The sequence below is a fragment of the Agrobacterium sp. LAD9 genome (genome assembly GCF_003031125.1).
In the GTDB taxonomy this organism is placed as follows: Bacteria; Pseudomonadota; Alphaproteobacteria; order Rhizobiales; family Rhizobiaceae; genus Agrobacterium; species Agrobacterium radiobacter.
In genome coordinates this window covers 1-115,343 of the sequence record NZ_PHGS01000027.1, presented here as the reverse complement: position 1 = coordinate 115,343, position 115,343 = coordinate 1, and the positions used below count along the sequence as shown (strand labels likewise).

The following is a 115,343-nucleotide window of genomic DNA, read 5'->3' as shown; positions in this document are numbered from 1 at the left end:
GTTGGTGCGCAGCGTCGCGTCGATGGCGTTGACGTAACGTCGGAGGGTGCGGTCCTCATCGAGATTGGGAACGCCGCTCAGTGCCGTTTCGATTGCCTTGTGTATCTCGGCGAGTTTCTTCACCCGCTTCTTTTCCTCAACAGACGGATCGAAGCCGGCCTTGAACAGCGCGAAAATATTCCGCGAAATATCAGGATATTTATAGAGCGTTTCGGAAATATGCTCCTGTGAATAAACGATGCCGGTCTGGCGCAGATAACGGGCATAGGCGCGCAGGACGGAAACTTCGCGAACTGTCAAACCGCTGGTGAGGATCAGGCGGTTGAAGTTGTCGTTATCGACCTTGCCGGAGAAGGCGGCAAGGAAGGCTTCTTCGAGCTTCGGTCCGTAATGCGGCAGATCGAGCGTCGTGCCGGCTGCGACGGAGAGTTCCATATCGTGCAGAACGATATCGCGCTTCTCGCCATCTGAAATCACACCGATGTCGAAGGTGCGCTCACTGATGACGTTGAAGCCGAGATTTTCGAGCAGCGGTACGCGGCGCGAAAGCGGCAGGTGACCGTCGCGGTGGAAGATTTTCAAGGACAGCGTGTCGGCCGACTGGCCTTCCTGCTGGTAAAATTCGATGCGGACCGGCTCACCCTTCGCGGCACCCAGAATATCGGGCATGTCGCCGATCGCCTCTTCCGGCGTGAAGGCCTCCTGATACGCCTGATCCACCTCCAGCACCGGCGCACCGGGCTCCGACAGGGCAATGAAGTGGTCTATCCAGCGCGCTGCAATATCGCTGACGGCATCTTCGAGCTTGTCCTGGGCAATGCGTGGCGTTTTGCCTTCCGTGCGGCCGACGATGAAGTGCACGCGGGCGACGGCGCCTTCGGGGAAGGCGGGGTAATAGGCGGAAATATGCCCATCATAGACCCTGCTCAGATAATCGCCGATCTTCTCACGCACATAGGAATTATATTCCTCACGCGGAACGAAGATGATGGCCGAAACGAAGCGGTCGAAACGGTCGATACGCGCAAGCACGCGCACGCGTGGCCGGTCGCTCAGTTCCATGATCTGCTCGACGAAGCGGATCAGAAGATCCGTTTCGATCTGGAAGAGATCGTCGCGCGGGTAGGCTTCCAGCGTGTTCTGCAGGATGCGGCCGGAGTGGCTGTTCGGATCGAAGCCGAAATGCCGTTCGACTTCCGCGACCTTGGCGCGCAGCAAGGGTATCTGCTTGACCGAGCGCGTGTAGGCGGTGGCGGTGAAGAGGCCGACGATGCGCAATTCGCCGATGACATTGCCGTCCTCGTCGAAGCGTTTGATGCCGATATAATCCATATAGGCGCGGCGGTGCACGATGGATTTCACGTTGGCCTTGGTGACGATGAGGAAATCCGGGCCGTCGAGGAAGGCAAGGATTTCCGGGGTCGTCGTCACGGCGTTCTTGCCGAGACGCAGCACGCGCACATCCGGATCGCTGAGACTGCCGAGGCCGACGCCGTCGCCGCGTTCGATCTTCGCGTTCTTTCCCTTGCCGGAATAGGTGTAGTCACGCATGCCGAGGAAGGTGAAATTGTCATTGCGAAGCCAGTTGAGGAATTCGACCGCTTCTGTCCGCTCCGTCTTGCGCCGCGACGAGCCGCGCTTGGACAATTCGTCCAGCGCCTCGTCGAGTTTCGCCAGCATGGGCCGCCAGTCACGATAGGCCGACTGGACCTGCGTCAGTACGAAGCGCAGCTTCTCTTCCAGTGCTGCGGCGGCCTGCTGTGTCAGCGGCGCGATATGCAACTGGATGAGGCTGATATTTTCAGCGGGATCATCCTCCGGTTCCGCAAGACGATAACCTGCCTGCGCGCTTTCGTCGCGTACCAGTATCGGGTGCACGGCGAGGTAAAGGCCGCGATAGCTGCTGGTGACCTCGCCCATGACGGAATCGTAAAGGAAAGGCATATTGCGGCCGATAATGGTCAGAACCGTTACCGGAACGTCCCGCGGCGAAACGCCCTCCACCTGGGAGATGCCGATGTACGGAACCTCTCCCGTCCAGTGCGAAAGTGCCTGGAAACTGTGGGCCGCGCTCGCCGCCAGCATCTCTGCGGAATAATATTCTATATCGTCCGCACTTGCCCTTCCATAAAGAATACCTGGATCAAGAAATTGGACATTTTCGGCAATTGCCTGCTGGCGCGCTTTTTCGATCTGTTTTTCGCGTTTTGGATTGTTTCTATAGCCCATTTGACGTGGATTCCTCCAAAAATCACACTTTAATATAAAAAAGCATCGCCAATTTGCGGATTTTGCCTTTTCAGTCGAATCGGATATTGGCGTGGAATTACGAAGAGTTTAAGAGGCTTTCGTGTTTCTGCAGTTTGGAAACGAAATTTTTTTGCTCCTTTTGCCATGAGGCCTGTCACGAAGCATTTTGACAGTATTTCTGCGGCTAATTTTTAGGCGGTTCTTTGGCCGCCATGTGATGTTGCGGCCACGGTCGAAGCAAATTATTGATTTGCGCCTATTTTTGTGGTACACCAACGACACTGATCCACAGCGTGGCATTTGTGTGCCCAAAAACACCACGAAAGCAACACCTCTTTTGCACGCGGTTTCCGTGACATATCGAGCGTTTACGTTATCGAACCCCGCAAGACGGGAAGGTGTGTTTTTGCGTGCACGGCTGGACCAGTGCGGAGTCACCTGACGGTTCCCCCGTCTCATCAGGGCCTGACCGACCCAACCCCGGCATCCCCGGGTATGTAACAGGGAGTTTTTAGAACGAATGACGACCCAGCAGAAGAAATCTCCAGCACATCACGGTTTCAAGACCGGTGAAGCGATTGTGTATCCCGCTCATGGTGTCGGTACCATTTCTGCAATCGAGGAACAAGAAGTTGCCGGCATGAAGCTTGAGCTTTTTGTCATCGATTTCGAAAAAGACAAGATGCGTCTTAAAGTTCCCGTCGCAAAAGCCGTCAGCATCGGCATGCGCAAGCTTTCCGAAGGCGATTTTGTCGAGCGGGCGCTGAAAGTGGTGCAGGGCAAGGCGCGTGTGAAGCGTACCATGTGGTCGCGCCGCGCGCAGGAATATGATGCGAAGATCAATTCCGGCGATCTCATCGCGATTGCGGAAGTTGTGCGCGATCTCTACCGTGCGGAAAACCAGCCGGAGCAGTCCTATTCCGAGCGTCAGCTTTATGAGGCTGCGCTCGATCGCATGGCGCGCGAAATCGCCGCCGTCAACAAGATGTCGGAAACCGAGGCTGTTCGCCTGGTGGAAGTCAACCTTGCCAAGGGCCCCAAGCGTGGCAAGACCGTTGAAGAGGACGATTCTCAGGACGAAGCCGCTTAATATCAGGCTTTTTCCTTCTAAAAAAACCCGCCTTAATGGCGGGTTTTTTGTTGGCTGCTTGCAGGCTCAACGTCACAGGATGCGGATCTTTGTGTCCTTGCGCAGATACGGTAGAATGCGGCGCATGTCTCGGGGGTGCAGGGCGACGCAGCCGGCGGTCGGCTCATATCCCGGCCGGATCAGATGCATGAAGATCGCCGAGCCCCGGTTGCGGCTTCTCGCGGTGATGTTCCAGTCAAGCACCAGGCAGACGTCGTAGAGGCCGTCCTTGCGCATCATTTCTTCATGGCTCAGGGCGAAGGGCGCCTTGACCAGCCTGTTATAATTGGCGTTGCGTGGCTCGTCGCACCATAACATGGACTTCCGTGTTCGCTGCATCGGCAACGCCGTGGCGATGCCGGGAAGGCGGTCGCCGCGATAGAACCCGTGCAGGAGGCGCGTGGTGGAAATGGGGGATTTTCCATCTCCCTCGCGTTTCAGTGCGGTGCGGCCATTACGACCGATCGCGGCTGGAAAAGTGAGGTGTCCGAGCTGGACGATGGCGCGGCTGATTTTCGAAGGGGCTGGCCGAACCATGAGCGTCGATGCGCGTTTACGTTGTCTTGCGGGCTGTATGCTCATGTTTTTCACGAGATTTTGCTTTGCAGGTTATTTAACGTGAAGTCATAGCACTTCGTTATATCAAGGCAATGGGTTGACCTTTTATCGGCAAACCGCTGAATTGGCTGATAATTGGAGCGCCAGGCGTCTTTTCGGACGCCCAAGGGACGCTCTAACTCTTTTAAACTACGCATCGTGCTTCTCGAAAATCGAACCTGATTTTTGGGCTGGTGCGCTAAAGTAAGAAAGGCTGAGAATCCGAATGACGGCTCGCACTATCCTTCTGGTGGACGATGACGACGATCTTCGGGAGACGCTGACCGAGCAATTGTCTCCCTATGAGGAATTCTCGCTTTTGAGCGGCGCAAACGCCGCACAGGCGATGCAGACCGCCAAGACCGCCCAGGTCGATCTTTTGATCATGGATGTCGGCCTTCCGGACATGGACGGCCGCGAGGCGGTGAAGCTGTTGCGCAAGGGCGGCTTCAAGGCGCCGATCATCATGCTGACTGGGCACGACACCGATTCCGATACTATCCTTGGGTTGGAAGCTGGGGCCAATGACTATGTGACGAAACCTTTCCGTTTCGCCGTGCTTCTGGCGCGTATCCGGGCGCAGCTGCGCCAATACGAGCAGAGTGAGGATGCGGTTTTCACTGTCGGCCCCTATCAGTTCAAACCCAGCCAGAAGCTGTTGACGACGGAGGACGGCAAGAAAATCCGGCTGACGGAAAAGGAAGCGGCGATCATCCGTTATCTCTACCGCGCCGGCAGCACCGTCGTGACACGCGACGTCCTGCTCGAAGAGGTCTGGGGTTACAATTCCGGGGTGACGACACACACGCTCGAAACGCATGTCTATCGTCTGCGCCAGAAGATTGAACGCGACCCGTCCAACGCTGAAATTCTGGTCACCGAGAACGGCGGATACAAGATCGTTCCCTGAGCAGGGACCTTGTTGCGCCTTTCATATGTCGTCGTTGAAGCTCACGCCGCGCGTCCGAAAAGGCGCGCGGCGTTCTAACACCTTGTATTTTGAGGACCGATATTGGAAAACCGCTATAGTGATGCAGGCGTTTTCCGGAGTAACGATCGACATGGCCTTGACGGACGATATCATGCTGCTGGGGCAAGTGCCGTTGTTTGCAGGGTTCAGCGATGACCAGCTGCGGCTCATCGCCTTCGGTGCGGAACGCCGCCGTGTATCTGCCGGGCAGACATTGTTCCGGGAGCGCTCACCGGCCGAATGCGCCTTTGCGGTGACATCGGGCCATTTCGAGCTTTTCACGGCCGGGCGGGATGGCAAGCCCGTGCTGCAGGCGACGCCCGGCAAAGGGGCGCTGCTTTCGGAGCTGGCGCTTTTCACGCTTTGCGAAAGAAAGTTCACTGCGGTCGCGGCTGAGGATTCCGAAGTCATTCGGATAACGCGCATCCTCTTTCACCGGCTGGTGGAGGAGTTTCCGGAAGTGGCCGATATCGTATCGGCGCGTATTCGCGACAATATCGCGTCTTTGGCGGCCGGTGCGGCCCGGTTGCAGAACCGCTTCGTCTGACGCCAAGTCAAACGCGCCGGCTCAAAACCGGAACTGGGCGGTGACCGGAACGTGGTCCGATGGCCGGTTCCAGCCACGGGCCTCGCGCAATATGTCGATTTTTTCAAGCGAGGGGCCGAGATCCTGCGAAGACCAGATATGGTCAAGACGGCGGCCGCGATCAGCCGCCTCCCAATCCTTGGCGCGGTAGCTCCACCAGGTGTAGATCTTTTCAGTCTCAGGCACGTTCAGACGCATCAGATCAAGCCAGTTGCCCTGCTTCATGATGTCAAGCATCCCCTCGGTTTCGACAGGCGTGTGGCTGACGATCTTCAGAAGCTGCTTGTGGGACCAGACGTCATTTTCGAGCGGTGCGATGTTGAGATCGCCGACGAGAATGGACGAGGTGCCGGGCACGCCATCGGCACGCAGCGCCTTCATTTCCTCGATGAAATCGAGCTTGTGGCCGAATTTCGGATTGATTGAGCGATCCGGCTCGTCACCGCCCGCCGGCACATAAAAATTATGCAGCCGCACACGGCGCGATCCAACCTGGAAAATCGCGGAAATGTGCCGCGCGTCACCGATTCCGCAATAGTCCTGTCGATGATCTTCGGTCAGCGGAATCTTCGAGGCGATGGCGACGCCGTGATAGCCCTTCTGGCCATGGATGATGACGTGCTCATAACCCAGCGCCTTCAGCGGCTTCATCGGAAACTCGCCATTCGGGCATTTCGTTTCCTGCAGGCAGAGAATGTCGGGCTTGTAACGCACCAGAAACTGCTCAACGATCGGCATTCTGAGCCTGACCGAGTTGATGTTCCAGGTGGTTATCGAAAACGACATGCATGTGCTCCGCTTTTATTGCCGCGAACCGCATGGCCCGTGACATGTTTCCGGGGCGCAGGCTTATAACATCGCGATGAAAACGGGAATTTATTTTAGCGCTAAAATGAAAAAGGCGACCGCAGGGCCGCCTTTCGAAAAGTTTCCGTGGGCTTGATGCCTCAGCCGCCTTTACGGACTTCCTCATAATTGATGCTGAAGACGCGTTCATCAAGGTTTACGCCGGTCTGGACGTTGAAGATCATGACGGTCGTGTCCTTGTTCTGGGCGTCGGTCGTCGTCCATTGCCTCAGGTCGAAGGTCTTCGGATCGAACATCAGGGTAATGGTGGAATCGCCGAAGACGCTCTTGTCGCCCAGCACGATTGTGGTCAGGTCCGATTCTTCCTTCACGTTCCGGACCTTCTGGTTGCCGAGATCGATCTTGTCGGACAGAAGCAGGCTGAGCGGCGTTTTGGAGAGCGGATAAAGATCCCATGTCTTCAGCTTCATATTGCCAATGACGACGTTCCTGCCGTCGGCAATGACGCGCATGGGCGAAGGGTCCTCGTAATTGAAACGAAGCTTGCCGGGCCGTTCGATGTAAAACTTGCCGCCGGTCTGCTCACCACGCGGGCCGAACTGGACGAATTCCCCCATCATGGTTTTGACCGACGAGAAGTGATTGGCGATTTTCTGTGCGGTCGCGCTATTGCCGGCCGCCTGGGCAAAGGCGTCAAGCGGCGATAGGCCGGCGATCACCGCGGCCATGGAAAATGCCGTCAGCACGCCACGTCGCGTCACGCCGTTTTGCGTTGCGTTTGCGGTGGCCGTTTCGCCGGTGGTGAGGTCGTTCATTCTATTCTCCTTCATCGCAGCGATTGTCCGCATAAAAGGCGGCGGCTTCATGACGTTGAAAGCGTGGAATAACGCTTCTCCGCCCCGCTTGGTTGCGGACGTTACCGCTCGATGATGTCTGCTTCCGTTGGCACGAGGATTTCGCGTTTTCCGGCGTGATTGGCGGGACCGATGATGCCTTCCTGCTCCATGCGTTCGATCAGCGAGGCGGCGCGGTTGTAACCGATGCCGAGACGCCGTTGCACATAGGAGGTGGAGGCTTTGCCATCGCGAAGCACGACGGCCACGGCCTGATCGTAGGGGTCTTCGGAATCGGAGAAGTTGCCTGCGCCGGCCGGGCCGCCGCCATTGCCTTCCTCGTCGTCTTCCTCGGTAATCGCTTCCAGATATTCCGGCGACCCTTGTGTCTTCAGATAGGCGACGATTTCTTCGACTTCATTGTCGGAAACGAAGGGGCCGTGTACGCGCTGGATGCGCCCGCCGCCCGCCATATAGAGCATGTCACCCATGCCGAGCAGCTGTTCGGCGCCCTGTTCGCCAAGGATGGTGCGGCTGTCGATCTTCGACGTCACCTGGAAGGAGATGCGGGTTGGGAAGTTTGCCTTGATCGTGCCGGTGATGACATCGACGGACGGACGCTGGGTGGCCATGATGACATGGATGCCGGCGGCACGCGCCATCTGCGCCAGGCGCTGCACCGCGCCTTCGATGTCCTTGCCGGCAACCATCATCAGGTCTGCCATCTCGTCGATGATGACGACGATATAAGGCAGTGGCTTCAGGTCGAATTCTTCCGTTTCGTAGATCGCCTCACCAGTCTGGCGGTCGAAACCGGTCTGGACCGTGCGGGTAAGGATTTCACCCTTGTCGAGCGCCTGCTGCACGCGGCTGTTGAAGCCGTCAATATTGCGCACGCCGATCTTCGACATTTTCTTGTAGCGCTCTTCCATCTCACGCACCGTCCACTTCAAAGCCACCACGGCCTTTTTGGGATCGGTAACGACCGGGGAAAGCAGATGCGGAATGCCGTCATAGATCGACAGTTCGAGCATTTTCGGGTCGATCATGATCAGGCGGCACTGTTCCGGCGACATGCGGTAGAGCAGTGACAGGATCATGGTGTTGATGGCAACCGACTTGCCCGAGCCGGTGGTGCCGGCGACCAGCAGATGCGGCATCTTGGCAAGATCGGCGATGACGGGTTCGCCGCCGATGGTCTTGCCGAGCGCCATGGCGAGCTTCGCCTTGCTGTTTTCGAAATCGCGGCTGCCGATCAGTTCGCGCAGGAACACGGTTTCGCGCGTCTGGTTCGGCAGTTCTATGCCGATGGCGTTGCGACCGGGAACGACGGCGACACGGGCGGCAATCGCGCTCATGGAGCGGGCGATGTCATCAGCAAGACCGATGACGCGCGAGGATTTGATGCCGGGCGCCGGTTCCAGTTCGTAAAGCGTGACGACCGGGCCGGGGCGGACATGGATGATTTCGCCCTTGACCCCGAAATCCTCGAGAACGCCTTCCAGAAGGCGGGCGTTCTGTTCCAGCACTTCCTCGCTCAGCATATTGTCGCGAACGACATTCTTCGGTTCTGCCAGAAGATGGACGGTTGGCAGCTGGAAACCGTCTGCGGCGATGAAGGAGGCCTGCGCCTCCCTTGCCACGCGCTCGCTGGGCTTCGGTCGTGCGGAAGGTGCTGTTATTCTGGGCTGTCCGCGTCCCGGCACCTGTCTGGCGGTGAATTTCTGGTCGGCCTCGTCGTCGGAGAGAATGCCGTCCGGCAGCCGGCGTTCGTCCGCGTCGAAGGGCGGTTCGTTATCCATGTCCTCGTCATGACCGAGCGCGATGGATGGAGGTGACATCTGGCGACGCGATGCGGCGCGTTCTTCGAAAGACGGCTCTGCGCGCTGGTCGAGGCGGTTGATTGCGGTCTTGAGGCGAGAAGGTTCGTTCAGCGTGCCGAATTCATATTCGTTGAAGTCATAGGGATGTTCGAACTCATCGTGCAGGGACTTCGACTTCAGGCCGAACAGGCGGCGCAAGCGCGCCTGGGTGATGTACCAATAATGCGTAAGCGCGCCGAAGGCGAGCATATTGGCGAAGAAGCCTTCGCCGTCGTCTTCGTCATCCTCTTCGACTTCACGGGCTGCGCGGGCCTTGCTGGTGGTGACCGGAGCGGCTTCTTCCCGCTCCAGTTCATCGTCCAGGCCGCCCACAATACCGGCGGCAAACAGCATCAGCCAGGCAGCCGGTGCCGCGAATATGACACCCAGTACCGTGGCGATCGTGCCGGTGGGGTAAGCGCCGATAAAAAGGGCGGGAAAACGCAGGATCATGTCACCGATGACACCGCCGATGCCGTTCGGAAGCGGCCAGGTGACGGGGGCAGGAAAACAGCCGAGCGAGGCGGCGCAGACAATGGCGCCAGCGATCCAGGCCACGAGGCGGACGGGTATGCGGTGGAATTTACGACCGGCGATCAGCGCGATCGCCCAGGCGATGACCGGGAGAAGCGAGATGATTGCGGAAAGCCCGAGGAACTGCATCACGATATCGGCGAAAATCGCACCACCGTAACCCAGAAGATTGGTAGGCTGGTTTCCTGTCGCATAGGAGAGGCTCGGATCCGCCACATTCCATGTGGCGAGTGCGGCAATGCCCAGCGCGATCGTGGCCAGCAGAGCGAAACCGGCCAGAGCCATGATCTGACGCACGAAAAACGCCGTCAGCACGAAGCGTGTGTGACGACCATCGAATGTCGGAGAATGCATTCTGCCCATGTCCCTGAACCCGTCGCTTTTCTTGGTTTCGGCAAGATTCGGCTGGTGACCAAATCCCAGATTGACAGGGAAAACTAACCGCTTGCTGGTTAATGTCGTATTAACCATGCGGTTTTTTGAGCGTTTACGGGTTTGCGTCAAAGAAAAAGGCCCGCCGAAGCGGGCCTTCTTTTGGGAGAGGGGATGGAGAACCCCTCTTCCGTGATATCAGGAGTGGTAGGCGGCTTCGCCGTGGGTCGCGAGGTCGAGACCTTCGCGTTCGGCTTCGACCGGAACCCTGAGACCAACGATCACGTCGACGATCTTGTAGAGGATCGCCGAGACGATGGCGCACCAGACGATGGTGATGGCGACGGCGACGAACTGCGTCCAGACCTGCGAGGCGATGGAGAAATCGGCCTTGCCGGTGCCGCCGAGCAGCGGCGAGGTGAAGATGCCGGTGCCGAGCGCGCCGATGATGCCGCCAATGCCGTGGACGCCGAAGACGTCGGCAGTGTCGTCATAACCGAACTTGTTCTTCACCACGGAGACGAAGAAATAGCAGATCGGCGAGACGATGAGGCCGAGAACGATCGCGCCCATCGGTCCGACAGAACCGGCGGCAGGTGTTACGGCGACGAGGCCCGCGATCATGCCCGAAGCGGCGCCCAGCATGGAGGCCTTGCCACGGGTGAAGCTTTCAACCAGCGACCAGGAAACGATGGCGGCTGCGGTGGCGAGGAAGGTGTTCATGGTTGCGAGAACCGCGCCACCCGATGCCTCGAGGTTGGAGCCGGCGTTGAAGCCGAACCAGCCGAACCACAGCATGGCTGCGCCGACGAGCGTCAGCGTCATGGAGTGCGGAGCCATCATGTCCTTGCCGAAGCCGGTACGCTTGCCGACCATGATCGCGCCGATCAGGCCCGCTACACCGGCATTGATGTGAACGACCGTGCCGCCGGCGAAGTCGAGAGCGCCCATGCCGAAGATCAGGCCGTTCGCATCCCAGACCATGTGAGCGATCGGGAAGTAAACGAAGGTGGCCCACAGGATGGTGAAGAGAATGACGGCGGAGAACTTCACGCGTTCTGCGAAGGCACCGATGATCAGCGCAGGCGTGATGGCCGCAAAGGTCATCTGGAAGGCGATGAAGGTGTATTCGTATATCACGACGCCCTGGGAGAAGGTTGCCGAGGTGCTGTCAAGCGAAACGCCCGACAGGAACAGTTTGCCGAAACCGCCGAAATAGGGGCCGGTGCCGCCGCCAAAGGCAAAAGAATAGCCGTAGATGACCCAGATGAGCATCATGACCGCGGTGATGACGGTGCACTGCATGAGAACGGAGAGCATGTTCTTCGTGCGGACGAGGCCGCCGTAAAACAGCGCGAGACCCGGAAGGATCATGAACAGCACGAGGATCGTCGCGACATACATGAATGCGGTGTCGGCTTTTTCAGGAACGGGCGCTGCGGCTGCTGCCGGCGCGGCATCCTGGGCAAAGGCGATGGCCGGCGCCATCAGGGCCGCCGCTGCGGCGCCCAGCTTGCCGAGCGTGGAAAATTTGTTGAGTTGCATAGTTAGAAAACTCCCCTGTCAGCCGTGCTTCAAAGCGCTTCTGTGTTGGTTTCGCCGGTACGGATGCGCACGGCCTGTTCGATAGAGTAGACGAAGATCTTGCCGTCACCGATCTGCCCGGTCTTTGCCGCAGACGCGATCGCCTCGACGGCCTTGTCGACGACGTCGGATGGAACTGCGATCTCGATCTTCAGCTTGGGAAGGAAGCTCACCGCATATTCCGTGCCGCGATAAATCTCGGTATGCCCCTTCTGGCGTCCGTAACCCTTTACCTCGGTCACGGTCAGGCCCTGGATGCCGACGCCGGTGAGCGCTTCGCGCACTTCATCCAGCTTGAACGGCTTGATAATGGCCATCACAATTTTCATCTGGTTTCCCATCCTTTGTTTTGTCCTCGGCACGGAGCCGACTCTCCTGCCGCTGGCAGATCAGTAACAGCGACTGAGGACATACATTCAAAGGGCGTGCCAGTTTTGAGTGTGTATCTAACGTATTGAAATATAAAACTTATATGAAAGGCGTCTGAAAAAGGGGCATTTGTCGCCAAAATTTGCGTCTATTAAATGTGCGATTTTCAGAAAAAGCACATTATTTAATCATTTGCCCTTTTGCGGATCAAACCCTCCTGCGCCACGGAAGCGACCAGTTCACCCTGTCTGGTGAAAATATTGCCACGGGTCAAACCACGAGCGCCGGAAGCGCTGGGGCTATCCTGTGTGTAAAGCAGCCAGTCGTCCAGACGGCAGGGGCGGTGGAACCACATGGCGTGATCGAGGCTCGCCACCTGAATGGAGGGATCGAAGATCGTTGTTCCATGGGCGTAGAGCGAGGTGTCGAGCAGGGTCATATCTGAGAGATAAGCGAGAATGGCCGACTGCAGACGCGGATCATCCGGCACGTCGCCGACGGCGCGGACCCAGATATCCTGCTGCGGTTCCAGCTTTTCTTTCGAGATATAGTGGGTCAGCGAAACCGGCCTTATCTCGATCGGCCGCTTGTTGCTCCAGTATTTGCGAATTGAAGCGGGCGCCTTGGCGAGGAAGGCCGCCTGCATCTGCTCTTCGCTCATCAGCTTTTCGGGCGGCGTCACATCAGGCATCTTGATCTGATGGTCGAAACCATCCTCGAAAATCTGAAACGAAGCAGACATGGAAAAAATCGCTTTGCCATGCTGAATGGCGACGACACGGCGGGTGCAGAAACTCGCGCCGTCGCGGATGCGCTCTACCTGGTATACGATGGGCACCAGCGGATCGCCCGGGCGCATGAAATAGGCATGCAGCGAGTGCACGAGACGGTCGTCATCCACCGTTCTTTGGGCGGCAATCAGGGCCTGCGCGATGACCTGACCGCCGAAAACCCGCTGCCAGCCGATTTGCGGGCTTTCGCCCCGGAACAGGTTCTCCTCCAGCTTCTCGAGATCGAGCGTGGCGATGAGATTGGCCATCGGGTCTGACGTTTGCGAGGGATGCGACATTTTTTCGGCCTGCTCCGGCTGTAGGAAGACGTCACATGGTCTATAGTGCGCCGATGATGCGTGCACAAGATTTGAGGAGAAGCGTGATGCTGGACGTAGTGGTGGCAGGCGGCGGATATGTCGGTCTTTCCGTTGCTGTTGCAATCAAGCAGGCGGCCCGGCATCTGAACGTGCAGGTGGTCGAGGCCGCTCCCGAGGATGTCTGGGTAAAGGACGTCCGTGCGTCCGCCATCATCGCGGCGGCCACCCGGATGCTCGATGTTTTCGGCATCTGGAGCGAGATTGAGCCGGAAGCCCAGCCGATCCACAAGATGATCGTCACCGATTCGAAGACCGCCGATCCGGTGCGTCCCGTGTTCCTGACGTTCGACGGTGCCGTAGAAGAGGGCAGGCCGTTTGCCCATATGGTTCCGAACGTCGCTCTGGTGGGGGCGTTGCGCGGCCTATGCGAACGCCTTGGCATAGAAATCCGCCACGGGCTCAGTGTTTCCGATTTTGCCGCGGGGCCGCAGTCGACGGCCATCAGCCTTTCCGACGGGTCAATGCTCGAATCGCGATTGCTGATTGCCTGTGACGGGGTTCGCTCGGCACTCAGGGACATGGCTGGCATCAAGACCGTGCACTGGGCTTATGATCAGTCCGGTATCGTGACGACCGTTGAGCATGAGCGGCCGCATGAGGGTTGTGCCGAGGAGCATTTCCTGCCATCGGGCCCCTTCGCCATTCTGCCCTTGAAGGGAAACCGGTCTTCGCTCGTCTGGACCGAACGCACGGCCGATGCCGACAGGCTGGTGGCCTCCGATGATCTGGTGTTTGAAGAGGAGCTGGAGCGCCGGTTCGGTCACAAGCTTGGTCCTCTGCGTCCCGTCGGTCCCCGCCGCGCTTTCCCGCTGGGTCTGACGCTGGCGCGCTCCTTCGTCGCGCCACGGTTTGCGCTTGCGGGTGACGCGGCGCATGGCATTCACCCGATTTCCGGGCAGGGCCTCAATCTTGGCTTCAAGGATGTGGCGGCGCTCGCGGAAACGGTGGTCGAGGCAGACCGTCTGGGCCTCGATATTGGCTCTCTCAATGTTCTGGAGCGTTACCAGTCCTGGCGGCGTTTCGATACGTTGCGGATGGGCGTGACGACCGATGTGCTGAACCGGCTTTTCTCCAATGATATTGGTCCTATCCGTGTCATGCGTGATTTCGGTCTCGGCGTTGTGGATCGTTTGCCGGGTCTGAAATCCTATTTCATCGGTCAGGCCGCCGGCACGACGGATGCGAATGCGCCGCGTCTGCTTGCCGGCGAGGCGCTTTGATCCAGCCCTTCGCATATGTTTCGGATCGGCTTTTCCGGGATTGCCGCTTGACAGCCTATCCCGGTATTTTCTGCGCCGACGCCCTGCCGTAAAGATGAATCCGGGCAAGGACTTATCCGGATTCATAATCTGGTATGGGCTGCGCGCTCGCCAACCAGATATTGCGGAGAACAAAAGCTGAATCCCGCGGAGTCAGCGATTCGTATTCGATTCGTTCGCAGACTGTTCCGTAGCCGAATCGATTCCATTTTCGCCGGATTCTTTTTGTTTCTTCAACTTGCTGAATCTGCACGGAAAATTCCGTGGATCGGTCGCCTTGCGCCACTTTGCGGGCAAGGCCTATTGCCTTTGTCAGCGGGCGTTGCCATGTGTGGTGCGTGCGGCCCGCATCAGCAATGGTGAGCGGCACGGCAAGCAGATGAAGTCGATTCGCGGATAGTACGTTGAATTTTCGCCCCATGATCCTGAGCGGCCGCGGTGTCACGGCCGTTCTCGGCCCCACCAATACCGGCAAGACCCATTACGCGATCGAGCGGATGGTCGCGCATGGCAGCGGTGTCATCGGCCTGCCGCTGCGTCTTCTGGCGCGCGAGGTCTATACCCGTCTTGTCGAAAAGGTGGGTGCGCCGAATGTGGCGCTGATTACCGGCGAAGAAAAAATCTCACCCCCAAAAGCCAAATATTCCGTCTGCACGGTGGAAGCCATGCCGCGCGAGACAACGGCTGCGTTCGTCGCGATCGACGAAGTGCAACTGGCGGGCGATCTCGAGCGCGGGCATATCTTCACCGACCGGGTGCTGCATCTGCGCGGGCGGGAGGAAACGCTGCTGCTCGGCGCGGGCACGATGCGCCCGATCCTCGAAAAGCTGCTGCCGGGAATTACCGTGGTGGAACGTCCGCGCCTGTCGCAGCTTTTTTATGCGGGTCAGAAGAAGATAACCCGTCTGCCGCAGCGCACGGCGATCGTCGCTTTTTCCGCCGATGAGGTCTATGCCATTGCCGAACTGGTGCGCCGCCAGCGCGGTGGCGCAGCCGTGGTGCTGGGTGCGCTTTCGCCACGCACGCGCAATGCGCAGGTGGGTCTCTACCAGTCCGGCGATGTCGAATATCTCGTCGCGACGGACGCCATCGGCATGGGTCTCAACCTCGATGTCGATCATGTCGCCTTCGCACAGGACCGCAAATTCGACGGTTATCAGTTCCGCAATCTCAATCCCGGCGAGATCGGCCAGATTGCCGGCCGCGCCGGTCGCCACCTTCGCGACGGCACATTCGGTGTGACGGGGCGTGTCGATCCGTTCGATGACGAATTGGTGGAGCGGATCGAAACCCATCAGTTCGACGCGGTGAAGGTGCTGCAATGGCGGACGAAAAATTTCGATTTTTCCTCCATCGCCAATCTGCGCCTGAGCCTCGACGCCGCACCGGCGATCCAGGGACTTTCGCGCGCGCTGCCGGCAATTGACCAGCAGGCGCTGGAATATCTGTCGCGTTATCCTGAGATCATTGATGTGACGACCACCGATTCGCGGGTGGAAAAGCTCTGGGAGGCCTGCGCGCTGCCCGATTATCGCCGCATCGCCCCCGCACAGCATGCCGACCTGATCTCCACGCTCTATTTCGACCTCGTCAAACGGGGGGCGGTGAACGAGGATTTCATGGCCGAGCAGGTGCGCCGCGCCGACCGGACGGATGGAGAGATCGATACCTTGTCTGCAAGGATTGCGCAGATCAGAACATGGACTTATGTATCGAACCGCCCAGGATGGCTTGCCGATCCGACACACTGGCAAGAAAAGACTCGGGAAATCGAGGATCGATTGTCCGATGCGCTACATGAAAGGTTGACGAAACGCTTTGTTGATCGCAGGACATCTGTGCTCATGAGGCGCCTGAGAGAGAATGCGATGCTTGAAGCTGAAATCAGTGTAAATGGTGATGTCTTTGTAGAAGGACATCACGTCGGCCAGTTGGCCGGGTTCCGGTTCACGCCGGTGCCGGGAATGGAAGGGCCGGATCAGAAGGCCGTGCAGGCTGCGGCGCAGAAGGCGCTCGCGCTCGAATACGAGGCGCGTGCTGCGCGTCTGCATGCCAGTGGAAATGGCGATCTCGCTTTGAGCTCCGATGGTCTGGTTCGCTGGTTGGGCGAGCCGGTAGCCCGCCTTTCGGCCGGCGACAACATCATGAAGCCGCGGGTGATCCTGCTTGCCGACGAGCAGTTGAGCGGCAATGCCCGTGATCACGCGCTGGCGCGCGTCGAACGTTTCGTCAATCATCAGATTGCGACCGTGCTGAAGCCGCTGGACGATATTTCCCGCGCCGAAGACCTTCAGGGTCTGGCGAAGGGGCTGGCGTTCCAGCTGGTCGAAAATCTTGGCGTGCTGTTCCGCCGCGACGTTGCCGAAGACGTGAAGTCGCTGGATCAGGACGCGCGCGCCTCCATGCGCCGTTACGGCGTGCGTTTCGGCGCCTACCATGTTTTCCTGCCCGCGCTGCTCAAGCCCGCTCCGGCGGAGCTCGTCACGCTGCTCTGGGCTTTGAAGAATGATGGCCTCGGCAAGCCGGGTTATGGCGATCTCATTCCGGTGCTTGCCGCCGGCCGTACATCGGTCGTCACCGATGCCAGCTTCGAGCGCATGTTCTATAAGCTCGCCGGTTTCCGTTTCCTCGGAAAGCGCGCCGTGCGTATCGACATTCTCGAGCGTCTGGCTGATCTCATCCGTCCGCTGCTGCAGTGGAAGCCCGGCCAGCAGCCGCGTCCGGAAGGCGCCTATGACGGTCGCCGTTTCACGACCACGACGGCCATGCTTTCCATTCTCGGCGCGACGCTCGACGACATGGAAGAAATTCTGAAGGGTCTCGGTTACCGCGCTGACCAGGTGACGGCGGAAGAGGCGCAGGCCTTCCTCACCAGTCACGCCGGTGTCTCTGCCCCGGTTGCTGCAGAAGCGACGACGCCTGAAGAGGAAAACATCGAGACCGAGGAGCACGAGCCGGCTTCCGAAGAGCAGGTGTCCGAAACGGCGACTGTTGCGGAAGGCGAAGCTGCCGAGGTGCCGGTTGCGGAAGCTGCCAGCGAAGAGGCTGCTGCAGCCGAGGCTGCGCCGGAAAGCACCGAGGCCACCGAGCCCAAGCCCGTCCTTCTGTGGCGTCCGGGTGGTCGCAACGAAAATCAGCGTGGCGAAAACCGTCGTCCCGGTAATCGCGGTCAAGGCCGTGGTGAGGGAGCCCGCGAGCAGGGCGAGCGTCGCAGTGAAGGTCGTCGCGACAATCGTGACGGTGCAAACCGCGAAGCTGCCAATCGCAGTGGCGACGGCGAGCGCAAGCGTGATGGCGGACGTCCCGACCGTGGCAACAACCGCAACAATGATCGTCATGATCGCGGGGAGCGCAAGGACCGGCCGGAACGCAATGACCGTGGCGGAAAGCCGCAGGGTCAGCAGCGCTTCGAAGCCAAGCCGCCGCGCAAGGAGAAGCCGCTCGATCCGGATTCACCTTTTGCAAAGCTCGCTGCTCTCAAGGAGCAGCTGAAGAAGTAAGCCTATGGGAAGCAGCGAACAGCCACTGGAAGGCACGCGTCAGCGTCTGGACAAGTGGCTGTTCTTTGCCCGTATGGCCAAGTCCCGTTCGCTTGCCCAAGGCTACATTCAGTCGGGCCACGTCAAGGTCAACGGGGTTACCATCCGCCAGCCCAGCCATGCGGTGAAGGCGGGTGACAGGCTCGATATCGGTTTCGAGCGCATGGACAAGTTGTTCGTCGTCAAGTCCGGCGGAACACGGCGTGGGCCCTATGAGGAAGCCAGACTTCTTTATGACGACCAAACACCGCCACGGGAACCTTCCGACAGGCTGACGCCTCTCGAGCAGGCGTTGCGCCAGCCGGGCAGCGGGCGTCCCACTAAAAAAGAGCGCAGGGCGCTCGACAGGTTTCTGTCTGATAGCGACGGAAGCAAAGATTAGAATAAACCTCCAAGTCGCACCCGTTTTTCAGAATTGTTTATCCTTGCTATCTGTAGTCAAAGGCATTACGTCACTTGCGAAATTGCCCTGTCTGAATTCCGGGCGACGGCTTGTGTTCCGAAGCCCAAAGACCCGGCCTGCATATTCTGGAGTTCATCATGACATATGTCGTGACCGACAATTGCATCCGCTGCAAATATACCGATTGCGTTGAGGTCTGCCCCGTCGACTGCTTTTACGAGGGTGAAAATTTCCTCGCGATCAATCCCGATGAATGCATCGATTGTGGTGTGTGCGAACCGGAATGTCCCGCCGAGGCTATCAAGCCCGATACGGAGCCGGGTCTCGACAAGTGGCTGAAGCTCAATGCCGAATATGCGGCAATCTGGCCGAACATCACAATCAAGCGTGACCCGATGGCGGAAGCCAAGGAAATGGACGGCGTTGAAGGCAAGCTGGAGCTTTATTTCTCTGCCGAGCCCGGTAAGGGCGACTGACCTCGGATTTACGAAGGTCCTGTACAAATATTTGAAAAGCCCTCGTTGCACCCAGCACGAGGGCTTTTTGTTTATCCGCCGCGGCCGGATTGGAGCGTGGTGGAGAGCAATGTCAGAAGGGCCACGCTTTCCTCCAGACTTTGCCGCTGGCGGCTTTGCAGGATGGCGGCCTGCAGACGGTTCATCTCGCGGGCAATCGCCGCTGGCTGCCACGTTCGCAGCGCTCTTTCGATGACGGGTTTTCTGCGAAAGTGGATGTGGCGTCCAAGCGTCTGCATGACCTGGCCGGCCTGCAGTTTTTTCTCATCCATTTCGGCCCGCATCTGGTCGAGCAGCTGGAATTGCTTGAGGCATCCCTGGAGCACAAGGAAGATCGGCGTCTTCGAAGAGACGATCTTCTGTGTCGCATGGAAAAAGGCGTTTCTGTCGCCTTTCAGGATGGCGTCGACGGCATCGTCGGCGGAGACCGTGCTGGCATCGCCGATAATGGAGAGAACGTCGTCTTCTTCGATCACGTCCGCGCCACGGCAATAGAGCGCGAGCTTACGGATTTCATTGCGCGAAGCGATACGGTCGCCGCCGAGCGATTCTATCAGCCTCTGCCGCGCAGCAGGCGCGATGCGCAGATTGTCTGCGGATAGTTCCTGATCGATCAGTGCATTCAGCGAGCGGGCATCGTCGGCATAACAGGGGATCGCGGCGATGGAGCGCGCAGGCTCCGCGATCTTGCGCAGTCCGGTACCTTTTTTGACATCGCCCGCTTCGATGATCAGGAAGCTCGCTTCCGGCGGCGTTTCCGCCAGAATCTGGAGGGCATCCACCAGCGCCTTTTCGGCTGAGGCACCTTTGACCCAGACAAGTTTTTCACCGCCGAAAAGACCGATGGCGTTCACTTCGTCGAGCAGACGGCCCGGGTCGCCCTGCAGATCGGATGCGGTCAGCTTCAGCGATGCGAAAGCGTCGTCGGGATCGATACCGGTCTTTTTGGCGATGAGGGTCGCCCGTTCCGATACGAGGCCGCGATCCGGGCCGTAGAGCACGAAAACGCGAAAGCGCTCCGCCGGATTTTCGGCGAAGCGCTCGAATTCATGGGACTTTATCTCCGTCACGGCCGCCGCTCTCAGCGGCCGAGTGTGGCGGCGATATCGGTGCGGATGATTTCAGCCAGTTCCCGGGCGGCACGATTCTCGGCGTCGCGAGTTGCACGGATCTTGGCGAATTCCTGTTGCGGCAAGTCCACCTGCGCCGTCACGCTGCGGCGTGCAGAGCGCAGAATCTGACCGTCGGAAACGCGCGTCAGCACATATTGACCGCTCATCACGACACGGCCGGGATAGGGGCCGTCGTAATTGTTGTTCGCGCGGGTCGTCAGGTCGTAGTTCTGCACTTCCGTTGACGTGGCGCTCGAGCTTACAAAAACTTTGACGTTATATTGTGCCGTGGCCGGTTGGCCCGCGCCGCCGGCCATCAGAAAGATCAGCTGATTGCGGACTTCCTGCCCGACCCTGCCACCGGTCTCGGAGACGCTGACGGCCGCCAGCCTCTCCTTGGTTCCGGAAGCCTCACCATAAAGCGGGCGCACCTGGCAGCCTGCCAGAAGACCAGCCATCGTCACGACGGAAATCGTTGCCGCGACGCGGCTCCATCTTGAAAAAACGTCAGACAACAATGTTCACAATCCTCTGCGGAACCACGATGACTTTTTTGGGCTCGCCACCGGCAAGAATCGATTTGACGGCATCCAACGCAAGGGCGGCCGTTCGAACCGCATCTTGATCCGCATCGCGCGCGATTGTCAATTCGCCACGCTTCTTGCCATTGACCTGCACGGGCATGACCACGTCGTTTTCCTCGACCAGCGAAGCGACGAAGCTTGGCCATGGTGTCTGGGCCACGAGGCCCGTATTGCCCAGCGCCGACCAGCATTCTTCCGCCAGATGCGGTGTCATCGGGGCAATGATGCGGATGAGGATTTCGACGGCGTCGCGCGCCGCTGCCTTGACGTCGTCAGGCTTGCCGCCAGAAGCAACATCGGCGAGCGGACCGGCCAGCGCATTGACCAGTTCGTAGATGCGGGCGATGGCCTTGTTGAAGGCGAGCTTGTCCAGATCTTCCTGGACAGCCTTCAGTGTCTTGTGGGCCGCCTTGGAGGCTGCCAGCCCTTCGCCTTCGGTTGCCGGCTTCGGCTTCACGCCCTTCAACTGTTCGGCTGCTTCGCCAATGATCCGCCAGACGCGCTGAACGAATCGGTTTGCACCTTCCACACCGGCTTCAGACCAGATGACGTCGCGATCAGGTGGCGAATCGGAGAGAACGAAGAAGCGCGCGGTATCCGCCCCGTAGGATGCGATGATATCGTCAGGGTCGACCACGTTCTTCTTAGACTTCGACATCTTCTCGATGGAGCCGATCTTCACCTCTTCGCCGGAAGAGAGCAGGAAGGCGCGGCGCGCGCCGTCGTTTTCCTCGATCCGCAGTTCGGCAGGCGGCACCCATTCACGCGTTGTGCCTTCACCGCGGCTGTAAGTCTCGTGGACCACCATGCCCTGGGTGAACAAGCCCTTGAAGGGTTCCTTGACATCCACATGCCCTGTTTCGCGCATCGCACGGGTGAAGAAGCGCGAATAGAGCAGGTGCAGGATGGCATGCTCGATGCCGCCGATATATTGATCCACCGGCAGCCAGTGGTTGGCGACCTTCGGGTCGGTCGGTGCGTCTTCCCACGGCGCGGTGAAGCGCGTGTAATACCAGCTGGAATCGACGAATGTATCCATCGTATCCGTTTCGCGGCGTGCGTCATGGCCGCATTGCGGGCAGGAGACATGGCGCCATGTGGGGTGCCGGTCCAGCGGGTTGCCGGGCACATCGAAAGTCACGTCGTCGGGCAGTTTGACCGGCAGGTCCTTTTTCGGAACCGGCACCACGCCGCAGACTTCGCAATGGATGACCGGGATAGGGCAACCCCAGTAACGCTGGCGGGAAATGCCCCAGTCGCGCAGGCGGAAATTGACCTTGCGCTCGGCCTGCGGCGTGTTGCCCAGCATCTCAGCAGAGAGCTTCTGCACGACCGCCTCAAAAGCGTCCGTCGTATTCATGCCGTTCAGGAAGCCGGAATTGATCATCACGCCATCATCGGTGAAGGCGGTGTCTTCGATGGTGAAGCTTGCGGCATCCGGACCTTCCGGTGCGACGACGGCGACGACCGGCAGGCCGTATTTGCGGGCGAAATCCAGATCGCGCTGGTCGCCGGAGGGGCAGCCGAAGATCGCGCCGGTGCCATAGTCCATCAATACGAAGTTGGCGACATAGACCGGCAGTTCCCATGTCGGGTCCAGCGGGTGCACGACCTTGACGCCGGTATCAATACCCTTCTTTTCCGCCGTTTCCAGCGCTGCCAAGGAGGTGCCATGGCGACGGCATTCGTCGCAGAACTCGGCAATCGCAGGATTCTGGGCAGACAGTTCCCGCGCCAGCGGATGGTCGGCGGCGATCGCCAGGAAGGATGCGCCGAACAGCGTGTCCGGGCGCGTCGTATAGACGGTGATGTCGGAGAAACCTTCCGGCGCCGTGTCAGCAACGGTTTGCCAGCGCAGCGACAACCCCTCGGAACGACCGATCCAGTTCTTCTGCATCAGGCGCACTTTTTCCGGCCATTGATCCAGCGTATCCAGCTCGTCCAGCAGGTCCTGGCTGAAATCGGTGATTCGGAAGAACCATTGCGTCAGTTCGCGCTGTTCCACCAGCGCGCCGGAGCGCCAGCCGCGGCCGTCGATCACCTGCTCATTGGCGAGAACAGTGTGGTCGACCGGGTCCCAGTTGACCTTGGACTGCTTGCGATAGACCAGACCCTTTTCCATGAAATCGACGAACAGCGCCTGCTGGCGATGGTAATATTCCACGTCACAGGTGGCGAATTCGCGGGTCCAGTCCAGCGACAGGCCCATGGATTTCAGCTGGCCGCGCATGGTCGCGATGTTCTGGTAGGTCCAATCCTTCGGATGAACCTTGTTCTGCATGGCGGCATTTTCGGCAGGCATGCCGAAGGCGTCCCAGCCCATCGGATGCAGGACGTTGAAACCACGGGCACGCTTGTAGCGGGCGACGACGTCGCCCATGGCGTAGTTGCGGACATGGCCCATATGGATGCGTCCCGATGGATAAGGAAACATCTCTAGAACGTAATACTTCTCGCGCGGATCGCTGTTGTCGGTGACGAAAACCTTGTCTTCGTTCCATTTCTGCTGCCAGCGCGGCTCGGCGTCGCGAGGATTGTAACGTTCGATGGCCATTGTTTAGAATTCCGGGTATCGAGGGGAAAAATTTGCGCTGACCTTCACCATGAAACGACCGGGGCGTCAAGTTTGGCGGGGCATTCGGGCGTTCAATCTTGGCCAGCTTGCCTCAAATGGTGCTAAACCCGCTTGGCATCAAGGCAATCGGCGTCTAGTTAGCGTTGCGAATGGTTCAAATGAAGGTCTTGTGATGGAAATCGAAGCACGTCTTGAGGATGTCAGGCAACGCATTGGTGATGTCGCGGAAAAATCCGGCCGCAAGCCTGCGGATGTTGCCCTCGTCGCGGTCTCGAAGACCTTTGATGCGGAAGCTATCCAGCCGGTCATCGATGCCGGCCAGCGTGTGTTCGGCGAAAACCGTGTGCAGGAAGCGCAGGGCAAGTGGCCGGCGCTGAAAGAGAAGGCTGACGGCATAGAGTTGCATCTGATCGGCCCGTTGCAATCCAACAAGGCGGCGGATGCCGTGGCGCTGTTTGATGTCGTCGAGAGCGTCGACCGCGAAAAGATCGCCCGCGCGCTTGCCGAGGAATGCGGCAAGCAGGGCCGCAGCCTTCGGTTTTATGTTCAGGTCAATACGGGGCTTGAGCCGCAAAAGGCGGGCATCGATCCGCGTGAGACCGTTGCTTTCGTGGCCTTTTGCCGGGATGAGCTGAAATTGCAGGTCGAGGGATTGATGTGCATTCCGCCGGCCGATGAAAATCCCGGCCCGCATTTTGCGCTGCTGGCGAAGCTTGCCAGGGAGTGCGGCCTTGAGAAGCTTTCCATGGGCATGTCGGGCGATTTCGAAACCGCCGTCGAATTCGGCGCGACCAGTGTGCGTGTGGGTTCGGCCATCTTCGGTACGCGATAAGGCCATAAACAAAAAACCCGGCGCTGAGGCCGGGTTTCAAACATTCGAAAACGTCGATCAGTACTGATCGTCCTCGTCTTCGTCCTTCTGCGTGGATTTCAGCGAGGAGAGCTTCTTGAAGACCGCATCGGCGTCGATCTGTTCGTCTTCTTCGCGCTGGAGGTTGTAATCCAGACCTTCGGTCACGGTTGCCGGCTGCAGCGTGTTGTCCAGCTCTTCGGCTGTCGGCAGCGGGCGGCCGCGCGAGGCGCGTTCGACTTCAAGGTCGAGGTCGATCTGGCTGCAGAGGCCGAGCGTTACCGGATCCATCGGCGTCAGGTTGGCCGAGTTCCAGTGGGTACGGTCGCGAATCTGCTCGATCGTCGATTTCGTGGTGCCGACGAGACGCGAAATCTGCGCATCCTTCAGTTCCGGGTGGTTGCGAACGAGCCAGAGAATGGCGTTCGGACGGTCCTGACGCTTGGAAACCGGCGTGTAGCGCGGGCCACGGCGCTTGGATTCCGGCACGCGGACCTTCGGCTCGGAAAGCTTCAGCTTATGGTTCGGATTGGCTTCGGCACGGGCGATTTCGTCGCGGGAAAGCTGTCCGGTCGCGATCGGATCGAGGCCCTTGATGCCCTGCGCGGCTTCACCGTCGGCAATTGCCTTGACTTCAAGCGGATGCAGTTTGCAGAACGTGGCGATCTGATCGAACGACAGCGCGGTGTTGTCAACCAGCCATACAGCCGTAGCTTTTGGCATGAGCAATTGTTGAGCCATAGATACAGTCCTTCTGTCCGTCCGCGCCGGTGTCGCGGGCGTGGTATCAACCACTGATTTCCGGGATATTGGCGCTCTATAACCGGATTGCATCATAATTGCAATTCTTTGCGAAACAAATGACCTTTGTCTAATTGCCGTGCGGATTTGAACTGCTATGAATTCAACACATGCCTGAGGTGGGAGTCTCAAGGTCACGCATATCTAGCCATATCTGGTTCCAGGAGGAGTTCATGTCTGCCAAAATCTACCCGGTGCTCAAATCGGCGAAGGCCCGCACGCTCATCGACAATGAGCGTTACCAGAAATGGTATCAGGAGAGCGTCGAGGATCCGGAAAAGTTCTGGGACAAGCACGGCCGGCGGATCGACTGGTTCAAGCCCTATACCAAGGTCAAGAATACGTCCTTCAAGGGTAGGGTGCCGATCAAGTGGTTCGAGGACGGCCTCACCAACGTCTCCTATAACTGTATCGACCGTCACCTGAAGACGCATGGCGAGCGCACGGCGATCATCTGGGAAGGCGACAATCCCTATATCGACAAGAAGATCACCTATAACCAGCTCTATGATTATGTCTGCCGTCTTGCGAATGTGCTGAAGAAGCACGGTGTCAAGAAGGGTGACCGCGTCACCATCTATATGCCGATGATACCCGAGGCGGCTTATGCGATGCTCGCCTGCGCCCGCATCGGCGCCATCCATTCGGTCGTCTTTGGCGGCTTTTCGCCCGAAGCGCTGGCGGGCCGCATCGTTGACTGCCAGTCCACCTTCGTCATCACCTGCGATGAGGGCGTGCGCGGCGGCAAGCCTATCCCGCTCAAGGAAAACACCGACAAGGCGATCGATATCGCCGCCAAGCAATATGTCATCGTCAACAAGGTTCTGGTGGTGCGCCGCACCGGCGGCAAGACCGGCTGGGCTCCCGGCCGCGACATCTGGTACCACCAGGAAATCGCCACCGTTAAGCCGGATTGCCCGCCGGTGAAGATGCGCGCTGAAGACCCGCTGTTCATCCTTTATACCTCCGGCTCTACCGGCAAGCCGAAGGGCGTGCTGCACACGACTGGCGGTTATCTCGTCTATACGTCGATGACGCATGAATATGTCTTCGACTACAAGGATGGAGAGGTCTTTTGGTGTACCGCCGATGTCGGCTGGGTCACCGGGCACTCTTATATTGTCTATGGGCCGCTTGCGAATTGCGCGACGACGCTGATGTTCGAAGGCGTTCCCAACTTCCCCGATCAGGGCCGGTTCTGGGAAGTCATCGACAAGCACAAGGTCAATATCTTCTACACGGCGCCGACGGCGCTCAGATCGCTGATGGGGGCGGGCGACCAGTTCGTTCAGCGCTCGTCGCGCTCCAGCATCCGTCTTCTCGGCACGGTGGGTGAGCCGATCAACCCGGAAGCATGGGAGTGGTATTACCATGTGGTCGGCGAAGACAAGAGCCCGATCGTCGACACCTGGTGGCAGACGGAGACCGGCGGCATTCTCATCTCGCCGCTGCCGGGTGCGACCGATCTGAAACCTGGCTCGGCGACGAGGCCGTTCTTCGGCGTGCAGCCGCAACTTGTCGATGCCGAAGGCAACGTGCTGGAAGGGCCGGCTGACGGCAATCTCTGCATCATCGACAGCTGGCCGGGCCAGTCGCGCTCCGTCTATGGCGATCATCAGCGCTTCATCGATACGTATTTCTCGACCTACAAGGGCAAATACTTCACCGGTGACGGCTGCCGTCGTGATGAGGACGGTTATTACTGGATCACCGGCCGCGTCGATGACGTGCTGAACGTTTCCGGTCATCGCCTTGGCACGGCCGAAGTGGAATCGGCGCTGGTGTCGCATCATCAGGTTTCGGAAGCGGCCGTGGTCGGTTATCCGCATCCCATCAAGGGACAGGGCATTTATTGTTATGTCACGTTGATGGCGGGCCAGAATGGCGACTATGCGCTGCGCGAGGAGCTGGTGAAACACGTGCGCAACGAGATCGGGCCGGTTGCGACACCTGACAAGATCCAGTTCGCGCCGGGCCTGCCCAAGACCCGTTCCGGCAAGATCATGCGGCGTATCCTGCGCAAGATCGCCGAGGACGACTTTGGTGCGCTGGGGGATACATCGACGCTCGCTGATCCGGCGGTGGTCGAAGACCTCATCGCCAACCGGCAGAACCGCACGGCGTGATCTTTTGAAAAGGCTGCTTCGGCAGCCTTTTTTCTGTCGGCCATTTTCACAAACAAAAACACCCGGAGGCGGAACCTCCGGGTGTTTTCAATTTTATCCGGTAAGGATTACTGGCCGCGGATCTTCTTCAGGTCCGCCAGAACGGCGTCAACGACGTCAGCGCCGATTTCAGCCTTGTGCTTTTCGTAAACGACCATCGACTTTTCGCGAATACGGGTCTGCTCTTCCGGAGACAGCGTGTTCACTTCGAGACCGGCAGCCTTGATCTTTTCCAGCGACTTCTGGTTCAGTTCGCGGATGACCTTGCGTTCTTCGTCACGGCCGACGACTGCGCATTCACGCAGGGCCGTCTGCTCTTCGGGCGTGTAGCTGTCGAAGATCGGCTTGGAGAAGAGGAAGAGGAACGGCGTATAGGCGTGGTTCGTCTCGGTGATGTACTTCTGCACCTCGTAGAACTTGGAGGTGTCGATCGTCACATAGGGGTTTTCCTGTGCGTCGATCGCGTTGGTTTCAAGCGCCGAGAACACCTCGCCGAAGGCCATCGGCGTTGCGTTGGCGCCGAGGTTCTGGAAGGTGTCGAGGAAGATGTTGTTCTGCATCACGCGGACCTTGAGGCCCGAGAAATCTTCCCACTTGTTCACGGCATGCTTGGAGTTGGACAGGTTGCGGAAACCGTTTTCCCAGTAGGCGAGATTTACGAGACCCTGCTCTTCCAGCTTCTTGTTCATCATGTCGCCGAAGGCGCCGTCCATGACGGCATCGGCTTCCTTGTCGTTCGCAAAGAGGAACGGCAGGTCGAAGACGCCGAGCGACGGGATGAGGCCGACGAGCGGCGAGGACGAGGTTACGACAGCTTCCTGAACGCCGGAGCGCAGGGCCTGCGTTGCCTGAAGGTCGCCGCCAAGCGCGCCGCCCCAGAATGCCGTGAGCTTCAGCTTGCCGCCGGATTTGTCATCGAGGCAGGCCTGCATGGCCTTGATGCCGTTGCCAACCGGGTGGTCCTGGTTGATGCCGTTCGAAACGCGGATGTTACGGCTGTTGAATTCGGCCATTGCCGGGGCAGCGGCGCCAACGGCGAAGGCAATCGCTGTAGTGGTCAGAAGAAGCTTTCTCATAATATCCTCCCTTGGATTGTGGTCGAGAAAAAGTATCGATTAACGAAGGTACTGCAGCGGAACCATGACGATGTCAGGGAATATCACCAGCAGCGCCAGCACGATGGTTTCGGCGACGAGGAACGGCCAGACGCCGATTGTGACCTTGCCGAGCGGGATGCGGCCGACACCGCTGACGACGTTCAGCACGACGCCAACCGGAGGGGTAATCAGGCCGATGGCGTTGTTGATGATGAAGAGTACACCGAAATAGACCGGGTCGATGCCTGCCTGCTTGATGATGGGCATCAGAACAGGCGTCAGGATCAGGATGGTCGGGGTCAGATCGAGCGCGGTTCCGACGATGAAGACCAGCACCATGATGACGATCATCAGAAGCATCGGACGGTCGATCAGCGGCTCGATATAGCCTGCGACTTCGTTCGGAATGTTCGCCGCCGTGATGAGCCACGCGGAGACGAGTGCAGCGCAGACGAGGAACATGATGATCGAGGTGCTCTTGGCGGCGCGCAGAAGCACGTGGAACAGGTCCGCCGGCTTCAGTTCGCGGTAGATCACCATGCCGACGAACAGCGCGTAGGCGGCAGCGACGACGGCGGCCTCCGTCGGCGTCATGATGCCGGCCTTGATGCCGCCGAGAATGATGACGGGCATGCCGAGCGCCCAGCCGGCGCGGGCGGTTGCGACGAGACGTTCCTTGGCTGTGGTTCTCGGCAGCGGCTTGATGTCATCCTTGCGAACGACGATCAGCCAGGCGACGATCAGCGAAATGCCCATCAGAATGCCGGGAACGATACCTGCCAGGAAGAGCTGGGTGATCGAGACGTTTGCGGCGACGCCGAAAACGATGAAGGCCATGGACGGGGGGATCACCGGTGCGATGATGCCGCCTGCCGCGATGAGGCCGCCGGAGCGCGGAATATTGTAACCGGCCTTCGCCATCATCGGGATGAGGATTGCGGCAAGGGCTGCGGTATCGGCTGCCGCCGAACCGGAGATGCTGGCCATGATGATGGCCGCCACGATGGCAACGATGCCGAGACCGCCCCTGATATGACCAACGCAGGCGATGGCGAAATCAATGATGCGGCGCGACAGGCCGCCCGAATTCATCAATTCGCCAGCCAGAATGAAGAACGGGATGGCCAGCAGCGTGAAGGTATCCGCGCCCGAAATCATGTTCTGGGCGATGATCGCAGTGTTGAACATGCCCATGTACCACATGAGCACGACGCCGCAGAACATCAGCGAGAAAGCGACGGGAACGCCAATCGCCATGGCTCCCAGGAGAGAGCCGACAAAAACGAGAAGTGTCATGGTATCAGCGCTCCGAAAGCTGTTCGATCGTCAGGTTCTCGCCCGCAAACTGGGCGATTTCGTCCTCTGTCACGCGGCCCGTCAGAAGACGGTAGAGGCGTTCCAGCGCGATGATGAACATCAGGCCGCCGGTGAACATGCCGATGCCATAGACCCAGATCATCGAAAGCTTGGTGACGGGGGCATGCATGCTGGCGTTGATGCCTGACTGCTTCCAGGTTCCCCAGAAGAAGATGGCGGAACAGGCCAGAATGATGATGTTCGACGCGATCATGCAGACGATGCGGGCACGGCGCGACAGGAACATCACCAGCGTTTCAATGCCCATGTGGCTGTTCTCACGGAAGGTGAGCACGGCGCCGAGGAAGGTCAGCCACACGAAGAAATAGCGCGACAGTTCTTCCGAGACGTTGATGCCGGAATTCATCGAGTAACGCATGACGACGTTGACGAAGACCATGATCGACATGCCGGCGAGCAGCAGGACGAGAATGATTTCGAGAATCCGGTAAAAGAGATTGATGGTCTTTTGCATTTTCCCCTCCCGAAGAAATATCTAGAGCAGCCCTCGTTTCGCCAGGTTGCGCATCAGGGCCGCGGTGCCGAATGTCCATTCCGGGCATTCGTCAGTCGTCGTGACCCAGTTGATCAGCTTACCGAGCTTGGGCGTGGAGATTTCGACACGGTCTCCCTTTGAATGGGTGAAACCGAGACCTGGTCCATGGCGGTCCTTTACCGGCGCGAACATCGTGCCAAGGAAAAAGACAGCACCGTCAGGATATTGATGGTTGCGGTTCAAAAGCTGCGACGCGAGGTTTTCCGGCGTGCGGCTGATCGCCTCCATGGGGCTGACGCCCGTCATGGTGAAACCGTCTTCGCCTTCGACCAGAAGCGAGATCTGCGACTTCTTCACATCTTCAATGGTGAAGGTGCCGTCAAACAGGCGGATGAAAGGACCGATCGCGCAGGAGGCGTTGTTGTCCTTGGCCTTGCTGAGCAGGAGGGCGGAACGGCCTTCGAAATCGCGCAGGTTAACGTCGTTGCCAAGCGTTGCGCCGATGATGCGGCCATCGGAGGTGATGGCCAGCACCACTTCCGGTTCCGGGTTGTTCCACTGCGATTTCGGGTGAACGCCGATCAGGGCGCCGCAGCCCACCGAGGCCATGGCCTGCGCCTTGGAGAAGATCTCCGCATCCGGGCCGATACCTACTTCCAGATATTGCGACCACAGGCCCATTTCCTGGAGCAGTTTCTTGACTTCGGCGGCTTTTTCCGAGCCGGCCTCAAGTCCCTTGAGATTGTCGCCGAGAACCGGGGCCAGCCGCCCGCGAATTTCCTGCGCGCGCAGCGGATCGCCCTTGGCCTGCTCTTCGATCACCCGTTCCAGCATGCTGTCGGCAAAGGTGACGCCTGCAGCCTTGACGGCCTGAATGTCATTGGGGGCAAGAAGTTCGCCGGCGGAACCATCCAGAAACGCCTCCAGCGCACCGAGTGCGACGAATGTACCGGTGTCGGCGAGCCGCTCCACCAGATCCGTGTTTTCCAGAAGTTCGGACATGGTCGGGGAAAGCGAAGTGAGGTCATAAAGCACGCCGCCCTTGAGCAGGACGGGGCAGGGGCCGCCCTCGCTTTTCGACCAGACGCGGCCGACGAGCAGCGCGTTTTCGAAATCTTCAGGCAAAATTGCAGTAGCGTCGATGGACCTTGTGCCGGTCATGTAGTCCTCCCCTTCAGCATCCGACAGGCCGCCCCCTGCGGTCTTATTGTCTGGATGTCTGACAACTTAATCTCATTCTTCTTAGTATGACTTTTGCTACGAGTCTAGCGGCCTTGCCGACAAAATTGTCGTCTTTCGCGTCTCAATTCCCGGAAAGCCGTAAACCTGTCCTATAGCTTTGCCGGCGTGGTCTTTCGCTGCTCTCAGAAGATATCCAGTTCGAGGTTGACCCGGCTTGCGGCGCCGATCAGATGCTTGCGCATGGCGTTCTTGGCGGCAGCGGCGTCTGCCTTCTCGACGGCCTCATAGATTGCCACATGTTCGGCGATCGTCACCTCGAGAATTTCACCAAAAACCGCGCGGGAGAATGCGATGTTGATCGCGGAACTGATGCGTTCCGCGATGAAGCCGAGGAACATCAGAAAATATTCGTTCTGCGTCGCTTCCGCCAGAATGCGGTGAAAGTCGAGATCGGCAGCAACGCCTTCCGTTGACCAGTCATCGGCGGTTTTCATCTTTTCCAAAGCGACCGCCAGCCGCGTCAGTTGCTGTGGGCTGCGATGCAGTGCGGCCAGACCCGCTGCCTCTATTTCCAGAGGCATGCGAAGCTGGAAAAGATCGCGGAAATTCTCCGGGTCGTTCAGCCGGGAGCGTTCGATGCGGATGGATAGTCTCTGCCGGGGATCGGTGACGAATGCGCCCACACCCTGCCGGGTTTCGACAAACCCCTCGTTGCGCAATTGCGCGATCGCTTCGCGGATGACCGAGCGGCTGACCCCGAAGGTCTTCGCCAGAACATGTTCGGTTGGCAGCCTGTCGCCCGGGCCGAGCTTCGAATCATTGATTTCGCGCGCGATCTCCGCGGCGATCCGGCCGGGCAGATGGTCGTTGCGATGTATCTGATTGAACTCCAGCGTCATGGTTGCTCCCGTTCCACAGAAACGATTGGTTCTTTTTCCCGCGGCAGGCGACTTCCTCCTTCGCCGTCAACGGGGTTTTCAAAGGCGGCGTTTTCAGCCGCCTTTACTGTTCCTCGATTAGCTATCCGGTTGCAGGGTTATCTGGCAACCGGGATTCATCCGCAAATCGGGGTCAAAAGTGTTTTTCAGACCCGTGATCATCCGACGCTGCACATCGGATAGCCGGCTTTCGAAATCGGAACGCTTCAGGCGGCCGATGCCGTGTTCGGCGCTGATGCTGCCGACATAGCGGTCAAGGACCTCGTTAACGAGTGTCTTGGACTTATAGATGAACGCTTCGCGCTCTTCCGGCGTCGCGCCGTTCGGCGGCAGCACGTTGAGGTGGACGTTTCCGTCTCCGACATGGCCGTAGGAAACCGCCAGGCACTCCGGCAGTTTTTCCGCCAGTTCCGCTTCGGCTTCGGCCACGAAGGCCGCAAGTTTCGACAGCGGCACCGAAATATCGGTGCGCATATGGGAACCGCGCAGTGCCTGACCTTCGTTCATGCCCTCGCGGAAGAGCCACAGCGATTGCGCCTGCGCCCGCGAGGAGGCGATGACGCCGTCCAGCACCAGACCGTCTTCCATGACACCCTCAAGGAACCGCCCCATCAGGTCGGCGGTATCCACCAGTCCGGAACCGGAAATCTCCATCAGCACATAGGCCGGGTAATCGCCGGCGATCGGCATCTTGAGGTCGGGTATCGCCTCGATCGCCAGTGTGAAGGCAACCGGCGGCATGAATTCGAAGGCGGACATCAGGTCGCAGCATTCGCGGCGGGCGCGGCGGTAGAGCTTGATGGCATTGTCAAGCGAATTGAGGCCGAGCAGCGCCGTCTCGACATGTTCGGGATTGGGGTAAAGCTTGACGGACACGGCGGTGATGATGCCGAGCGTTCCTTCTGCGCCGATGAATAGCTGCTTCAGGTCAATGCCACGATTGTCCTTGCGCAGCGTCGACAGCCCGTTCCAGATGGTGCCGTCAGGCAATACCACTTCGAGACCCAGCACCAGCTCGCGGGTCATGCCGTAACGCAGAACGTTGATGCCGCCGGCATTGGTGGAAACATTGCCGCCGATGCGGCAGCTGCCCTGCGCGCCGAGCGACAGCGGGAAGAACATTCCCTTGTCCTGCGCCGCATCCTTGAATTCCGACAGAATGCAGCCGGCTTCCACGACGGCCGAAAAATCGTCGCTGTCTATGGTGCGGATGGCGTTCATGCGCTCAAGGTTCAGCACAACCTGACGCTTCGGCGCATCGGGAATGCCGCCGAGCACCAGTCCGGTATTGCCCCCCTGGGGAATGATGGCGAGACCGAGTTCGGCGCAGACGCGAACGGTGTCGGAGACTTCCTTGGTCGATCGAGGGCGGATCACGGCCACTGCCGAGCTGGTGACGTCGCCGTGCCAGTCGCGGCAATAGCGCAGCATGTCTTCCTGCGATGTCAGCAGCAAAGCCTCGCCCAGACTGTTCTTCAACGAGACCCGCAATTCCTCGATATCGTGTTCGCTCACGATCGTCATTCCACCCTCTCCGTCCAATCCGCCCTAAATTTCCGGACAGGGCTCTTTCGCCCTTGCTTTTGCCGGTTTGTGAAAAAATACTATTTTCAACTCGATCATATAAGGTTATCAGACAACCTTACAAGCTAATTTATCGGTCGACTGGCCGATGGTGATTTTTTCGGTCTCGGGAGAATGATCGGGACAAAGAGGAGGAAGACATGCATATCGCAATCATCGGCGCCGCAGGTATGGTTGGCCGCAAGCTGACGCAGCGTCTCGTCAAGGACGGGTCGCTCGGTGGCAGGCCGATCGACAGGTTCACGCTTATCGACGTGTTCCAGCCTGAAGCGCCCGCCGGCTTCTCCGGTGCGGTTGATGCGCGCGCGGCCGATCTGTCCGCGCCGGGCGAGGCCGAAAAGCTGGTCGAAGCCCGCCCCGATGTCATCTTTCACCTTGCCGCCATCGTGTCCGGTGAAGCCGAACTCGATTTCGACAAGGGCTACCGCATCAATCTCGATGGCACGCGTTATCTCTTCGACGCCATCCGCATTGCCAACGGCAAGGATGGTTACAAGCCGCGCGTGGTCTTCACCTCGTCGATCGCCGTCTTCGGTGCGCCGCTCCCCTATCCGATCCCGGATGAATTCCACACCACGCCGCTGACCAGCTACGGTACGCAAAAGGCGATTTGCGAACTGCTGCTCTCCGATTACAGCCGTCGCGGTTTCTTCGATGGTATCGGCATTCGCCTGCCCACCATCTGCATTCGTCCCGGCAAGCCGAACGCGGCTGCCTCCGGCTTCTTCTCCAATATCCTGCGCGAGCCGCTGGTTGGCCAGGAAGCGGTTCTGCCGGTGCCGGAAAGCATTCGCCACTGGCATGCCTCGCCGCGTTCCGCTGTCGGTTTCCTCATCCATGGCGCCACGATCGACGTCGAAAAGGTCGGTCCGCGCCGCAACCTGTCGATGCCGGGTCTCAGCGCCACAGTCGGCGAACAGATCGAAGCGCTGCGCAAGGTCGCAGGCGAAAAGGCTGTCGCTCTCATCCGCCGCGAGCCGAACGAGATGATCATGCGCATGTGTGAGGGCTGGGCGCCCGGTTTTGAGGCCAAGCGCGCCCGGGAGCTGGGCTTCACGGCTGAAAGCTCCTTCGAAGAGATCATTCAGGTTCATATCGAGGACGAGCTGGGAGGTTCACTGAAATGAGTGTTGGCGGGGAGGAGAAGAAGCGGTCGGTTGCCTTTATCGGCACCGGCCTGATGGGCGGGCCGATGGCCCGACGCCTGCTGGGCGCTGGCTTTGCGGTCACAGTCTGGAACCGCAGCGTTGATAAGGCCGAGGCTCTGGTTGCCGATGGTGCCGTTCTCGCGGCATCTCCGGCCGAGGCCGCCAAGGATGCCGATATCGTCATCACCATGCTGAGCGATGGCAAGGCCGTGGGCGAAGTGCTGTTCGAGGCCGGTGTGGCCGAAGCGCTGAAAAAGGGAGCTGTTGTCATCGACAGCAGCTCGATTGCGCCGCCGATCACGCGCGAGCATTCCTCCCGGCTTGAGGCGCTCGGTATTCATCACGTTGATGCACCGGTTTCCGGCGGTGTGCCGGGCGCGACGGCCGGTACGCTCGCCATCATGGCCGGTGGCGATGAGGCGCTGATCTCGGGTCTTGCGGATGTCTTCGCGCCGATGGGCCGGCTTACCTATGTCGGTCCCTCGGGTGCCGGCCAGCTCTGCAAGCTCGCCAACCAGCAGATCGTTGCCATCACCATCGGCGCGGTTGCCGAGGCGATGATGCTGGTGGAAGCGGGCGGTGCATCCCGTGAAGGTTTCCGCAACGCCATACGTGGTGGTTTCGCCGAAAGCCGGATTCTGGAACTGCATGGCGAACGCATGGTGAAGCGTAACTTCGTGCCGGGCGGTCCGTCCAAATTCCAGCTCAAGGATCTGAACGGTGTGCTGGCAACGGCGAAGGACCTGTCACTTACCCTGCCGCTCACCCAGCAGGTGACGCGGGAATTCGATGATTTCGTCGGTGATGGCGGGGCGGATATCGACCATAGCGGCATCCTGCTTTACCTCGAAAAACTCAACAACCGCGAACAGGGCTGAAGCGATCTCATGAGCGACGACAAGACACCCATGCGCCGCCTGCGGTCCCAGGACTGGTTCGACAACCCTGACCATCTCGACATGACGGCGCTCTATCTGGAGCGCTTCATGAATTACGGTGTGACGCCGGAAGAACTGCGTTCCGGCAAGCCGGTTATCGGCATCGCCCAGAGCGGCAGTGACCTGACGCCCTGCAACCGCGTTCATGTGGAACTGGTCAAGCGGGTGCGTGACGGCATCCGCGATGCGGGCGGTATTCCCATCGAGTTTCCGACCCATCCGATGTTCGAAAACTGCAAGCGCCCGACGGCGGCGCTTGACCGCAATCTGGCCTATCTCAGCCTCGTGGAAGTGCTTTACGGTTATCCGCTCGATGGCGTTGTCCTGACAACTGGCTGCGACAAGACCACGCCCTCGGCGCTGATGGCGGCAAGCACGGTTGATATTCCGGCCATTGTTTTATCCGGCGGGCCGATGCTCGACGGGTATCATGACGGCGATCTCGTCGGTTCCGGTACCGTCATCTGGCGCATGCGCCGCAAATACGGCGCTGGCGAAATCACCCGCGAGGAATTCCTGCAGGCAGCGCTCGAATCCGCTCCTTCGGTCGGTCACTGCAACACCATGGGCACGGCCTCGACCATGAACGCGATTGCCGAAGCGCTCGGCATGTCGCTGACCGGCTGCGGCGCTATCCCGGCCGCTTACCGCGAACGCGGCCAGATGGCCTATCGCACCGGCCGCCGCGCCGTCGAACTGGTTGTCGAGAATATCAAGCCCTCCGACATCATGACGCGTGAGGCGTTCTTGAACGCGATCCGCGTCAATTCGGCAATCGGTGGTTCGACCAATGCCCAGCCGCATCTGGCGGCAATGGCCAAACATGCGGGCGTCGAGCTTCGCGAAGAGGACTGGCAGGTCCACGGTTATGACATTCCACTGCTTGCCAATGTCCAACCCGCCGGCAAATGGCTGGGTGAGAAATACCACCGCGCCGGCGGCACACCCGCGATCATGTGGGAGCTTCTGAAGGCTGGCAAGCTTGATGGAAGCTGTCCGACCGTTACGGGCAAGACCGTGGCGGAAAATCTGGATGGGCGGGAATCCACCGACCGCGACGTGATCCTGCCTTACGATAAGCCGCTCAAGGAACGAGCCGGTTTCCTCGTCCTCAAGGGCAATCTGTTTGATTTCGCCATCATGAAGACGAGCGTTATCTCGGCGGAATTCCGTCAGCGTTATCTGAGCGAGCCGGGCCGTGAGGGTATTTTCGAAGGCAAGTGTGTGGTGTTCGATGGTTCGGAAGACTATCACGCCCGTATCAACGATCCGTCTCTCGATATTGACGAGCGCACTATTCTCGTCATTCGCGGTGCGGGGCCGCTCGGTTGGCCGGGTTCGGCTGAGGTTGTCAACATGCAGCCGCCGGATGCGTTGTTGAAAAAAGGCATCACCAGCCTGCCGACGATTGGCGACGGCCGGCAATCGGGAACGGCGGACAGCCCGTCGATCCTCAATGCCTCGCCGGAAAGTGCCGCCGGTGGCGGTCTGGCATGGCTTCGCACCGGTGATGTGATCCGCATCGATTTTAATCAGGGCCAATGCAACGTGCTGGTGCCGGATGAAGAGATCGAGGCCCGCAAGGCAGACGGCATTCCCGCCGTGCCCGCGGATGCGACCCCATGGCAGCGCATCTATCGCCAATCCGTGACCCAGCTTTCGGATGGTGCGGTGCTCGAAGGCGCTGCGGATTTCCGCCGGATTGCCGAGAAGATGCCCCGGCATAATCACTAGTCAAGCACGACGAAAAATCCCCGGCCATGACCGGGGATTTTTCTTGTCCGGGCGGTTTCGCTATCCATTGCGACCTCCTAATGTATCCGCAGATTCGCACCACAGGGGCAGGGCATGACAGATATTTCGATGATCGAAGCGGCGCGCGAGCGCATCGGCAAGCATGCAGTGCGGACACCGCTTCTGTCGTCGCCTTTTCTGGACGAGATTGCCGGGCGAAAGCTGTTCGTGAAGGCCGAGTGCCTGCAACGGACGGGTTCGTTCAAATTTCGCGGCGGCTGGTCGGCGGTATCCGGTCTGCCGGCCGATGTGCGCGGCAAGGGCGTGATCGCCTTTTCCTCCGGCAACCATGCGCAGGGCGTGGCCCTTGCCGCCCGCCTGCACAGCGTTCCCGCCGTCATCATCATGCCGTCGGATGCACCGAAGATCAAAATCGACAATACCCGCGCCTATGGTGCGGACGTGGTGCTCTACGACCGGGCGAACGAAGATCGCGATGCCATCGGAGATCGCATTTCGCGCGAGCGTGGGCTGACACTGATCAGGCCCTATGACGAACCGCTGGTTATTGCCGGGCAGGGGACGGTGGGGCTGGAGATTGCCGAACAGGGCGCGGAGCTGGGTATCGATGCAGCCGAGGTTCTGGTGCCTTGCGGTGGCGGTGGCCTCACATCCGGCATCTCCCTTGCACTTGCGGCGAAAGCTCAGAACTACAGGGTCAGGACTTCAGAACCGGAGCGGTTCGACGATGTGGCCCGCTCCCTTGCCTCGGGCAAGATCGAGCGTAACGCCACGACCTCGGGTTCGATCTGCGACGCGATCGTCACGCCACAGCCCGGAAACATTACTTTCCCGATCATGGCGGAGCTTTGCGGAAAGGGCATTGCCGTGACCGAGGAGGAAGCGCTGCGGGCGATGGTTCTCGCCTTCAACCGGCTGAAGATCGTCGTCGAACCCGGTGGTGCGGTGGCGCTGGCGGCGGCCCTCTTCCACGGCGATGAACTGGAGAGCGAAACGGCGATTGCAGTGGCTTCCGGCGGCAATGTCGATCCTGACATCATGGTGGGCGCGCTGTCCCGTTTCGGCTGAATGAGGTTGAGATCAAGCCTCGAGTCGTGCCGCGACCTCGTTGGCAATCGCCAGCGAGGCGGTCAGGCCGGGGCTTTCTATGCCGAAGAGATTGACGAGGCCGGCAACGCCGTGGCTTTCCGGCCCGTCAATGCGGAAATCCATGGCCGGTTCGTCCGGACCGGAAATCTTCGGCCGGATTCCGGAATAGGCCGGAATCAGCGCATGGTCGGGAAGGCCCGGCCAATAACGCCGTATCGCGTCGCCAAAACCCTCCATGCGGCGGGGATCAACGGCGTAATCGATGGTGTCCACCCATTCCACATCCGGCCCGAAACGGGCCTGGCCGGCAAGATCGAGAGTGAGATGCACGCCAAGGCCATGGGTGTGAGGTGCGGGATAGATCAGCCGTGAAAAGGGCGACTTGCCGGCCAGCGAAAAATAGCTGCCTTTGGCAAAACGCGCCTGCGGGACCAAATCCTCCGACAATCCTTCGATCTTTCTTGCCACCATCGGCGCAACAAGTCCGGCGGAATTGACGAGCAGCCGGCATGTCAGGCTTGTGGGCTCCGCGCCGCCGACGTGAACCCGGAAACCATCGCCGATCACTTCTGCCTTTTCGAAGGGTGCGTTCAGGGCAAGGGCTGCGCCATGATCCTGCGCGTCTCCAAGGAGCGCCAGCATATAACCATGGCTGTCGATGATACCGGTCGAGGGCGATGTCAGGGCTGCGACGCAGGTGAGCGCGGGTTCGAGCGAGACTGCCTGTCGCTCATCGATCAGCTCAAGGTCGTCGCAACCGTTGGCTTTGCCTTTTTCGCGGAGGGTGGCGAGCGTGGCCGTCTCTTCATCGCTCGCGGCGACGATGAGTTTGCCGCAGCGGCGATATGAGACGCCGTGGCTTTGACAGAAAGCATAGAGTCGCGCCTTGCCTTCCACGCAAAGCCGGGCCTTGAGGCTTCCGGCCGGATAATAGAGCCCGGCGTGAATGACTTCGCTGTTGCGGGAGGAAGTGGCCGAGCCGAATTCCTTTTCGCTTTCGAGGATGATGACGGAGAGGCCGCGCATCGCCAGCTCGCGTGCTGTCGCCAGTCCGATCACCCCGGCTCCGATGATGATGGCGTCGATATCCGTCATGGTCTTTTCCGTGCCCGCCGCTGGTTTTGAACGGAAATGCCCTCCAGCGCGTTGATCCCGGGCAATGGGTAGATTGATGCTTGCCGGTGGGCAAGTCGCAATCCGTATTTTTCCCGATGCGCCAATCTTATGGAATTTTATCTCTACTGAAACAGTGGGGAATAAAGCTATTCTCTACGTGAAATAAGCAATGCCCGCTTTGAAGGGCCGAGCAGGAAGGGAGTGCACAATGTCTTATTCCAAGGCAGGAAAAGTGAAAGACTTTGTCTCGCAGCCCCAGTCGCCGCGTAACTGGAAAGATTCGGTTCATGCGGCTCTTGTCGGCGTCTGCGTGGCGTTTGTCGCTGCCGTCATATTCGGTCTCGTTCCCTGATCCTCCCGACTTTCTCATCAGGGTATTTGAGAACAAAAGGCCGGTCGCTCCTCCGACCGGCCTTTTTCATGTCCATTCATGCCTTCAGGTAATCCTCGGCCAGATCAACCCAGAAAGCGGTTCCGATCGGCAGGATATCGTCGTTGAAATCGAATTTCGGATGGTGCAGCGGCGGGTCGTTGTCGGTGCGCGCGGTGCCGAGGAAAAAATAACAGCCGGGCCGCTTCTCCAGCATATAGGCGAAGTCTTCCGCGCCCATCGACGGGCGCTGCATCTCAGCCACCTTTTCAGTTCCAGCAAAGCGGCGGGCGAGATCGGCGACATAATCCGTTTCCGCCTTGTGGTTGACCGTTGCGTTATACCCGCGCTCGTAATCGATGGTGACGCTCATGCCATAGCTGGCCGCCTGGCCTTCGGCTATCGCCCGGATGCGTTTTTCCAGCTCATCGCGCACGCCCGGATCGAGGGAGCGGATGGTCAGCAGCATTTCCGCCGTCTCGGGAATCACATTGCTGGCAGCACCCGCATGGAACGCGCCAACGGTGACGACTGCCGACAATTGCGGATGGATATTGCGGGATACCACCGTCTGCAAGGCCATGATGATGCTCGCGCCGGCAACGATGGGGTCGGCGGCATCCTGCGGTTCGGCGCCGTGGCCGCCGTAACCGTTGACGGTGATCTTGCACTCGTCGACAGCGGCGAGAATCGGCCCCTCGCGCAGCACGAATTGCCCGAAGGGCAGGCCGGGATCGTTATGCAGGGCAAAAACCGCATCGCAGGGAAAACGTTCGAACAGCCCGTCCTCGATCATGATTCTGGCGCCGCCGAAATTCTCTTCCGCCGGCTGGAAGATCAGATGCAGGGTTCCGTCGAAATTCTTGCGCTCAGCGATGATCTTTGCCGCGCCGAGCAGCATGGCGGTGTGGCCATCGTGGCCGCAGGCATGCATCACGCCCTGATTGGCGCTTGCATAATCCGCCCCCGTCTCTTCGTGGATCGGCAGGGCGTCGATATCGGCGCGGATGCCGAGCGTGCGCGTGCTGTCGCCATTGCTGAGCGTGGCGACGATACCGGTGCCGGCGAGCCCGCGCGTCACCTCATAACCCATTTCCACCAATTGCCCGGCAATGAAGTCCGAGGTTTTGAACTCCGAAAGACCGATTTCCGGATTGCGGTGCAGGTGGCGGCGTATGGCCACCACATCCGGCATATGGTTGGCAAAGGATGCGATATTCGCGGTCTGTTTCGTCATTTTCAGAATCCCGGGTTTGGCCGTTTTTTCCGGCGTCTTTCCCAAAGGACATATCAGCATATTTATGTATTCTAAAGTGTCGTTATCGGCGCGGAAATGGCCTGAAATTCAGCGCTTGCATCGTGCCGCGACAGGTGGCATGGAACTATTGACGTCCTGGGGCATTAGCTTCTTTCGGATGTAGCGTGGGCAGTCTCGGTTCCGCGTTGCCCTTCAGGTTGTCAACGGGGGATTATCGACGTTGCGCGAACAATTTTCGCCGTCGGGGAGGGTGCGAAATTCGGTCGGAACGGCATTGCCGGGCCGCAGGATGCCATTTTCTTCCTGTTATCGAAAATCTCCTGTCCGCACCGATCTGCGGTTTTCCGATCGTATCGGAATAATTTCACTGCAACATGCTGCACCTGCGGATACCACCCGCCTGACGATCCGTTCCGCACGGCGTCCGGTCCGGTTCACCGAAGGTTCAGGATAAGTCATAAATATAGCGTGGCCTGATTTTCGTGTGTGTTCCCGCCATGGACGAAATGCCGGTCAAGTCGAACAAGTTTCCCTAAAGTTCAGAATACGAGCCCGATGTCATTTCATATTACCCCGACCGCCGCCGCCCGTGATTCCGAGACGAAGCAGATCGATCATAACGATTCGATCCGCGCGTCCTATATGACGGTCGAGGAACTGCATGATGCGGGCGCCGCGCTTTCGCGCGATGGCGCCGACAGCCTTCCCGGCTTCATGGAGTTCGATTTCTTCGAACGTCATCGCGAGAACGAGAAGGAAATTCTGCGGGTCTACCGCACAACGGCGGTCGACGCGGAAAATGGCGCGACGATAACGCCGGCGGCGGAATGGCTGCTCGACAATCACTACGTCATCGAAGAGGCGATCCAGGAAGTCCGCCGCGATTTTCCGCGCAAGTTCTATCGCCAGCTGCCGACGATGACGGTGGGCGGGGTGACGATCCCGCGGGTCATGGCGCTCGGCTGGCTTTATGTCGCCCACACCCACAGCACGGTTTCGCGCGAGAACATGACGGCGCTGGTGGATGGCTACCAGACCTCAAAGACGCTGCAGATCGGCGAATTGTGGGCGCTGCCGTCGATCATCCGTTTTGTCCTCATCGAAAATCTTCGCCGCATCTCCATCCGTGTGGAGCGTTCGCGCCGCATGCGCCAGAAGGCGAACGAGGTCGTTGACGAGATCATTCGTCTCAACGATGCGGAAGCCTCCGCGGCCCTTTTGAAGCAGGTCGATACGCTGGTCGACGACCCGACTTTCGCAACGCAATTCCTTTATCGTCTCCGCAACGGCTCCCAGACATCGGGTTTTGCGGTAGCATGGCTCGAAGAGCGCCTGCATGCTGCCGGCACGGACGCCGAAAACGTCATGATGTCGGAACATAACCGTCTTGCATCCGGCAACGTGACGATGGGCAACATCGTCAAGAGCCTGCGCGAAATCGACGATACCGAATGGTCGGTGTGGTTCGAGGAAGTCAGCCACATCGACAAGGTTCTGCGCGAAGAGACCGATTACGAAACGCTCGATTTCGGTTCGCGAAACACTTACCGCAATACTATCGAACTTCTGGCGCGCCGTTCTCCCAAGACTGAAGTTGAGGTTGCGCGTGCCGCTGTCGAAATGGCGCGCGCCGATACGCCTGTGGAGGCGGACGAGACACATCCCGTCAATGTCGGCTCCGTGCTCGTGGGCCAGCGTCGTTTCGAACTTGAGAAGGCGCTGGGTTACCGGCCTTTGGTGTCGCAGCGTATCGTCCGGGCGATGCGCAAGTTCAACTGGCTTGCGATTGCGGCGCCGGTGTTTCTGATCACCGCGCTCGCCATGCTCGCCGTCGGCTGGTTCCTGGCGCAGGCGGGCATGCCCTGGTATGTGGTGACCGCCTTCCTGCTGATGTTCGCATTGCCGGCATCCGAGGGCGCGACCGGCCTCTTCAACACGCTCGTCACCTTCTTCGTGAAGCCGTTCCGGCTGGTCGGATACGAGTTCAAGAACGGCATTCCGCAGGACGCCCGCACGCTGGTTGCCGTGCCCTGCATGCTGACCAGCCGCGACAGTGTCGATGAGATGATGCGCAATATCGAGGTGCATTATCTCGCCAATCCGCATGGCGAGATCTATTTCTCGCTGGTGAGCGACTGGCGCGATGCGCAGTATGAACAGTCCGACGATGACCTCGAAATTCTCGACTATGCCAAGCGTGAGCTTGCGGCGCTGAACAGCCGTTATGCCTTTGACGGCAAGACGCGCTTTTACCTGTTGCACCGCCGCCGCATCTACAATTCGGCTGAAGGCTGCTGGATGGGCTGGGAGCGCAAGCGCGGCAAGCTGCATGAGCTGAACATGCTGCTGCGCGGCGACAAGGATACGACGTTCCTCGGCGGCGCCAACGTCGTGCCGGAGGGCGTGAAATACGTCATGACGCTGGATGCCGATACGCGCCTGATGCGCGATGCGGTGACCAAGCTTGTCGGCAAGATGCACCACCCGATCAATCGTCCGGTGATCGACCCGGTGTCCGGACGGGTTGTCGAAGGCTACGGTCTGCTGCAGCCGCGCGTAACGCCCTCGCTCACCACCGGCAAGGACGCATCCGTTTTCCAGCGGGTCTTCTCGATCAACCGCGGTATCGATCCTTACGTCTTCACCGTTTCCGACGTCTATCAGGACCTGACGTCCGAGGGCACCTTCACCGGCAAGGGCCTTTACGACGTGGATGCCTTTGAGGCGGCGCTGAAGGGCCGGATCGAGGAAAACTCCATTCTCAGCCACGATCTGCTCGAAGGCTCCTTCGCGCGCTGCGCGCTGGTGACCGACGTAGAGCTGGTCGAGGATTTCCCGACCCGTTACGAGGTTGAAGTGTCGCGCCAGCATCGCTGGGCGCGTGGCGACTGGCAGCTTCTGCCCTTTATCCTCGATCGTGCCCGTGGCGTTACCGCGATCGGCCGCTGGAAGATGGTCGATAACCTGCGTCGCTCGCTGACGCCGATCGCCTGGTTCTTCGCTTCGATCCTCGGCTGGTATTTCATGGACCCACTGGGCGCGCTGATCTGGCAGATTTTGCTGATCTTCTCGCTGTTCGTAGCCCCCACGCTTTCCCTGCTCTCCGGCCTCGTGCCCCGCTCCACCGATATCGTGCCGCAGGCGCATTTTCACACCATCTGGTCGGAAATCCGCGCGACCAACGCACAGGTGGCGCTGCGCATCGTCTTCATCGCCGATGCCGCCTGCATGATGACGGATGCGATTGCCCGCTCGCTTTACCGCCTGCTCGTCAGCCACAAGCTGATGCTGGAATGGCGTACCGCCGCCAGCATGCAGTCGAGCGCGCAGGGCAGCATCATCGATTATTATCGACAGATGTGGCATGCGCCCGTAGTGGCGATGCTCGGCCTGCTGTTCGCGGCGCTGCCGGGTGACAATGCCTTCCTGATCGGCATTCCCTTCACGCTTCTCTGGGTTCTGTCGCCTGCCGTTGCCTGGTATGTCAGCCAGTCGGCTGAAACCGAAGACCGGCTGTTCGTTTCGGAACACGTCTCCTTCGAGCTTCGCAAGATCGCGCGCCGCACATGGCGTTATTACGAGGCCTTCGTGACGCCGCAGGAAAACCACCTGCCGCCTGATAACTTCCAGGAAACGCCGGAGCCGATCGTCGCTTCGCGCACGTCGCCCACCAATATCGGCGTCTACCTGCTTTCCATCATTTCGGCGCGCCAGTTCGGCTGGATCAGCTTTGCCGATACTCTGGAGCGGATCGAGAACACGATCCAGACCGTCGAGAAGATGGAAAAGCATCGTGGCCATCTCTACAACTGGTACCATACGGACACGTTGCAGACGCTTGGACCCCGCTATGTTTCGGCGGTGGACAGCGGCAATCTTGCCGGTCACCTGATTGCAGTTTCGTCGGCCTGCCGCCAGTGGGCGGAAGCGCCTTCCGCGCATCTTCAGGGCAATCTGGACGGTATCGGCGATCTGGCCGGCATCCTGCGCGAAACGCTGAAAGCGCTGCCTGACGACCGCAAGAACCTGCGTCCGCTGCATCGCCGTCTCGAAGAGCGTATCATCGGGTTCTCGAACGCTCTGGCGTCCGTCAAGCGCGAGCATGAATTCGCATCGATCCGCGTCATCAATCTGGCGGTGCTTGCGCGCGACATCCAGAAACTCGCTACCAATGTCGATCACGAAGTGAAGTCTGCGCAGAGCGCGGAAGTGACCCGCTGGGCGCAATTGCTGGTGGATTGCTGTGAGGCGCATATTTCCGACAGCGCCATCGATCTCACCAATATGGAACCGTTGCGCCAGCGTCTCGCATCGCTGCGCGACCGCAGCCGCAACCTCGCTTTCTCGATGGATTTCACGTTCCTTTACCGCAAGGATCGTCGTCTTCTCTCGATCGGCTATCGCGTCGAAAGCAAGGAGCTGGATGAGGCCTGCTACGACCTTCTGGCGTCCGAATGCCGCCTGACCAGCCTGTTTGCCATCGCCAAGGGTGATCTGCCGACAGAACACTGGTACCGTCTCGGCCGTCAGGTCGTGCCGATCGGCGCGCAGGGCGCGCTGGTCTCCTGGTCGGGTTCGATGTTCGAATATCTGATGCCCCCGCTCGTCATGCAGGAGCGTCAGGGTGGCATTCTCAACCAGACCAACAATCTGATCGTCAAGGAACAGATGAACCACGGCCGCCGCCTCGGCACGCCATGGGGCATTTCCGAAGCGGCGTTCAACGCCCGCGATCACAACATGAACTACCAGTACACCAACTTCGGCGTGCCGACGCTTGGTCTCAAGCGCGGCCTTGGCCAGAATGCAGTGATCGCGCCCTATGCGTCGATCCTCGCCAGCCAGTACGATCCTGATGGTGCGCTTGAGAACCTCGACAAGCTGCGCAAGCTTGGCGCGCTTGGCCAGTACGGCTTTCATGATGCGGTGGATTTCACACCGACACGTGTGCCTGATGGTAAGGTCTGCGCGGTGGTCTACAACTATTATGCCCACCACCACGGCATGTCGATTGCGGCCGTCGCCAACGTCGCTTTCGATGGCGTGCTGCGCGAACTCTTCCATTCCGATCCGGTGATTGAAGCGGCCGAACTGCTGTTGCAGGAAAAGGCACCGCGCGAAGTGCCCGTCATGAGCGCGAAATACGAGCCGGAAACCCCCGGCAAGGAACAGGCGGACCTGTTGCGTGCGGAAGTGCGCTCCATCGTCGACCCGGCCGCGCGCGACCGCGAAGTGGTGTTCCTTTCGAACGGCCATTATTCGACGATGCTCACCTCGACTGGTGCCGGTTATTCGAAGTGGAACGGTCAGGCGATTTCCCGCTGGAAGGCCGATCCGACCGAAGACCGCTGGGGCACCTTCATCTTCCTGCGCGACACCACCAACGGACAATGGTGGAGTGCGACGGCAGAGCCGCGTGTTATCGAAGGCGAAAAGACCAAGACGATCTTCACCGACGACAAGGCCGAGTTCCACAAGACCACCGGCGATCTGCAGAGCGTGGTCGAATGCATTGTCGCCACCGAGCACGATGCCGAAGGCCGCCGCGTCACGCTGCTCAATGTCGGTTCCGAGGATCGCTATATCGAAGTGACCTCCTATATGGAGCCCGTCATTGCGTCTGAAGATGACGACAACGCCCATCCGCTGTTCTCGCGCATGTTCGTGCAGACCGAGATCGGCCGCCGCGGTGATGTCATCCGCGCCTGGCGCAACCGTCGCAGCCCGAACGAGCCCGGCACCGTCATCGCGCATCTTGCCGCCGACAATGCCGGCCCGTCGCGCCCGACGGAATTCGAGACCGATCGTGCCAAGTTCATCGGCCGCGGCCGCTCGCTGCGCGAAGCGGCGGCTTTCGATGCCGGTGCGACGCTTTCCAGCAACGACGGCTTCACGCTTGATCCGATCCTGTCATTGCGCCGCACCGTACGCGTGCCGGCGGGCAAGAAGGTGAGCGTGATTTTCTGGACGATTGCCGCGCCAAGCCGCGAGGAGGTCGACAAGGCGATCGACCGTTATCGTCATCCGGACGCGTTTGCCCATGAACTCGTGCACGCGTGGACACGCACGCAGGTGCAGATGCGCCATGTGGGCGTCACCTCGCAGCAGGCGGCCGCCTTCCAGCATCTCGGCCGTTATCTGACCTATCCGGACATGCATCTGCGTGCGGATTCGGAAACGCTGAAAACCGGCCTTGCCTCGCAGCGTGCTTTGTGGCCGCTCGCGATTTCAGGCGATTTCCCGATCTTCAGCCTGCGCATCAACGACGATATGGACATGGATATCGCCCGTGAGGCGCTGAGCGCCCATGAATATCTGCGTTCACGCGGCGTGATCTTCGATCTCGTTATCGTCAACGAACGGGCTGCATCCTATGCACAGGACATGCAGCATGCGCTGGATCATATTTCCGAGGCGCAGCGCCGCATCAATCCTGCCGATGGCGGTCGTCCGCACGTCTTCTCCGTGCGCCGCGACCTGATGGACGAAGAGACGTGGAGCGCGCTTCTCGCCGCTTCTCGCGTTGTTCTCCACGTGCGCAACGGCAAGATTGTCGACCAGATCAACCGTGCGGTCTCGCTGTTTGCGGCCCATCGCGGCCCCGATGGCACAAGCGATGCTGCGCAGGCCCGTCTGCCGGTACCGTCCTTCCCGGTTGCGGAACAGGTCGAAGATGCGGGTGATCTCGATTTCTGGAACGGTTTTGGCGGCTTCGCCAGGAACGGCCAGGAATATGTCGTGCGCCTCAATGGCGGGCAGTCCACACCGCATCCGTGGATCAACGTCATCTCGAACGAGAGTTTCGGCTTCCACATTTCGGCCGAAGGCGCCGGTTTCAGCTGGAGCCGCAATTCGCGCGACTATCAGCTGACGCCCTGGAGCAACGATCCGGTCGTCAACCGGCCGGGTGAGGCCTTCTATGTCGCCGATGTGGAGACAGGAAAGCTCTATACGCCCTGCGCCGCGCTGTCGCGCGATCCGGAAGCCATGTTCGAAACCCGCCATGGCCTGGGTTACTCCGTGCTGACAGGCGTGGCCGATACACTTGAAGTCCAAGTGACACAGACCGTTGATCGCGAAAAACCTGTCAAGTTCTCGCAGGTCATCGTTCGCAACAAGGGTTCAAAAAGCCGGCGCCTGAAGGTCTATGCCTATGTGGAATGGGTGCTGGGCAACAACGCCCAGAAATCCGCGCCGTTCATTCTGAGCAGACACGATGCCGGCAGCAATGCGATCTTCGCGTCGAACCCCTACAGCATCGACTATAGCGCCCGCACGGCGTTCCTGACGCTTGACAGCGAGGCGAGCGGCTTCACCACCAGCCGCCGGGAATTCATCGGCCGCTTCGGTTCGGCACAGGCCCCGCAGGGCATCGTGTCGGGTAGCGCACTCAGCGGCAGCACCGAGGTCGATGGCGATCCCTGCGCCGCGCTGATGCAGGAAATCCATCTGAAGCCCGGTGAAGAACGGCACATGACCTTCATTCTCGGCGATGCCGACAATGCGGAAGAGGCCGAAGCGCTGGTGAAGGATGTCCGCAACGCGGACTTCCAGACGGTGCTGGACGAGAGCAAGGCATTCTGGACTGGCTTTACCGGCCAGCTGCAGGTTTCCACGCCCGATGCCGGCTTCAACCACATGGTCAACAACTGGCTGCCCTATCAGGCGCTGGCGTGCCGCATTCTGGCGCGCACGGCCTTTTACCAGTCGAGCGGCGCCTTCGGCTTCCGCGACCAGCTTCAGGATACGCTGGCCTTCCTGCTCTACCAGCCGGATCTCGCCCGCAAGCAGATCCTGCGTGCAGCCGGTCGTCAGTTCCCGGAAGGCGATGTGCAGCACTGGTGGTTGCCGCTGACCGGTGCCGGTGTTCGCACCACCATCTCGGATGACGTGGTCTGGCTTGCTTATGCAATCAACCAATATGTCTCGGCCACGGGTGATGTCGCGATCCTCGATGAAAGCATCCCCTTCCTGAAGGGCGCCGCATTGATGCCCGGCCAGCATGATGCTTTCTTCCAGCCGGAGACCAGCGACAGATCTGCTACGCTTTACGAACATGCGGCGCTGGCGCTTGATCTCGCCATTCATCGCACCGGCGAAAATGGTCTGCCGCTGATCCTCGGCGGCGACTGGAACGATGGCATGAACCGCGTCGGTGTCGGCGGCAAGGGCACCAGCGTCTGGCTCGGCTGGTTCCTTTCCGGGGCGTTGCGCGATTTCATCGCGATTGCGGAGAAGCGTGGCGATGCCGACCGCGTCGGCAAATGGGCATCGCATCGGGAAAGGCTGCGCAACGCGCTGGAAACAGCGGGTTGGGATGGCAGCTATTACCGGCGCGGTTATTTCGATGACGGCACGCCGCTCGGTTCCGCCGAAAGCGAGGAGTGCCGGATCGATTCCCTTGGCCAGAGCTGGAGCGTTCTCTCCGGCGAAGGCGAAGAGGGTCGGTCGCGGCAGGCCATGGATGCCGTCATGGAGCATCTGGTCGATGAGCAGACCGGCATTATCAGGCTGTTCACGCCGCCCTTCTCGCGTGCACCGCATGATCCGGGCTACATCAAGGGATATCCGCCGGGCGTGCGTGAAAACGGCGGGCAATATACCCATGCCGCAACCTGGGTGGTTCTTGCCCTCGCCAGGCAGGGTAGGGCGCAGGAGGCATGGAATTGCTTCAAGCTGCTCAACCCGGTCAATCACGCGCTGGATGCGGCATCGTCAGAAACCTATCGGGTCGAACCCTATGTGGTGACCGCGGATGTCTACGGTGAAGGTGCTTATGCGGGCCGTGGCGGCTGGAGCTGGTACACGGGTTCGGCCGGCTGGCTTTATCGCGCAGCAGTCGAGGGTATTCTCGGCATCACCCGCACCGACGGCAAGCTGCATATTGCGCCGTCTCTGCCGGAGGACTGGAGCGGTTTCTCGGTGAAGATCACGCTCGACGGGAAGGCAAGGGACATCGCCGTCAGCCGCAAGGCCGGTGGGGCGGAAGTCTCCGTATCCGTCGATGGCAAGGCTTTGTCGGCAGGCGACAGGGCAATCCCCTTCGACTGAGACGATCAGGCCTCTGTTCGCTTTTAAACTCAGGCTCCTGTGGTGACGCAGGGGCCTGAATTTTTATGGTGCTAGCTTGGTTTCCGACTTGGCACATCGGCCGGATCATGGCCCGGAAGCCCGGTCTCCTTCGCAGCGGTCGGCTGAAAAGTCCTGCGGCACCGAGATAAGGTCATGCAGGCGAAGGCCTTCACGGCGCAGTGCCGGATTTGTCCGGTCCGACCTGTCGTCAATCTTTTCGGAAAAAAGCAGCAGTTGCGAGTGATTAATTACTGAAGACGGGCAACGGTAGGAACCTGTCATCTATGGTCTGCTTCAGGATTTGCACTCAGGAATCTTGATTGGTCTCCGCGTGTTTCGCGATATTCTCGGTCGATCGGAAAGGGAGTTACCTTGCAATTCAACACCTTTTTCACAGAACCTGCACTGTTGGTGTTGCTCGCCATTCTTTCCCTGGCGTTGTCGTGTTGGTTGGCGCGCTACCCGCGGAAGAGGAGCGTCGGAGTAACGCTTGGCGTGGTGCTCGGAGTTTTCCTGACTAATCTCGCAGCAGGTATCGTTGCCTTTCTGGGAAATGTCCTCCCATTCGGGCAGATCGATTTTTGGCTGGCCAGTTCCTTGACCGGAATTCTCCGATAGGAGACCTGTGATCTGGCACTGCCGTCGGGAAGCGGGCAAAGAAAAAAGGGCGGACAAGCATGCTGTCCGCCCTGTTCTCATTCTGTCAGCCAAACACTCAGGAAGCTATGGCCTTTGGCCGGGGCTGCTGGCCTTCATCTTCTGTCAGCAGGCCGCTGGTGCGAAGCAGCGAGGTGAAGCGTCCGCCGCGCTGGCTCAGCTCATCGAAAGTACCCTTTTCGATGATCCGGCCCTGATCGAGGAAGAGAACGAGATCGGCATCGCGGACCGTGGAAAGGCGGTGGGCGATGATGAAGGTCGTACGGTTCTTTCTCAGCGCGTCGACAGCGGCTTTCACGCGGGCTTCCGTTTCCACGTCCAGCGCACTGGTCGCTTCGTCCAGAACCAGAATGGGAGCGTTCTTCAGGATGGCGCGTGCAATGGCGATGCGCTGGCGCTCGCCACCGGACAGGCGGTTGCCGCGTTCACCGACCTGGGTCAGATAGCCGTTGATACGGCTGTCGATGAAATCCGTTGCCGCTGCCGCTGCCGCTGCCTCCACCACTTCCGCATCCGTTGCCGATTCACGGCCGAGACGGATGTTTTCGCGGATGGAGCGGTTTAGAAGCCCGGCATCCTGGAACACGGTGGCGATGGAGTTGCGGAGCGAGTTTTTCGTCACCGTCGAAATATCGGTTCCATCGATCAGGATCTGGCCGGAATCGGGGTCGTAAACCCGCTGCAGCAGATTGATGAGCGTGGTCTTGCCGGCGCCCGTCGGTCCGACGATCGCAACAGTCTCACCGGCCTTGGCCGTGAACGAAACGTCGTGAACGCCCTGCTTGGTATTGGCGAAACCGAAATTGATGTGACGGAATTCCACGGTGCCGGAGACATTCGACAATTCGCGGGCATCGCCCGGCTCTTCCCGTTCCTTGACAGAATCTTCCAGAACGAAGAAATCCTCAAGCTTGGCGCGGGCTTCGAAAATCTGCGTCACGAATTGCCGCATCTGATCCAGACGGCCAATCAGGAGATTGGCAAAACCGATGAAGGCGATGACGTCACCGACGCGCAATTCGCCGTTCTTGACCAGAACGGTACCGATGACGAGGATGATCATCATCGAAACGGTGGAGGCCGTGCGGTTCAGAGCACTCGCAAAGGCCCACCAGTCCAGCACCGGATATTGTGCGCTCAAGAGCTTTTCAGTGAAGGATTTCAGCGCCTTCGTTTCAGCCTCGATGCGGTTGTAGCTGTGCAGCACCGACACGTTGCTGATGGAATCGCTGACATGGGCAAAAACGCTGTGATAGTGCTCTTCAACCGAAGCCTGGCCGTCCTTGGTGCGGCCCATGACCCACTTGCCGATGAACCAGTAGACGATGCCGAGGCCAATCAGAACGAAGCTGAGGCGCATGTCCATGGACATGGCGGTCGGCACAAGCAGCACCAGCGCGACGAAAGTGGCCAGATGCGTGCGCATGAATTCGAGCCAGAGGCCGAACAGCGTTTCGCTGGCGCGCAGCAGCGTGTGGAGGGCGTTCGATGTGCCACGCTGATGGTGCCAGGAGAGCGGCATGGAGATGATGCGCCCAAAGGCTTCCGTCAGCAGCGAAGCGCGCCGGCCATGGGCCAGCCGGTCGGCCTCGCGGGCGACCGCGACATAAGCGACGGTGTTGAAGACGCCAAAACCCGCCCACAAAATGAGAATGGGCGTGACATTGGAGCCAGAAGAGATGGCGTCAATGATCCGGCCGAACAGTACGGGTTCGGCGATGGTGATCGCTGCAAGAATGACGTTGGCAATGACGACCACCGTCACACGCCATTTATGAACGGTCAGATAGCGCAGAGCGCGTGTATAAACCTGAAACAAGGTCAAATTTTCAATCCAGTCCGTGCGTCTTTTCAAGCGGTTTATTGTTCGGCCTCAACGCCATGCTACTTTAGCAAGGTTGCATGAGACGGCGAATTTTGTGTAATTATCGCTCTTTCTGTCTGAATGGCGGCTTAACAGATTGACCGCGCGTGCGAACCGAAAAAACCGAACCCGATGTTTCCCGGGGCCTGCCGTCACAAGATTTAGCATCTTCGTTTCAGGGATTGATAACGACGATATGTTCAATCTCAACCGACCGGCGCCCGAGTAACATGACGTCATCGCGGGACCATGTCCTCCGTGTCATTCCCTTCAAGCCAAGCTCCGGACCCCGTGTCTTTATGCATGATATTCTTCACTTCATCTCAGCGTGTTACCAGGCGGGAAGCGCCGACCGCGTTCGCTCCGAATTTGCAACGCTCATTCGCGAATACGGTTTCGAATATTTTCTCGTCAGCAGGCGGATGACCGGGGAAATCGCCTCCAGTGGACACATTCTCGCGCAACATCTGCCCGAAGGCTGGCTGGAGGTCTACAGGGCCAAGAAATACAATCTCGTCGATCCCGTCCGCAAGGTGATCGGCATGGTGCACAAGCCGTTTCAATGGAAGGAAGCGCTTGAGGGCCTGCCGCGTGCGATGCATCGCAAAAGGGCGAGCGTCTTTTTCCACGATGCCGGACGTTACGGTCTGCAGGGCGGTTATGCCTTTCCCGTGCACGGTCGCGCGGGATTCATCGGTGCGGTCTTCATTGGCGGTCAGGATCGGCAATTGCCCTCCTTGCAGGTGGAGCTGCTTGATGCTGCCACGCGTGCCGTGTTCTGGCGGCTGCTCGATCTTTCCGGGCAGGCTCATGGTTTCAGCAATGCCCCCGACGTTTCCGCTCTCGAGCTTACGAGGCGCGAAATGGAGGTGCTGACGCTGATGGCAGACGGCATGACATCAACGGAAATCGGACGTCAGCTATCGATCTCCAACCACACGGTCGACTGGTATATCAACGGAATCCAGCGCCGTTTCAGCGCCAAGAACCGACAGCACACCGTAGCGCTTGCTTTTCGTCATGGATTGCTGAGCTAGCGCAAACAGGACAGTTCTCGCCGGAATTGCCCTTTCCAAGACCGGGTTTTGCTGCTTAATTCCGCAGTGCAGCAGAAGTTTTGTTTTGGCGTGTGGGGAGACCGTCTTGAAGATATCGAAAATACTTGTTGCCAACCGATCCGAAATTGCGATCCGCGTTTTCCGGGCAGCGAATGAGCTTGGGATTAAAACCGTTGCGATTTGGGCGGAAGAGGACAAGCTGTCTTTGCACCGCTTCAAGGCGGACGAATCCTATCAGGTTGGCCGAGGGCCGCATCTCGCCAAGGATATGGGGCCGATCGAGAGCTATCTTTCGATCGAGGAGGTTATCCGCGTGGCCAAGCTCTCCGGAGCAGACGCGATCCATCCCGGTTACGGTCTCCTGTCTGAAAGTCCCGAATTCGTGGAGGCCTGCAACAATGCCGGCATCACCTTCATCGGACCGACGGCGGATACGATGCGCCAGCTCGGCAACAAGGTCGCCGCCCGCAATCTGGCGATCTCGGTTGATGTCCCCGTTGTTCCCGCCACCAATCCGCTGCCTGACGATATAGCGGAAGTGGAACGCATGGCCGAAGAGATCGGCTATCCCGTGATGCTCAAGGCCTCCTGGGGCGGCGGTGGTCGCGGCATGCGCGCCATCCGCAAGAAGGAGGACCTCGCCCGCGAGGTGACGGAAGCCAAGCGCGAAGCGAAAGCCGCCTTCGGCAAGGATGAAGTTTATCTTGAAAAGCTGGTTGAGCGTGCGCGTCACGTCGAAAGCCAGATTCTCGGCGATACTCATGGCAATGTCGTGCATCTGTTCGAGCGTGATTGTTCGATCCAGCGGCGCAATCAAAAAGTCGTCGAGCGTGCGCCTGCGCCCTATCTGTCCGAAGCGCAGCGCCAAGAACTGGCCGCCTACTCCCTGAGGATCGCCGCCGCGACCAATTATATCGGTGCCGGCACGGTCGAATATCTGATGGATGCCGATACCGGCAAATTTTACTTCATCGAGGTCAATCCGCGTATTCAGGTGGAGCATACCGTCACCGAAGTCGTGACCGGTATCGATATCGTCAAGGCGCAGATTCATATTCTCGAAGGTGCCGCCATCGGCACGGCGGAATCCGGCGTTCCGCGCCAAGAGGACATCCGTCTCAATGGCCATGCGCTGCAGTGCCGCATCACGACCGAAGACCCGGAGCATAATTTCATTCCGGACTATGGCCGTATCACCGCCTACCGTTCCGCTTCGGGCTTCGGCATTCGTCTGGACGGCGGCACCTCCTATACCGGCGCTGTCATCACCCGCTATTACGATCCGCTGCTTGTGAAGGTGACGGCCTGGGCACCGCGACCGGATGAGGCGATCAACCGCATGGACCGCGCGCTGCGCGAATTCCGTATCCGCGGCGTGGCGACGAATCTCACCTTCCTCGAAGCCATCATCGGTCACGACAGCTTCCGTAACAACACCTATACGACCCGGTTCATCGATTCGACGCCGGAGCTCTTCGCACAGGTCAAGCGTCAGGACCGCGCCACCAAGCTTCTGACCTATCTCGCCGACGTGACCGTCAACGGCCACCCGGAAACCAAGGGTCGCGCCGGGCCGTCCGAAAAGGCGGCGAAGCCCATCGTGCCTTATATCGATGCGCCGACACCTGACGGCACAAAGCAGCTGCTGGACAAGCTTGGCCCGAAGGGCTTTGCGGACTGGATGCGTAATGAAAAGCGCGTGCTGGTCACCGATACGACCATGCGCGACGGGCACCAGTCGCTTCTCGCTACCCGCGTTCGCACCCATGACATCGCCCATGTCGCGAGTGTTTACGCCAAGGCGCTGCCGCAACTTCTGTCGCTGGAATGCTGGGGTGGTGCGACGTTCGACGTTTCCATGCGCTTCCTGACTGAAGACCCGTGGGAGCGCCTGGCGCTTATCCGCGAAGGCGCGCCGAACCTGCTGCTGCAGATGCTGCTGCGCGGTGCAAACGGCGTCGGATACAAGAATTATCCTGATAATGTCGTGAAATACTTCGTCCGCCAGGCCTCAAAGGGCGGGGTTGATCTTTTCCGCGTCTTCGACTGCCTGAACTGGGTGGAGAATATGCGCGTTTCGATGGATGCGATTGCCGAGGAGAACAAGCTCTGCGAAGCGACCATCTGCTACACCGGCGATCTGTTGAATTCGGCGCGTCCGAAATATGATCTCAAATATTATACCGGCCTTGCCGCCGAGCTTGAAAAGGCAGGCGCTCATATCATCGCCGTCAAGGACATGGCGGGCCTGTTGAAACCGGCTGCCGCCAAGGTTCTGTTCAAGGCGCTGCGCGAGGCGACCGGTCTGCCGATCCATTTCCACACCCATGATACCTCGGGCATTTCCGCCGCCACCGTTCTTGCGGCCGTGGATGCTGGCGTTGACGCCGTCGATGCCGCGATGGATGCCTTCTCCGGCAACACCTCGCAGCCATGCCTTGGTTCGATCGTTGAGGCGCTGGCAGGGTCGGAACGCGATACGGGTCTTGATACGGAATGGATCCGCCGCATTTCCTTCTACTGGGAAGCTGTTCGCAACCAGTATGCGGCTTTCGAAAGCGATCTCAAGGGACCGGCTTCGGAAGTCTATCTGCACGAAATGCCGGGCGGCCAGTTCACCAACCTCAAGGAACAGGCGCGGTCGCTGGGTCTGGAGAGCCGCTGGCACGAGGTGGCGCAGGCCTATGCCGATGCCAACCGCATGTTCGGCGATATCGTCAAGGTAACCCCGTCCTCCAAGGTCGTCGGTGACATGGCGCTGATGATGGTCAGCCAGGATCTGACGGTCGCCGATGTCGAAAACCCCGATCGTGAAGTGTCTTTCCCGGAATCGGTGGTTTCGATGCTGAAAGGCGATCTCGGACAGTCGCCAGGCGGCTGGCCGGCAGCCCTGCAGAAAAAGGCGCTGAAGGGCGAAGCGCCCTATACCGTTCGTCCGGGTTCGCTTTTGGCAGATGCCGATCTCGACGCGGAGCGGAAGGTGATCGAGACCAAGCTGGAGCGCAAGGTCGACGACTTCGAGTTCGCGTCCTATCTCATGTATCCGAAGGTGTTCACCGATTTCGCGCTCACCGCCGAGACATACGGCCCCGTTTCCGTGCTGCCCACCCATGCCTATTTCTACGGCATGGAGGATGGTGAGGAGCTGTTTGCCGATATCGAGCGCGGCAAGACCCTTGTCATCGTCAATCAGGCCTCGTCCGGCATTGATGACAAGGGCATGGTGACGGTGTTCTTCGAGATCAATGGCCAGCCGCGCCGCATCAAGGTGCCGGATCGCGCCCATGGTGCTTCCGGCTCAGCCGTGCGCCGCAAGGCCGAACCGGGCAATGCTGTCCATATTGGCGCACCGATGCCCGGCGTTATCAGTCGCGTCTTCGTCAATCAGGGTCAGGAGGTCAAGGCCGGTGACGTGCTGCTCTCCATCGAAGCCATGAAGATGGAAACTGCGCTTCACGCCGAACGCGACGGCAAGATCGCGGAAGTTCTGGTGCGCCCCGGCGACCAGATCGACGCGAAGGATCTGCTGATCGCTTACGCCGAATAAAAGCCGCTCGAATCTCTCGTTACACAGTCAGACGCCCGCCTTTCGGCGGGCGTTTTTTATTGCACTTCCGTAGAAACTCGAATATGCATGTTTGTGCACGTTTATTCCTGTTTATGCGTGAGTCTCCATGAGTGATCATTTCGTCAGTGAGCGGCAGGCGCTTATCCTCGCACAGTTGCGGCAAAGCGGCCGTGTGCTGGCGCAGGATCTTGCGCAGAACTTCGGCGTTTCCGAAGACACGGTGCGTCGTGACCTGCGTGAGATGGCGGCCCGCGGGGAATGCCTACGCGTTTATGGCGGGGCGCTGCTTTCCGACAGCAAGACGGTGCCGCTGAAGACGCGCATTGCCGAGGATGCGGACCGCAAGGCCATGCTGGCGCGCGCCGCTGTCCCGCTGCTTGAACCGGGCATGGTCGTCTTCATCGATGCCGGCTCCACCAATCTCGCCATCGCACGCGCGATCCCTGCCGGTCTCAACCTGACAGTGGTGACGAATACGCCAGCCATTGCCGCCGAACTGACGGGGCGGGCCAATATCGATCTGGTGCTGATCGGCGGAAAAGTCGATCCGGCTGTAGGTGCGGCTATCGACGCCATGGCGCTTCGGCAGCTCGAACTGATGCGGCCCGATCTTTGCATTCTCGGTGTGTGCGGCGTTGCGGCCGAGACGGGTCTGTCGGCGGATGTTTTTGAAGATGCGGTGTTCAAGCGGCTTGCCTGCAGCGCCAGCCAGCGGATCGTCGCAGCGATTACCACGGAAAAGCTCGGCCATAAGGCTGCTTTCCATGTGCATGATTTTTCTCCACCTCTTTCCCTCGTGCTGGAGCAGGATGCCGACCGCGTATTCGTCGAGGCGCTGTCGGCAAAGGGCGTACAGATTCATTGCGGCGATGAAGACGCCGCCCGATTTTCCCACGGTCAAGTCTGAAGGATATTGCCGATGAATGGCCCCACGACATTTTCGCCGACAGGCATGCGTTCGTCCTATCTGACACGGCACAGGCTGGGCGTTTCCCTGTTGTTCCTGATGAATGGTTTCATGATGGGGTCATGGGCGCCCAAGATTCCGGAATTTGCGGCGCGTCTTTCCCTCAGTGAAAGTGCGCTTGGCCTCATCATTCTGGTTTTCGGCATTGGCTCGCTGGTTTTCATGCCGATTGCCGGTTCGCAGATCGCCCGTTTCGGCTCGCGCACGGTGAGCCTTGTCACCGCCGCGATCTTTCTGCCGACGCTGCTTTTCATTTCCTGGGCCGGCACGGTGTGGGCGGGGGTGATCGCGGTATTTCTGTTCGGCGGGCTGACGGGGGCGATGGATGTCGCCATGAACGCCAATGCCGTGGCGGTGGAACGGGATATGCGCCGCGCCATCATGTCGTCGTGCCATGCCTTCTGGAGCCTCGGCGGTCTGATCGGCGCTGGTCTTGGCGGTTATCTCATCACGGCGATCGGTGTGCAGGGGCATGCCGTTGCGCTGACGGTCATTGCGCTGGTGTTGCTGGTCATTGCATGGCCGCGGGTTCTCGCGGATCGCCCGCATCCTGAGGAGGAACGCCCGAAAGGCGGCCTGCCGTTGACGCCACTGCCCTGGATCATCGGCCTGATGGCGTTATTCTCGATGATTCCGGAAGGCGCCATCCTCGATTGGGGTGCCCTTTATCTGCGCAACGAACTGGGCGCTTCCGTCTCGCAGTCCGGTTTCGCTTTCGCGGCATTTTCCATGACCATGGCGATCATGCGGTTTGCCGGCGATCTGGTGCGTGACAGGTTCGGGGCGGTCCGAACCCTGCGTTTCTGCTCGGTCGTGTCGATCACCGGCCTTCTGATTGCGGGCCTTGCGGGAAATTCCACTTTCGTGATTATCGGTTTCGCCATTGCCGGTATCGGTATTTCCAACATGGTGCCGATCGCCTTTTCGGCGGCGGGCAATATGCCGGGACTGGCGCCTGGCATCGGCCTTTCGGTCGTCACCACCATGGGTTATTCCGGCATTCTGGTAGCGCCCTCGGCGATCGGCTTCATCGCTGAACATACCGGTCTTGCCAGCGTGTTTCTCGCTCTGCCGCTGCTGCATGTGGTCGTTCTGCTACTTTCACGGCTCGCCCGGCATGCTGATGGTGCGGGCAAGGAATAGGCGTCTCGAATTTTGCCATGATTGCGGTAAAGTAGAAGCTCCAGCGCGTTGGGTGTTGACAAGGAGGCCCCCTTGTTTCACCTCAATTGCCAGACCTTGCCGCAAGCTCCAGAGACCGCCATGACGTCACATGCCGATTACGATCCGAAGCCCCGCCGCGCATCCGTCGCCGTAGACGTGGGCGGTGTCATCGTCGGTGGCGGTGCGCCCGTCGTCGTGCAGTCGATGACCAATACCGATACGGCTGACATCGACGCCACCGTGCAGCAGGTGGCGGCGCTTTTCCAGGCCGGTTCGGAAATGGTGCGCATCACCGTCGACCGCGATGAGAGCGCTGCCGCCGTGCCGAAAATCCGCGAGCGGCTGCTGCGTCTCGGCATGGATGTGCCGCTGATCGGCGATTTCCATTATATCGGTCACAAGCTTCTCGCCGATCACCCTGCCTGTGCCGAGGCGCTGGCGAAATACCGCATCAATCCCGGTAATGTCGGCTTCAAGGACAAGAAGGACAAGCAGTTCGGCGAGATCGTCGAAATGGCGATCCGATACGACAAGCCGGTGCGAATCGGCGTCAACTGGGGGTCGCTCGATCAGGAATTGCTGACGACCCTGATGGACAAGAACAAGGAGCAGGGCTTCCCTCTCTCCGCTCGTCAGGTCACGCGCGAGGCGATCGTGCAGTCGGCGTTGATTTCCGCCGAGCTTGCCGAAGAGATCGGCCTGCCACGCAACCGCATCATCCTGTCGGCCAAGGTCAGCCAGGTGCAGGACCTCATCGCCGTTTATTCGATGCTGTCGGAACGCTCCGACCACGCCCTGCATCTCGGTCTCACCGAAGCGGGAATGGGCTCGAAGGGCATCGTCGCTTCATCCGCCGCCATGGGTTACGTGTTGCAGCATGGTATTGGCGATACGATCCGCGTTTCGCTGACGCCGGAGCCGAATGGCGACCGCACCCGCGAGGTGCAGGTGGCGCAGGAATTGCTGCAGGTCATGGGTTTCCGTCAGTTCATTCCGGTCGTTGCGGCATGTCCCGGCTGCGGGCGCACCACGTCCACCGTCTTCCAGGAACTTGCCCAGAATATCCAGAACGATATTCGCAAGAACATGCCGATCTGGCGTGAGAAATATCCTGGTGTCGAGGCGCTCAATGTCGCCGTCATGGGTTGCATCGTTAATGGCCCCGGTGAAAGCAAACATGCCGATATCGGCATTTCGTTACCCGGAACCGGCGAAAGCCCCGCAGCGCCCGTCTTCATCGACGGAGAGAAGGCGCTGACCCTGCGTGGACCCAATATCGCCGCCGATTTTGAAGCGCTTGTGATCGATTACATCGAAAAGCGTTTTGGCCGGAAAGATGCGGCGGAGTAAAGAGTACCGTGAAAAGGCCGGAATTCCACTGTCATACCTCCTGAACCTCTCGGAGCATCAAAACACATGATCAAAAAAATCGCGATCGTCGCCCTTTGCGGGACCTATCTTTCCGCCTGCACCACCACCGATCCCTATACGGGTGAACAGAAGATGTCGAACACCGCCGGCGGTGCCGGCATCGGCGCCGTGGTCGGTGCTCTGGGTGGTCTGGCTGTCGGCGGTTCGCCGACCGGTCGCCGCAATGCCGCGCTTATCGGCGCGGGCATCGGCGCGCTCGCCGGCGGCGCTATCGGCAATTACATGGATGGTCAGGAAGCCGAGCTTCGCGCCCAGCTTCAGGGAACGGGTGTTTCGGTTACTCGCCGCGGCGACAACATCGTTCTCAACATGCCGTCGAACATCACCTTCGCGACGGACCAGGATCAGGTCATTCCGCCATTCTACCCGACGCTCGATTCTGTCGCCATCGTGCTGAACAAGTTCAACCGCACGCTCATCGACATCAACGGCCACACCGATTCCACCGGCAGCCTGCAGCATAACCAGGCGCTTTCCGAGCGTCGCGCCGCATCGGTTGCGAATTATATCGGCGCGCGCGGCGTCGACCAGCGCCGTATTTCGACGCTCGGCTTCGGCCCGTCGCAGCCGATCGCCTCGAATGCAACGTCTGACGGTCGCGCCCAGAACCGTCGCGTCGAAGTGCTGATTTCGCCGCTCAAGGGCTGATTGGATGATGGGAAGCTGAGAGGGAAACCGGCTCAGCTTTTCCGTTCAGCGATGAACCTAGCGGCCGCGATGAGAATCGCGGCCTTTTCACCATAGGGAGCCAGCAGTTCCGCAGCTTCCGCCACCTGCTTCTGCAGCTTGCGGCGCGCCCAGTCTTCGCCGCGCAATGCCACGAGCGTTCCCTTGCCGCGCGCGGCATCCTTGCCGGTCGCCTTTCCCATTGTGGCGGCGTCGGCCGTCAAATCCAGAAGATCGTCGGCAAGCTGGAAGGCGAGGCCGATCTTTTCGCCGAAGTGACGCAACCTTTGCCTTTCAGAAACATCGCTGCCGGCGATGATTGCGCCCGCTTCGCAGGCAAAACGCAGCAGTGCGCCAGTTTTCATAGCCTGCAATGTAATGACGCCGGCTTCATCCGGCGTCTTCTTTTCAGCAGCGAGATCGAGGGCCTGACCGCCCGCCATGCCGCCGATGCCCGCCGCGCGGGCAAGCGAAAGCACGAGCGCGGCCTTGCGTTCGGCCGCGAGCGGATTTTCGTCCGAGGCGATGATATCAAAGGCAAGCGTCAGCAGGCTGTCGCCGGCGAGAATGGCGGTCGCCTCATCAAATTTGCGATGCACCGTCGGCTGGCCGCGGCGCAGGTCATCGTCATCCATGGCGGGCAGATCGTCATGAACAAGCGAATAACAATGGAGGCATTCCAGCGCGGCGCCGACATAAAGGGCGGCTTCGGCATTTCCGCCCGCAAGGGCGGCACTTTCGATGACGAGGAAGGGCCGCAGGCGTTTGCCGCCGTTCAGCACGCCATGGCGCATGGCGTCGAGCAGGTTTTGCGGGCGCGTGATCTCGTCTGCGCGTGCTTCGCCGGAAAGCAGGCGGCCAAGCAGGGCTTCGGTTTTAGCCGCGTTTTCGCGCAGCTTCGTTTCGAAATTTGTCATCGCAGCGTCCATGCCGCGCTCTTTGGCATGCCGCGCGAATGCAGGCAAACCTTTTCGTGATTCCAGAGGCGCAACTATTTGACCGGACTCGCCTTGAAGGCGGCAATGGACTATGAAAGGCTTCAATTGGTGCGGGGCTTTGACGAATATTGAGCAGTACGCCTGAAAGCGACGCAGATTACGCCGTGCTGGCGGAAGACCGGAGCAGTCCGAAGGTGGATTTTCGCACGTTGGTAAAGCGCATCATCATGACCTTGCTGGCTTTGCTGATCCTGCCCTATCTGCTGATCCCGGTCTATGCACTGCCGTTTTTCCGGCCGGTCTCGACGCTGATGCTCGCCGATCTGGTGACCTTTCAGGGTTATGACAGACGCTGGGTGCCGCTCGAGGATATTTCCCCGCGCCTTGTTCAATCGGTGATGATGTCCGAGGACGGGCAATTCTGTTTCCATGGCGGCGTGGACTGGAACCAGATGCAGTCCGTGGTCAGCAATGCGCTCGACGGGGCCTCCACCCGTGGCGCGAGCACCATTCCGATGCAGACGGCAAAGAACCTGTTCCTCTGGAACGGCCGCTCTTTCCTGCGCAAGGGGCTGGAATTGCCGCTGGCGATCGCCGCCGATTTCGTCTGGTCCAAAAAACGGATGATGGAGATTTATCTCAACGTTGCCGAATGGGGACCTGGCATCTACGGCATTGAGGCCGCAGCACAGCACCATTTCAAGGTGCCGGCCGCAAAGCTCAGTTCCCGCCAGGCGGCGCTGCTGGCTGTTTCATTACCTAATCCCATCGACCGCGTTGCCAGCAAGCCGGGACGCGGATTGCAACGGCTTGCCGGCCTTATCGAGCGTCGCGCCCGCGCCTCCGGCGGCTATGTTGGCTGCGTGCTGGACTGACCCTAGCGCGCTGCTTCAGCCTTTCTTGAAAATATAGTCGGTTTCCTGACGAAGCGTTTCGCCCGGCCGCAGGATTGCATGCGGAAAATCCGGGTGATTGACGGCGTCTGGCCAAATCTGCGTTTCCAGGCAGAAACCCGCAAAGGGGCCGTAGTGACGGCCATCGAGGCCGGGAACCGGGACGTCCAGTTTAAAGGCCGAATAAAGCTGTACACCGGGTTCGGTGGTGTGAACCTCGAGAGCTATATCGGAGGCCGGCGAATAGGCGCGGGCGACCTTGCGCTTGGCGCGACGTTCGGGCGAAAGGCAGAAATTATGGTCGTAGAGGACCTGCTCGCCATTCTCCTTGCGCCGCATCGGTGTTGTCTGGCGAAGGTCGAACACGGTTCCTTCGACGGAGCGGATTTCGCCCGTCGGTATCTGCTTGTCGTTGGTGGGCAGGTAAAAGTCAGCAGCGATGCTGATCTCATGCCCAAGTGCGGTATCTGCCCCATCGAGATTGAAATAGGAATGCTGGCAGACATTGGCGATGGTCGGCTTGTCGGTCACCGTTTCATAGACCACCGAAAGCACACCGCCGTCGAGGATCGTATAGGTGGCCGTGACCGTGCAATTGCCCGGATAACCGGCGCGGCCATCGGGATCGATTATCTGCAGAATCGCATGGCTTTCGCCATGTTCCATCAGCATCCAGTTGCGTTTGCCCATGCCGTCGCTGCCGCCATGCAGATGGGTTACGCCCTTTTCGTTCAGCTCCAGCTGGTATTCGTGCCCGTCGATCGAGAACCGGCCGTCACCGATACGGTTGGCGTTGCGGCCGGGGGTGGCGCCGAAATAGGAGGAATATTTGTAATCCTCGAACTTGTCGAAGCCGAGCACGAGCGGCGGCTGGTGGCCCTCAAGGCGCAGATCCTGAATGACGGCACCCCAGGTGATGACCTTGGCCGTCAGCCCGCCTTTCGAGATGGTGACGCGTTCGACTTTTTCGCCGGTCGCCGTGAAACCGAAATTCTCCCGTGCCGCCGCGTCGCCCATAACATCATTCTCCCGTTTGCCATGAATTGCCGGCGGACGTTGCGTCATTTTCCGGCAATTCGCAATCCCGCAATTCAAAGCATGTCTCCCAAAAGTGTCCTGCGGTTTTGGGACAAAGACATGCTTAAAACAAACAAGAAAGCGCGTCGCATGCGTTTGACCAAACGCGACGCGCTTTAAGCGGCCAGTTGCCCGATGGCTTCTAGATCATAAGGCGTCGTCTGGTATATCTCGTTGATCCAGTTGCCGAAAAACAGATGGGCATGGCTGCGCCAGCGGTTGAGCGGGGCAAGTTCTGGGTCGTTGTGCGGAAAATAATCATGCGGCAGCTTGATTGGCACGCCGGCATTCGCGTCCCGGAAATACTCATCCGAAAGCGACGTCGAATCATATTCGACATGGTTGAACATATAGAGCCGGTTGCCCTCCTTCTCATGCACCAGACAAACGCCCATTTCCTCTGACTCCATCAGGATTTCGAGTCTCGGATGTTTTTCGATATCGGCGCGGCGTACTTCAGTCCAGCGCGAGACAGGAACCTGGAAATCATCCGAAAAGCCGTTCAGGTAGATCGACGAGGGGCAAAGATTGCGGTGACGATAGACCCCGAAAGCCTTTTCCTTCAGTTCGTGCTTCGGCACGCCATGGAAATGATAGATGGCGGCCATCGCCCCCCAGCAAACATTCAGCGTCGAATGGACATTGGTCTGCGTCCATTCGAAAATCTTCTGCATTTCGTTCCAGTAGGTCACGTCTTCATAGGCCAGCGTCTCCACGGGGGCGCCGGTAATGATGAAACCATCAAACTTGCGGTGGCGCACTTCCTCCCACGTCTCGTAGAAGGACAGGAGATGCTCTTCCGGCGTGTTCTTGGCGCGATGGCCGCCGATCCGCACCAGCGACAGTTCCACCTGCAGCGGCGAAGCGCCGACGAGGCGCGCCATCTGGATTTCCGTCTTGATCTTGTTCGGCATGAGGTTGAGAAGCCCGATCTGGAGCGGGCGGATATCCTGCCGGATGGCCGCCGTTTCAGTCATGACCCGCACACCCTCGTGAACGAGGGTCTCAAAAGCGGGAAGCGTATCGGGAATCTTGATCGGCATGTCGAACTCTCTTTTCCGGATCACGTAAAGAACGTTGCGAAAACAAAAAAAACCGGCAGCGAAATCGCGACCGGTCCCAGGAAATTGCCTTTTTCCTCGACCCTTTAGCGACTTCTTTAAAGTGGCTGCAAGCCGGTCGGCAAATCACCACTGAGGCGTTTCATAATCCCGAAGCCGGCGAAAATCAATATAGGCTGATTTCATCGGGGTTTCGGCTTTCCATTTTTGGCCGAGGTGCGGTAAGGCAGAGCATGGATAAAGAGCGTTTCACCATTCTGCTTGGCGGCGATGTCACGGTGACCGATCGTCTGAAAGAGGCGGTCGCGGATAGCCGTGTGATTGCGGCCGATGGCGGCATGCGCCATGCCCGGCCGCTTGGCCTTGCGCCGGAGCTGTGGGTCGGGGATTTCGATTCCGCCAGCAAAGAGTTGCTGGACGCCTGGCCAGATGTGGCGCGGCAGCCGTACCCGGCCGCAAAGGCGGTGACGGATGGCGAGATCGCGGTATCGGAAGCTCTCTCCCGTGGAGCGCATTCGCTGGTGCTTGTCGGTGCGCTTGGAGGCGAGAGAAGCGACCATGCGCTGCAGCACCTTCTTTACGCGGTGGCGCTGGCCGAACGTGGTATCGACGTTACGCTGACGTCAGGTGAAGAAGAGGCCCGGCCGCTGCTTCCCGGTTTGCTGGATGTCGATCTGCCGCCCGCTTCGCTGTTTTCTGTTGCCGGATTTACCGCCCTTGCGGGGCTTGATATCGGCAATGTGCGTTATCCGCTGAAGGATTTCGCGCTTGCTTTCGGCTCCTCCCGCACTATTTCCAATGTCGCGAATGGCGGCCCCGTGCATTTCTCGCTGAAAAGCGGAAAAGCCATCGTGCTCGCCCGCCCTTATGATCTGACCGGAGCCTGACACCTTGGCACCCCCAATTTTGAAACTCGATGACATCAAGCTGACCTTCGGCGTGACCCCGCTGCTCGATGGCGCCAATCTCCAGGTAGAGCCGGGCGATCGCATCTGCCTTGTCGGGCGCAACGGTTCGGGCAAGTCGACGCTGATGAAGATCGCTGCGGGTCTCGTTGAAGCGCAGTCGGGTGAGGTTTTCCGGCATCCGTCCGCGACCATCCGTTATCTGGAACAGGCGCCGGATTTCAACGGTTACGACACCGTGCAGGCCTATGCCGAGGCTGGGCTCGGACCCGGCGACGATCCCTATCGCGTCACCTATCTTCTTGAGCATCTCGGCCTTACGGGGCAGGAACATCCGGCAAGCCTTTCCGGCGGTGAGGCGCGACGTGCGGCCCTTGCCCGCGTGATGGCGCCGGAACCTGATATCCTGATGCTCGACGAACCCACCAACCATCTGGATCTGCCGACCATCGAATGGCTTGAGAGCGATTTGCAGCAGACGCGCAGCGCGCTGGTGCTGATTTCGCACGACCGCCGTTTTCTCGAAAAAGTCTCGACTTCGACCGTCTGGCTCGATCGTGGCCAGTCCCGCCGTCTTAATCGCGGCTTTGCCCATTTCGAGGAATGGCGCGACAAGGTGCTGGAAGAGGAAGAGCTGGAGCAGCACAAGCTCGGTAAGGCCATCGAACGCGAAGAACACTGGATGCGCTATGGCGTGACCGCGAGGCGCAAGCGTAACATGCGCCGCGTCGGTGAGCTTCAGGCCATGCGCGCGGAATATCGTGGCCACAAGGGGCCGCAGGGCACGGTGCAGGCGACCGTCACCGAAGGGCGCGAATCCGGCAAGCTGGTCATCGAGGCCGAGGCCATCACCAAGGCCTACGGCGAGCGTGTGATCGTCGCGCCGTTTTCGCTGCGTGTCCATCGCGGGGATTGCATCGGCTTCGTCGGCCCCAATGGCGCCGGTAAAACCACGCTTCTGAAGATGCTCACCGGCCAGCTTGAGCCCGATAGCGGCATGGTGAAGCTCGGCACCAATCTGGAGATCGCGACGCTCGACCAGAAACGTGAGGATCTCAATCCCAACGATACGCTCGCGCATTATCTGACCGATGGTCGCGGCGAAAACCTGCTGGTCAACGGCGAATTGAAGCATGTGACGGGCTACATGAAGGATTTCCTGTTCCAGCCGGAACAGGCCCGCACGCCGATCCGTAACCTTTCCGGCGGCGAGCGCGCCCGCCTTATTCTGGCGCGCATTCTGGCGCGGCCGACCAATCTTCTGATCCTCGACGAGCCGACCAACGATCTCGATATCGAAACGCTCGATCTTTTGCAGGAAATCGTCGCTGGCTTTTCCGGCACGGTCATTCTCGTCAGCCACGACCGCGATTTCCTTGACCGCACCGTCACCTCCACCATCGCCCCGGTCAATCCGAACCAGCCGGATGGACGATGGATCGAATATGCCGGTGGCTATTCGGACATGATGGCGCAGCGCAAGGGTGCTGCGGAAGAAAAACGCAAGGCTGAGAAGCAGGAAAAAGCGAAGGCCGCACCTTCGGCCTCCGCGTCGCAGGATCCTTCAAAGGCCAAGGGCAAGCTTTCCTTCAAGCAGAAATTCGCGCTCGAAAATCTTCCGAAGGAGATGGAAAAGGCGCAAGGCGAAATCGCCAAGCGCGAGGAGCGCATGGCTGATCCTAATCTCTTCACCAAGGATCCGGCCACTTTCAACACGCTGGCGAAGGAAATGACGAAGCTGCGTGAAAAGCTCGAGACCATGGAAGAAGAATGGCTGGAGCTGGAGATGCTGCGCGAGGAACTGGAAGGCTGAAGGCCGCAGGCCCCTCGTTTGATCGACCCTCCTTCGGTCTTTGACAGAAAAGCGGAATTGCCGTTCTATGCCGGTTCGTTTGGAGGAGTTGTGAAAATGCGCATGATTTTCGTCAATCTGCCGGTCAAGAATATCGAGAAATCAAGAAGCTTCTTCACGGCTCTCGGTTTCAGCTTCAATCCGGAATATTCTGACGACCGCACGCTCTGCATGATCGTGGAAGAAAACATCTTCGTGATGCTTCTTCAGGAAGGGCGTTTCCGCGATTTCATCAACGGCGACATCGCCGATGCGACGCGCACCACCGAGGTTCTGACCTGTCTCACGGCGGGAAGCCGCGACGAAATTGACCGGATGATCGCAACGGCGCTTGCCTCCGGTGGCAGTGAGTGGAAACCCGTGCAGGATCACGGCTTCATGTATGCCGGCAGCTTTCAGGATCCTGACGGGCACGTCTGGGAGCTGGTGCATATGACAGAGCAGGGCTGACGGCGGCCATCTTGCCAAGCAGTGACGACCGGACTACACCATCATCTTGATCTAACGGGGTGTCTTTTGCGCTTGCGTGCAAAAGGCTGAGAGGCTTGCCAACCCGAAGAACCTGATCCGGTTCATACCGGCGGAGGGATTAGACGGCTTCAAGGCAGGCGGCTATTTCCCTTTTTGTTTTGAGGAGATACCCGTGCGCCGTCGTCTTTTCCTGAATTCCCTTGTTGCCGCTTCGCTGTTCCTGCCCGGTCTAGCCGCCGCGCAGGACAAGCAAGAACTGACAGTCTATACCTATGAGAGCTTCGTTTCCGAATGGGGTCCCGGTCCCAAGGTAAAAGAAGCCTTCGAGAAGGTCTGCGGTTGCACGGTCAATTTCGTCGGTGTTGCGGATGGTGTGGCGCTTCTTAACCGTCTGAAGCTTGAAGGCGCAGGGTCCAGGGCGGATGTGGTCGTTGGTCTCGACACCAATCTTGTCGCCGAGGCGAAACAGACCGGTCTTTTTGATGTCAGCGGCGTCGATGCGTCGGCCGCCAAGGTGCCGGGCGGTTACAGGGACGATGTTTTCGTGCCTTACGACTACGGGCATTTTGCCGTCATCTATGACACGCAGACGGTGAAGAACCCACCGACGAGCCTGAAAGAGCTGGTGGAAGGCGACCCCTCGCAGAAGATCGCCATTCAGGACCCGCGCACCTCCACGCCGGGGCTCGGCCTGCTGTTGTGGGTAAAATCGGTCTACGGTGACAAGGCCCCGGAAGCATGGGCAAAGCTCAGGAAGCGCATTCTCACCGTCACGCCGGGCTGGTCGGAATCCTACGGCCTTTTCACCAAGGGGGAGGTGCCGATGGTGCTCTCCTACGCCACCTCGCCCGCCTATCATATGGTCGCCGAAAAAACGGATCGTTATCAGGCCGCGGCTTTTTCCGAAGGGCATTATATCCAGATCGAAGTGTCCGGCCTTCTCAAAAACGCGCCGCACAAGGAGCTGGCAAAGCAGTTCCTCGCTTTCACGCTGACATCAGGTTTTCAGGATGCCATTCCGGAAAACAATTGGATGATGCCGGTTGCGGCAACGTCCAATCCCTTGCCGGAGGCTTTTTCCAAACTCGTGGTGCCGCAGAAGACTTTCCTGATGGATCCGGAAGAGGTGGCGAAGAACCGCAAGGCGTGGATCGATGAATGGCTCGCGGCCATGAGCATGAATTGAGGAAGAGGCACGCTCGCACATGATGCTGCGTCGCGATTATCGGCGATCGATCATTTTCGGAACGGCGGCTTTTGCCGCCGTTTTCCTATTCATGGCGCTCGCCGTTGCGGCCCTCCTGTCTTTTGATGCGGGCGCGTCTGCTGCCGGTATCATGGATGCCTATACGCTGCGCATCCTGCGTTTCACGCTTTATCAGGCAACGCTTTCCACCCTTCTTTCCATTGTTCTTGGCCTGCCGGTGGCGCTGGCGCTTTCCCGGCGACGCGAGTTTCCGGGAAGGATCTGGATCATCAGGCTGATGGCGGTGCCGATGGGTCTGCCTGTCATCGTTGGCGCCTTCGGCATCGTCACCATCTGGGGCAGGCAGGGTGTTTTGAATACGGCCCTCGTTTTTGCCGGTGCGGATGAACCTTTCAGCATTTACGGCCTTTCCGGCATCCTCATCGCCCATGTGTTTTTCAATCTGCCGCTTTCGGTCCGGCTGATGCTGGCCGGGCTTGAACGTATTCCGGGCGAATATTGGCGCATGGCAGCAAGCCTCGGCATGGGGCCGGTCTCGGTTTTCCGTTTTATCGAATGGCCGGCGGTCGCGCGTCTCGTTCCCGGTATCGCCGGGCTTATCTTCATGTTGTGCGCCACCAGCTTCACGCTCGTGCTTCTTTTAGGCGGCGGGCCGGCAGCCACGACACTGGAGGTGGCGATCTATCAGGCGCTGCGGTTCGATTTCGATCCGCAGCGGGCGATTACGCTTTCGGTTTTGCAGATTGCCCTCACCGCAATTCTGCTCGGCCTTCTCGCCTTTTTGCCGTCGCCCGAAGCGGAAATCCCTTCGCTTGGTCGTTCCCTTCGCCGTTTCGATGGCAAGAGCATCGGCGCACGTTTGTGGGATGGGGCGGCCATTGTCTTCGCTATTCTGCTGATCGGCCTGCCGCTTGTCGCCATAGCTGTCTCGGGTTTGAGTGCCGATCTGCCGCGTCTTCTGTCTGCACCGATTTTTCTGCGCGCGGCGGCGACCAGCCTTGCAATCGCCGCGCTTTCCGCAGCCCTTGTCGTGCTCTGCTGCATGGCGATCATCGGCGCGCGCCAGGCGGTAGGCTCCAGACGGCAGGTGGGGCAGCCTCTGCGCTTGCTCTCCGCCATGCTTGGGGCGGGGTCTTCGTTGGTGCTCTTGGTGCCGCCTGTCGTGTTGGGAAGCGGGTGGTTCCTGTTATTGCGGGTTTTCGGTGATGTCAGCTTCTACGCACCCGTTCTCGTGGCGCTCATCAATATGTTGATGGCTTTGCCGCTTGCCATGCGGGTACTGGAACCGGCCTTCACCAGTCATTTTTTACGCACCGGCCGGCTTTCCGCCAGTCTCGGGCTTCAGGGTTTCGCGCGGCTGCGGTTTGCCGATCTGCCGGTTCTGTGGCGGCCGCTGGCTATGGCGTTTTCCTTCGCCATGGCCCTGTCGCTCGGCGATTTAGGCGCGGTTGCCCTGTTCGGCTCGGAAAATTTCGTCACCCTGCCGTGGCTGGTCTATAGCAATATGGGCAGCTATCGCACCAATGATGCCGCCGGTTACGCCTTCCTTCTCGGCATCGTCTGCCTGCTGCTTGCCGCAGGCGGCGTTTCACGGCAATCCCAATCAGCAAGGGCGAGCATATGACAGTCGATGATTTTGCCGTTGAACTGGACAAGGTCAGCCTGCGGCTTGGAACACAAGATTTCGAACTTGATTGTTCGTTCCCTAAGGGGCAGATAACCGCCGTTGTCGGTGCATCCGGCTCGGGAAAATCTACGCTTCTCAATCTCGTCGCCGGTTTCGAGGAACCGTATTCCGGCCGCGTAATGATCGGCGGGCAGGACGTGACGGCGCTCGATCCTTCGGAAAGACCGGTCTCATCAATCTTTCAGGATAATAATCTTTTCGCCCATCTCGATATCTTCACCAATGTCGCTCTCGGTGTCAGCCCCGGGCTGAAATTGCGGGTGGAAGACCGGCAAGAGATTGAGATGGCCCTCGTCCGTGTCGGTCTTGCGGGTTTCGACAAACGCTTGCCGGGCACGCTTTCGGGTGGAGAAAGACAGAGGGCGGCGCTGGCGCGCGCGCTGGTCAGGAAAAAACCTGTCATGTTGCTCGACGAACCTTTTGCAGCACTCGATCCGGGATTGCGGGCGGGCATGACCTCCCTGCTTCTCGACTTGCACGCCGAAACAAAAAACACGGTGATTATTGTCACCCACCATCCCGAAGACATAAAGAAGCTGGCGCAGCGGGTGGTGTTTCTTGAACGCGGCCGTGTTGTCTATACCGGTTCGACCGCAGATTTCTTCGCCACACAAAATGTGAAGGCGGTCGACAGTTTTCTGAACGGGTGATCGCCTTATTTTCGACGCGTGCCGCTGGCAATCGCTTTAGATGACTTCAATGGCGCTAATTTGCACTTGCCAGTTTCAAGTTGTTGCCCGAGAAAAGATGGGAATTATTGCGTTCTTCAGGAATATTCCGGACTTGATGGATCGTTTTTACCGTTTTGGCATTCATCGCCCGTTGGGGCGAATCTGTTATTCTGGTCTGCAATTAACGGATGATCAGGAACGTTAGGGGCAGGCATAGAGAATGAGAAATAGCATGACTGCACAGTGGAGGCTCTTCTCCCGTTCAGGCCTTCGCCGTTCGGGCAGGATGGCTGCCGCCTGTTCCGTGCTGACAGCGTCTGCGGTGTTCCTGTCGTCGTGCCAGTCTCTCTTCAGCCCGGCCTATCAGTCCACCTTGCGCCCCTCGGATAATCCGCAGACCGTGGAAGAAGTGCAGAAGAATGATCCCCGCGCCCAGATGGGTGCGCGCGAGCATCCGCGCATCGTGGCGAGTTATGGCGGCGAATATCGTGACGCCAAGACGGAAAGGCTCGTCGCCCGCATCGCCGGCGCGCTGACGGCGGTTTCGGAAAATCCGCAACAGTCCTACCGCATCACCATCCTGAACTCGCCGGCCATCAATGCCTTTGCGCTGCCGGGCGGATATCTTTACGTGACGCGTGGGCTTCTGGCGCTTGCCAACGATGCTTCGGAAGTGGCTGCCGTGCTTTCGCATGAGATGGGCCATGTCACCGCCAACCATGGCATTGAACGCCAGCGCCGGGAAGAGGCGGAGGTGATTGCCAGCCGCGTGGTTGCCGAGGTTCTGTCGAGCGATCTCGCCGGCAAGCAGGCGCTTGCGCGCGGCAAGCTGCGGCTCGCGGCCTTTTCGCGTCAGCAGGAATTGCAGGCGGACGTGATCGGCGTGCGGATGCTGGGCGAGGCCGGTTATGACCCCTTTGCCTCGCCGCGTTTTCTGGATTCCATGGCGGCCTATGCGCGGTTTTCCTCGGCCGATCCTGAAAACGACCAGAGCCTCGACTTCCTTTCCAGCCACCCCAACACGCCGCAGCGTATCGAGCTTGCGCGCCGTCATGCCCGCGCCTTCGGCCAGGACGGCCAGGTCGGGGATCGTGGTCGCGAGTGGTTTCTGGACGGCATAGACGGCCTGCTTTATGGCGACAGCCCGCAGGAAGGGTATGTCCGGGGCCAGACATTCCTGCACGGAACGCTCGGCATTCGTTTCGATGTGCCGGAAGGTTTCGTCATCGACAACAAGGTTGAGGCCGTTCTGGCGACGGGGCCGGGCGATATGGCCATCCGCTTCGACGGCGTCGCCGATCCGAAACAGACAAGCCTTGCCAATTATCTGACCAGCGGCTGGGTTGCCGGCCTGTTGCCGGAAACCGTCAAGGAAACCCAGATCAACGGTCTGGAGGCTGCGACGGCGCGGGCAAGCGCGGATAAATGGGATTTCGACGTGACCGTCATTCGCGTCGGCCAGCAGATATTTCGTTTCCTGACGGCCGTGCCGAAGGGTAATACCCAGCTCGATTCCATCGCCAACACATTGCGCACCAGCTTCCGCAAGATGACGCCGCAGGAAATAGCCTCGCTGAAGCCGCTCAGGGTGCGGGTGGTAACGGTGAAGCCCGGTGAAACCGTGGCGACGATGGCGGCGCGGATGATGGGGACCGACCGGAAGCTGGACATGTTCCGCATGATCAACGCCATGAGCGCCACCGCCACAATCCAGCCCGGTCAACGGGTGAAGATCATTTCGGAATAAGCTTGCGGCCTCCTATTCGCCGGTTGCCTGCGACAGGTAGGCGTGAACCAGTGCGATCATTTCCCGCCTGACTTTGGGCGACTGCAGCTCTCCGCGGCGGGCGGCATTGTGAATGATGCCGTCAATGGCATCCGATACGATCAGCGCCGTGGTTCCACTTTCGACCTTTGAACCGGCTGTCATATGTGCCGCGATCGCTGCCGCATAGAGACCGAGATATTCCTGTTCGAAAGCGCTGTTGGGATCGTTCGTTCCTTGGTGGCTCGGCGCATCATCCAGAAGGACCTTGTGAAGGCCGGGATGGATGCTGTGGACCCCGATCATGCCGGTCACGAGTTCTTCCACGAATTTGGCGAGCGATTGCCGCTTTTGCGCGATGCTCTTTATGATGGAGAGACAGTCCTCGAGGTGACGATGGCGCACCGCTTCCACGATCGAAACCTTGTCCGGGAAATATTGATAGAGCGAGCCGATGCTGACCCCGGCCGTTTCGGCGACCCTGTTCGTGGTAAAACCCGCCCAGCCGTGATCGCTTAAAATACGAGCCGCAGCATGGATAACGGCATCGACCGTGGCCCTGGAACGCTCCTGACTCGGCTCCTTGCGCATCTCGGTTTTCCGCTTTGCAATGCGAGTAGACAAGGCATCCTCCATGACGAAAATATAAACATAGTGCTCACGTTTTTCAGATGTAAAGGATATTGTCATGAGGGATTTGCTCAGGAGCCTGCTCGGCTATCACGCATGGGCGAACAGGGACTTGTTCGAGAAGCTGCAACAACTCGATCCCGTCCAGAACGCATCCGAGCGGCACATGGCAATTCGGCTGATCAATCATTATTACGTGGTCGCAAGGATTTTTTCTGGCCATCTCACCGGTACGGCGCATGGTTTTCTCTCCGACAATACCGAGGCAACGCCGCAGCTGGATGATCTTGCGAAGGATGTCGCTGCTCTGGATGGCTGGTATCTCGATTACATCGGGAAGGCATCACCGGCATCGCTTGGCGAATTTGTCGCCTTCACCTTTACGGATGGTGACAAAGGTTACATGTCCCGTGCCGAGATGATCTCGCATATGGTCCTGCATGCCGGCATTCACAGAGGGGAGGTCGCGCGTATTCTGAGCCAGCTCTCCATCACGCCGCCCTGGGATACTTTTGCTGTGTTTCTGCACGGCACGCAGCCGCAACGGCGTTTGCAGGGGGCATAATAAAAAGCCACCCGCCCCTGTGTGGGACGGGTGGCTTTCCTGAAACGATGGTGTCAGGAACCTATTGCCACTCGCGCACGTCGACGAAATGACCGGCGATCGCCGCCGCTGCTGCCATGGCAGGGGAGACGAGGTGGGTGCGGCTCTTATAGCCTTGGCGGCCCTCGAAATTGCGGTTCGAGGTGGAGGCGCAGCGTTCGCCGGGCTTCAGGCGGTCGTCATTCATGGCAAGGCACATGGAACATCCCGGTTCGCGCCATTCGAAACCGGCTTCGAGGAAAATCTTGTCGAGACCTTCCTTTTCCGCCTGTTCCTTCACAAGACCGGAGCCGGGCACGATCATTGCCGAGACCGTGGGGGCGACCTTGCGGCCGTCGACGATTTTCGCCGCCGCGCGCAAATCTTCGATGCGGCCATTGGTGCAGGAGCCGATGAAGACGCGGTCGATGGCGATATCGGTGATGCGCGTTCCGGGCTTCAGGCCCATGTATTCCAGCGCACGCCATTTGGAGGTACGCTTGTTTTCTTCCTCAATATCATCCGGATTGGGAACGATCCCTTCAACGGAGGTCACGTCTTCCGGCGACGAGCCCCAGGAGACGATCGGCGGCAGATTGGCCGCGTTCAGTACCACGACCTTGTCGTAATGTGCGCCTTCGTCGGACTTCAACGTTTTCCAATAGGCGATGGCCTGTTCCAGCGTTTCGCCCTTCGGCGAGCGCGGCTTGTCTTTGATGTAGTCAAAGGTGGTTTCGTCAGGTGCAATAAGACCTGCGCGGGCTCCGCCCTCGATGGTCATGTTGCAGACCGTCATGCGGCCTTCCATGGAGAGCGAACGGATCGCCTCGCCGGCAAATTCGATTACGTGACCGGTGCCGCCAGCCGTGCCGATCTCGCCGATAATGGCGAGGATGATGTCCTTGGCGGTAACACCATCCGGGATTTTGCCGTCGACACGCACCAGCATGTTCTTGGCCTTTTTCTGGATCAGCGTCTGGGTCGCCAGAACGTGCTCCACTTCCGAGGTGCCGATGCCATGCGCCAGTGCGCCAAAGGCGCCGTGGGTCGAGGTATGACTGTCGCCGCACACGATCGTCATGCCCGGCAGGGTGAAACCCTGTTCGGGGCCGACGATGTGAACGATGCCCTGGCGCTTGTCGCGCTCGGAATAATATTCGACGCCGAAATCCCTAGCGTTCTGCGCGAGCGCTTCCACCTGAATGCGGCTTTCCTCGTTCTTGATACCTTCCAGCCGGTCGGCCGTGGTCGGAACGTTATGGTCGACGACGGCCAGCGTGCGGGCAGGTGAATGCACGGGGCGACCGGCTATGCGCAGGCCTTCGAAGGCCTGCGGGCTCGTCACCTCATGGACGAGGTGACGGTCGATGTAGAGAAGACAGGTTCCGTCGGGATCACGATTGACGACGTGGTCGTCCCAGATTTTGTCATACAGGGTGCGGGGTGCGCTCATGGCTCTGTGCCTTGTCATATAAAAGGGTAATGAGGGTTCAGTAAGGCGGTGGACAGCGTGCTGCTGTCAGGCGAGCCTAAGTCGGCTGGTGAGCGCCCCGGAAACGCGCGCAAAGAACCGTGCCGGCAGACGCTTGTGGTCCTGCAGCACATAAACATTCTGCGCGAGACATCCGAATTTAGATCCCATGGCAGCGTTCATAGCAGATTGCCGGTTTTACGGCAATATGAATGCGTACAGCCCTGAATGCGACGGTTCGGCATTTTCTATATGCGCTGCATCATGGCTCAAGCCCCCAATGGGCCTGCCTTGTAGTGGTTGCCGGCGGTTATGATGCAGTGCAACTTGCGTATTTTGCAATGCACATATAGATGGGTTCCCTTATCATTTGCATTTCGACGAGCAATCGAAGGGAGGGAAAAGCATATGGTATCCGAAAAAGCCCTTATCTCGAAGATCACCTGGCGGCTGATGCCGTTTCTTGGCCTTCTTTATCTCATCGCCTATATCGACCGCCAGAATGTCAGCTATGCCAAGCTGCAGATGGTCGATGCGCTGAGCCTCAGCGAATATGCCTACGGCCTTGGCGCTTCGCTGTTCTTCATCGGCTATTTCCTCTTCGAGGTGCCGAGCAACCTTTTCCTCAACCGTTTCGGCGCCAGCAAATGGTTCGCCCGCATTCTGGTTTCCTGGGGCGCCGTCACCATCGCGCTTGCCTATACGCAGAACGCCACGATGTTCTACATCCTGCGCTTCCTGCTCGGGCTCTGCGAGGCGGGTTTCTTCCCCGGCGTTTTGTTCCTGATGACGCTCTGGTTCCCGCGCGATTATCGTGGCCGCATGATCGGCTTGTTCATGATCTTCAGCGCGCTTGCCAATGCCATCGGCGCACCGCTTGGCGGCATGCTGCTCGATCTGGATGGTTTCCTCGGTTATGCCGGTTGGGAATGGGTGTTCCTCGCCACGGGTATTCCGGCCGTCATCGCCGGTATCGCCACCTTCTTTTATCTCGACGACACCCCGGAAAAGGCGAAGTTTCTGACGCAGGATGAGAAAACCTGGCTGAAGAACCGGCTGGCCGAAGAAAACAAGGGCATGGAAGAACATGCGGAGGACGGCTTCAAGGCGCTGGTCAATCCGCGCGTTCTGTTTATGGCGCTTTGCTATGTCGGCTTTCCGCTGGCCGCCTATGGTCTCAGCTACTGGCTTCCGACGATCGTGAAGAGCTTCGGCGTTTCCAACACTGCTAACGGCTTCATCAACATCATCCCCTGGGTGATCGTCGCCGTTGCACTGTTCGTCGTGCCTTTGGCGGCCGACAAGGCCAAGAACAAGACGCCCTATATCGTCGGCCCTGCCTTCATCGGTGCGTTTTGCCTGTTGATGTCGGCATTGCTCAGTGATCCGGTCCTGCAGTTCGCTTTCCTCTGCATCGCCGCTGCAGGCATCTTTGCCGGCCAGCCGGTGTTCTGGAGCTTGCCCGGCCGCTTCCTCAAGGGTGCAGGCGCTGCTGCCGGCATTGCCGCCATCAATTCCGTCGGCAATCTGGGTGGCTTCGTGGCGCAGAATGTGGTGCCCTGGATCAAGGATCAGACCGGCAGCACCATTGCGCCGATGTTCTTCCTTGCTTTCTGCCTGGCGCTTGCCGGGGTGCTTGTCATCATCGCAACGCGCAGAATGGGCAATCAGGTCAGGACCGCCTGACTTTGGAAGATAGCGACAGCTGACACGATTGCCGACCGTCGCACATGCAAAAAATCGTGGCCCGGGTGTTTCCGGGCCACGATCATTTTAAGTGGCAAATAATGAAATTCTCTTCGAGAGAATTACGCGGTGAACCAATCGCTACCGGTCAGGTGAACACCGGAGAGAACGATCTTTTCGCCCTTGTGCTCGCCAGTGACGTTGTAGCTGAGGATGGTGTCGTTATCGATCGTCGATACCGCCCAGTTATCGATCACCGTGCCGACCAGCTTGAGCTTGTCCACGGCGGCGTTGAAGCCTTCGATGGTATCAGTCGCAAAGCTCTTGGCCATGTCGCCGAGATTAAAGACGAAGGTATCGGCGCCACCGCTTGCGATGATGTGATCGATACCCTTACCGCCGGTCACCAGTGAGGACGCAAGTTTCACGCCGCTCAGGTCGATCGTATCGTTACCGGCACCTGCATCGATCTTGACGGAAGTGAAGCTGCCGTCGGTGATGCCAGCACCGCCATTCACGGCACCGGTATTGGCGGCAAGACCGCCCGTGCCAGCCGCAGATGCGTCGTTAAATGCAGCGCCAGCCTTGACGATGATCGTGTCGTTGCCTGCCCCGGTATCGATGTTGAAATTGTTTACCCAGGTCTTTTCATTCGAAACGACAGAGACGGTGACCGTGTCATTGCCAGCGCCGGTCGAGATGTTGCCACGCTTGGCATTGAGAACTTCCACGGTGGACGAACCGGTGCCGCCGAGATGAACGTCGACCTGAACGAAATCCTTGAAGATAAGGTTTTCAGAGGTGTCGGACTGGGCGAGAGCGTTCTTTACCGAATTCCATGCTGACGATACGTCAAATTTGAAGCCGTTCGAGGAGGCATCGTAACCGACATCCACCGTACCACCTGCACCGGTGCCGGGAACTGATACAGCGCCGACATTGACGCTACCGGATTCGAGCGAGGAACCGTTCTTGACCTGAGCGGTCGATTCCGTGAGGAGCTTATAAGCTTCCTGGTCGATCAGGCTGGTAAGCGAGGAAACCGAAGCGGCGCCGCCATTACCGAAAGTTACTTTTAACGCCATTTTAAACTCCTATAAATCTTTGAGAAATTGATGAATTGAAATTAAATTAATAGTAATTATTGCGGGTAATATTTAATACATAAAAAACGATAATACAATATAAGAAATACGTTTTTTTCGAAAAATCGCGTATTTGGTGTATTGAGAAATTTTCTCTAAAAGTCGCTTTTTCTGAAATAAATCATTCCTGAACGAAGGTTTTTCTGAGCCTGTCTTGGAATGGTTTTACGAAATAAGAAAGAACACTCCTCTCGCTGGTCTGGATAAATACTTCTGCCGGCATGCCAGGATACAACTTCCCGCCAGGTAGGTGTGTCATGCCGGCCTTGTCGGGTTTGATGCGCAACGCGTAATAAGATGTGCCAGTTCGGGAATCCGTCTGCAGATCGGGGGCAACGACAGCAACCTCCGCGCTCAAATCCGGCGTCGTGCTTTGGTTGAACGCCGTAAAGCGAACGGTGACCGGTTGCCCGACGTAAATCTGATCGATGTCTCGCGGGGTTATATTGGCCTCGATCGCAAGCTCATCCCGCTCCGGCACCACCAGCATCAGCACTTCGCCGGGTTGAATGACGCCATTTATATTGTGCACTGAAAGCTGGTAGACGCGACCGGCAATCGGCGAGCGGATATCGAGGCGATCCAGCTGGTCGCGCGTCGCCGCCAGCCGTTCTTCATATTCCGCAACGGTTGCTTCGATTGATGTCAGATCTTTCGTGACTTCCGATTTGCGGTCTTCGTCGAGCTGAAGCAGTTGCAGATCCAGTTCGCTCAGCTTGCCCACCGTTTGCGCACGAGCGGCGATATATTGGCCCTGCTGGCCTTCGAGATTGGACAGCTGGCGTTTGAGGAGATTGAGGCGCTGGAGCGTCACGAGCCCTTTTTTGAAGAGCTCGTCCGTCTTGGAAACATCTTCCTTTACAATGGCAAGCTCATTGTCCGTCGCCTCCACCTGCACCTCGAGGCCACGCGCCTCGTCACCGAGTTGGTCCTTGCGCGTTCCCAACTGCTTTTTCATGCCGACCAACGCGTTGCGACGGCTATTAAAAAGGTTCTGTTCGCTGTCGATGAAGGTCTTGGCCGCCTTCGAACTCGTCAGCGCCGCCAGGTCTTCCGTTACAGTGAAAGACGGTGCTTCGGCAATCTCTGCACGGAGACGGGCCCGACGCGAGTAGAGCTGCGCAAGCGTATTCTCGATGATGGAGAGGTTCGCCTGAACGACGGTGGCGCTCAGCCGCAGGAGGATCTGGCCGGCCTCTACCCTGTCACCTTCGGCGACATTGATCTCGCTGACGATGCCGCCGGAAAGATGCTGGATTTTTTTTGAATTGCCTTCAACGACAACCCGGCCCGTGGCCACCACCGCACCGGCAAGCTTTGCGAAAGCAGCCCAGCCGCCCAATCCGACCAAAAGGCCAAGGGCGAGAACGACCACTGCCGTCGAATGTCTGAGAATGGACGCATTCGTCATGCCGGGTTTTTCTGCTTCAACCATTTTCGCTCACCCGGTTTTCAATCTTGCGCGTTTCTTCCTCCTCAGGCACCTGGCGGATGTTCTGCCGCAGGATTTGCGCGAGCACCTCCTCCTTCGTGCCAAAGCGCAGCATCCGGCCGTTGCTCATCACCATCACCAGATTGACGCTTTCGATGGCGCTGGGGCGATGGGCAATGACGACGACGATGCCGCCGCGCGCCCTGATGTCGCCAATCGCATTGCGCAGGGCTCCTTCGCCTTCACTGTCCAGATTGGAGTTCGGCTCATCGAGAAGGACGAAGAAGGGTTCGCCAAACAGGGCACGGGCAAGGCCGATGCGCTGCTTCTGCCCGCCCGACAAAGCCTCGCCGCGGTCGCCAATATAGGTATCGTAACCGTTGGGCAGGTTCAGGATCAGCTCATGCACCTGCGCAGCCTTGGCTGCGGCGACGATTGCTTCCGCAGTCGCATTGCGGTCGAAGCGCGCAATGTTCTGCGCCACCGTCCCCGGCATCAGTTCCACCTGCTGGGGCATGTAACCGATGGATTTGCCGAGAAACTCGAAATCCCACTGGTTGAGTGCGGCCCCATCAAAGCGGACGGAGCCACGTTCATAGGGCCAGATGCCGGTCATCAGGCGTGCCAGCGTGGACTTGCCGGACGCGCTTGGGCCAATGATGCCTAGCCCGTCGCCTGCGTTCAGCGTGAAGGAAATATCGGCGACCGTATCGCGTGCGCCATTGGGCGGCCCACCCGTTACACGATCGACTGCGACGGTAAATTGCGGGCGCGGCAGGGAGAGCGGCGGTATGGGTTCCGGCACCAGCTCCAGGAACTCGTTGACGCGTTTCCAGCCCTGTCTTGCGGTCATGAAGCTGCGCCAGTTCGCGATTGCATGTTCGACAGGGCCGAGCGCCTTCGCAGAGAGAATCGAACCTGCGATGATGCTGCCCGCCGATGCATGGCCGTCGATGACAAGCACGGCGCCGATGGCCATGACGCCGGATTGCAGCAACAGGCGGAAGGTTCTCGATATGGCGCCGAGCATGCCGGCCGTATCTGAAGTCGACAGGGTGACGGAGCGATATCTGGAGTGCAACTCGTCCCACATGGACGTCACTGCATCCATCATGCCCATGGTCTTGATGGATTCAATGTTGCGCTGACTGCTGCCGACGAGGACGTTTCTCTGCCCTCGCGCAGTATAAGCCTGCTTTGTCGCCCTTTCGGTCAGCCAATTGGTCAGAAGCGTCAGCACGATGAGAACCACGGCTCCGCCGAGCACAGCGAACCCGATCCACGGATGCAGGGCAAAACAGATCAGGAGATAGATGGGCAGCCAGGGAATATCGAAAAAGGCCGCAGGCCCCGGCCCTGAGAGAAACTGGCGGATCTGATCGAGATCACCGACGATCTGCAGCCCATCGATCTTCCCGGAAGCAAGGAGCGGGGCGCTGATCGACGCCCTGAAAAGCTTCTGATTGAGCGCGTCGTCCATATTGTCCGAGATGCGCGCCAATATACGGCCTCGCAGCGCGTCGAACCCCATGAGAAACGCGTAGAGAACGATCAGCAGAACGACCAGCGCCACAAGAGAGGGAATGCTCTTGCTGGGCAGAATGCGGTCGTAAACTTCCAGCATGAAAAGTGAGCCGGAAAGATTAAGGATGTTCATCAACGCGCTGGCGAGGCCAACTGCCAGGAAAGCGGACTTATTTCTTGTTAAAAAAGAATTAAATAAAAACATAATAACACCTAAAACAGCAAGAAAATTGCACAATAAAGGGAATTAGGCAATGCTATTCGAGGATGGGCTAAAACACCCACACGAAAAAATTAAGTAAGTATCTGTAGTTGATTGGAATCTTTCTGCATCCTTTCATGAGAAATGACTGAAAGGTCGCGCGGCAGGCGGGCAGTAAGGCGAGTTTTCTTTCGATTTTCCAAGCTGCATAAAACCGCTCGTGCAGCATAGTTCCAGGCCGCTTGCCAATTCTCAGTCTGCGGCTTTAGGTTTGCAGCGAGACACCACAAAAAAGGCGGCCCGAAGGCCGCCTTTTCTTTAATCCATCGAAATGGAAATCTTATTCGGCTGCGGTTTCAGCAGCCTTTGCTGCTTCTTCTGCTGCCTTGGCTTCTGCGGCTTCGGCTGCTGCCTTCTCGGCGGCGAGAGCCTGTGCTGCTGCTACCTTTTCGGCTTCCAGACGTGCCTTTTCTTCGGCTGCTGCCTGGCGCTCGGATTCGTTCAGCTTGCGGGCGCGCGTACCGGTGTTTTCAACGATACGGGCAGCCTTGCCGCGACGGTCGCGCAGGTAGTAGAGCTTCGCGCGGCGAACCTTACCGCGGCGAACGATTTCAACGCCTTCGACCAGCGGGGAGTAGATCGGGAATACGCGCTCGACGCCTTCGCCGTAGGAGATCTTGCGAACGGTGAAGCTTTCGGAAAGGCCACCGCCGGAACGGGCGATGCAAACGCCTTCGTAAGCCTGAACGCGGGTACGGTTACCTTCGGTAACGCGAACGTTGACGCGCAGGGTGTCGCCCGGAGAAAACTCGGGCAGGGTGCGCTTTGCTTCGATCTTGGCGGCCTGTTCGGCTTCCAGCTGCTGAATGATATTGGTCATGTTAACCTCTGATTTCTTCTGAAACAGCCAGAGCGCTCAACGGTTCGTCCTTCGGTCAAAGCCTTGGGATCATGCCTTGCGGCAGGAGCGGGTTCGCCATTCTTTGCTTGCGGTTAAAGGGGTAAACCCCAATTCCACGCGGGCACATACACGAGGCAGCGCCGTTTGTCATCCCTTTCATGACAATATTTTATCAATTGCGCACCGCGTTCCTGCAGTTGCGAAGCGGCTTTCTGCCGGATATGGCATGAAAACCTTGGGAGGGGCCATGTCCATATTCATCGTTCTCATGCTGTTTGCGACCGGCTTTCTGTCGGGTGTCGTCAATGCCATTGCCGGCGGCGGCACTTTCCTGACCTTCGGGGCGATGACGCTGGCCGGCCTGCCGCCCATCGTTGCCAATGCCACTTCGGCTATCGTGCAGTTTCCGGGTTATATCACCTCGGTCATCGCCTATGGGCCGGAAATCCGTGCGCATTGGCGCGAGGCGATCCTGCTGTCAGCCGTTTCCGTCGTCGGCGGGCTGGCCGGCTCGCTGCTTCTGCTGTCGCTCGACAATCCTTCCTTCCGCCAGCTGGTTCCATGGCTGCTTCTCGCCGCCACCGCCGTTTTCGCCGCTGGCCCGTGGCTGCGTCCGAAGGTCAGTGCGGAGCGGTCTCCCGGCAATCTTCCGAGCCTCGTCTTTCAGGGGCTCGCTTCCATCTATGGCGGTTTTTTCGGTGCCGGCATGGGCATCATGATGCTCGCCATCCTCGGGATCACTTCGGGCGGCAGCTATCATCATCTGAACGCGCTGAAGAACCTGCTGTCGGTGGTGATCGCCATCATCGCGATTACGATCTTTGTCAGCGGCGGCGTCGTATCCTGGTGGGCGGCGCTCATCATGTTCCCGGCGGCGGCACTTGGCGGCTATGCGGGCGTGCACACGGCAAGGCGCGTGCCGCAATGGATCATTCGCTGGCTGGTCATTGCGGTCGGCCTGGTGCTGACGGCCTATTATTTCGTCTCGGTCTGAGCCTTTTTAAGAAGGTCTGGCCGTCTTTCCTTCGTCAGCGCCAGCGCCTGTTCGTGCCGCCATTTGTCGATGGCGGCGTGGTTGCCTGACGTGAGGACGGCGGGAATATCGCGGCCCTCCCATACCTGCGGGCGGGTATAATGCGGATGTTCCAGCAGCCCGCCCTCGAAGCTTTCATGCACACCTGACAGATCGTTGCCCATGACGCCCGGCAGGACGCGGACGATGGCGTCCAGAAGCGTCAGTGCGGCCGGCTCGCCGCCTGAGAGGATGTAGTCGCCGATCGACACTTCCTCCAGCCCGCGCGCCTCTATGACCCGCTGATCGACGCCTTCGAAACGGCCGCAGACGATGATCGCACCGTCGCCCGCCGCCAGTTCGCGCACACGGTCCTGCGATAGTGGTTTGCCGCGTGGGCTCATCAGCAGGCGCGGTCGCGTATCGCCATCCGAAACATGGTCGATGGCTGCAGCAAGAATGTCGGGTTTTAGTACCATGCCGGCACCGCCGCCTGCCGGGGTGTCATCGACGCTTCTGTGCTTGTCCGTCGCGAATTCGCGAATCTGCACGGCCTCAAGCGACCATTGTTCGCGTTCCAGCGCCTTGCCCGCCAGCGAATATCCCAAATGTCCCGGAAACATTTCCGGGTAGAGCGTCAGAACGGTGGCCTTGAAAGTCATTGCTTTATTTCTTGCCGAAAGGCGATGCGCCGGTTTCGTCTTTATCGTCGGGATTGTCGATCAGTCCGGCGGCCATCGGGTCGATGAGAATGCGCCCGGCTTCGAGATCGATCTCAAGCACGGCTGCTTCCGAAAAGGGTATAAGGGCAGGGCGACGGCCCGCACCTTTCAGCTCCAGCAGATCGCCCGCGCCGAAATCATAGACGGCGCTGACGGCGCCATAGCTTTTGCCTTCGGCATCAACGGCTTCCAGCCCTTCGAGATCGGCATAATAAAACTCGTCATCGTCAAGCTCGTCGTCGGGCAGATTATCGCGGTCGATGAACAGTTCCAGCCCGTTCAGGCCTTCGGCCGCATTGCGGTCGTTGATGCCCCTGAAACGAACGACGACAACGTTCTTGCCCTCGCGCACCTCAAGAATTTCGAAGATGCGGCCATCGGCGGTGACCAGATTGCCATAATCGCCGAGCGCCATCGGATCGGCCGTATAGGTGCTGACACGGACCTCACCGCGCAGGCCCTGCGCGCCGCCGATCTTTGCCATGAGTACCGGGTTTTCCAGCTTTGCCATCGGGCCGTCCGTCTTCTGGTGGTGGTTGCGTCAGCTTTAAGGTTTGTTGACGCCAAAATAAACAAAAAACGGGCGGCATGGAAAACCACGCCACCCGTTCTTCAAAAGATTCTGCGCAGATTATTCTGCGGCAGAGGCTTCCGCAGCAGCAGCGGCTGCATCTTCAGCCTTCTGCTTCTTTTCAGCGACGCGTTCCAGAGCGCGCTTGCCCGGCTTTGCCTTTTCCGGGTTGCTGCGAGCGGCGCGCTCGGCAAGACCGGCTTCTGCGAGGAAGCGCAGAACGCGGTCGGTCGGCTGTGCGCCCTTGGCGATCCATTCCTTGATGAGGTCAGCCTTCAGCTCGATGCGCTGCGGGTTGTCCTTGGCAAGCATCGGGTTCCAGGAACCGACCTTCTCGAGGAAACGGCCGTCGCGGGGCGAACGGGCGTCAGCAACGACGATCTGGTAGTACGGGCGCTTCTTGGAACCACCGCGTGCGAGACGAATTTTAAGTGCCATGTCATTTACTCCTTAGGATGGCTTGTCCGCCTTTCAGGCGGTCTTTTCGGTGCCGCCATGTTCGGCGGCGATTGCTTCATGATGCCGGATGACTTCCTTGATGATGAAGTTCAGGAACTTCTCGGCGAAATCCGGATCCAGATTGGCATCCTTTGCCAGGTGGCGAAGGCGTTCAATCTGGTATTCCTCGCGCGCCGGGTCGGCCGGCGGCAAATTGTATTTTGCCTTCAGCACGCCCACCGCCTTGGTACAGCGGAAACGTTCGGCAAGAATGTGAACCAGTGCGGCATCGATATTGTCGATCGACTGGCGGTATTCGGAAAGCTGGGCTTTCACCTCTGCATTGTTCACTGGTGTCCCCCTCACTTCTTTTTCGGAAAGCCGGGCAGGCCCGGCATGCCACCAAGACCTGGCAGCTTGGCGCTGCCGAGGCCCGGCAATCCGCCCGGCATGCCGCCGAGGCCGGGCATCCCGCCCGGCTTGCCGAGACCGGCGGCTTCTGCCTGCTTCTGGAGCGCTTCAAGCTGCTTCGGATCGATGTTCGACAGATCAGGCATGCCGCCGCCAAGACCACCGAGGCCCATCTTGCCGGCAAGGCCGCCCATCATCTGCTTCATGATGCCGCCTTTGCCCTTGCCGCCCATGGCCTTCATCATGTCGGCCATGCCGCGATGCATCTTCAGAAGCTTGTTGATTTCAGCGGCATCGGTGCCGGAACCGGCGGCGATGCGCTTCTTTCGGCTGTGCTTCAGAATATCGGGATTGGCGCGTTCCGCCTTGGTCATCGACGAGATGATGGCGATCTGGCGGTCGAACATCTTGTCGTTGAGGCCAGCGGAAGCCATCTTGTCCTTCATGCCGGCCATGCCGGGCATCAGCCCCATGATGCCGCCCATGCCGCCCATCTTCTTCATCTGGGCAAGCTGGTCGGAGAGATCGTTGAGGTCGAACTTGCCCTTGGCCATCTTCTCGGCCATGGCACGGGCTTTTTCCGCATCGATGTTCTCGGCGGCCTTCTCGACCAGCGAGACGATGTCGCCCATGCCGAGAATACGGTCGGCGATACGGCGCGGATGGAACTCGTCGAGTTCGTTCATGCGCTCGCCGATACCGATCAGCTTGATCGGCTTGCCGGTGACGGCACGCATGGAAAGGGCGGCACCGCCGCGTCCGTCGCCGTCCATACGGGTCAGCACGAGACCGGTGATGCCGACGCGCTCATCGAAATTGCGCGCGAGATTGACGGCGTCCTGACCTGTCAGCGAATCCGCGACCAGCAGGATTTCGTGCGGGTTGGACTTCTTCTTGATGTCGGCCATTTCCAGCATCAAGGGTTCATCGATATGGGTGCGGCCGGCGGTGTCGAGAATGACGACGTCGTGGCCGCCAAGCTTTGCGGCCTGCACGGCGCGCGCGGCGATATCTGTCGGCGACTGGCCGGCAATGACCGGCAACGTGTCGACGCCGGTCTGCACGCCGAGCTGGCGAAGCTGTTCCTGTGCGGCCGGACGACGCGTGTCGAGAGATGCCATCAGCACCTTCTTCTTGTCACGGTCGGTCAGGCGCTTGGCGATCTTGCCTGTTGTCGTGGTCTTGCCCGAACCCTGCAGACCCACCATCATGATGACGACGGGGGCGGCCGCATGCAGGTCGATCGAGACGCCTTCGGTGCCGAGCATTTCGACAAGCTCGTCATGCACGATCTTGACGACCATCTGGCCGGGCTTGATGGATTTCAGAACGGCTGCGCCGACAGCCTTTTCACGCACCTTGTCAGTGAAGGAACGCACGACTTCCAGCGCAACGTCCGCTTCCAGAAGCGCACGGCGAACCTCGCGCAGGGCGGCAGCAACATCGGCTTCCGTCAGCGCGCCACGGCCGGTCAGTCCATTCAGAATGGAACCAAGGCGGTCCTGGAGGTTTTCAAACATCGTTTCTTCCTTCTTCGTTCCGGGGTTTCCGAAACGTCGGTGCTTTCGCTGCCAAAAACAAGACGCAAAGCCAAAAAGCACCCGAGGGCGCATCGCGCTGTCGGGTGTTGACCTCCGGGATCTCTTTATACCTTTGCGGGTCCCGGTCGGCGGCTTGGAGTCGTGAAACTGCCAGCTGATTGGCGGCGATAAACAGGAAAGCGCGGGAAAAGTCAAGGCGGTGCCGGGTTTCAGGCGCGAAGGCCTGCATTTCATCTTTGCGTGATTGGTCGCCGGCCACCATTGGCGGTGCTTGAACGGCCCTCTTTCGCTCCCTATACATTTGTCATGAACCGTCGAAAATTTTTTCGTTTTTCCGCTCTTGGCCTGCTCGCTCTGGCGGGTGGTGGCCTTTATGCCCGCCGTTCGAGCGCCAGCGCCTATTATAGCGGCCCGATCTCCGATCATTTCGACGGGATGCGCTTCTTCAACCCCGGCGGTTCGCCGCCCGGCAATTTCATGGGGCTGCTGAAATGGCGCTTCAATGGCGAGCGCGCCACATGGCCGGAAAGCTATCCGAGCCCCTTTCCCTTCGCAAAGCCGGAAGCCCGCATCGAAGGCAGGGACATGCGCGTCACCTTTGTGGGCCATGCTTCATTTCTCATCCAGACGGCGGGTTTGAATATTCTCGTCGATCCGGTGTGGTCGCAGCGCACCAGCCCTTTCAGTTTTGCCGGTCCCAAACGGGTCAATCCGCCCGGCATCCGTTTCGAGGATCTGCCGCCCATCGATCTGGTGCTGGTGACCCATAATCACTACGACCATCTGGATATGGAAACGTTGAAGCGCCTGCATGTGGCGCACAAGCCGCTTTTCATCACGCCGCTCGGCAATGACGCGATTATTCGCACCGGTGTCGAGGCGGCGCGTATCAAGGTGGGCGATTGGGGCGATGTGGTGGAGACAGGTTCGGTGAAAATTCATTTCGAACCGTGCCACCACTGGTCGGCCCGCGGTCTTAACGACCGACGCATGGCGCTCTGGGCCGCCTTCGTGATCGAAACGCCAGGCGGTAAAATCTACCATATAGGCGATACCGGCTTCCACGAGGGCCTCAACTATCACGCCGCGCGCAAGAAGCACGGCGAATTCCGCTTGGCGAACTTGCCATTCGGCGCTTACGAGCCGCGCTGGTTCATGAAAGGCCAGCACCAGAACCCGGCGGAAGCCGTGGAAGGTATGAAGCTTTGCGGCGCGGCGCATGTTTGCGGCCATCATTGGGGCACGGTGCAGCTCACCGATGAGGCGGTGGATGCGCCGCTTGCGGCCCTCAAGGTTGCGTTGACGGAGCAGGGGGTGGATGAGAGCCGTTTCCGGCCAATGCGTCCCGGAGAAGTTTTCGACGTGCCTTCCGTCTGACCGCCGCCCCGTTTGCGCCGCAACAGTCTGGTAATTTGCCGGTCTTTCCGCCATATAGGGCGAAAGCGCGGGAAATATCCCGAATGCAAACCGGTTTTCAGACAGTTTTCAGGTTTAAGGCGATGGCGGATACGGTCGAATTTGCGAAGATGAACGGGCTTGGCAACAAGATCCTCGTTGTCGATATGCGCGGCCGTAAAGATATGGTCACGCCCGAAGCGGCAATCGCGCTCAATGCCGATTCCTCAACCCAGTTCGACCAGATCATGGCGATCCACGATCCGCGTGTTGGCGGCACGGATGCCTTCATCGACATTCTCAATTGCGACGGCACGAAGGCGCAGGCCTGCGGTAACGGCACGCGCTGCGTGGTGCAGGCGCTGTCTTCCGAAACGGGCAAGACCAGCTTCACCTTTCAGACGGTGGCGGGCATCCTGAACGCCGTCGAACATGAAGATGGCATGATATCAGTCGATATGGGCCTGCCGCGGTTCCGCTGGAGCGACATTCCGCTTTCGGAGGAGTTCCACGATACCAGTCGCATCGAATTGCAGATTGGCCCGATCGATGCGCCGATCCTGCATTCGCCCGCCGTCATGTCCATGGGCAATCCGCACGCGATCTTCTGGGTGGATCGTGATCCGATGGAGTTCGATCTCGAACGTTTCGGGCCGCTGCTCGAAAACCATCCGATGTTTCCGGAGAAGGCCAATATCACGCTGGCGCAGGTGATTTCCGACAGCGCGCTTCGCACCCGCACATGGGAACGCGGCGCAGGGCTGACACTCGCCTGCGGTTCGGCCGCCTGCGCATCAGCCGTTTCCGCCGCCCGCACCGGCCGTACCGGCCGGAAGGTCACCATCGATGTCGCCTCCAGCCCCATCCGCGTGCCGCTGACCATCGACTGGCGTGAGGACAATCACGTCATCATGACCGGCCCGGCCGAATGGGAATGGTCCGGCATGGTCGATCCCGTTACCGGCGTCTGGTCGCGTGATGCTGCGGCCGAACAGGGGGCCGTATGAGTGGCGTCGAGGTCATAACCTTCGGCTGCCGTCTCAACACTTATGAATCGGAAGTGATGCGGGCGGAGGCCGAAAAAGCCGGGCTCAACAATGCCGTGCTGGTCAATACCTGTGCCGTGACGGGCGAGGCGGTGCGTCAGGCGCGCCAGGCCATCCGCCGCGCACGGCGCGACAATCCGCATGCACGCATCATTGTTACCGGCTGCGCCGCACAGACGGAAAAACAGACCTTTGCCGAAATGCCCGAGGTGGATGCGGTGCTGGGCAATGAGGAAAAGCTGAAAAGCACCTCCTATCGCGCGCTGCCGGATTTCGGCGTCTCGGCGGAAGAAAAGCTGCGCGTCAACGACATCATGAGCATCAAGGCGACAGCGCCGCAGATGGTGAAGCACATAGACGGGCATGTGCGCGCCTTCATTCAGGTGCAGAATGGCTGCGATCATCGCTGCACCTTCTGCATCATACCCTACGGGCGCGGCAATTCGCGCTCGGTGCCCATGGGTGCGGTGGTGGATCAGGCACGCAGGCTGACGGAAAGCGGCTATTGCGAAATCGTGCTGACCGGGGTGGATGCGACCAGCTATGGCGCTGACCTGCCCGGCGAGCCATCGCTCGGTTACCTCGCCAAGACATTGCTGAAACAGGTGCCGGATATTCTGCGTCTGCGGCTTTCCTCGATCGATAGTATCGAGGCCGACCATCATTTGATGGATCTGATTGCCGATGAGCCGCGTTTCATGCCGCATCTGCACCTATCCCTCCAGCATGGCGACGACATGATCCTGAAACGCATGAAACGCCGCCATTCACGGGCCGATGCCATCCGCTTCTGTCGCGACGTGCGGGCGCTGCGGCCGGAGATCGCCTTCGGCGCGGATATGATCGCCGGTTTTCCGACAGAGACGGAAGAGATGTTCGAAAATGCCGCGACGCTGGCGGAGGAATGCGGCATTTCCAGCCTGCATGTGTTTCCCTACAGCCCGCGTGCCGGCACACCTGCCGCTCGCATGCCGCAGCTTGACCGCGCGCTGGTGAAGGAGCGGGCGGCGAGGCTTCGTGAACGCAGTGAGGCGCTGCGGCTCGCGCATCTGCAGGGCATGGTCGGTTCGGTGCAGACGATCCTTGTTGAAAACAACGGTTTTGCCCATACCGACAATTTCACGCTGGTGGCGGCGCCTGATCTTCCTGCGCGCACTCTTGCGCAGGTTGCGATTACCGGCCACAACGGCAAACATCTGAACATGAAGCTTCTGGCGGCAAATGCGGCCTGAGGCGGCTAAAGAGAAAAGACACGGGAACGACCATGGCCCTCGGCTTCATCAAAAAAGTCTTTTCGTTCGGCAAGGACAAGGCCGCAACGGAAGAGCGGCCGCAAGAGGATGCCGCGTCTGAGCGCGGCAATGAAAACGCCTCCTTCGAAGCGGCGCTGAGCGACGCCGAAGCGCATGGCGCTGTCGACAAGGACCCGGTTTCCGAACTGGAGATGGAGACGGCCGGTGGCCCGGCCCCGGACGAAGCGACGGGTGTAGTTCTCTCCGAAGAAGATGAGGAAGAGGACGCACCGCTTCTTCCCGGTGCCGAGCTTTCCGGCGATATGGGCGTGGTGCCATTGTCGTTGCTACAGGCGGAAGCAGCCGCTGAAGAGCAGGACGAAGCTTTGCCGGAAGCAGCGGATGTCGTGCTGGATACGGATGCGATGGATGCGCTGCTCGACGAGGCGGAAGCCGCGAGCGCGGTCGAACCCCCTGCGGTTCCCACGGCTCTGCCCAAGGGTTTTTCGTCGGCAAGTGAACGGCAGGAGCCTGCGCCTGTAGCACCGCAGGTAAAACTGACATGGTTTCAGCGCCTGCGCGCCGGGCTTTCCCGCACGTCGTCGCAGCTGACGACGCAGATTTCGGCGCTCTTCACCAAGCGCAAGCTGGATGAGGACACGCTCGATGAGCTGGAAGATCTTCTCATCCAGTCCGATCTGGGTGTCGAGACCGCCATGCGCATCACCGGCGCCCTGTCTTCCGAGCGTTACGGCAAGGATGTGAGCGGCGAAGATGTGGCGCGCATCATGGCGGGCGAGATCACCAAGGTCCTGAAGCCTGTCGCCAAGCCGCTGGAACTCGATCTCTCGCACAAGCCGCATGTCATTCTCGTCGTCGGCGTGAACGGTACCGGCAAGACGACCACTATCGGTAAGCTTGCCGCCAAGCTCTCGGGCTCTGGCCTCCAGGTCATGCTTGCGGCCGGCGATACCTTCCGCGCGGCGGCGATCGAACAGCTCAAGATCTGGGCCGATCGGACCGGCTCGCAATTCATCGGCACCAAGCTCGGCGCGGATGCGGCGGGGCTTGCCTACGACGCTTATGAGCAGGCGCGGGCGCAGAAAAGCGATGTGCTCATCATCGATACGGCCGGCCGTCTGCAGAACAAGACGGAACTGATGGCGGAGCTGGAAAAGATCGTGCGCGTGCTCGGCAAACTCGATCCGGATGCGCCGCACACCGTGCTGCAGACGCTGGATGCGACGACCGGCCAGAACGCGATGAACCAGGTGGAAATATTCCGCAATGTCGCGGGCGTTTCGGGCCTGATTATGACAAAATTGGATGGCACGGCGCGGGGCGGTATCCTCGTCGCCATCGCTGCCAAACACAAGCTGCCGGTTTATTTCATCGGCGTGGGTGAAGGTGTTGATGATCTGGAGCCCTTCGAGGCGGAAGATTTCGCCAAGGCCATTGCGGGAGTGTGAGTATGGATATTGAAAGCAATTCCAAGGAAAGCGAAAAGATGGTGGCGGAAATCAGCCCGCTCCTGAAATTCGTGCTCGAGCTTGGCCCGCTCATGGTGTTCTTCTTCGCCAATTCCCGCGGCGAATGGCTGGCCTCCACCTTCCCCGTGCTGACGGAATTCGGCGGGCCGATCTTCATCGCCACCGGCCTGTTCATGATTGCAACGGCGCTGGCTCTTTCGGTTTCATGGGGGCTGACGCGGAAACTGCCGATCATGCCGCTGATATCAGGCATCGTGGTGTTCGTTTTCGGCGCGCTGACATTGTGGCTGCAGAACGACACCTTCATCAAGATGAAGCCGACCATCGTCAACACGCTGTTCGGCGTCATTCTGCTGGGCGGCCTGTTTTTCGGGCAATCGCTGCTCGGCTATGTCTTCAATTCGGCCTTCAGGCTGACGGATGAAGGCTGGCGCAAGCTGACGCTGCGCTGGGGCGTGTTTTTCCTCTTCCTCGCGGTGATGAACGAGGTTGTGTGGCGCATGTTCACCACCGACACCTGGGTCGCCTTCAAGGTGTGGGGCACGATGCCGATCACCATCATCTTCACCATGGCGCAAATGCCGCTCGTCATGCGCCATTCGCTGGAACCGCTCAACAAGGACGAAAAATGACAATTGCAGAGATGTCGGCTTCCCGTTCGCGCTCGCTCAAATGGTTCGGCGTGGCCGCCGGGCTGCTTCTCCTGCAGATCGTCATTCTCTATGCCATGGGCCGCATTCCGATCTGCGAATGCGGTTATGTGAAGCTGTTCGAGCCGGGCGTGAACACACCGGGCAATTCCCAGCATCTGGCCGACTGGTATACGCCCTCGCATATCATTCACGGCTTCCTGTTCTACTGGTTCGCCTGGCTGCTCTTCCGCAACAAACCGCTTTCCATGCGGCTGTCACTTGCGGTTCTGGTGGAAGCGGCATGGGAGATCCTTGAAAACTCGCCTCTCATCATCGATCGTTACCGCACGGCGACCATGGCGCTGGGTTACACCGGCGACAGCATCCTGAACTCGGCGATGGATACGGTTTTTATGGTGCTGGGTTTCCTCTTCGCCGCCCGCGTGCCGGTGTGGCTGACGGTTGTGATCGCCATCTTCTTCGAAATCTTCACCGGCTGGCTGATCCGCGATAATCTGACGCTGAACGTCGTCATGCTGGTCTGGCCTGTGGAGGCGATCAAGGAATGGCAGAACGCGCTCCCGCAAATGTGAACGCAGCCGCCAGGATTTTGGCCGGGATGGACTGAAACCACGCGAGACATGCAGGCTTTTTTAAGGGCATTGCGGTATCGTCCGGGTTCAAAGACCCGTCTCTTCCTGGCAGAACCCGTTGCAAGATAATTTCGCCTATCTTCTCCCCTTCATCATGCTGACATTCGGCGTGGTGTTCCTGTTCCTGCAGAGGATCGGTCACGCTTCTGCCCGCTATTGGGGTATCGGATATCTTTCGGCGGCCTTTGGTTTTGCGACGCCTCTGGTGCTCGGTGGCCTGCCTTTCGAAGTCCAGGCGATCCTTTCGAACCTGTTGTTCTTCTCCGCCTTCTTCCTCTATGGCCATGCGCTGCTTACCCATTTTGACCGGCCGCTTCATACCGCGGCCCGACTGTCGATCGTCGTGGTTGCGGTGTTGCTGGTCTCTTTCCATGTTTTCATCACGCCGGATCTGAAACGCGAGCTCGTCATTGGCGATTTCGTCTGCGCCCTTTTGCTTGCGATCCCGGTCTGGCTCGTGCGAAAGCGCCCCGTCGCACTCGCCGACAGGCTGATGGTGGGAATTGCCTGTCTTGTGGTGATGGAAACGCTGGTGCGCATCGGCATGCTGCTGGTGATGACGCCCGGGGGCTCGATGATCGAGCTCAGCGAATTCTTCGAGTCGGATTATGCCTTCTACATGCAGCTCGCCGCGAGCATTTTCGGCTTCCTGCTTGCGCTTTCCGTGCTTGCGAGCCAGATTTCCGTCACCGTCGACCGGCATCTGCATGCGGCGGAACATGATCCTCTGACTGACGTGCTGAACCGCCGCGGCTTTGATCGCCGTGTTCCCGATTTTCGCAACGATACGCCTGAGGGCGCGGTCATTGTCTGCGACATAGATCATTTCAAGCGCATCAACGACGTCTACGGTCATGCGGCAGGAGATATCGTTCTCATCGGCCTTTCCGATCTTCTCAGAAAAAACGCGCCCGGGGATGCGCTGGTGGCGCGCTTTGGCGGTGAGGAATTCGTTGTCTTCCTGCCCGGCCAGACGGCTGCCGCAGCCGGCCAACTTGCCAATGGCATGCGTACAGGTCTCTCGTCGCTCGATTGGCGCAACCGGGGTGTAACCAGCCAGATCACGGCAAGCTTCGGTGTCTCGGCCGTCGCGAGGGGGGATCATTCAATCCACGATGCCATCAAGCGTGCCGATGATAGTCTCTATGCCGCAAAACGTGGCGGTCGCGACCAAGTCGTGCTGGAAGGCATGCGTCTGCCGGCTGAAGGCCCGTCGCTGAGGGTCGTTACCAAGGGGTGATACCTTGCGGAGTGGGTTATTTCCCGGCTGCGGCCGCGATGGCTGGCAGCAGGTCCCGTTCGACGCTGCGGGCATCGAAGGGGCCGACCTTTTTATAAAGGATCGTGCCATCCGCGCCGACCAGATAACTTTCGGGAATACCATAGACACCCCAGTCAATCGCCGCCTTGCCGTTCGGATCGACGCCTATCGCCGCAAAGGGATTACCGAGCTCGCCGAGGAAACGCAGCGCATTATCCTGCTTGTCCTTGTAATTGATGCCGACGACGGTGATGCGGTCGTCCTTCGCCAATTCCTGAAGCAGCGGGTGCTCCTGCCGGCAGGGAATGCACCAGGAGGCGAAGACGTTGACCAGCGTCAGCCTGCCTTTGATGGCGGTATCGGTCAGCGCCGGAAGGTTCGAGCCCTCCAGCGGCGGTAGCGACAGGGCGGGTGCCTTGGTACCGATAAGCGCCGAGGGAATGGCGCTGATGTCAAGCCCGTTCACGTCCTGATCGTAGAGCATCTTGCCGGCGATGAGGGCGAAACCGCCAAACAGCAGCAACGGGAGAAGCGCCAGCGCATAACGTGCACGGCCCGTCGTTTTGGCTTTGGTGTCGTCGTGGTTGGCCTGCGTCATTGCGCGTCACCTGCGGAACCGGCTCTTGCCCTGCGGCGCACACCGGAGGCCTCCAGTTCTTTCAGTTCCCGTTTGCGCGCCTGGCCGTCCATGACGACCCAGGCGATGAGACAGAGAACGACGAGGCCGGTGGCCGCATAGGACATGCCGATATAAAAGGCGTGTGTCATCCTCTCAGCCCTCCCGGTTCGCGATGCGGGCGGCAAGCCGCCGTTGCGCTGCGACACGCCGACGCCAGATTTCATTGCGCATGGCGGCGATATGCAAGGTGAAGAACAGCAGCGTGAACCCGATGGCCATCGTCAGAAGCGGCCAGAGAAATTCTGCATCGATGGCGGAACCGCCCATGCGGATGACACTTGCCGGCTGGTGAAGCGTATTCCACCACTCGACCGAAAATTTGATGATGGGGATATTCACGAAACCGACGAGGATCAGCACGGCGCTGACGCGGGCCGCCCTGGACGGATCATCCATGGCCCGGTTGAGTGCGATGAGCCCGAGATACATCAGGAAAAGTACGAAAACGGAGGTCAGCCGTGCGTCCCATACCCACCAGGTTCCCCACATGGGCTTGCCCCAGAGCGAGCCGGTGATGAGTGCGATGAGCGTGAACGCTGCGCCGATGGGGGCGGCGGCCTTGTGGCTGACATCCGCGAGCGGGTGACGCCAGACGAGGGTGCCGATCGCGGAGATCGCCATGACCGAATAACACATCATGGCGAGCCAGGCGGAGGGGACATGCACATACATGATGCGCACGGTATAACCCTGCTGGTAATCGCCCTCAGTGGTGAAAGACAGATAAAGACCTGATGCCAGCACCAGTGCTGTCAGAGCCGCGAGCCAGGGCAGAATGCGTGCCGCCAGCGCCAGAAACCGCGTGGGATTGGCGAGATCACTGAATTTGGTGATGGTGAAGGTCTGCTCGTTCATGCCGTTTGTGTAACCCGAGAATGGCCGCCCCGCAATTGATCCCTGTCAATCGGGGACCGTCCATTGCAGTTTCATCAATCCATAACATTGCGCAGTGCCAAAGCGGCAAAGAAAGGACCGGTCACGGCTGAAAATAACGTGATCGCACAGAGAATGAGGAATGGCGGCATGAAGGGCGCCGGGTCCTGCACGGCTGCGTAGGAAGCGCTGACGCCGAAGATCAAGACGGGAATGGCGAGCGGCAGGACGAGGATGGAGACCAGAAGGCCGCCGCGCGGCAGGGCAACGGCAACCGCTGCGCCCACCGCGCCGATGAAGGTAATGGCGGGTGAACCGACGAGAAGGGTGAGCATGACGGCGCCGATCGCCACCTCGTCCATGTTCATGAACAGGCCGAGCAGTGGCGAGGCAAGCACCAGCGGCAGACCGGTCGTGACCCAGTGCGCCAGGCATTTCACGAAGACGGTCAGGACGAGCGGGGTTTCCTGCATCAGGATCAGATCGAGGGATCCGTCATCCCGTTCGGCTTGGAACAGCCGGTCGAGGCCGAGAAGGGCTGATAGAAGCGCGCCGATCCAGACGATGGCCGGGCCGATGCGGGCGAGCAGGTTGAGATCGGGACCGACGCCGAACGGGATGACGGCAACCACGGTCATGAAAAACAGCACGCCGATCAGCGCGCCGCCGCCGGCGCGGATGGAGAGTTTGATATCGCGGAGGAAGAGGGCGGTCATTGGTAGGGCCTCGGTGGATATAGCTTACCCCCCTCTGCCCTGCCGGGCATCTCCCCCTCAAGGGGGGAGATCGACCTGCGGCAAGGTCTCACCCATCTCAATGTTGGAGAAAGAAGCGGCGGGAGTGCGCCTTGCCGATCTCCCCCCTTGAGGGGGAGATGCCCGGCAGGGCAGAGGGGGGTAAGCCGCACGCACATCACCCTCATGCCCAAGCCTCCACCCCTGCAAACCCCGTCATCTGCAATTCCTGCATATTCTCCAACCCTAAAGGCTGATGGGTCGCAGCAAGTACAATCCCGCCCCTTCCAAGGTGGTTTTTCACAAGATCGGTAAACATTCCGTCCGCAGCCTTATCAAGTGCCGCGGTCGGCTCATCAAGAATCCACACCGGTCGCCAGGCAATCAAAAGCTTCGCCATGGCAAACCGCCGCTGCTGGCCGGCGGAGAGATAACCGAAGGGCAGGTGGGTAATGCCGGCAAGGCCGACAATCTCCGCGGCCTCATCAATCGCCATGCCCCTGCCGCCGGGAAAGTCGCCGAGGAAATCCTTCCAGAAGCGCAGGTTTTCCGAAACGGTCAGTTCGGTTTTCATGGCATTGCGATGGCCGAGATAATGGCAGGCCTCCGAGGGGCGCATGTCCGGCTCAATTCCTTCGCCGGCTATCTTAATCCGTCCCTGCTCGGGACGCAGCAGACCCGCCACCGTGCGCAGCAGCGTGGATTTTCCCGAGCCGTTGCGCCCGGTCAGCACCAGCGCCTCTCCGTCGCTTAACTTGAAGGAAATATTCATGAATATGAAATCTTCGCCGCGTCGCACGCCAAGATTTTCCGCCGTCAAATCCATGCTGCGGTTCCGTTTCAGATTTCGTCGTCTCGATAAAAAAATCGATTAGCTTGGTTGAATGGTCTGGCACGTTTCTCTGAAATTATCTATATGGGTGTCAACACGCCAGCGGCCGGCGTGAACATCATCTTGCGCCGGACTTGACGATTGCGAGGAGCAATTTTCACGTGCGGACAGCGGAAATGGTCGTACCCGCATCCTGATGTGCATGAGTGCATAGGTGTCCGCACGAACGTGTTGGCTATCAGTGTAAGCGGGGTTTTTATCCATGCCCAAATCACTCGACAGTTTCAAATGTCGTTCCGTCCTTACCGTTGGCGGTAAGGATTACGTCTATTTCAGCCTTCCCAAGGCTGAAGCCAATGGCCTGAAGGGCGTTTCCAAGCTGCCCTATTCCATGAAGGTTCTTCTGGAAAACCTGCTGCGTTTCGAGGACGGCCAGTCCGTCACCAAGGAACATATCCTTGCGGTGTCCGAATGGCTTGGTAACAAGGGCCTGACCGAAACCGAAATCGCCTACCGCCCGGCCCGCGTTCTCATGCAGGACTTCACCGGTGTTCCCGCCGTGGTTGATCTTGCCGCCATGCGTGACGGTATCAAGGCTCTTGGCGGCGATCCGGAAAAGATCAACCCGCTGGTTCCCGTCGATCTCGTCATTGACCACTCTGTTATCGTCGATGAATTCGGCACGCCGAGCGCCTTTGCCCGCAACGTTGAACTGGAATATGAGCGCAACGGCGAGCGTTACCGCTTCCTGAAGTGGGGCCAGCAGGCGTTCAAGAATTTCCGCGTGGTTCCGCCCGGCACAGGCATCTGTCACCAGGTCAACCTCGAATATCTCGGCCAGACCGTCTGGACGAAGGAAGAGGACGGCGAGACGATCGCTTATCCGGATACCTGCGTCGGCACGGATTCGCATACGACCATGATCAACGGTCTCGGCGTTCTCGGCTGGGGTGTCGGCGGTATCGAGGCTGAAGCTGCCATGCTCGGCCAACCGGTCTCCATGCTTCTGCCCGAGGTCATCGGCTTCAAGCTGACCGGCAAGGTGAAGGAAGGCGTCACCGCGACCGACCTCGTGCTCACCGTCGTGCAGATGCTGCGCAAGAAGGGCGTCGTCTCCAAATTCGTCGAATTCTTCGGCCCCGGCCTTGATTCGATGTCTCTGGCCGACCGTGCGACCATCGGCAATATGGGCCCGGAATATGGCGCGACCTGCGGCTTCTTCCCGGTTGACGGCGAAACCATCAACTACCTGACCATGTCCGGCCGTGCCAAGGACCGTATCGCGCTCGTCGAAGCCTATTCCAAGGCGCAGGACATGTGGCGCACCGGCGATGGTTCCGACCTCGTCTTCACCGACACGCTGGAACTCGATCTTGGTGACGTCGTGCCCTCCATGGCCGGTCCGAAGCGCCCGGAAGGCCGCCTGCCGCTCGAAACCATCGCACCGAATTTCGCGACGGCTCTCGAGAACGACTACAAGAAGCCCGGCCAACTCACCAGCCGCTATGCTGTCGAAGGCGAAGCTTTTGATCTCGGTCACGGCGATGTGGCGATTGCCGCCATCACCTCCTGCACGAACACCTCCAACCCCTCGGTTCTCATCGCTGCCGGCCTTCTCGCCCGCAACGCTGTCGCCAAGGGGCTGAAGTCCAAGCCGTGGGTGAAGACCTCGCTGGCACCGGGATCGCAGGTTGTTGCCGAATATCTCGACAAGTCCGGTCTGCAGAAGGATCTCGATGCGATCGGCTTCAATCTCGTCGGCTTCGGCTGCACGACCTGCATCGGTAACTCCGGTCCGCTGCCGCCTGCGATCTCCAAGACGATCAACGACAAGGGCCTGATCACATCAGGTGTTCTCTCTGGTAACCGCAACTTCGAAGGCCGCATCTCGCCTGACGTGCAGGCGAACTATCTGGCCTCGCCGCCGCTCGTCGTGGCCTATGCGCTTGCCGGCACGGTCCAGAAGGATCTGACCAAGGAGCCGATCGGCGACGACCAGAACGGCAACCCGGTCTATCTCAAGGATATCTGGCCGACCTCCAAGGAAATCCAGGAATTCATCCTGAAATACGTCACCCGTGAGCTCTACGAAACCAAGTATGCTGACGTGTTCAAGGGTGACGCGAACTGGCAGGCCGTTCAGGTTCCGCCGGGCCAGACCTATGCCTGGGACGACCAGTCCACCTATGTTCAAAACCCGCCCTATTTCGTCGGCATGGGCAAAAAGGGCACCGGCCTCAAGAACATCAAGGGCGCGCGCGTCCTCGGTCTCTTCGGCGACAAGATCACCACCGACCATATTTCTCCGGCCGGTTCGATCAAGGCTGCTTCGCCTGCTGGCGCCTATCTGACGGAGCACGGCGTTGCCGTGGCCGACTTCAACCAGTACGGCACGCGCCGTGGCAACCATGAAGTGATGATGCGCGGCACCTTCGCCAATATCCGCATCCGCAACCACATGCTCGGCCCGAACGGCAAGGAAGGTGGCTACACCATCCACTATCCGTCGAAGGAAGAGATGTCGATCTATGACGCCGCGATGAAATACAAGGCGGAAGGCGTTCCGCTCGTCATCTTCGCCGGTGTCGAATATGGTAACGGCTCGTCCCGCGACTGGGCGGCGAAGGGCACCAACCTGCTCGGCGTCAAGGCCGTCATCGCGCAGTCCTTCGAACGCATCCACCGTTCGAACCTCGTCGGCATGGGTGTCGTTCCCTTCGTTTTCGAGGAAGGCACGACCTGGGCGAGCCTCGACCTCAAGGGCGACGAAATCGTCGAGATCGATGGTCTCGAAGGTGAAATCAAGCCGCGTGAAAAGAAGATCGCCAAGATCACCTACAGCGACGGTACGGTGAAGGAAGTTCCGCTTCTCTGCCGCATCGATACGCTTGATGAAGTGATCTACATGAACAATGGCGGCATTCTGCAAACCGTTCTTCGCGATCTGGTCGCGTAAAGCTTTGAAAATCTAAGGCGCCGGGCGGAATCCCGGCGTCTTTCCGTTTCAAGTCTCTTTTTTTGTGATTGTCGCTCACCCCTTCGTGACTTTCTATTGAAGGGCAATAGACGTTATTTTCCGGTTTGCATCCCGGCAGGATTGATCGCATCAATTCGTCTGGATCTCTTCCGGACAAAGGTTTTTGTAATGCCGCTGAAATTCCCCCTGTCGATATGTCTTCTCGGCACGTTTCTCGTCACCTCCGCGCAGGCGCAGGAAGCTGTGAAGGGCGTCGTCGAATTGTTCACATCGCAGGGATGTGCCTCGTGCCCGCCGGCGGATGAAGCCTTGCGCAAGATGATCCAGAAGGGCGATGTCGTCGGTCTTTCCTACCATGTCGATTACTGGAACTATCTGGGCTGGACGGATTCGCTGGCATCGAAGGAAAATACCGATCGGCAATATGGCTATATGCGCGCACTCGGCCGCAACGGGGTCTATACGCCGCAGGCCATTCTGAATGGTCGCGACCACGTCAAGGGCGCGGATGTCCGTGGAATCTACGACAGGCTCGATGCTTTCAAGCGCGAAGGCAAGGGACTGAATGTCCCGGTCTCGTCGAAGTTTTCCGGAAACGAGGTGGAGATCGATATTGGTGCCGGCAGCGGCAGGGCTGATGTCGTGGTCGCCTATTTCACGCGCGAACAGACGGTTGATGTGCAGAAGGGGGATAACCAGGGGAAAAAAATGTCCTACTGGCACAGCGTCTATGACGTGCAAACCGTCGGCATGTGGGATGGTTCACCGATGACGGTGAAGCTTCCGGCGAGCGTGGTGGCAAAGGTGAAAAAGGGCGGCTGCGCGGTGCTTTTGCAGACGGCAAATGCCGGCGGCGATCCCGCGGCAATTGTCGGCGCAAGTATCCTGCTTGGAAATGAAACCCCCTGATCGCCTGTCGGCGATGGAAGATCCGGTCCGGGCATTGGGGGCTGGGGGTAAAGGGTCAATGCACCGGACCGGGTCATCTTGGTGCCTAGGCATCAATTGACAATAGGACTATTCCACCCAATTCGGGCCATGGTTTGACCGAAATACGGCAGGCCATGTGAAAATGGCTGCCTAAATGGTTACCATTTTTAACCTCTGCCTTTGCTGTCGGCAGCCCCTCCAGAGGGATGGATGGGGCGCCATTCCGTGCTGGCGCCTTCTGGATCGGCTGCAATTCGAGGCCTGTGAAACCTTTCCCGGAATTGCCGGTCCTGTGCGCCATGGTAGTGCAAAGACTTGCAATTTCGCCCCCTCAGGCTCACACTGCATGGATGATTTGGGTGGAATCGGAGGTATTGGATGACCGATCAACCGGATGTGCAGCAGGTGCAGACCGCTTCACGTGACAATTCCACCGTTATCGATCTCCGGGAATATAAAAAGAACAAGGACCCTTTGCCGGTCACCTTTCACCGGCGCGAGCTGGATGCGATTCTGCGCATCTATGGCCGCATGGTGGGAGAGGGCGAGTGGCGTGACTACGCCATCGATCACCTGAAGGAAAAGGCGGTGTTTTCCGTCTTCAAGCGATCAGGTGAAATGCCGCTTTTCAGGATCGAGAAAAACCCCAAGCTGGGGGCAAAGCAGGGTGCTTATTGCGTGGTGAATACGGATGGCCGCATTCTGAAACGCGGCCATGAATTGCCGCAGGTTCTGAAAGTCTTCGACAAGGTTCTGAAGCTCATTGAATGAGCTTTAACAGGAGCGGACTATTCGCAGGAACAGCACGCCCTGACGGATATAGGTGAAGAAATCTTCGCAAATAAAAAGGCGACCGAAGGGCCGCCTTTCGCATGTCTGTCAGTAGAACTCTTAACCTTAGTCGTCGCGGTTTCCGAGGAACTGCAGGAGGAAGGTGAAGAGGTTGATGAAGTCGAGATAGAGCGTCAGCGCGCCCATGATGGCCTTGCGGCCAGCCACGGCAACATCGTCGCCGTCAAAGTACATTTCCTTGATCTTCTGGGTGTCGTAGGCGGTCAGGCCTGCGAAGATCAGTACGCCGATTGCGGAAATCGCAAACTGCAGTGCGGAGGATGCAAGGAAGATATTGACGATGGAAGCGATGATCAGGCCGAACAGACCCATGATCAGGAACGAACCGAGACCGGAAAGGTTCTTCTTCGTCGTATAACCGTAAAGCGAGAGCGCGCCGAACGAAGCGGCCGTCACGAAGAACGTCTGCACGATGCTCTGGCCGGTGAAGACCAGGAAGATCGCCGACAGCGAGACGCCCATCAGCGCTGCATAGACCCAGAAGGTCGTCTGGGCGGCGGAAACGCTCATGTTCTGAATACGGAAGCTAAGGAAGAAAACCAGTGCGAGCGGAGCCAGCATGACGACCCAGCGCAGCGGCGATGCGTAGAGCAGCTGGGCGAAAGCCGGGTTGGAAGCGGCAAGCGTATAAGTGCCGAACGCTGCAACGCCGGTGATGACCAGAGCCAGCGCCATCAGGTTGTAAACCTTGAGCATGTAGGCGCGAAGACCTTCATCGATCATCGCACCAGTCTGTGCACGGGTCTGCGCCATGCGGTTCTGGTAGTTATTGAAGTCAGCCATTGTTTCCTCTTTTGAGCTCCGTGATTGCTACGGTGTCGGGATACCTCCCGGGCGCCGCTGCGGAGCTTCAGCAAGCCTGCTCAAGAATATGATGGCAGAACGTGTCCGATACAAGGCCTTTTCCAGTTGAAAAGACACCATATGCGCGAAAAGCGCTCACGTTTTGGCGATCATTACAAAGAATTAATCGTTAAAGTTAAGCCGCGCACAACCGACGATCATTCACCCGCCTGCCTGAGAACCGGAGCTGCCTTCTGCCCGAGAATTCGCCATGTGCCGATGAGCCCGATGCCGACAGTCATGACGAGGGCGACGACGAGGGTTCCGATCGCCACATCCGGCAGGAAGCTGGAGGGCAGCTTCATGATGCGGGCGATCACGAACCATGCGGAGACGCCCCCGGCGAAAAGCGCGAAGACGGCGGTGGCGAGACCGAGCATCATATATTCGTAGGAGAAGGCGCGGATGAGCAGGTTTCGTGTGCCGCCCAGCGTTTTCAGGATGACCGCGTCGTGGGTTCGCGCGCGGTTGCCGGCAGCGAGAGCGCCGGCGAGAACGAGGACGGAGGCTATCAGCGCGACGGCGGCAGCGGCGCGAATGGCGGTGGCAAGCTGGCCGACAAGGCGGTTGACGACGTCGAGCGCATCCTTCACGCGCACGCTGGTGATCGTCGGATAGGCGTTGGTGACAGCGCGCAATATGCGGCCTTCGTCGGCGGCGGTTGCGGAGGGGTCGGCGAGCGTTGCCAGCCACGCATGCGGCGCGCCGCGGAAGGTGTTCGGTGAAAACACCATGACGAAATTGATCGACAGGGATTCCCATTCGACATTGCGCAGATTGGCGATCTTGGCCGTTATGCTGCGTCCGAGCACGTTGACGGTGACCGTGTCGCCGATCTTGAGGCCCAGATCCCCCGCCTCTTTCGCAGCGAAGGAGACCAGCGGCTCGCCGCTATAGTCCGGTCCCCACCACGTTCCATCCGTCAGCGTCGCGTTTTCAGGAATTTCCTGGGAATAGGTGATGCCCCGGTCACCGCGCAGCACCCAGCGTCCGGAAGATGGCACGTCCATTTTTGTCACGTCCTCGCCGTTAAGCGCCAGAATGCGGCCGCGCAGCATCGGTACTTCGGTCAGGGCTCCTTCCGGCGCTTCCCGCTTCAAAAGATCGCGGAAGCCCTGAACTTCGCTGCCCTGAATGTCCACGAAGAAGAAATTCGGTGCCTTTTCCGGCAGGCTGTCCGTCAGTTCGCGACGCAGATTGCCGTCGATCAGGGTGAGCGTTACGAGGAGGGTCAGCCCGAGGCCGAGCGAAAGAACGACCGAGGGGGTGAGTGCGCCCGGCCGGTGAATATTACCGATCGCCAGCCTCAGCGCAGCCGAATGAACGCGCGGGCTGCGCTTGGCGATGGCCTTTACGCCCGCAGCCACCAGTCGCAGCACCACGAAGGCAAAAGCGATGGCCGCAAGGAAGATCGAGGCGATGAAGCGGTCTTCCGCCGAAAAGATGGCGAGGGCGGCAAGCGCCGCCAGCAGCAGGCCGGTTGCGGCCAGATAGGGCCAGGACGGCCAGCTTCCTTCTTCGAAACCCTGCTCGCGGAAAAGCGCGGTTGCCGGAACCTCACGCGCCTGGCCAAGGGGAACGATGGCGAAGGCGAACGTGGTCAGGAGGCCGAACAGGGCGGCGAGACCGAGAGCGCCGGGGTAAAAGGCGAGCTCTTCCGGTACAGGCAATACGCCTTCCAGAAACCGCATGGCGATGAGTGGCGCGACAGCGCCGACCACAAGGCCGATGACGATGCCGACGGCGGCAATGAAGGCGATCTGGAAGAGATAGGTCATGGTGACCACGGAGGCCGGTGCGCCCAGGCATTTCAGCGAGGCGATCGTGGTGCGTTTGGAATCCAGAAACGCGCGGACGGCATTGGCGACGCCGACACCGCCGACGATAAGGGCGGTGAGGCCTACCAGCGTCAGGAATTGCGAGAAGCGGTTGACGTTTTCGGTGAGCGAGGGTGCCGCCCGGTCGCTGGTGCGGATGGACCAGCCAGCGTCAGGAAAGGCCTTGTTGGCCACGTCGGTCATGGTTACCCGCGCCGCCGGGTCGTTCAGCTTGATCTTGTAGGCGTGTTCCACCAGGCTTCCGGTCTGAACGAGGCCGGAGGCAAAAAGGGCATCGCGGCTGACCATCAGCCTCGGAGCAAAACCGAAGCCGTCAGACAGCGCATCCGGTTCGTCGACCACGGTGCCGGTCAGTTTCAGCTTCACATTGCCGAGCAGGATTTCATCGCCGACCTTGATGCCGAGCCGTTCGAGCAGAAGCGGTGCGGCGATGGCGCCATAGGTGTCGCCGGTGCCAGCCAGAAGCTCGCTTAACGGCCGGTTGGGTTCGGCAACGAAGGTGCCAAAGAGCGGATAGGAGCCGTCTATGGCTTTCACCTCAGTCAACGTCTGTTCGGAACCGTCGGCAAGGCGCGCCATGGAGCGCAGCCCGGTGGAAACCGCGACGGTGCCTAGCCCATCGAGATAGGCCCGTTCTTCCTGCGTTGCTTCCCTGTTGCGCAGTTCGAAACGCACGTCGCCTGCCAGTATGGACTGACCTTCCGTGGCAATGGCGCTGGTGACCGCGCGTGAGACGGAATTGACGGCGGCGATGGCGCCGGTTCCAAGCGCAATACAGGCAAGGAAAATGTAAAAGCCTCGAAGGCCCCCGCGAATTTCTCGCCGTGCGAGCCTCGCGGCGTTTCTGACATTGGCAAAAGACGGGAGAACAGATCCAGTCATGCCGATACCGCCCGCGCAATCTGGGGCTTCGCGCTGTCGCCCTCTATCTCGCCGGAGCGCACCTTGATCTGCCGTGAGCAGCGGGCGGCAAGCGACGGATCATGGGTGACGAGGATCATCGTCATGCCGCGCTCGGCCTGTTTGGCAAAAAGAAGATCAGCGATCTGCCTGCCGGTATCGGTATCGAGATTGCCGGTCGGTTCATCAGCAATCAGTACGGCCGGTGAGGGGGCAAGCGCGCGGGCGATGGCGACACGTTGCTGTTCGCCGCCGGAGAGCTGGCCGGGATAATGGTTCAGGCGTTCACCGAGACCGACGGCGACGAGTTCGCGCCTGGCGATCTCGAAGGGGTTCGGGGTGTTTGCCAGTTCGAGCGGAACGGCGACATTTTCCAGTGCCGTCATGTTGGCGATGAGATGGAAGGACTGGAAAACAATGCCGATATTTCGGCCGCGAAAATCCGCCAGCGCGTCCTCGCCGAGCTTGTGCAGTTCCGTATTCGCGATGATGATTTCACCGCTATCGAGCCTCTCGAGACCGGCAAGCACCATCAGAAGCGTCGACTTTCCCGAGCCGGAGGGGCCGACGATACCAACCGCCTCGCTCTCTCCGATTGAAAGATTGATGTTCTTGAGAACGTGAACGGCGGCGGCGGCATTGCCGAGCGTGAGGTCGGCTTTCTTCAGCTCTATGATGCTTTTCGTCACAATTCTCGTTCCTATATAGGGTGATGAAAACGGTCTGGCAGTCGATGCGGTCGGTATTTCAGACAATGGGAACCAAGTTAGGAAAGCCGTGATGAGATTTAAAGCTGCCCTGTTTCACTTCATCGTCATTTTCGCTACCGCCTTTTCCGCCACTGTTGTCACGGCTCAGGAGCGGACACGGCAACTGGTCGGCCTCGGCGACAGCCTGATGGCTGGCTATCAGCTGCCCCCAACCGACAGCTACACCGCACAGCTTGAGGCTGCATTAAAGGGCAAGGGCGTCAATGTCGCCATCGCCAATGCCGGTGTGTCCGGCGATACCTCCTCCGGCGGCCTGGCGCGGGCGGAATGGTCGGTTCCCGATGGTACTGATGGGGTCATTCTGGAACTCGGCGCCAATGACGCCCTGCGCGGAATTCCCCCCGAACAGACCGAAAAGAACCTCGATACCATCATTTCCGGCTTCCAGAAGCGCAACATAGCCGTGTTGCTGGTCGGCATTATGGCGCCGCCGAATATGGGCGAAGATTACGCTAAGCGCTTCAATCCGATCTTTCCGAAGCTTGCCGAAAAATACAACCTGCCGCTTTATCCCTTCTTTCTGGATGGCGTGGTGACGGATGATGCGCTGAAGTTGGATGACAAGATGCACCCCAATACCAGGGGTGTGGCGATGATGGTTGAAAAATCTTTGCCGGCTGTTGAAAGCTTCATCAAGACAATCGGTGCGCAAAAAAAATAAGCACTTGCGCCCATCTGCATTGCGTGATTCGCTATGCTTGTTCTGCCAAGAGATTCGGGGAGCTCGCCATGCCGAGACTGTTTACCGCCCTCGAAATTCCGCGCAATGCGGCTATGAGCCTCTCATTGTTGCGCGGTGGTCTGCCGGGAGCCCGGTGGATCGATGTGGAGAATTATCACATAACCCTGCGTTTTATCGGTGACATCGACGGGCGGACCGCCGATGAGGTCGTGGACAGGCTGGATCGGATCGAAAGGCCGGAATTCCAGCTCAATCTCACCGGTATGGGGTCCTTCGGCTCCAAGAAACCGCATTCCATCTGGGCCGGGGTTTCTCCCTCTCCGGAAATGCATGCGCTGCAGGCGGAAGTCGAGAGAATCTGCCAGAGGATCGGTCTCCCGCCCGATCCGCGCAAGTTCATGCCGCATGTCACGCTGGCGCGGCTGCGCTCATCGCGGCTGGACGATGTCGTTCATTATCTTTCGGGACGCGGCAACTTCCGCACCTCGCCTTTCACGGTCGGACGTTTTGTGCTGATGTCGTCGAAGGAATCGGTGGGCGGCGGGCCCTATATCGTTGAAGAGGCGTTCCCGCTTCACGAGGCCCGGTCCAGCTCCATCTTTTCGAGCAACGACCTGCATCCTGCCAAGAGCATGTTGTAGACGCCAAGGAACCCGTCCTCGGCACCGTAATAGGGATCGGGGACGTTCTCACGACGGCCAACGGCATAATCCATGAAGAGATGGATTTTGTGCCGGTGTTTTTCCGGGCTCGATTGAAGCAGGTTCGCCAGATTGTTTTCGTCCATGGCGAGTATCAGGTCGAAAGTCTCGAAATCTGTCCGGGTGACCTGTCTTGCCCGCTGACTTGAAATATCGATGCCGTGCCGTCGCGCCATGGCGATGGACCGGGGATCAGGCGCATCACCCGCGTGCCAGCCGCCGGTGCCGGCGGAATCAATAGCGAGCTGGTCAGACACGGCCGCGTCATCGGCAAGATGTCTCAAAACGCCTTCGGCAATCGGTGAGCGGCAGATATTGCCCATGCAGACAAAAAGAATAGCTGTATGTTTCATGGAATATGCGTCGATCCGGTCGTTGAAGCGTTAATGGGTCTCAAGCGGAGGCAAGTTCATGAAATATCCCAGACTCGAGCCGGACGCCATCCGGCAGGCCCTGTCGAAACTCGAGGGCTGGTCCCTGCGAGAAGACGGGGCGGCGATCGTCCGTTCCTTCAAGTTTTCAAGTTTTGCGGAAGCCTTCGGTTTCATGGCCGAATCCGCACTTGTTGCGGAAAGGCTTAATCATCATCCCGAATGGTCCAATGTCTATTCGCGGGTCAAGGTTTGCCTCACCACGCATGATTCACAGGGAGTGACGGAGCGGGATTTTCTTCTGGCCGAAGCCATGCAGAAGGCGGCTGCGGGCCGAAGCAATTGAACGGCGGACCTTAAATCCCATATAATAGCCGTGACCGGAGGACCGTCGATCATGGATGATGTGAAAATCGGTGAAATTCTTCTGCCGGGTGAAACCGACAGGCAGCAGGAGCGTGAAAATGCGGTGCGGGCGAAATTCTGGCCCAAGCTGAAGCGTGTGATGTCAAAAGTGCCCTTCGCGCGCGATGCGGCGGCGGCCTATTATTGCGCGATCGACCGTGACACGCCGCTGCGCGCAAAGGGTATCATCCTGGCGGCGCTTGCCTATTTCATCATGCCGATGGATGCCGTGCCTGACGTGCTGGCCGTCATCGGTTTTACCGATGATATTGCCGTCATCACGGCAGCGCTTGCCATGATCCGCGCTCATATCAAGATGGAGCACTACGAGGCCGCTGACGCCATGCTGAAGCGACAGCAGGAAGCCGGGTAACGTCTCTGTGATGTGTCCGTCCGGCAGAGCCCGGCGGGTGACAAATTCTTGCCTGAATTTATGTGTCTTACACACGAGGGAAGGGCGTGCCACGCCGTTCTCCTCAGGGCGTCGGGAAGTCGCCAATCTGTAACACCGCAAGACGTTTCCGGCATTTTATGCGTGTTGTTGACGGTTTGGTAACCGCTTTCCGACCACAATGAGAAAAGACGATCCGCACCTGAACGTGGCCGATCCAGAAACTGGGCTCGCCGCTGCTTCGGGCCAATGGAAGACAATAACCCGGCAGGAAATTCTATGTTTGTAAGAAGTGTAGCAACCGCAGCGGCCATTTTGCTGACCAGCGTCGGCGTAGCATCTGCACAGTCGCCCACGCGCATCCAGCAGTTCAATGCATGGGGTGCCTATTCGTACAAATCGGGCAACAGCACCGTCTGCTACGTTCTTTCCATTCCGACCGCCAAGGAACCGGCGAGCGTCGACCACGGCGATATTTTCTTCATCGTGTCGCAGCGCCCGGGCCAGAATATCTCCTATGAGCCGCAGGCCATGGTGGGTTATTCGCTCAAGCAGGGTTCCAAGGTCAATGTGACGATCGACAACAAGAACTTTGTCATGTTCACCAAGGACAAGGCCGCTTGGGTTGAAAACGCCGCTGAAGAACCGGCTCTCGTGGCTGCCATGAAGGGCGGCAAGTCCATGACCGTCAAGGCAGTCTCAGGCCGCGGCACCGCGACCTCCTATTCCTATTCGCTGTCGGGTATTTCGGCAGCTCTCAAGCAGATTGAGAGCTGCAAGTAACCCTGACGCTTCATCGCATTTGATAATGGCCGGTCATTGACCGGCCATTTGCGTTTTTGCCAGTTTGATGCTAAAGGCGCGGCAACATTGACAGGCGGATGCGCGAAAAGTGCTCCGCCTTTGATTTTCTCGACATGCAGACGATTTTCCGCCTATCCGACAGGCCGGTCGTGCGATGCATGGAATGATGGGATAGCGTGATGTCCGTAATGCAAGCCCCTGCCGGCCTGGCAGTCAAAACCCCGCTGATCGCCAATAGCGATCTGATGTCCGGCAAGCCGTCACTGATTGGCCTGACGCGTGAGGAAATGGGCGAGGCGCTGGCCGAGATCGGCGTGCCGCAGAAGCAGGTGAAGATGCGCGTCAGCCAGTTGTGGAACTGGCTTTATGTGCGCGGCGTCTCCGATTTCGACAATATGACCAATGTCGCCAAGGAGCTTCGCGAGAAGCTGAAGGCGGCCTTCACCATTGCCCGCCCGGAAATCGTAGAGGAGCAGATCTCCAATGACGGTACCCGCAAATGGCTGATGCGTTTTCCGCCGCGCGGTGCGGGACGCCCCGTCGAGATCGAGACGGTCTATATTCCCGAAGAAGGTCGCGGCACGCTGTGCATATCGAGCCAGGTCGGCTGTTCGCTGACCTGTTCCTTCTGTCACACCGGTACCCAGCGTCTGGTGCGCAACCTGACGGCTGAGGAAATTCTGGCCCAGCTGCTGCTGGCTCGTGACCGGCTCGGCGATTTTCCCGATGGTTCGACGCCGGTAGGCGCCTATGTGCCGAGCGAGGGCCGCAAGGTCTCCAACATCGTGATGATGGGCATGGGCGAGCCGCTCTATAATTTCGAGCATGTGAAGACCGCGCTCCTGATTGCGACCGATGGCGATGGCCTGTCGCTCTCCAAGCGCCGCGTCACGCTCTCCACCTCCGGCGTCGTGCCGGAAATCTTCCGCACCGGCGATGAGATCGGCGTCATGCTGGCGATTTCGCTTCATGCGGTGCGCGACGACCTGCGTGACATGCTGGTGCCGATCAACAAGAAATATCCTCTGAAGGAGCTGATCGAGGCCTGCCGCAATTATCCGGGTCTCTCCAACGCTCGCCGCATTACCTTCGAATATGTGATGCTGAAGGATGTCAACGACAGCCTGGAAGATGCCAAGATGCTGGTGCAGCTTCTGAAGGGCGTTCCGGCCAAGATCAACCTCATTCCGTTCAATCCATGGCCGGGCACGAACTACCAGTGCTCCGAATGGGCGCAGATCGAGAAGTTCGCCGATTTCATCAATCAGGCGGGTTATGCCTCGCCGATCCGCACGCCGCGCGGCCGCGATATCCTCGCCGCCTGCGGTCAGCTGAAGTCGGAATCCGAGCGCATGCGCAAGACCGAAAGGCTGGCTTTCGAGGCGATGATGATCGCAAACCACGGTGCGGATGACTGAATCAGCCGCAATTACGCCATAAAGCTTGATTTGCAGCGGTTCTCTGATTGATTTCAGACTGTCTTGTTCCTAAGAAGACGAAAACAGGGAACCAACAGGAGGATATCCATGCGCGCATTCATTCTCGCTCTCGCTGCCGCGAGCGCCCTCGTTCTGCCGGCCAAGGCCGAAAACGTCACCGTCGCCGTCACCGCCATTGTTGAACATCCGGCGCTCGATGCCGCTCGCGATGGCGTGAAGGCCGCCCTTGCCGAAGCCGGTTACAAGGAAGGCGAGAACCTCAAGTTCCTGTACGAGTCCGCGCAGGGCAATCCCGGCACCGCAGCGCAGATCGCGCGTCAGTTCGTGGGCGACGCTCCTGATGTCATCGTGCCGATCTCCACGCCGTCCGCCCAGGCCGTCGTTGCCGCCACGCGTGATATCCCGGTCGTCTTCACGGCAGTTTCCGATCCGGTCGGCGCGCAGCTCGTCAAGAGCATGGAAAAGCCCGGCGGCAACGTGACCGGCCTTTCCGACATGCTGCCGGTTGGTGAACATCTGGCGCTCATCAAGGAAATCTCGCCGAACGCCAAGTCCATCGGCTTCATCTACAACTCGGCCGAAGCCAACTCCGCCTCGACGCTCGCTTTGCTGAAGGCTGAAGCTGAAAAGGCTGGCCTCAAGATCGTCGAATCCGTCGCCACCAAGTCCGCCGAAGTGCAGGGCGCAACCCGCGCGCTGGTCGGCAAGGCTGACGTGATCTACGTTCCGACCGACAACACCATCGTTTCCGCTTTCGAAGCGGCAGCCGGCGTTGCTTCCGAAGCCAAGATCCCGCTCTACGCCGCCGATACGGATTCCGTTGCCCGCGGTGCGGTTGCGGCCCTCGGCTTCAACTATTTCGACGTTGGCAAACAGACCGGCGCGGTCGTCGTCCGCATCCTCAAGGGTGAAAAGCCGGGCGACATTCCGGCAACCGTTGCTGTCGGTACCGATCTGGTGATCAACAAGAAGGCCGCTGAAAAGGCTGGCGTCACCTTCCCCGAAAGCGTCACGAAGCGCGCCACCAAGGTCATCGACTGAACCGAAACCAGACTGAATTGCGGGCGGCGGCATTTCGCCGCCCGTTTTACGTGGCACGAGACGGTGCCCGTATCCGCCTGATGGCGGCAATAACAAGGACATTACCGTGAGCCAAATCGCCTTCTGGGGTGCCGTGGAGCTGGGACTGGTCTTCGCTTTCGTGGCGATCGGCGTCTACCTCGCTTTCCGCGTGCTTGATTTTCCTGACCTGACCGTGGACGGTTCTTTTCCGCTTGGCGCCGCTGTGGCTGCCGTGCTGATCATCGCCGGTCTGAATGCCTGGGTCGCGACGGCGATTGCAATGGTTGCCGGTGCCGCCGCCGGGATCGTGACCGCAACGCTCAACGTCCGTTTCAAGATTCTCAACCTGCTTGCCTCGATCCTGACGATGATCGCCCTGTTTTCCGTCAATCTGCGGGTGATGGGGAAACCGAATGTGGCGCTGCTCAATCAGGACACGATGATCTCACCGTTTTACGGCCTCGGCCTTTCGGAATATCTGGTGCGGCCGCTCTTCGTCGGTGCGCTGGTGCTGATCGCGGTCATTCTCGTCTGGCGTTTTCTTGAAAGCGATGCCGGCCTTGCCATGCGGGCCACCGGTGCCAATGCGCGGATGGCGCGTGCCCAGGGCGTGAAGACAGGTAACCAGATCTATCTCGGCATGGCGCTTTCGAATGCGCTGGTCGCCCTCGGCGGCGCGCTGTTTGCGCAGACCAATGGTTTTGCCGATGTGACCTCCGGTGTCGGCACCATCGTCGTCGGGCTTGCCGCCGTCATCATCGGTGAGACGCTGTTCGGTGCGCGCGGCATTCTGATTGCCCTTATCGGCTGTGTCTTCGGCTCCATCGCCTATCGTCTCGCCATCCAGCTCGCTTTGTCGAGCGATGTGCTGGGTCTCAAGGCATCCGATCTCAATTTCGTAACGGCGGTATTGGTGGCCATCGCATTGATCCTGCCCCGACTGCGCCGCGGGGGAGCAACATCGTGATTTCCCTTTCCGATATTCAGGTCGTTTTCGGGCGTGGCACGCCGCTGCAAAAGCAGGCGCTGTCCAAGATTGACCTTACCATCGAGGATGGTTCCTTCGTCACCGTCATCGGCTCTAACGGTGCAGGTAAATCAACGCTGCTCGGCGTATTGGCGGGCGATGTCCTGC

General features: G+C 59.3%; 97 protein-coding genes and 2 riboswitches (1 of these 99 running past the window's edge). Of the genes, 51 read left to right on the top strand and 46 right to left on the bottom strand.

Annotation, left to right across the window (positions count from 1 at the left end):
- Positions 1 to 2,229, bottom strand: partial view of an NAD-glutamate dehydrogenase gene (locus tag DA915_RS25190; RefSeq protein ID WP_107677650.1) — the 5' portion only. Its footprint begins 2,532 nt before the window's first position; 2,229 of the gene's 4,761 nt are visible here — the first part of the coding sequence; its start codon is at positions 2,227 to 2,229; its stop codon lies off the left edge, out of view.
- A 541-nt stretch (positions 2,230 to 2,770) separates the two neighbouring features.
- On the opposite strand from DA915_RS25190, the gene DA915_RS25185 reads away from it, so the two are divergent.
- On the top strand, positions 2,771 to 3,340 hold the full coding sequence (locus DA915_RS25185; protein ID WP_003505223.1) for a CarD family transcriptional regulator: 570 nt from the start codon (positions 2,771 to 2,773) through the stop codon (positions 3,338 to 3,340).
- A gap of 72 nt (positions 3,341 to 3,412) precedes the next feature.
- On the opposite strand, the gene DA915_RS25180 is transcribed toward DA915_RS25185, so the two are convergent.
- The gene (locus tag DA915_RS25180; RefSeq protein WP_031233964.1) at positions 3,413 to 3,916 is read right to left on the bottom strand and encodes a L,D-transpeptidase; all 504 of its coding nucleotides are present in this window, start codon (positions 3,914 to 3,916) and stop codon (positions 3,413 to 3,415) included.
- Between the two features lie 286 nt (positions 3,917 to 4,202).
- Between DA915_RS25180 and DA915_RS25175 the strand changes: the two genes are divergently transcribed.
- Together DA915_RS25175 and DA915_RS25170 are read left to right on the top strand one after the other, a co-directional pair.
- Positions 4,203 to 4,886: a response regulator transcription factor gene (locus DA915_RS25175; RefSeq protein WP_003505216.1), complete on the top strand. Its 684-nt coding sequence runs from the start codon at positions 4,203 to 4,205 to the stop codon at positions 4,884 to 4,886.
- A 151-nt stretch (positions 4,887 to 5,037) separates the two neighbouring features.
- Positions 5,038 to 5,493: a cyclic nucleotide-binding domain-containing protein gene (locus tag DA915_RS25170; protein WP_107677660.1), complete on the top strand. Its 456-nt coding sequence runs from the start codon at positions 5,038 to 5,040 to the stop codon at positions 5,491 to 5,493.
- Between the two features lie 21 nt (positions 5,494 to 5,514).
- On the opposite strand, the gene DA915_RS25165 is transcribed toward DA915_RS25170, so the two are convergent.
- From DA915_RS25165 to tesB, 6 genes are all read right to left on the bottom strand, one after another.
- Complete coding sequence (locus DA915_RS25165; protein WP_003505210.1) at positions 5,515 to 6,318, bottom strand: exodeoxyribonuclease III; 804 nt, start codon at positions 6,316 to 6,318, stop codon at positions 5,515 to 5,517.
- A 161-nt stretch (positions 6,319 to 6,479) separates the two neighbouring features.
- Entirely contained in the window at positions 6,480 to 7,205 is a 726-nt protein-coding gene (locus DA915_RS25160; protein WP_161974148.1) for an outer membrane lipoprotein carrier protein LolA, read from the bottom strand.
- A gap of 50 nt (positions 7,206 to 7,255) precedes the next feature.
- Entirely contained in the window at positions 7,256 to 9,922 is a 2,667-nt protein-coding gene (locus DA915_RS25155) for a DNA translocase FtsK (protein ID WP_192886657.1), read from the bottom strand.
- 216 nt (positions 9,923 to 10,138) lie between these two features.
- Positions 10,139 to 11,485, bottom strand: coding sequence for an ammonium transporter (locus DA915_RS25150; protein ID WP_020810586.1), 1,347 nt, complete (start codon positions 11,483 to 11,485; stop codon positions 10,139 to 10,141).
- A gap of 29 nt (positions 11,486 to 11,514) precedes the next feature.
- Complete coding sequence (locus tag DA915_RS25145) at positions 11,515 to 11,865, bottom strand: P-II family nitrogen regulator (RefSeq protein ID WP_004444057.1); 351 nt, start codon at positions 11,863 to 11,865, stop codon at positions 11,515 to 11,517.
- Between the two features lie 212 nt (positions 11,866 to 12,077).
- Positions 12,078 to 12,962, bottom strand: coding sequence for an acyl-CoA thioesterase II (gene tesB / locus DA915_RS25140; protein WP_107677648.1), 885 nt, complete (start codon positions 12,960 to 12,962; stop codon positions 12,078 to 12,080).
- Between tesB and DA915_RS25135 the strand changes: the two genes are divergently transcribed.
- On the top strand, positions 12,938 to 14,263 hold the full coding sequence (locus DA915_RS25135) for a ubiquinone biosynthesis hydroxylase (RefSeq protein ID WP_371412724.1): 1,326 nt from the start codon (positions 12,938 to 12,940) through the stop codon (positions 14,261 to 14,263). The genes tesB and DA915_RS25135 overlap by 25 nt on opposite strands.
- Before the next feature lie 112 nt (positions 14,264 to 14,375).
- Here the strand turns inward: DA915_RS25135 and DA915_RS25130 are convergent, their stop codons facing one another.
- Complete coding sequence (locus tag DA915_RS25130; protein ID WP_244600786.1) at positions 14,376 to 14,747, bottom strand: hypothetical protein; 372 nt, start codon at positions 14,745 to 14,747, stop codon at positions 14,376 to 14,378.
- On the opposite strand from DA915_RS25130, the gene DA915_RS25125 reads away from it, so the two are divergent.
- The 3 genes from DA915_RS25125 (at position 14,722) to fdxA (ending at position 18,720) form a co-directional block, all read left to right on the top strand.
- Entirely contained in the window at positions 14,722 to 17,802 is a 3,081-nt protein-coding gene (locus DA915_RS25125) for a helicase-related protein (RefSeq protein WP_107677646.1), read from the top strand. The genes DA915_RS25130 and DA915_RS25125 overlap by 26 nt on opposite strands.
- A 4-nt stretch (positions 17,803 to 17,806) precedes the next feature.
- A complete protein-coding gene (locus DA915_RS25120; protein ID WP_107677645.1) occupies positions 17,807 to 18,223 on the top strand; it encodes an RNA-binding S4 domain-containing protein in 417 nt (138 codons plus the stop codon).
- Between the two features lie 158 nt (positions 18,224 to 18,381).
- Positions 18,382 to 18,720, top strand: a complete 339-nt coding sequence (gene fdxA, locus DA915_RS25115; RefSeq protein WP_003505193.1) for a ferredoxin FdxA — start codon at positions 18,382 to 18,384, stop codon at positions 18,718 to 18,720.
- A gap of 71 nt (positions 18,721 to 18,791) precedes the next feature.
- Here the strand turns inward: fdxA and holA are convergent, their stop codons facing one another.
- The 3 genes from holA to leuS are packed head-to-tail and all read right to left on the bottom strand — an operon-like array spanning position 18,792 to position 23,009.
- The gene (gene holA / locus DA915_RS25110) at positions 18,792 to 19,829 is read right to left on the bottom strand and encodes a DNA polymerase III subunit delta (RefSeq protein WP_107677644.1); all 1,038 of its coding nucleotides are present in this window, start codon (positions 19,827 to 19,829) and stop codon (positions 18,792 to 18,794) included.
- 11 nt (positions 19,830 to 19,840) lie between these two features.
- Positions 19,841 to 20,386 carry an LPS assembly lipoprotein LptE gene (gene lptE, locus DA915_RS25105; RefSeq protein ID WP_060727347.1) on the bottom strand — a complete coding sequence of 182 codons (546 nt, stop codon included), beginning with the start codon at positions 20,384 to 20,386 and terminating at the stop codon, positions 19,841 to 19,843.
- Positions 20,379 to 23,009 (bottom strand): leucine--tRNA ligase, encoded by a 2,631-nt coding sequence (leuS, locus tag DA915_RS25100; RefSeq protein WP_107677643.1) that lies wholly within the window; start codon positions 23,007 to 23,009, stop codon positions 20,379 to 20,381. Before leuS ends, lptE begins: the two co-directional genes overlap by 8 nt.
- A 193-nt stretch (positions 23,010 to 23,202) precedes the next feature.
- Between leuS and DA915_RS25095 the strand changes: the two genes are divergently transcribed.
- Positions 23,203 to 23,862, top strand: coding sequence for a YggS family pyridoxal phosphate-dependent enzyme (locus tag DA915_RS25095; RefSeq protein WP_162708979.1), 660 nt, complete (start codon positions 23,203 to 23,205; stop codon positions 23,860 to 23,862).
- 57 nt (positions 23,863 to 23,919) lie between these two features.
- Here DA915_RS25095 and DA915_RS25090 read toward each other — a convergent pair whose 3' ends face one another.
- A complete protein-coding gene (locus DA915_RS25090) occupies positions 23,920 to 24,621 on the bottom strand; it encodes a DUF1013 domain-containing protein (protein ID WP_003505184.1) in 702 nt (233 codons plus the stop codon).
- Between the two features lie 233 nt (positions 24,622 to 24,854).
- Here DA915_RS25090 and acs point away from each other — a divergent pair, with 233 nt between their 5' ends.
- Positions 24,855 to 26,807, top strand: coding sequence for an acetate--CoA ligase (acs, locus tag DA915_RS25085; RefSeq protein WP_003505182.1), 1,953 nt, complete (start codon positions 24,855 to 24,857; stop codon positions 26,805 to 26,807).
- A 107-nt stretch (positions 26,808 to 26,914) separates the two neighbouring features.
- Here acs and DA915_RS25080 read toward each other — a convergent pair whose 3' ends face one another.
- The 6 genes from DA915_RS25080 to DA915_RS25055 all read right to left on the bottom strand — a co-directional run bounded on the left by DA915_RS25080 (position 26,915) and on the right by DA915_RS25055 (position 33,439).
- Positions 26,915 to 27,922, bottom strand: a complete 1,008-nt coding sequence (locus tag DA915_RS25080) for a TRAP transporter substrate-binding protein (RefSeq protein WP_060727351.1) — start codon at positions 27,920 to 27,922, stop codon at positions 26,915 to 26,917.
- Positions 27,923 to 27,961: 39 nt separating this feature from the next.
- A complete protein-coding gene (locus tag DA915_RS25075; protein WP_003505178.1) occupies positions 27,962 to 29,239 on the bottom strand; it encodes a TRAP transporter large permease in 1,278 nt (425 codons plus the stop codon).
- A 4-nt stretch (positions 29,240 to 29,243) separates the two neighbouring features.
- Positions 29,244 to 29,774, bottom strand: coding sequence for a TRAP transporter small permease (locus DA915_RS25070; RefSeq protein ID WP_003505177.1), 531 nt, complete (start codon positions 29,772 to 29,774; stop codon positions 29,244 to 29,246).
- Positions 29,775 to 29,795: 21 nt separating this feature from the next.
- Positions 29,796 to 30,956 carry a fumarylacetoacetate hydrolase family protein gene (locus DA915_RS25065; RefSeq protein ID WP_107677641.1) on the bottom strand — a complete coding sequence of 387 codons (1,161 nt, stop codon included), beginning with the start codon at positions 30,954 to 30,956 and terminating at the stop codon, positions 29,796 to 29,798.
- A gap of 203 nt (positions 30,957 to 31,159) precedes the next feature.
- Entirely contained in the window at positions 31,160 to 31,876 is a 717-nt protein-coding gene (locus tag DA915_RS25060) for a FadR/GntR family transcriptional regulator (RefSeq protein ID WP_107677640.1), read from the bottom strand.
- Between the two features lie 117 nt (positions 31,877 to 31,993).
- Positions 31,994 to 33,439, bottom strand: coding sequence for an FAD-binding oxidoreductase (locus DA915_RS25055; protein WP_107677639.1), 1,446 nt, complete (start codon positions 33,437 to 33,439; stop codon positions 31,994 to 31,996).
- Between the two features lie 200 nt (positions 33,440 to 33,639).
- Here DA915_RS25055 and denD point away from each other — a divergent pair, with 200 nt between their 5' ends.
- From denD to DA915_RS25035, 4 genes are all read left to right on the top strand, one after another.
- Entirely contained in the window at positions 33,640 to 34,626 is a 987-nt protein-coding gene (gene denD, locus DA915_RS25050) for a D-erythronate dehydrogenase (RefSeq protein ID WP_107677638.1), read from the top strand.
- Entirely contained in the window at positions 34,623 to 35,525 is a 903-nt protein-coding gene (locus DA915_RS25045; protein WP_107677637.1) for an NAD(P)-dependent oxidoreductase, read from the top strand. The genes denD and DA915_RS25045 overlap by 4 nt, the downstream gene beginning before the upstream one ends.
- Before the next feature lie 9 nt (positions 35,526 to 35,534).
- On the top strand, positions 35,535 to 37,319 hold the full coding sequence (locus DA915_RS25040; RefSeq protein ID WP_107677636.1) for an IlvD/Edd family dehydratase: 1,785 nt from the start codon (positions 35,535 to 35,537) through the stop codon (positions 37,317 to 37,319).
- Positions 37,320 to 37,433: 114 nt separating this feature from the next.
- On the top strand, positions 37,434 to 38,408 hold the full coding sequence (locus tag DA915_RS25035; protein ID WP_107677635.1) for a threonine/serine dehydratase: 975 nt from the start codon (positions 37,434 to 37,436) through the stop codon (positions 38,406 to 38,408).
- 12 nt (positions 38,409 to 38,420) lie between these two features.
- On the opposite strand, the gene DA915_RS25030 is transcribed toward DA915_RS25035, so the two are convergent.
- Positions 38,421 to 39,524 carry an NAD(P)/FAD-dependent oxidoreductase gene (locus tag DA915_RS25030; protein WP_107677634.1) on the bottom strand — a complete coding sequence of 368 codons (1,104 nt, stop codon included), beginning with the start codon at positions 39,522 to 39,524 and terminating at the stop codon, positions 38,421 to 38,423.
- 229 nt (positions 39,525 to 39,753) lie between these two features.
- Between DA915_RS25030 and DA915_RS25025 the strand changes: the two genes are divergently transcribed.
- Positions 39,754 to 39,897, top strand: a complete 144-nt coding sequence (locus DA915_RS25025) for a hypothetical protein (RefSeq protein WP_003505150.1) — start codon at positions 39,754 to 39,756, stop codon at positions 39,895 to 39,897.
- 76 nt (positions 39,898 to 39,973) lie between these two features.
- Here the strand turns inward: DA915_RS25025 and DA915_RS25020 are convergent, their stop codons facing one another.
- Complete coding sequence (locus DA915_RS25020) at positions 39,974 to 41,152, bottom strand: M20 aminoacylase family protein (RefSeq protein ID WP_192886656.1); 1,179 nt, start codon at positions 41,150 to 41,152, stop codon at positions 39,974 to 39,976.
- A gap of 576 nt (positions 41,153 to 41,728) precedes the next feature.
- Between DA915_RS25020 and DA915_RS25015 the strand changes: the two genes are divergently transcribed.
- Positions 41,729 to 50,224, top strand: coding sequence for a GH36-type glycosyl hydrolase domain-containing protein (locus tag DA915_RS25015; RefSeq protein ID WP_107677633.1), 8,496 nt, complete (start codon positions 41,729 to 41,731; stop codon positions 50,222 to 50,224).
- Positions 50,225 to 50,960: 736 nt separating this feature from the next.
- On the opposite strand, the gene DA915_RS25005 is transcribed toward DA915_RS25015, so the two are convergent.
- A complete protein-coding gene (locus DA915_RS25005) occupies positions 50,961 to 52,727 on the bottom strand; it encodes a glucan ABC transporter ATP-binding protein/ permease (protein ID WP_107677631.1) in 1,767 nt (588 codons plus the stop codon).
- Positions 52,728 to 53,065: 338 nt separating this feature from the next.
- On the opposite strand from DA915_RS25005, the gene DA915_RS25000 reads away from it, so the two are divergent.
- The 6 genes from DA915_RS25000 to DA915_RS24975 all read left to right on the top strand — a co-directional run bounded on the left by DA915_RS25000 (position 53,066) and on the right by DA915_RS24975 (position 61,602).
- Positions 53,066 to 53,803, top strand: a complete 738-nt coding sequence (locus DA915_RS25000) for a LuxR family transcriptional regulator (RefSeq protein WP_003505141.1) — start codon at positions 53,066 to 53,068, stop codon at positions 53,801 to 53,803.
- A 106-nt stretch (positions 53,804 to 53,909) separates the two neighbouring features.
- Positions 53,910 to 57,371: a pyruvate carboxylase gene (pyc, locus tag DA915_RS24995; protein ID WP_107677630.1), complete on the top strand. Its 3,462-nt coding sequence runs from the start codon at positions 53,910 to 53,912 to the stop codon at positions 57,369 to 57,371.
- Positions 57,372 to 57,498: 127 nt separating this feature from the next.
- Positions 57,499 to 58,299, top strand: a complete 801-nt coding sequence (locus DA915_RS24990) for a DeoR/GlpR family DNA-binding transcription regulator (RefSeq protein ID WP_003505138.1) — start codon at positions 57,499 to 57,501, stop codon at positions 58,297 to 58,299.
- Between the two features lie 12 nt (positions 58,300 to 58,311).
- Entirely contained in the window at positions 58,312 to 59,502 is a 1,191-nt protein-coding gene (locus tag DA915_RS24985; protein ID WP_107677629.1) for an MFS transporter, read from the top strand.
- Positions 59,503 to 59,622: 120 nt separating this feature from the next.
- Positions 59,623 to 60,873, top strand: coding sequence for a flavodoxin-dependent (E)-4-hydroxy-3-methylbut-2-enyl-diphosphate synthase (ispG, locus tag DA915_RS24980; RefSeq protein WP_003505135.1), 1,251 nt, complete (start codon positions 59,623 to 59,625; stop codon positions 60,871 to 60,873).
- 66 nt (positions 60,874 to 60,939) lie between these two features.
- Positions 60,940 to 61,602 carry an OmpA family protein gene (locus DA915_RS24975; RefSeq protein WP_107677628.1) on the top strand — a complete coding sequence of 221 codons (663 nt, stop codon included), beginning with the start codon at positions 60,940 to 60,942 and terminating at the stop codon, positions 61,600 to 61,602.
- A 32-nt stretch (positions 61,603 to 61,634) separates the two neighbouring features.
- Here DA915_RS24975 and DA915_RS24970 read toward each other — a convergent pair whose 3' ends face one another.
- Positions 61,635 to 62,549 (bottom strand): polyprenyl synthetase family protein, encoded by a 915-nt coding sequence (locus tag DA915_RS24970; protein WP_107677627.1) that lies wholly within the window; start codon positions 62,547 to 62,549, stop codon positions 61,635 to 61,637.
- Between the two features lie 236 nt (positions 62,550 to 62,785).
- Between DA915_RS24970 and mtgA the strand changes: the two genes are divergently transcribed.
- Positions 62,786 to 63,433, top strand: coding sequence for a monofunctional biosynthetic peptidoglycan transglycosylase (gene mtgA, locus DA915_RS24965; RefSeq protein ID WP_244600788.1), 648 nt, complete (start codon positions 62,786 to 62,788; stop codon positions 63,431 to 63,433).
- Positions 63,434 to 63,448: 15 nt separating this feature from the next.
- On the opposite strand, the gene DA915_RS24960 is transcribed toward mtgA, so the two are convergent.
- Positions 63,449 to 64,468, bottom strand: coding sequence for an aldose epimerase family protein (locus DA915_RS24960; protein ID WP_060727358.1), 1,020 nt, complete (start codon positions 64,466 to 64,468; stop codon positions 63,449 to 63,451).
- A gap of 176 nt (positions 64,469 to 64,644) precedes the next feature.
- Complete coding sequence (gene metA / locus DA915_RS24955) at positions 64,645 to 65,571, bottom strand: homoserine O-succinyltransferase (RefSeq protein WP_003505125.1); 927 nt, start codon at positions 65,569 to 65,571, stop codon at positions 64,645 to 64,647.
- Positions 65,572 to 65,655: 84 nt separating this feature from the next.
- Positions 65,656 to 65,732, bottom strand: a riboswitch (SAM riboswitch).
- Positions 65,733 to 65,822: 90 nt separating this feature from the next.
- On the opposite strand from metA, the gene DA915_RS24950 reads away from it, so the two are divergent.
- From DA915_RS24950 to DA915_RS24915, 7 genes are all read left to right on the top strand, one after another.
- Positions 65,823 to 66,476 (top strand): thiamine diphosphokinase, encoded by a 654-nt coding sequence (locus DA915_RS24950; RefSeq protein WP_003505123.1) that lies wholly within the window; start codon positions 65,823 to 65,825, stop codon positions 66,474 to 66,476.
- 4 nt (positions 66,477 to 66,480) lie between these two features.
- Positions 66,481 to 68,307, top strand: coding sequence for an ABC-F family ATP-binding cassette domain-containing protein (locus DA915_RS24945; RefSeq protein ID WP_107677625.1), 1,827 nt, complete (start codon positions 66,481 to 66,483; stop codon positions 68,305 to 68,307).
- Positions 68,308 to 68,403: 96 nt separating this feature from the next.
- A complete protein-coding gene (locus tag DA915_RS24940) occupies positions 68,404 to 68,796 on the top strand; it encodes a VOC family protein (protein WP_107677624.1) in 393 nt (130 codons plus the stop codon).
- Between the two features lie 45 nt (positions 68,797 to 68,841).
- Positions 68,842 to 68,952, top strand: a riboswitch (TPP riboswitch).
- 37 nt (positions 68,953 to 68,989) lie between these two features.
- Positions 68,990 to 70,003 carry a thiamine ABC transporter substrate binding subunit gene (gene thiB, locus DA915_RS24935; protein ID WP_107677623.1) on the top strand — a complete coding sequence of 338 codons (1,014 nt, stop codon included), beginning with the start codon at positions 68,990 to 68,992 and terminating at the stop codon, positions 70,001 to 70,003.
- Between the two features lie 19 nt (positions 70,004 to 70,022).
- Positions 70,023 to 71,648 carry a thiamine/thiamine pyrophosphate ABC transporter permease ThiP gene (gene thiP, locus DA915_RS24930; RefSeq protein ID WP_107677622.1) on the top strand — a complete coding sequence of 542 codons (1,626 nt, stop codon included), beginning with the start codon at positions 70,023 to 70,025 and terminating at the stop codon, positions 71,646 to 71,648.
- A complete protein-coding gene (locus tag DA915_RS24925) occupies positions 71,645 to 72,361 on the top strand; it encodes an ATP-binding cassette domain-containing protein (protein ID WP_107677621.1) in 717 nt (238 codons plus the stop codon). Before thiP ends, DA915_RS24925 begins: the two co-directional genes overlap by 4 nt.
- 307 nt (positions 72,362 to 72,668) lie before the next feature.
- The gene (locus DA915_RS24915) at positions 72,669 to 74,129 is read left to right on the top strand and encodes a M48 family metalloprotease (protein ID WP_065695313.1); all 1,461 of its coding nucleotides are present in this window, start codon (positions 72,669 to 72,671) and stop codon (positions 74,127 to 74,129) included.
- Between the two features lie 12 nt (positions 74,130 to 74,141).
- Here DA915_RS24915 and DA915_RS24910 read toward each other — a convergent pair whose 3' ends face one another.
- The gene (locus DA915_RS24910) at positions 74,142 to 74,738 is read right to left on the bottom strand and encodes a TetR/AcrR family transcriptional regulator (RefSeq protein WP_107677620.1); all 597 of its coding nucleotides are present in this window, start codon (positions 74,736 to 74,738) and stop codon (positions 74,142 to 74,144) included.
- A gap of 97 nt (positions 74,739 to 74,835) precedes the next feature.
- On the opposite strand from DA915_RS24910, the gene DA915_RS24905 reads away from it, so the two are divergent.
- The gene (locus DA915_RS24905) at positions 74,836 to 75,342 is read left to right on the top strand and encodes a DinB family protein (protein WP_107677619.1); all 507 of its coding nucleotides are present in this window, start codon (positions 74,836 to 74,838) and stop codon (positions 75,340 to 75,342) included.
- 61 nt (positions 75,343 to 75,403) lie between these two features.
- On the opposite strand, the gene leuC is transcribed toward DA915_RS24905, so the two are convergent.
- Positions 75,404 to 76,813 carry a 3-isopropylmalate dehydratase large subunit gene (leuC, locus tag DA915_RS24900; RefSeq protein WP_003505108.1) on the bottom strand — a complete coding sequence of 470 codons (1,410 nt, stop codon included), beginning with the start codon at positions 76,811 to 76,813 and terminating at the stop codon, positions 75,404 to 75,406.
- 426 nt (positions 76,814 to 77,239) lie between these two features.
- Between leuC and DA915_RS24890 the strand changes: the two genes are divergently transcribed.
- On the top strand, positions 77,240 to 78,517 hold the full coding sequence (locus DA915_RS24890; protein WP_087745145.1) for an MFS transporter: 1,278 nt from the start codon (positions 77,240 to 77,242) through the stop codon (positions 78,515 to 78,517).
- A 122-nt stretch (positions 78,518 to 78,639) separates the two neighbouring features.
- Here DA915_RS24890 and DA915_RS24885 read toward each other — a convergent pair whose 3' ends face one another.
- The 4 genes from DA915_RS24885 to rplS all read right to left on the bottom strand — a co-directional run bounded on the left by DA915_RS24885 (position 78,640) and on the right by rplS (position 83,700).
- Positions 78,640 to 79,602: a rhizobiocin gene (locus tag DA915_RS24885; RefSeq protein WP_087745143.1), complete on the bottom strand. Its 963-nt coding sequence runs from the start codon at positions 79,600 to 79,602 to the stop codon at positions 78,640 to 78,642.
- Positions 79,603 to 79,783: 181 nt separating this feature from the next.
- Positions 79,784 to 81,097 (bottom strand): HlyD family type I secretion periplasmic adaptor subunit, encoded by a 1,314-nt coding sequence (locus DA915_RS24880; protein ID WP_107677618.1) that lies wholly within the window; start codon positions 81,095 to 81,097, stop codon positions 79,784 to 79,786.
- Positions 81,090 to 82,823: a type I secretion system permease/ATPase gene (locus DA915_RS24875; protein WP_107677617.1), complete on the bottom strand. Its 1,734-nt coding sequence runs from the start codon at positions 82,821 to 82,823 to the stop codon at positions 81,090 to 81,092. The genes DA915_RS24880 and DA915_RS24875 overlap by 8 nt, the downstream gene beginning before the upstream one ends.
- Before the next feature lie 337 nt (positions 82,824 to 83,160).
- Entirely contained in the window at positions 83,161 to 83,700 is a 540-nt protein-coding gene (gene rplS / locus DA915_RS24870) for a 50S ribosomal protein L19 (RefSeq protein WP_003505101.1), read from the bottom strand.
- A gap of 268 nt (positions 83,701 to 83,968) precedes the next feature.
- Here rplS and DA915_RS24865 point away from each other — a divergent pair, with 268 nt between their 5' ends.
- Positions 83,969 to 84,715: a sulfite exporter TauE/SafE family protein gene (locus DA915_RS24865; RefSeq protein WP_107677616.1), complete on the top strand. Its 747-nt coding sequence runs from the start codon at positions 83,969 to 83,971 to the stop codon at positions 84,713 to 84,715.
- On the opposite strand, the gene trmD is transcribed toward DA915_RS24865, so the two are convergent.
- The 6 genes from trmD to DA915_RS24835 all read right to left on the bottom strand — a co-directional run bounded on the left by trmD (position 84,697) and on the right by DA915_RS24835 (position 88,678).
- Positions 84,697 to 85,395 carry a tRNA (guanosine(37)-N1)-methyltransferase TrmD gene (gene trmD, locus DA915_RS24860; protein WP_107677615.1) on the bottom strand — a complete coding sequence of 233 codons (699 nt, stop codon included), beginning with the start codon at positions 85,393 to 85,395 and terminating at the stop codon, positions 84,697 to 84,699. The two genes, DA915_RS24865 and trmD, sit on opposite strands and share 19 nt — an antisense overlap.
- A 4-nt stretch (positions 85,396 to 85,399) precedes the next feature.
- Positions 85,400 to 85,966 (bottom strand): ribosome maturation factor RimM, encoded by a 567-nt coding sequence (gene rimM, locus DA915_RS24855; protein ID WP_020809776.1) that lies wholly within the window; start codon positions 85,964 to 85,966, stop codon positions 85,400 to 85,402.
- Positions 85,967 to 86,086: 120 nt separating this feature from the next.
- Positions 86,087 to 86,464 carry a 30S ribosomal protein S16 gene (rpsP, locus tag DA915_RS24850; protein WP_003505093.1) on the bottom strand — a complete coding sequence of 126 codons (378 nt, stop codon included), beginning with the start codon at positions 86,462 to 86,464 and terminating at the stop codon, positions 86,087 to 86,089.
- A gap of 33 nt (positions 86,465 to 86,497) precedes the next feature.
- Complete coding sequence (locus DA915_RS24845) at positions 86,498 to 86,815, bottom strand: chorismate mutase (RefSeq protein ID WP_003520511.1); 318 nt, start codon at positions 86,813 to 86,815, stop codon at positions 86,498 to 86,500.
- 11 nt (positions 86,816 to 86,826) lie between these two features.
- Positions 86,827 to 88,395, bottom strand: coding sequence for a signal recognition particle protein (gene ffh / locus DA915_RS24840; protein ID WP_107677614.1), 1,569 nt, complete (start codon positions 88,393 to 88,395; stop codon positions 86,827 to 86,829).
- Positions 88,388 to 88,678, bottom strand: a complete 291-nt coding sequence (locus DA915_RS24835; protein ID WP_077998725.1) for a hypothetical protein — start codon at positions 88,676 to 88,678, stop codon at positions 88,388 to 88,390. The genes ffh and DA915_RS24835 overlap by 8 nt, the downstream gene beginning before the upstream one ends.
- Positions 88,679 to 88,722: 44 nt before the next feature.
- Between DA915_RS24835 and DA915_RS24830 the strand changes: the two genes are divergently transcribed.
- From DA915_RS24830 to DA915_RS24800, 7 genes are all read left to right on the top strand, one after another.
- Positions 88,723 to 89,793, top strand: a complete 1,071-nt coding sequence (locus tag DA915_RS24830; protein WP_080868365.1) for an MBL fold metallo-hydrolase — start codon at positions 88,723 to 88,725, stop codon at positions 89,791 to 89,793.
- A 122-nt stretch (positions 89,794 to 89,915) separates the two neighbouring features.
- Complete coding sequence (dapF, locus tag DA915_RS24825) at positions 89,916 to 90,818, top strand: diaminopimelate epimerase (protein ID WP_003505083.1); 903 nt, start codon at positions 89,916 to 89,918, stop codon at positions 90,816 to 90,818.
- Positions 90,815 to 92,089 (top strand): tRNA (N(6)-L-threonylcarbamoyladenosine(37)-C(2))-methylthiotransferase MtaB, encoded by a 1,275-nt coding sequence (gene mtaB / locus DA915_RS24820; protein WP_107677613.1) that lies wholly within the window; start codon positions 90,815 to 90,817, stop codon positions 92,087 to 92,089. Before dapF ends, mtaB begins: the two co-directional genes overlap by 4 nt.
- Before the next feature lie 32 nt (positions 92,090 to 92,121).
- Positions 92,122 to 93,558 carry a signal recognition particle-docking protein FtsY gene (gene ftsY, locus DA915_RS24815; RefSeq protein WP_107677612.1) on the top strand — a complete coding sequence of 479 codons (1,437 nt, stop codon included), beginning with the start codon at positions 92,122 to 92,124 and terminating at the stop codon, positions 93,556 to 93,558.
- 2 nt (positions 93,559 to 93,560) lie between these two features.
- The gene (locus DA915_RS24810; RefSeq protein ID WP_107677611.1) at positions 93,561 to 94,211 is read left to right on the top strand and encodes a septation protein A; all 651 of its coding nucleotides are present in this window, start codon (positions 93,561 to 93,563) and stop codon (positions 94,209 to 94,211) included.
- Complete coding sequence (locus DA915_RS24805; protein ID WP_035212820.1) at positions 94,208 to 94,804, top strand: DUF2585 domain-containing protein; 597 nt, start codon at positions 94,208 to 94,210, stop codon at positions 94,802 to 94,804. Before DA915_RS24810 ends, DA915_RS24805 begins: the two co-directional genes overlap by 4 nt.
- A gap of 118 nt (positions 94,805 to 94,922) precedes the next feature.
- Positions 94,923 to 96,104: a diguanylate cyclase gene (locus tag DA915_RS24800; RefSeq protein ID WP_162722704.1), complete on the top strand. Its 1,182-nt coding sequence runs from the start codon at positions 94,923 to 94,925 to the stop codon at positions 96,102 to 96,104.
- A gap of 16 nt (positions 96,105 to 96,120) precedes the next feature.
- On the opposite strand, the gene DA915_RS24795 is transcribed toward DA915_RS24800, so the two are convergent.
- The 5 genes from DA915_RS24795 to ccmA form a co-directional block, all read right to left on the bottom strand.
- Entirely contained in the window at positions 96,121 to 96,723 is a 603-nt protein-coding gene (locus DA915_RS24795; RefSeq protein WP_003505071.1) for a DsbE family thiol:disulfide interchange protein, read from the bottom strand.
- Entirely contained in the window at positions 96,720 to 96,893 is a 174-nt protein-coding gene (gene ccmD, locus DA915_RS24790; RefSeq protein ID WP_035221713.1) for a heme exporter protein CcmD, read from the bottom strand. The genes DA915_RS24795 and ccmD overlap by 4 nt, the downstream gene beginning before the upstream one ends.
- 4 nt (positions 96,894 to 96,897) lie before the next feature.
- Complete coding sequence (locus DA915_RS24785) at positions 96,898 to 97,659, bottom strand: heme ABC transporter permease (RefSeq protein WP_020810182.1); 762 nt, start codon at positions 97,657 to 97,659, stop codon at positions 96,898 to 96,900.
- A gap of 74 nt (positions 97,660 to 97,733) precedes the next feature.
- Positions 97,734 to 98,393, bottom strand: a complete 660-nt coding sequence (ccmB, locus tag DA915_RS24780; RefSeq protein ID WP_003505065.1) for a heme exporter protein CcmB — start codon at positions 98,391 to 98,393, stop codon at positions 97,734 to 97,736.
- A gap of 202 nt (positions 98,394 to 98,595) precedes the next feature.
- A complete protein-coding gene (ccmA, locus tag DA915_RS24770) occupies positions 98,596 to 99,237 on the bottom strand; it encodes a heme ABC exporter ATP-binding protein CcmA (protein ID WP_107677610.1) in 642 nt (213 codons plus the stop codon).
- 268 nt (positions 99,238 to 99,505) lie between these two features.
- On the opposite strand from ccmA, the gene acnA reads away from it, so the two are divergent.
- The 3 genes from acnA to DA915_RS24755 all read left to right on the top strand — a co-directional run bounded on the left by acnA (position 99,506) and on the right by DA915_RS24755 (position 103,921).
- Positions 99,506 to 102,199 (top strand): aconitate hydratase AcnA, encoded by a 2,694-nt coding sequence (acnA, locus tag DA915_RS24765; RefSeq protein WP_107677609.1) that lies wholly within the window; start codon positions 99,506 to 99,508, stop codon positions 102,197 to 102,199.
- Positions 102,200 to 102,388: 189 nt separating this feature from the next.
- Complete coding sequence (locus DA915_RS24760) at positions 102,389 to 103,129, top strand: thioredoxin family protein (RefSeq protein WP_003505058.1); 741 nt, start codon at positions 102,389 to 102,391, stop codon at positions 103,127 to 103,129.
- Positions 103,130 to 103,528: 399 nt separating this feature from the next.
- Positions 103,529 to 103,921, top strand: coding sequence for a DUF2794 domain-containing protein (locus DA915_RS24755; RefSeq protein WP_003505057.1), 393 nt, complete (start codon positions 103,529 to 103,531; stop codon positions 103,919 to 103,921).
- Between the two features lie 126 nt (positions 103,922 to 104,047).
- Here the strand turns inward: DA915_RS24755 and DA915_RS24750 are convergent, their stop codons facing one another.
- The 3 genes from DA915_RS24750 to DA915_RS24740 form a co-directional block, all read right to left on the bottom strand.
- On the bottom strand, positions 104,048 to 104,785 hold the full coding sequence (locus tag DA915_RS24750) for a Bax inhibitor-1/YccA family protein (RefSeq protein ID WP_065114304.1): 738 nt from the start codon (positions 104,783 to 104,785) through the stop codon (positions 104,048 to 104,050).
- A 218-nt stretch (positions 104,786 to 105,003) separates the two neighbouring features.
- Positions 105,004 to 107,565 carry an ABC transporter permease gene (locus DA915_RS24745; protein ID WP_107677608.1) on the bottom strand — a complete coding sequence of 854 codons (2,562 nt, stop codon included), beginning with the start codon at positions 107,563 to 107,565 and terminating at the stop codon, positions 105,004 to 105,006.
- Positions 107,562 to 108,272 (bottom strand): ABC transporter ATP-binding protein, encoded by a 711-nt coding sequence (locus DA915_RS24740; RefSeq protein WP_107677607.1) that lies wholly within the window; start codon positions 108,270 to 108,272, stop codon positions 107,562 to 107,564. Before DA915_RS24740 ends, DA915_RS24745 begins: the two co-directional genes overlap by 4 nt.
- Before the next feature lie 91 nt (positions 108,273 to 108,363).
- Between DA915_RS24740 and DA915_RS24735 the strand changes: the two genes are divergently transcribed.
- Positions 108,364 to 109,014 (top strand): arylesterase, encoded by a 651-nt coding sequence (locus DA915_RS24735; RefSeq protein WP_107677606.1) that lies wholly within the window; start codon positions 108,364 to 108,366, stop codon positions 109,012 to 109,014.
- Positions 109,015 to 109,082: 68 nt separating this feature from the next.
- Positions 109,083 to 109,676, top strand: a complete 594-nt coding sequence (gene thpR, locus DA915_RS24730; protein ID WP_003505049.1) for an RNA 2',3'-cyclic phosphodiesterase — start codon at positions 109,083 to 109,085, stop codon at positions 109,674 to 109,676.
- Here thpR and DA915_RS24725 read toward each other — a convergent pair.
- Entirely contained in the window at positions 109,610 to 110,089 is a 480-nt protein-coding gene (locus DA915_RS24725; RefSeq protein ID WP_060725384.1) for a low molecular weight protein-tyrosine-phosphatase, read from the bottom strand. The two genes, thpR and DA915_RS24725, sit on opposite strands and share 67 nt — an antisense overlap.
- A gap of 58 nt (positions 110,090 to 110,147) precedes the next feature.
- Here DA915_RS24725 and DA915_RS24720 point away from each other — a divergent pair, with 58 nt between their 5' ends.
- The 7 genes from DA915_RS24720 to DA915_RS24690 form a co-directional block, all read left to right on the top strand.
- Complete coding sequence (locus DA915_RS24720) at positions 110,148 to 110,453, top strand: 4a-hydroxytetrahydrobiopterin dehydratase (protein ID WP_003505045.1); 306 nt, start codon at positions 110,148 to 110,150, stop codon at positions 110,451 to 110,453.
- A 51-nt stretch (positions 110,454 to 110,504) separates the two neighbouring features.
- Positions 110,505 to 110,885, top strand: coding sequence for a YkvA family protein (locus DA915_RS24715; protein ID WP_003505043.1), 381 nt, complete (start codon positions 110,505 to 110,507; stop codon positions 110,883 to 110,885).
- A 297-nt stretch (positions 110,886 to 111,182) separates the two neighbouring features.
- Positions 111,183 to 111,686: an invasion associated locus B family protein gene (locus DA915_RS24710; protein ID WP_003505042.1), complete on the top strand. Its 504-nt coding sequence runs from the start codon at positions 111,183 to 111,185 to the stop codon at positions 111,684 to 111,686.
- 266 nt (positions 111,687 to 111,952) lie between these two features.
- Positions 111,953 to 113,125: a 23S rRNA (adenine(2503)-C(2))-methyltransferase RlmN gene (gene rlmN, locus DA915_RS24705; protein ID WP_077998729.1), complete on the top strand. Its 1,173-nt coding sequence runs from the start codon at positions 111,953 to 111,955 to the stop codon at positions 113,123 to 113,125.
- A gap of 108 nt (positions 113,126 to 113,233) precedes the next feature.
- Positions 113,234 to 114,187, top strand: coding sequence for an ABC transporter substrate-binding protein (locus DA915_RS24700; protein ID WP_060725386.1), 954 nt, complete (start codon positions 113,234 to 113,236; stop codon positions 114,185 to 114,187).
- 106 nt (positions 114,188 to 114,293) lie between these two features.
- Positions 114,294 to 115,175 (top strand): ABC transporter permease, encoded by an 882-nt coding sequence (locus DA915_RS24695; RefSeq protein ID WP_003505036.1) that lies wholly within the window; start codon positions 114,294 to 114,296, stop codon positions 115,173 to 115,175.
- Positions 115,172 to 115,343, top strand: a 172-nt coding sequence (locus DA915_RS24690; protein ID WP_153064596.1) for an ATP-binding cassette domain-containing protein, incomplete at its 3' end; no start/stop codon positions are given. The genes DA915_RS24695 and DA915_RS24690, both read left to right, overlap by 4 nt.

Bases quoted from the DNA above. Each gene is read 5' to 3' on its own strand.
- dapF (WP_003505083.1), top strand. From the start codon at position 89,916: ATGGCGGATACGGTCGAATTTGCGAAGATGAACGGGCTTGGCAACAAG.
- acnA (WP_107677609.1), top strand. From the start codon at position 99,506: ATGCCCAAATCACTCGACAGTTTCAAATGTCGTTCCGTCCTTACCGTT.
- DA915_RS25125 (WP_107677646.1), top strand. From the start codon at position 14,722: ATGATCCTGAGCGGCCGCGGTGTCACGGCCGTTCTCGGCCCCACCAAT.
- metA (WP_003505125.1), bottom strand. From the start codon at position 65,571: ATGCCGATCAAGATTCCCGATACGCTTCCCGCTTTTGAGACCCTCGTT.
- DA915_RS25030 (WP_107677634.1), bottom strand. From the start codon at position 39,524: ATGACGGATATCGACGCCATCATCATCGGAGCCGGGGTGATCGGACTG.
- ccmA (WP_107677610.1), bottom strand. From the start codon at position 99,237: ATGGATTTGACGGCGGAAAATCTTGGCGTGCGACGCGGCGAAGATTTC.
- DA915_RS24950 (WP_003505123.1), top strand. From the start codon at position 65,823: ATGGATAAAGAGCGTTTCACCATTCTGCTTGGCGGCGATGTCACGGTG.
- thiP (WP_107677622.1), top strand. From the start codon at position 70,023: ATGATGCTGCGTCGCGATTATCGGCGATCGATCATTTTCGGAACGGCG.
- DA915_RS24785 (WP_020810182.1), bottom strand. From the start codon at position 97,659: ATGAACGAGCAGACCTTCACCATCACCAAATTCAGTGATCTCGCCAAT.
- DA915_RS25060 (WP_107677640.1), bottom strand. From the start codon at position 31,876: ATGACGCTGGAGTTCAATCAGATACATCGCAACGACCATCTGCCCGGC.
- denD (WP_107677638.1), top strand. From the start codon at position 33,640: ATGCATATCGCAATCATCGGCGCCGCAGGTATGGTTGGCCGCAAGCTG.
- rimM (WP_020809776.1), bottom strand. From the start codon at position 85,966: ATGGCAAAGCTGGAAAACCCGGTACTCATGGCAAAGATCGGCGGCGCG.
- ccmD (WP_035221713.1), bottom strand. From the start codon at position 96,893: ATGACACACGCCTTTTATATCGGCATGTCCTATGCGGCCACCGGCCTC.
- DA915_RS25020 (WP_192886656.1), bottom strand. From the start codon at position 41,152: ATGACGAAACAGACCGCGAATATCGCATCCTTTGCCAACCATATGCCG.
- rplS (WP_003505101.1), bottom strand. From the start codon at position 83,700: ATGACCAATATCATTCAGCAGCTGGAAGCCGAACAGGCCGCCAAGATC.
- DA915_RS24905 (WP_107677619.1), top strand. From the start codon at position 74,836: ATGAGGGATTTGCTCAGGAGCCTGCTCGGCTATCACGCATGGGCGAAC.
- DA915_RS25070 (WP_003505177.1), bottom strand. From the start codon at position 29,774: ATGCAAAAGACCATCAATCTCTTTTACCGGATTCTCGAAATCATTCTC.
- DA915_RS25155 (WP_192886657.1), bottom strand. From the start codon at position 9,922: ATGCATTCTCCGACATTCGATGGTCGTCACACACGCTTCGTGCTGACG.
- DA915_RS24750 (WP_065114304.1), bottom strand. From the start codon at position 104,785: ATGGCTGACTTCAATAACTACCAGAACCGCATGGCGCAGACCCGTGCA.
- ftsY (WP_107677612.1), top strand. From the start codon at position 92,122: ATGGCCCTCGGCTTCATCAAAAAAGTCTTTTCGTTCGGCAAGGACAAG.
- DA915_RS24745 (WP_107677608.1), bottom strand. From the start codon at position 107,565: ATGACTGGATCTGTTCTCCCGTCTTTTGCCAATGTCAGAAACGCCGCG.
- DA915_RS25145 (WP_004444057.1), bottom strand. From the start codon at position 11,865: ATGGGAAACCAGATGAAAATTGTGATGGCCATTATCAAGCCGTTCAAG.
- DA915_RS24885 (WP_087745143.1), bottom strand. From the start codon at position 79,602: ATGGCGTTAAAAGTAACTTTCGGTAATGGCGGCGCCGCTTCGGTTTCC.
- DA915_RS24755 (WP_003505057.1), top strand. From the start codon at position 103,529: ATGACCGATCAACCGGATGTGCAGCAGGTGCAGACCGCTTCACGTGAC.
- DA915_RS25055 (WP_107677639.1), bottom strand. From the start codon at position 33,439: ATGACGATCGTGAGCGAACACGATATCGAGGAATTGCGGGTCTCGTTG.
- DA915_RS25175 (WP_003505216.1), top strand. From the start codon at position 4,203: ATGACGGCTCGCACTATCCTTCTGGTGGACGATGACGACGATCTTCGG.
- tesB (WP_107677648.1), bottom strand. From the start codon at position 12,962: ATGTCGCATCCCTCGCAAACGTCAGACCCGATGGCCAATCTCATCGCC.
- DA915_RS24970 (WP_107677627.1), bottom strand. From the start codon at position 62,549: ATGGACGCTGCGATGACAAATTTCGAAACGAAGCTGCGCGAAAACGCG.
- ispG (WP_003505135.1), top strand. From the start codon at position 59,623: ATGACGTCACATGCCGATTACGATCCGAAGCCCCGCCGCGCATCCGTC.
- DA915_RS25090 (WP_003505184.1), bottom strand. From the start codon at position 24,621: ATGGCTCAACAATTGCTCATGCCAAAAGCTACGGCTGTATGGCTGGTT.
- DA915_RS24925 (WP_107677621.1), top strand. From the start codon at position 71,645: ATGACAGTCGATGATTTTGCCGTTGAACTGGACAAGGTCAGCCTGCGG.
- mtaB (WP_107677613.1), top strand. From the start codon at position 90,815: ATGAGTGGCGTCGAGGTCATAACCTTCGGCTGCCGTCTCAACACTTAT.
- ffh (WP_107677614.1), bottom strand. From the start codon at position 88,395: ATGTTTGAAAACCTCCAGGACCGCCTTGGTTCCATTCTGAATGGACTG.
- DA915_RS24720 (WP_003505045.1), top strand. From the start codon at position 110,148: ATGAAATATCCCAGACTCGAGCCGGACGCCATCCGGCAGGCCCTGTCG.
- DA915_RS24915 (WP_065695313.1), top strand. From the start codon at position 72,669: ATGGCTGCCGCCTGTTCCGTGCTGACAGCGTCTGCGGTGTTCCTGTCG.
- DA915_RS24990 (WP_003505138.1), top strand. From the start codon at position 57,499: ATGAGTGATCATTTCGTCAGTGAGCGGCAGGCGCTTATCCTCGCACAG.
- DA915_RS24975 (WP_107677628.1), top strand. From the start codon at position 60,940: ATGATCAAAAAAATCGCGATCGTCGCCCTTTGCGGGACCTATCTTTCC.
- DA915_RS24940 (WP_107677624.1), top strand. From the start codon at position 68,404: ATGCGCATGATTTTCGTCAATCTGCCGGTCAAGAATATCGAGAAATCA.
- ccmB (WP_003505065.1), bottom strand. From the start codon at position 98,393: ATGACCGCCCTCTTCCTCCGCGATATCAAACTCTCCATCCGCGCCGGC.
- DA915_RS25075 (WP_003505178.1), bottom strand. From the start codon at position 29,239: ATGACACTTCTCGTTTTTGTCGGCTCTCTCCTGGGAGCCATGGCGATT.
- rpsP (WP_003505093.1), bottom strand. From the start codon at position 86,464: ATGGCACTTAAAATTCGTCTCGCACGCGGTGGTTCCAAGAAGCGCCCG.
- DA915_RS25095 (WP_162708979.1), top strand. From the start codon at position 23,203: ATGGAAATCGAAGCACGTCTTGAGGATGTCAGGCAACGCATTGGTGAT.
- rlmN (WP_077998729.1), top strand. From the start codon at position 111,953: ATGTCCGGCAAGCCGTCACTGATTGGCCTGACGCGTGAGGAAATGGGC.
- leuS (WP_107677643.1), bottom strand. From the start codon at position 23,009: ATGGCCATCGAACGTTACAATCCTCGCGACGCCGAGCCGCGCTGGCAG.
- DA915_RS24700 (WP_060725386.1), top strand. From the start codon at position 113,234: ATGCGCGCATTCATTCTCGCTCTCGCTGCCGCGAGCGCCCTCGTTCTG.
- fdxA (WP_003505193.1), top strand. From the start codon at position 18,382: ATGACATATGTCGTGACCGACAATTGCATCCGCTGCAAATATACCGAT.
- DA915_RS25015 (WP_107677633.1), top strand. From the start codon at position 41,729: ATGTCATTTCATATTACCCCGACCGCCGCCGCCCGTGATTCCGAGACG.
- DA915_RS24795 (WP_003505071.1), bottom strand. From the start codon at position 96,723: ATGACGCAGGCCAACCACGACGACACCAAAGCCAAAACGACGGGCCGT.
- mtgA (WP_244600788.1), top strand. From the start codon at position 62,786: ATGACCTTGCTGGCTTTGCTGATCCTGCCCTATCTGCTGATCCCGGTC.
- DA915_RS25120 (WP_107677645.1), top strand. From the start codon at position 17,807: ATGGGAAGCAGCGAACAGCCACTGGAAGGCACGCGTCAGCGTCTGGAC.
- DA915_RS24865 (WP_107677616.1), top strand. From the start codon at position 83,969: ATGTCCATATTCATCGTTCTCATGCTGTTTGCGACCGGCTTTCTGTCG.
- DA915_RS25040 (WP_107677636.1), top strand. From the start codon at position 35,535: ATGAGCGACGACAAGACACCCATGCGCCGCCTGCGGTCCCAGGACTGG.
- DA915_RS25045 (WP_107677637.1), top strand. From the start codon at position 34,623: ATGAGTGTTGGCGGGGAGGAGAAGAAGCGGTCGGTTGCCTTTATCGGC.
- DA915_RS25065 (WP_107677641.1), bottom strand. From the start codon at position 30,956: ATGACCGGCACAAGGTCCATCGACGCTACTGCAATTTTGCCTGAAGAT.
- DA915_RS24725 (WP_060725384.1), bottom strand. From the start codon at position 110,089: ATGAAACATACAGCTATTCTTTTTGTCTGCATGGGCAATATCTGCCGC.
- DA915_RS24985 (WP_107677629.1), top strand. From the start codon at position 58,312: ATGAATGGCCCCACGACATTTTCGCCGACAGGCATGCGTTCGTCCTAT.
- trmD (WP_107677615.1), bottom strand. From the start codon at position 85,395: ATGACTTTCAAGGCCACCGTTCTGACGCTCTACCCGGAAATGTTTCCG.
- DA915_RS25080 (WP_060727351.1), bottom strand. From the start codon at position 27,922: ATGAGAAAGCTTCTTCTGACCACTACAGCGATTGCCTTCGCCGTTGGC.
- DA915_RS24910 (WP_107677620.1), bottom strand. From the start codon at position 74,738: ATGCGCAAGGAGCCGAGTCAGGAGCGTTCCAGGGCCACGGTCGATGCC.
- DA915_RS25185 (WP_003505223.1), top strand. From the start codon at position 2,771: ATGACGACCCAGCAGAAGAAATCTCCAGCACATCACGGTTTCAAGACC.
- DA915_RS24830 (WP_080868365.1), top strand. From the start codon at position 88,723: ATGAACCGTCGAAAATTTTTTCGTTTTTCCGCTCTTGGCCTGCTCGCT.
- thpR (WP_003505049.1), top strand. From the start codon at position 109,083: ATGCCGAGACTGTTTACCGCCCTCGAAATTCCGCGCAATGCGGCTATG.
- DA915_RS25160 (WP_161974148.1), bottom strand. From the start codon at position 7,205: ATGAAGCCGCCGCCTTTTATGCGGACAATCGCTGCGATGAAGGAGAAT.
- DA915_RS25000 (WP_003505141.1), top strand. From the start codon at position 53,066: ATGCATGATATTCTTCACTTCATCTCAGCGTGTTACCAGGCGGGAAGC.
- DA915_RS24810 (WP_107677611.1), top strand. From the start codon at position 93,561: ATGGATATTGAAAGCAATTCCAAGGAAAGCGAAAAGATGGTGGCGGAA.
- DA915_RS24880 (WP_107677618.1), bottom strand. From the start codon at position 81,097: ATGGTTGAAGCAGAAAAACCCGGCATGACGAATGCGTCCATTCTCAGA.
- DA915_RS24715 (WP_003505043.1), top strand. From the start codon at position 110,505: ATGGATGATGTGAAAATCGGTGAAATTCTTCTGCCGGGTGAAACCGAC.
- DA915_RS24875 (WP_107677617.1), bottom strand. From the start codon at position 82,823: ATGTTTTTATTTAATTCTTTTTTAACAAGAAATAAGTCCGCTTTCCTG.
- DA915_RS24835 (WP_077998725.1), bottom strand. From the start codon at position 88,678: ATGGTGGCCGGCGACCAATCACGCAAAGATGAAATGCAGGCCTTCGCG.
- DA915_RS25035 (WP_107677635.1), top strand. From the start codon at position 37,434: ATGACAGATATTTCGATGATCGAAGCGGCGCGCGAGCGCATCGGCAAG.
- DA915_RS25170 (WP_107677660.1), top strand. From the start codon at position 5,038: ATGGCCTTGACGGACGATATCATGCTGCTGGGGCAAGTGCCGTTGTTT.
- DA915_RS25025 (WP_003505150.1), top strand. From the start codon at position 39,754: ATGTCTTATTCCAAGGCAGGAAAAGTGAAAGACTTTGTCTCGCAGCCC.
- DA915_RS24760 (WP_003505058.1), top strand. From the start codon at position 102,389: ATGCCGCTGAAATTCCCCCTGTCGATATGTCTTCTCGGCACGTTTCTC.
- DA915_RS24890 (WP_087745145.1), top strand. From the start codon at position 77,240: ATGGTATCCGAAAAAGCCCTTATCTCGAAGATCACCTGGCGGCTGATG.
- DA915_RS25165 (WP_003505210.1), bottom strand. From the start codon at position 6,318: ATGTCGTTTTCGATAACCACCTGGAACATCAACTCGGTCAGGCTCAGA.
- DA915_RS25180 (WP_031233964.1), bottom strand. From the start codon at position 3,916: ATGGTTCGGCCAGCCCCTTCGAAAATCAGCCGCGCCATCGTCCAGCTC.
- DA915_RS24735 (WP_107677606.1), top strand. From the start codon at position 108,364: ATGAGATTTAAAGCTGCCCTGTTTCACTTCATCGTCATTTTCGCTACC.
- acs (WP_003505182.1), top strand. From the start codon at position 24,855: ATGTCTGCCAAAATCTACCCGGTGCTCAAATCGGCGAAGGCCCGCACG.
- DA915_RS24960 (WP_060727358.1), bottom strand. From the start codon at position 64,468: ATGGGCGACGCGGCGGCACGGGAGAATTTCGGTTTCACGGCGACCGGC.
- DA915_RS25150 (WP_020810586.1), bottom strand. From the start codon at position 11,485: ATGCAACTCAACAAATTTTCCACGCTCGGCAAGCTGGGCGCCGCAGCG.
- leuC (WP_003505108.1), bottom strand. From the start codon at position 76,813: ATGAGCGCACCCCGCACCCTGTATGACAAAATCTGGGACGACCACGTC.
- DA915_RS24710 (WP_003505042.1), top strand. From the start codon at position 111,183: ATGTTTGTAAGAAGTGTAGCAACCGCAGCGGCCATTTTGCTGACCAGC.
- DA915_RS24805 (WP_035212820.1), top strand. From the start codon at position 94,208: ATGACAATTGCAGAGATGTCGGCTTCCCGTTCGCGCTCGCTCAAATGG.